113 protein-coding genes, 4 tRNA genes and 1 riboswitch (1 of these 118 only partly in view) are annotated in these 110,205 nt (G+C 63.1%); of the genes, 63 read left to right on the top strand and 54 right to left on the bottom strand.

The window, feature by feature from the left end; genetic code table 11:
- The 3 genes in view from LRQ04_RS11150 to idi are tightly spaced (each overlapping or abutting the next) and all read right to left on the bottom strand, a layout consistent with a single transcriptional unit that may run on beyond the window.
- On the bottom strand, positions 1–596 hold the 5' portion of the coding sequence (locus LRQ04_RS11150; RefSeq protein WP_235520225.1) for a squalene/phytoene synthase family protein. It extends 310 nt beyond the left edge of the window; only the first 596 of its 906 coding nucleotides appear in the window; it begins with the start codon at positions 594–596; the stop codon falls past the left edge of the window.
- A complete protein-coding gene (locus tag LRQ04_RS11145; protein WP_235520224.1) occupies positions 593–1,678 on the bottom strand; it encodes a polyprenyl synthetase family protein in 1,086 nt (361 codons plus the stop codon). Before LRQ04_RS11145 ends, LRQ04_RS11150 begins: the two co-directional genes overlap by 4 nt.
- Complete coding sequence (gene idi, locus LRQ04_RS11140) at positions 1,675–2,229, bottom strand: isopentenyl-diphosphate Delta-isomerase (RefSeq protein ID WP_235520223.1); 555 nt, start codon at positions 2,227–2,229, stop codon at positions 1,675–1,677. Before idi ends, LRQ04_RS11145 begins: the two co-directional genes overlap by 4 nt.
- Positions 2,230–2,324: 95 nt before the next feature.
- Between idi and LRQ04_RS11135 the strand changes: the two genes are divergently transcribed.
- The 4 genes from LRQ04_RS11135 (at position 2,325) to LRQ04_RS11120 (ending at position 6,815) form a co-directional block, all read left to right on the top strand.
- The gene (locus LRQ04_RS11135) at positions 2,325–2,888 is read left to right on the top strand and encodes a MarR family winged helix-turn-helix transcriptional regulator (protein ID WP_235520222.1); all 564 of its coding nucleotides are present in this window, start codon (positions 2,325–2,327) and stop codon (positions 2,886–2,888) included.
- A 124-nt stretch (positions 2,889–3,012) separates the two neighbouring features.
- Positions 3,013–4,119 (top strand): EAL domain-containing protein, encoded by a 1,107-nt coding sequence (locus tag LRQ04_RS11130; protein WP_235520221.1) that lies wholly within the window; start codon positions 3,013–3,015, stop codon positions 4,117–4,119.
- 112 nt (positions 4,120–4,231) lie between these two features.
- Entirely contained in the window at positions 4,232–5,536 is a 1,305-nt protein-coding gene (locus LRQ04_RS11125; RefSeq protein ID WP_235520220.1) for a glycosyltransferase 87 family protein, read from the top strand.
- A 25-nt stretch (positions 5,537–5,561) separates the two neighbouring features.
- Positions 5,562–6,815 (top strand): glycosyltransferase 87 family protein, encoded by a 1,254-nt coding sequence (locus tag LRQ04_RS11120; RefSeq protein WP_374198934.1) that lies wholly within the window; start codon positions 5,562–5,564, stop codon positions 6,813–6,815.
- On the opposite strand, the gene mptB is transcribed toward LRQ04_RS11120, so the two are convergent.
- From mptB to LRQ04_RS11090, 6 genes are all read right to left on the bottom strand, one after another.
- On the bottom strand, positions 6,812–8,419 hold the full coding sequence (mptB, locus tag LRQ04_RS11115) for a polyprenol phosphomannose-dependent alpha 1,6 mannosyltransferase MptB (RefSeq protein ID WP_235520376.1): 1,608 nt from the start codon (positions 8,417–8,419) through the stop codon (positions 6,812–6,814). The two genes, LRQ04_RS11120 and mptB, sit on opposite strands and share 4 nt — an antisense overlap.
- A 169-nt stretch (positions 8,420–8,588) precedes the next feature.
- On the bottom strand, positions 8,589–9,485 hold the full coding sequence (locus tag LRQ04_RS11110) for an SGNH/GDSL hydrolase family protein (protein ID WP_235520218.1): 897 nt from the start codon (positions 9,483–9,485) through the stop codon (positions 8,589–8,591).
- Between the two features lie 54 nt (positions 9,486–9,539).
- On the bottom strand, positions 9,540–10,259 hold the full coding sequence (locus LRQ04_RS11105) for a maleylpyruvate isomerase family mycothiol-dependent enzyme (RefSeq protein WP_235520217.1): 720 nt from the start codon (positions 10,257–10,259) through the stop codon (positions 9,540–9,542).
- Complete coding sequence (locus tag LRQ04_RS11100) at positions 10,259–11,095, bottom strand: fumarylacetoacetate hydrolase family protein (RefSeq protein WP_235520216.1); 837 nt, start codon at positions 11,093–11,095, stop codon at positions 10,259–10,261. Before LRQ04_RS11100 ends, LRQ04_RS11105 begins: the two co-directional genes overlap by 1 nt.
- The gene (locus LRQ04_RS11095) at positions 11,096–12,232 is read right to left on the bottom strand and encodes a cupin domain-containing protein (protein WP_235520215.1); all 1,137 of its coding nucleotides are present in this window, start codon (positions 12,230–12,232) and stop codon (positions 11,096–11,098) included.
- Between the two features lie 187 nt (positions 12,233–12,419).
- A complete protein-coding gene (locus tag LRQ04_RS11090) occupies positions 12,420–13,241 on the bottom strand; it encodes an IclR family transcriptional regulator (RefSeq protein WP_235520214.1) in 822 nt (273 codons plus the stop codon).
- A 48-nt stretch (positions 13,242–13,289) separates the two neighbouring features.
- Here LRQ04_RS11090 and LRQ04_RS11085 point away from each other — a divergent pair, with 48 nt between their 5' ends.
- The 3 genes from LRQ04_RS11085 (at position 13,290) to LRQ04_RS11075 (ending at position 16,880) form a co-directional block, all read left to right on the top strand.
- Positions 13,290–14,588: an aromatic acid/H+ symport family MFS transporter gene (locus tag LRQ04_RS11085; RefSeq protein ID WP_235520213.1), complete on the top strand. Its 1,299-nt coding sequence runs from the start codon at positions 13,290–13,292 to the stop codon at positions 14,586–14,588.
- Positions 14,581–15,831: an FAD-dependent oxidoreductase gene (locus tag LRQ04_RS11080; protein WP_235520212.1), complete on the top strand. Its 1,251-nt coding sequence runs from the start codon at positions 14,581–14,583 to the stop codon at positions 15,829–15,831. The genes LRQ04_RS11085 and LRQ04_RS11080 overlap by 8 nt, the downstream gene beginning before the upstream one ends.
- 98 nt (positions 15,832–15,929) lie before the next feature.
- Positions 15,930–16,880 carry a cation diffusion facilitator family transporter gene (locus tag LRQ04_RS11075; RefSeq protein WP_235520211.1) on the top strand — a complete coding sequence of 317 codons (951 nt, stop codon included), beginning with the start codon at positions 15,930–15,932 and terminating at the stop codon, positions 16,878–16,880.
- On the opposite strand, the gene LRQ04_RS11070 is transcribed toward LRQ04_RS11075, so the two are convergent.
- On the bottom strand, positions 16,875–17,720 hold the full coding sequence (locus LRQ04_RS11070; RefSeq protein WP_235520210.1) for a helix-turn-helix transcriptional regulator: 846 nt from the start codon (positions 17,718–17,720) through the stop codon (positions 16,875–16,877). The two genes, LRQ04_RS11075 and LRQ04_RS11070, sit on opposite strands and share 6 nt — an antisense overlap.
- Positions 17,721–17,806: 86 nt before the next feature.
- Here LRQ04_RS11070 and ilvD point away from each other — a divergent pair, with 86 nt between their 5' ends.
- Complete coding sequence (ilvD, locus tag LRQ04_RS11065; RefSeq protein WP_235520209.1) at positions 17,807–19,669, top strand: dihydroxy-acid dehydratase; 1,863 nt, start codon at positions 17,807–17,809, stop codon at positions 19,667–19,669.
- An 89-nt stretch (positions 19,670–19,758) separates the two neighbouring features.
- On the opposite strand, the gene LRQ04_RS11060 is transcribed toward ilvD, so the two are convergent.
- The 7 genes from LRQ04_RS11060 to LRQ04_RS11030 form a co-directional block, all read right to left on the bottom strand.
- Positions 19,759–20,436 (bottom strand): response regulator, encoded by a 678-nt coding sequence (locus LRQ04_RS11060; RefSeq protein ID WP_235520208.1) that lies wholly within the window; start codon positions 20,434–20,436, stop codon positions 19,759–19,761.
- Positions 20,433–22,976, bottom strand: a complete 2,544-nt coding sequence (locus tag LRQ04_RS11055; RefSeq protein WP_235520207.1) for an ATP-binding protein — start codon at positions 22,974–22,976, stop codon at positions 20,433–20,435. Before LRQ04_RS11055 ends, LRQ04_RS11060 begins: the two co-directional genes overlap by 4 nt.
- 31 nt (positions 22,977–23,007) lie before the next feature.
- Complete coding sequence (locus tag LRQ04_RS11050) at positions 23,008–23,610, bottom strand: potassium-transporting ATPase subunit C (protein WP_235520206.1); 603 nt, start codon at positions 23,608–23,610, stop codon at positions 23,008–23,010.
- A 9-nt stretch (positions 23,611–23,619) separates the two neighbouring features.
- On the bottom strand, positions 23,620–25,776 hold the full coding sequence (gene kdpB / locus LRQ04_RS11045; RefSeq protein ID WP_235520205.1) for a potassium-transporting ATPase subunit KdpB: 2,157 nt from the start codon (positions 25,774–25,776) through the stop codon (positions 23,620–23,622).
- Positions 25,773–27,440, bottom strand: a complete 1,668-nt coding sequence (kdpA, locus tag LRQ04_RS11040; protein WP_235520204.1) for a potassium-transporting ATPase subunit KdpA — start codon at positions 27,438–27,440, stop codon at positions 25,773–25,775. The genes kdpB and kdpA overlap by 4 nt, the downstream gene beginning before the upstream one ends.
- A 6-nt stretch (positions 27,441–27,446) precedes the next feature.
- The gene (locus LRQ04_RS11035; RefSeq protein ID WP_235520203.1) at positions 27,447–27,545 is read right to left on the bottom strand and encodes a potassium-transporting ATPase subunit F; all 99 of its coding nucleotides are present in this window, start codon (positions 27,543–27,545) and stop codon (positions 27,447–27,449) included.
- Between the two features lie 230 nt (positions 27,546–27,775).
- Positions 27,776–29,590, bottom strand: coding sequence for a thiamine pyrophosphate-requiring protein (locus LRQ04_RS11030; RefSeq protein WP_235520202.1), 1,815 nt, complete (start codon positions 29,588–29,590; stop codon positions 27,776–27,778).
- 119 nt (positions 29,591–29,709) lie between these two features.
- On the opposite strand from LRQ04_RS11030, the gene LRQ04_RS11025 reads away from it, so the two are divergent.
- Entirely contained in the window at positions 29,710–30,042 is a 333-nt protein-coding gene (locus tag LRQ04_RS11025; protein WP_235520201.1) for a hypothetical protein, read from the top strand.
- Positions 30,043–30,129: 87 nt separating this feature from the next.
- Here LRQ04_RS11025 and LRQ04_RS11020 read toward each other — a convergent pair whose 3' ends face one another.
- The 3 genes from LRQ04_RS11020 to LRQ04_RS11010 all read right to left on the bottom strand — a co-directional run bounded on the left by LRQ04_RS11020 (position 30,130) and on the right by LRQ04_RS11010 (position 32,445).
- Entirely contained in the window at positions 30,130–30,924 is a 795-nt protein-coding gene (locus LRQ04_RS11020; protein ID WP_235520200.1) for a TIM barrel protein, read from the bottom strand.
- Positions 30,921–32,078, bottom strand: a complete 1,158-nt coding sequence (locus LRQ04_RS11015) for a Gfo/Idh/MocA family oxidoreductase (RefSeq protein WP_235520199.1) — start codon at positions 32,076–32,078, stop codon at positions 30,921–30,923. Before LRQ04_RS11015 ends, LRQ04_RS11020 begins: the two co-directional genes overlap by 4 nt.
- Before the next feature lie 79 nt (positions 32,079–32,157).
- Positions 32,158–32,445, bottom strand: coding sequence for a hypothetical protein (locus LRQ04_RS11010; protein WP_235520198.1), 288 nt, complete (start codon positions 32,443–32,445; stop codon positions 32,158–32,160).
- A 441-nt stretch (positions 32,446–32,886) separates the two neighbouring features.
- On the opposite strand from LRQ04_RS11010, the gene LRQ04_RS11005 reads away from it, so the two are divergent.
- Positions 32,887–33,873 carry a LacI family DNA-binding transcriptional regulator gene (locus LRQ04_RS11005; RefSeq protein WP_235520197.1) on the top strand — a complete coding sequence of 329 codons (987 nt, stop codon included), beginning with the start codon at positions 32,887–32,889 and terminating at the stop codon, positions 33,871–33,873.
- An 11-nt stretch (positions 33,874–33,884) separates the two neighbouring features.
- Here LRQ04_RS11005 and LRQ04_RS11000 read toward each other — a convergent pair whose 3' ends face one another.
- Both LRQ04_RS11000 and LRQ04_RS10995 read right to left on the bottom strand, forming a co-directional pair.
- Positions 33,885–34,292, bottom strand: coding sequence for a DUF6855 family protein (locus tag LRQ04_RS11000; protein WP_235520196.1), 408 nt, complete (start codon positions 34,290–34,292; stop codon positions 33,885–33,887).
- 84 nt (positions 34,293–34,376) lie between these two features.
- Positions 34,377–34,541 (bottom strand): hypothetical protein, encoded by a 165-nt coding sequence (locus LRQ04_RS10995; RefSeq protein WP_235520195.1) that lies wholly within the window; start codon positions 34,539–34,541, stop codon positions 34,377–34,379.
- A 200-nt stretch (positions 34,542–34,741) separates the two neighbouring features.
- On the opposite strand from LRQ04_RS10995, the gene LRQ04_RS10990 reads away from it, so the two are divergent.
- The 3 genes from LRQ04_RS10990 to LRQ04_RS10980 are packed head-to-tail and all read left to right on the top strand — an operon-like array spanning position 34,742 to position 37,162.
- A complete protein-coding gene (locus LRQ04_RS10990; protein WP_235520194.1) occupies positions 34,742–35,572 on the top strand; it encodes a hypothetical protein in 831 nt (276 codons plus the stop codon).
- Positions 35,556–36,305, top strand: coding sequence for a LamB/YcsF family protein (locus LRQ04_RS10985; RefSeq protein WP_235520193.1), 750 nt, complete (start codon positions 35,556–35,558; stop codon positions 36,303–36,305). The genes LRQ04_RS10990 and LRQ04_RS10985 overlap by 17 nt, the downstream gene beginning before the upstream one ends.
- Before the next feature lie 35 nt (positions 36,306–36,340).
- Entirely contained in the window at positions 36,341–37,162 is an 822-nt protein-coding gene (locus tag LRQ04_RS10980) for a biotin-dependent carboxyltransferase family protein (RefSeq protein ID WP_235520192.1), read from the top strand.
- Here LRQ04_RS10980 and LRQ04_RS10975 read toward each other — a convergent pair.
- Positions 37,134–38,480, bottom strand: a complete 1,347-nt coding sequence (locus tag LRQ04_RS10975) for a DUF445 domain-containing protein (RefSeq protein ID WP_235520191.1) — start codon at positions 38,478–38,480, stop codon at positions 37,134–37,136. The genes LRQ04_RS10980 and LRQ04_RS10975 overlap by 29 nt on opposite strands.
- Before the next feature lie 50 nt (positions 38,481–38,530).
- On the opposite strand from LRQ04_RS10975, the gene LRQ04_RS10970 reads away from it, so the two are divergent.
- The 4 genes from LRQ04_RS10970 to LRQ04_RS10955 are packed head-to-tail and all read left to right on the top strand — an operon-like array spanning position 38,531 to position 40,952.
- Positions 38,531–39,418 carry a glycerophosphodiester phosphodiesterase family protein gene (locus tag LRQ04_RS10970; protein ID WP_235520190.1) on the top strand — a complete coding sequence of 296 codons (888 nt, stop codon included), beginning with the start codon at positions 38,531–38,533 and terminating at the stop codon, positions 39,416–39,418.
- A gap of 36 nt (positions 39,419–39,454) precedes the next feature.
- Positions 39,455–39,889 carry a hypothetical protein gene (locus tag LRQ04_RS10965; RefSeq protein ID WP_235520189.1) on the top strand — a complete coding sequence of 145 codons (435 nt, stop codon included), beginning with the start codon at positions 39,455–39,457 and terminating at the stop codon, positions 39,887–39,889.
- Positions 39,886–40,644, top strand: coding sequence for an AzlC family ABC transporter permease (locus LRQ04_RS10960; protein WP_235520188.1), 759 nt, complete (start codon positions 39,886–39,888; stop codon positions 40,642–40,644). Before LRQ04_RS10965 ends, LRQ04_RS10960 begins: the two co-directional genes overlap by 4 nt.
- Positions 40,641–40,952: an AzlD domain-containing protein gene (locus LRQ04_RS10955; protein ID WP_235520187.1), complete on the top strand. Its 312-nt coding sequence runs from the start codon at positions 40,641–40,643 to the stop codon at positions 40,950–40,952. Before LRQ04_RS10960 ends, LRQ04_RS10955 begins: the two co-directional genes overlap by 4 nt.
- Here LRQ04_RS10955 and LRQ04_RS10950 read toward each other — a convergent pair.
- The gene (locus LRQ04_RS10950) at positions 40,949–41,578 is read right to left on the bottom strand and encodes a TetR/AcrR family transcriptional regulator (protein ID WP_235520186.1); all 630 of its coding nucleotides are present in this window, start codon (positions 41,576–41,578) and stop codon (positions 40,949–40,951) included. The two genes, LRQ04_RS10955 and LRQ04_RS10950, sit on opposite strands and share 4 nt — an antisense overlap.
- 92 nt (positions 41,579–41,670) lie before the next feature.
- Between LRQ04_RS10950 and LRQ04_RS10945 the strand changes: the two genes are divergently transcribed.
- The 3 genes from LRQ04_RS10945 to LRQ04_RS10935 are packed head-to-tail and all read left to right on the top strand — an operon-like array spanning position 41,671 to position 43,222.
- A complete protein-coding gene (locus LRQ04_RS10945; RefSeq protein WP_211710833.1) occupies positions 41,671–42,003 on the top strand; it encodes a thiamine-binding protein in 333 nt (110 codons plus the stop codon).
- Between the two features lie 40 nt (positions 42,004–42,043).
- A complete protein-coding gene (locus LRQ04_RS10940; RefSeq protein ID WP_235520185.1) occupies positions 42,044–42,715 on the top strand; it encodes an O-methyltransferase in 672 nt (223 codons plus the stop codon).
- Between the two features lie 3 nt (positions 42,716–42,718).
- Positions 42,719–43,222 carry a GNAT family N-acetyltransferase gene (locus LRQ04_RS10935; RefSeq protein WP_235520184.1) on the top strand — a complete coding sequence of 168 codons (504 nt, stop codon included), beginning with the start codon at positions 42,719–42,721 and terminating at the stop codon, positions 43,220–43,222.
- Between the two features lie 19 nt (positions 43,223–43,241).
- On the opposite strand, the gene LRQ04_RS10930 is transcribed toward LRQ04_RS10935, so the two are convergent.
- Entirely contained in the window at positions 43,242–43,397 is a 156-nt protein-coding gene (locus tag LRQ04_RS10930) for a hypothetical protein (RefSeq protein WP_235520183.1), read from the bottom strand.
- Positions 43,398–43,503: 106 nt separating this feature from the next.
- On the opposite strand from LRQ04_RS10930, the gene LRQ04_RS10925 reads away from it, so the two are divergent.
- Entirely contained in the window at positions 43,504–44,412 is a 909-nt protein-coding gene (locus LRQ04_RS10925; protein WP_235520182.1) for a spermidine synthase, read from the top strand.
- Positions 44,413–44,416: 4 nt separating this feature from the next.
- Here the strand turns inward: LRQ04_RS10925 and LRQ04_RS10920 are convergent, their stop codons facing one another.
- A complete protein-coding gene (locus LRQ04_RS10920) occupies positions 44,417–45,313 on the bottom strand; it encodes a LysR family transcriptional regulator (protein WP_235520181.1) in 897 nt (298 codons plus the stop codon).
- A 137-nt stretch (positions 45,314–45,450) separates the two neighbouring features.
- On the opposite strand from LRQ04_RS10920, the gene LRQ04_RS10915 reads away from it, so the two are divergent.
- Complete coding sequence (locus LRQ04_RS10915) at positions 45,451–46,842, top strand: MFS transporter (RefSeq protein ID WP_235520180.1); 1,392 nt, start codon at positions 45,451–45,453, stop codon at positions 46,840–46,842.
- 4 nt (positions 46,843–46,846) lie between these two features.
- Entirely contained in the window at positions 46,847–47,596 is a 750-nt protein-coding gene (locus LRQ04_RS10910; RefSeq protein WP_235520179.1) for a 3-hydroxybutyrate dehydrogenase, read from the top strand.
- An 81-nt stretch (positions 47,597–47,677) separates the two neighbouring features.
- On the opposite strand, the gene LRQ04_RS10905 is transcribed toward LRQ04_RS10910, so the two are convergent.
- Entirely contained in the window at positions 47,678–48,055 is a 378-nt protein-coding gene (locus LRQ04_RS10905; protein WP_235520178.1) for a helix-turn-helix domain-containing protein, read from the bottom strand.
- 101 nt (positions 48,056–48,156) lie between these two features.
- Between LRQ04_RS10905 and LRQ04_RS10900 the strand changes: the two genes are divergently transcribed.
- Complete coding sequence (locus LRQ04_RS10900) at positions 48,157–49,020, top strand: SDR family oxidoreductase (protein ID WP_235520177.1); 864 nt, start codon at positions 48,157–48,159, stop codon at positions 49,018–49,020.
- Positions 49,021–49,096: 76 nt separating this feature from the next.
- Here LRQ04_RS10900 and LRQ04_RS10895 read toward each other — a convergent pair whose 3' ends face one another.
- Complete coding sequence (locus tag LRQ04_RS10895) at positions 49,097–50,533, bottom strand: amino acid permease (protein WP_235520176.1); 1,437 nt, start codon at positions 50,531–50,533, stop codon at positions 49,097–49,099.
- Positions 50,534–50,776: 243 nt separating this feature from the next.
- Here LRQ04_RS10895 and LRQ04_RS10890 point away from each other — a divergent pair, with 243 nt between their 5' ends.
- Positions 50,777–51,583, top strand: a complete 807-nt coding sequence (locus LRQ04_RS10890; RefSeq protein WP_211710815.1) for an IclR family transcriptional regulator — start codon at positions 50,777–50,779, stop codon at positions 51,581–51,583.
- Between the two features lie 4 nt (positions 51,584–51,587).
- Here the strand turns inward: LRQ04_RS10890 and LRQ04_RS10885 are convergent, their stop codons facing one another.
- Entirely contained in the window at positions 51,588–51,764 is a 177-nt protein-coding gene (locus tag LRQ04_RS10885) for a hypothetical protein (protein ID WP_235520175.1), read from the bottom strand.
- Between the two features lie 196 nt (positions 51,765–51,960).
- Between LRQ04_RS10885 and LRQ04_RS10880 the strand changes: the two genes are divergently transcribed.
- The 3 genes from LRQ04_RS10880 to LRQ04_RS10870 all read left to right on the top strand — a co-directional run bounded on the left by LRQ04_RS10880 (position 51,961) and on the right by LRQ04_RS10870 (position 55,731).
- Entirely contained in the window at positions 51,961–53,688 is a 1,728-nt protein-coding gene (locus LRQ04_RS10880; protein ID WP_235520174.1) for a urocanate hydratase, read from the top strand.
- A gap of 4 nt (positions 53,689–53,692) precedes the next feature.
- Positions 53,693–55,285, top strand: a complete 1,593-nt coding sequence (hutH, locus tag LRQ04_RS10875; protein ID WP_235520173.1) for a histidine ammonia-lyase — start codon at positions 53,693–53,695, stop codon at positions 55,283–55,285.
- Positions 55,286–55,482: 197 nt separating this feature from the next.
- Positions 55,483–55,731 (top strand): hypothetical protein, encoded by a 249-nt coding sequence (locus LRQ04_RS10870; protein WP_235520172.1) that lies wholly within the window; start codon positions 55,483–55,485, stop codon positions 55,729–55,731.
- A 106-nt stretch (positions 55,732–55,837) separates the two neighbouring features.
- Here LRQ04_RS10870 and LRQ04_RS10865 read toward each other — a convergent pair whose 3' ends face one another.
- From LRQ04_RS10865 to LRQ04_RS10845, 5 genes are all read right to left on the bottom strand, one after another.
- Positions 55,838–56,059, bottom strand: a complete 222-nt coding sequence (locus tag LRQ04_RS10865; protein WP_017198995.1) for a hypothetical protein — start codon at positions 56,057–56,059, stop codon at positions 55,838–55,840.
- Between the two features lie 192 nt (positions 56,060–56,251).
- Positions 56,252–56,325: transfer RNA gene (locus tag LRQ04_RS10860), tRNA-Cys, on the bottom strand.
- 64 nt (positions 56,326–56,389) lie between these two features.
- Positions 56,390–56,851, bottom strand: a complete 462-nt coding sequence (locus LRQ04_RS10855) for a hypothetical protein (protein ID WP_235520171.1) — start codon at positions 56,849–56,851, stop codon at positions 56,390–56,392.
- Positions 56,852–56,911: 60 nt separating this feature from the next.
- A complete protein-coding gene (hutG, locus tag LRQ04_RS10850; protein WP_235520170.1) occupies positions 56,912–57,859 on the bottom strand; it encodes a formimidoylglutamase in 948 nt (315 codons plus the stop codon).
- Between the two features lie 75 nt (positions 57,860–57,934).
- Positions 57,935–59,377, bottom strand: coding sequence for an NCS2 family permease (locus LRQ04_RS10845; protein WP_235520169.1), 1,443 nt, complete (start codon positions 59,375–59,377; stop codon positions 57,935–57,937).
- Positions 59,378–59,490: 113 nt separating this feature from the next.
- Between LRQ04_RS10845 and LRQ04_RS10840 the strand changes: the two genes are divergently transcribed.
- Both LRQ04_RS10840 and LRQ04_RS10835 read left to right on the top strand, forming a co-directional pair.
- Positions 59,491–60,123, top strand: a complete 633-nt coding sequence (locus LRQ04_RS10840; RefSeq protein ID WP_235520168.1) for a copper resistance CopC family protein — start codon at positions 59,491–59,493, stop codon at positions 60,121–60,123.
- Positions 60,124–60,273: 150 nt separating this feature from the next.
- A riboswitch (cyclic di-AMP (ydaO/yuaA leader) is annotated at positions 60,274–60,466 on the top strand.
- Positions 60,467–60,469: 3 nt separating this feature from the next.
- The gene (locus LRQ04_RS10835) at positions 60,470–61,255 is read left to right on the top strand and encodes an NlpC/P60 family protein (protein WP_235520167.1); all 786 of its coding nucleotides are present in this window, start codon (positions 60,470–60,472) and stop codon (positions 61,253–61,255) included.
- A gap of 113 nt (positions 61,256–61,368) precedes the next feature.
- Here the strand turns inward: LRQ04_RS10835 and LRQ04_RS10830 are convergent, their stop codons facing one another.
- Positions 61,369–62,055: an FAD-binding protein gene (locus tag LRQ04_RS10830; protein WP_235520166.1), complete on the bottom strand. Its 687-nt coding sequence runs from the start codon at positions 62,053–62,055 to the stop codon at positions 61,369–61,371.
- 414 nt (positions 62,056–62,469) lie between these two features.
- Between LRQ04_RS10830 and LRQ04_RS10825 the strand changes: the two genes are divergently transcribed.
- Both LRQ04_RS10825 and LRQ04_RS10820 read left to right on the top strand, forming a co-directional pair.
- Complete coding sequence (locus tag LRQ04_RS10825; RefSeq protein ID WP_235520165.1) at positions 62,470–63,507, top strand: universal stress protein; 1,038 nt, start codon at positions 62,470–62,472, stop codon at positions 63,505–63,507.
- Positions 63,508–63,525: 18 nt separating this feature from the next.
- On the top strand, positions 63,526–66,294 hold the full coding sequence (locus LRQ04_RS10820) for a PEP/pyruvate-binding domain-containing protein (protein WP_374198929.1): 2,769 nt from the start codon (positions 63,526–63,528) through the stop codon (positions 66,292–66,294).
- On the opposite strand, the gene LRQ04_RS10815 is transcribed toward LRQ04_RS10820, so the two are convergent.
- Positions 66,291–67,211 carry a cation diffusion facilitator family transporter gene (locus LRQ04_RS10815; RefSeq protein ID WP_235520164.1) on the bottom strand — a complete coding sequence of 307 codons (921 nt, stop codon included), beginning with the start codon at positions 67,209–67,211 and terminating at the stop codon, positions 66,291–66,293. The two genes, LRQ04_RS10820 and LRQ04_RS10815, sit on opposite strands and share 4 nt — an antisense overlap.
- 10 nt (positions 67,212–67,221) lie before the next feature.
- Complete coding sequence (locus LRQ04_RS10810) at positions 67,222–67,722, bottom strand: metallopeptidase family protein (protein WP_235520163.1); 501 nt, start codon at positions 67,720–67,722, stop codon at positions 67,222–67,224.
- A gap of 90 nt (positions 67,723–67,812) precedes the next feature.
- On the opposite strand from LRQ04_RS10810, the gene LRQ04_RS10805 reads away from it, so the two are divergent.
- Positions 67,813–68,736, top strand: coding sequence for a carbohydrate kinase (locus LRQ04_RS10805; RefSeq protein WP_235520162.1), 924 nt, complete (start codon positions 67,813–67,815; stop codon positions 68,734–68,736).
- Here the strand turns inward: LRQ04_RS10805 and LRQ04_RS10800 are convergent.
- Positions 68,733–69,674 (bottom strand): DMT family transporter, encoded by a 942-nt coding sequence (locus LRQ04_RS10800; RefSeq protein WP_235520161.1) that lies wholly within the window; start codon positions 69,672–69,674, stop codon positions 68,733–68,735. The genes LRQ04_RS10805 and LRQ04_RS10800 overlap by 4 nt on opposite strands.
- 234 nt (positions 69,675–69,908) lie before the next feature.
- On the opposite strand from LRQ04_RS10800, the gene LRQ04_RS10795 reads away from it, so the two are divergent.
- From LRQ04_RS10795 to LRQ04_RS10785, 3 genes are all read left to right on the top strand, one after another.
- Positions 69,909–69,981: transfer RNA gene (locus LRQ04_RS10795), tRNA-Glu, on the top strand.
- Between the two features lie 85 nt (positions 69,982–70,066).
- A tRNA-Asp gene (locus tag LRQ04_RS10790) sits at positions 70,067–70,140 on the top strand.
- Between the two features lie 46 nt (positions 70,141–70,186).
- A tRNA-Phe gene (locus tag LRQ04_RS10785) sits at positions 70,187–70,262 on the top strand.
- Positions 70,263–70,387: 125 nt separating this feature from the next.
- Here the strand turns inward: LRQ04_RS10785 and LRQ04_RS10780 are convergent.
- The gene (locus LRQ04_RS10780) at positions 70,388–70,885 is read right to left on the bottom strand and encodes a hypothetical protein (protein WP_235520160.1); all 498 of its coding nucleotides are present in this window, start codon (positions 70,883–70,885) and stop codon (positions 70,388–70,390) included.
- A gap of 457 nt (positions 70,886–71,342) precedes the next feature.
- On the opposite strand from LRQ04_RS10780, the gene LRQ04_RS10775 reads away from it, so the two are divergent.
- The 9 genes from LRQ04_RS10775 (at position 71,343) to LRQ04_RS10735 (ending at position 80,679) form a co-directional block, all read left to right on the top strand.
- Entirely contained in the window at positions 71,343–71,849 is a 507-nt protein-coding gene (locus LRQ04_RS10775) for an RNA polymerase sigma factor (protein ID WP_235520159.1), read from the top strand.
- Between the two features lie 2 nt (positions 71,850–71,851).
- On the top strand, positions 71,852–73,048 hold the full coding sequence (locus tag LRQ04_RS10770) for a LysM peptidoglycan-binding domain-containing protein (RefSeq protein ID WP_235520158.1): 1,197 nt from the start codon (positions 71,852–71,854) through the stop codon (positions 73,046–73,048).
- Between the two features lie 276 nt (positions 73,049–73,324).
- Complete coding sequence (locus LRQ04_RS10765) at positions 73,325–74,326, top strand: SIS domain-containing protein (protein ID WP_235520157.1); 1,002 nt, start codon at positions 73,325–73,327, stop codon at positions 74,324–74,326.
- 81 nt (positions 74,327–74,407) lie between these two features.
- Entirely contained in the window at positions 74,408–75,292 is an 885-nt protein-coding gene (locus LRQ04_RS10760) for a PfkB family carbohydrate kinase (protein ID WP_235520156.1), read from the top strand.
- 75 nt (positions 75,293–75,367) lie between these two features.
- Positions 75,368–76,474, top strand: coding sequence for a LacI family DNA-binding transcriptional regulator (locus LRQ04_RS10755; RefSeq protein WP_235520155.1), 1,107 nt, complete (start codon positions 75,368–75,370; stop codon positions 76,472–76,474).
- A 209-nt stretch (positions 76,475–76,683) separates the two neighbouring features.
- Positions 76,684–78,006, top strand: a complete 1,323-nt coding sequence (locus LRQ04_RS10750; RefSeq protein ID WP_235520154.1) for an ABC transporter substrate-binding protein — start codon at positions 76,684–76,686, stop codon at positions 78,004–78,006.
- 11 nt (positions 78,007–78,017) lie between these two features.
- Positions 78,018–78,989 carry a carbohydrate ABC transporter permease gene (locus LRQ04_RS10745; RefSeq protein ID WP_235520153.1) on the top strand — a complete coding sequence of 324 codons (972 nt, stop codon included), beginning with the start codon at positions 78,018–78,020 and terminating at the stop codon, positions 78,987–78,989.
- Entirely contained in the window at positions 78,983–79,819 is an 837-nt protein-coding gene (locus LRQ04_RS10740; protein WP_235520152.1) for a carbohydrate ABC transporter permease, read from the top strand. The genes LRQ04_RS10745 and LRQ04_RS10740 overlap by 7 nt, the downstream gene beginning before the upstream one ends.
- 2 nt (positions 79,820–79,821) lie before the next feature.
- On the top strand, positions 79,822–80,679 hold the full coding sequence (locus LRQ04_RS10735) for a sugar phosphate isomerase/epimerase (protein ID WP_235520151.1): 858 nt from the start codon (positions 79,822–79,824) through the stop codon (positions 80,677–80,679).
- On the opposite strand, the gene LRQ04_RS10730 is transcribed toward LRQ04_RS10735, so the two are convergent.
- Both LRQ04_RS10730 and LRQ04_RS20615 read right to left on the bottom strand, forming a co-directional pair.
- Positions 80,676–81,626 (bottom strand): hypothetical protein, encoded by a 951-nt coding sequence (locus LRQ04_RS10730; RefSeq protein WP_235520150.1) that lies wholly within the window; start codon positions 81,624–81,626, stop codon positions 80,676–80,678. The two genes, LRQ04_RS10735 and LRQ04_RS10730, sit on opposite strands and share 4 nt — an antisense overlap.
- Positions 81,623–82,285, bottom strand: a complete 663-nt coding sequence (locus LRQ04_RS20615) for a DUF6318 family protein (protein ID WP_255774126.1) — start codon at positions 82,283–82,285, stop codon at positions 81,623–81,625. The genes LRQ04_RS10730 and LRQ04_RS20615 overlap by 4 nt, the downstream gene beginning before the upstream one ends.
- A gap of 186 nt (positions 82,286–82,471) precedes the next feature.
- On the opposite strand from LRQ04_RS20615, the gene LRQ04_RS10720 reads away from it, so the two are divergent.
- The 6 genes from LRQ04_RS10720 to LRQ04_RS10695 all read left to right on the top strand — a co-directional run bounded on the left by LRQ04_RS10720 (position 82,472) and on the right by LRQ04_RS10695 (position 85,446).
- Complete coding sequence (locus LRQ04_RS10720) at positions 82,472–82,918, top strand: Asp23/Gls24 family envelope stress response protein (protein ID WP_235520149.1); 447 nt, start codon at positions 82,472–82,474, stop codon at positions 82,916–82,918.
- The gene (locus tag LRQ04_RS10715; RefSeq protein ID WP_089593421.1) at positions 82,915–83,106 is read left to right on the top strand and encodes a DUF2273 domain-containing protein; all 192 of its coding nucleotides are present in this window, start codon (positions 82,915–82,917) and stop codon (positions 83,104–83,106) included. Before LRQ04_RS10720 ends, LRQ04_RS10715 begins: the two co-directional genes overlap by 4 nt.
- Positions 83,103–83,483, top strand: a complete 381-nt coding sequence (locus LRQ04_RS10710) for a hypothetical protein (RefSeq protein ID WP_235520148.1) — start codon at positions 83,103–83,105, stop codon at positions 83,481–83,483. The genes LRQ04_RS10715 and LRQ04_RS10710 overlap by 4 nt, the downstream gene beginning before the upstream one ends.
- Positions 83,480–84,121 (top strand): DUF6286 domain-containing protein, encoded by a 642-nt coding sequence (locus LRQ04_RS10705; RefSeq protein ID WP_235520147.1) that lies wholly within the window; start codon positions 83,480–83,482, stop codon positions 84,119–84,121. The genes LRQ04_RS10710 and LRQ04_RS10705 overlap by 4 nt, the downstream gene beginning before the upstream one ends.
- Positions 84,118–84,729: a hypothetical protein gene (locus tag LRQ04_RS10700; protein ID WP_235520146.1), complete on the top strand. Its 612-nt coding sequence runs from the start codon at positions 84,118–84,120 to the stop codon at positions 84,727–84,729. The genes LRQ04_RS10705 and LRQ04_RS10700 overlap by 4 nt, the downstream gene beginning before the upstream one ends.
- 78 nt (positions 84,730–84,807) lie before the next feature.
- Positions 84,808–85,446 carry a DNA alkylation repair protein gene (locus LRQ04_RS10695; protein WP_235520373.1) on the top strand — a complete coding sequence of 213 codons (639 nt, stop codon included), beginning with the start codon at positions 84,808–84,810 and terminating at the stop codon, positions 85,444–85,446.
- 12 nt (positions 85,447–85,458) lie between these two features.
- On the opposite strand, the gene LRQ04_RS10690 is transcribed toward LRQ04_RS10695, so the two are convergent.
- Positions 85,459–85,860 carry a helix-turn-helix transcriptional regulator gene (locus LRQ04_RS10690; protein ID WP_235520145.1) on the bottom strand — a complete coding sequence of 134 codons (402 nt, stop codon included), beginning with the start codon at positions 85,858–85,860 and terminating at the stop codon, positions 85,459–85,461.
- A 247-nt stretch (positions 85,861–86,107) separates the two neighbouring features.
- Between LRQ04_RS10690 and LRQ04_RS10685 the strand changes: the two genes are divergently transcribed.
- The 4 genes from LRQ04_RS10685 to LRQ04_RS10670 all read left to right on the top strand — a co-directional run bounded on the left by LRQ04_RS10685 (position 86,108) and on the right by LRQ04_RS10670 (position 90,651).
- On the top strand, positions 86,108–87,451 hold the full coding sequence (locus LRQ04_RS10685) for an ABC transporter substrate-binding protein (protein WP_235520144.1): 1,344 nt from the start codon (positions 86,108–86,110) through the stop codon (positions 87,449–87,451).
- A gap of 95 nt (positions 87,452–87,546) precedes the next feature.
- Positions 87,547–88,512 carry a carbohydrate ABC transporter permease gene (locus LRQ04_RS10680; RefSeq protein WP_235520143.1) on the top strand — a complete coding sequence of 322 codons (966 nt, stop codon included), beginning with the start codon at positions 87,547–87,549 and terminating at the stop codon, positions 88,510–88,512.
- The gene (locus LRQ04_RS10675; RefSeq protein WP_235520142.1) at positions 88,509–89,474 is read left to right on the top strand and encodes a carbohydrate ABC transporter permease; all 966 of its coding nucleotides are present in this window, start codon (positions 88,509–88,511) and stop codon (positions 89,472–89,474) included. Before LRQ04_RS10680 ends, LRQ04_RS10675 begins: the two co-directional genes overlap by 4 nt.
- Positions 89,475–89,586: 112 nt before the next feature.
- Complete coding sequence (locus LRQ04_RS10670; protein ID WP_235520141.1) at positions 89,587–90,651, top strand: LacI family DNA-binding transcriptional regulator; 1,065 nt, start codon at positions 89,587–89,589, stop codon at positions 90,649–90,651.
- Here LRQ04_RS10670 and LRQ04_RS10665 read toward each other — a convergent pair.
- From LRQ04_RS10665 to LRQ04_RS10645, 5 genes are read right to left on the bottom strand one after another with little or no spacing between them, the layout of a single operon-like run.
- Positions 90,648–91,532 carry a hypothetical protein gene (locus LRQ04_RS10665; protein ID WP_235520140.1) on the bottom strand — a complete coding sequence of 295 codons (885 nt, stop codon included), beginning with the start codon at positions 91,530–91,532 and terminating at the stop codon, positions 90,648–90,650. The two genes, LRQ04_RS10670 and LRQ04_RS10665, sit on opposite strands and share 4 nt — an antisense overlap.
- Before the next feature lie 34 nt (positions 91,533–91,566).
- On the bottom strand, positions 91,567–92,373 hold the full coding sequence (locus tag LRQ04_RS10660) for an exodeoxyribonuclease III (RefSeq protein WP_235520139.1): 807 nt from the start codon (positions 92,371–92,373) through the stop codon (positions 91,567–91,569).
- Positions 92,374–92,433: 60 nt separating this feature from the next.
- Positions 92,434–93,000 carry an HdeD family acid-resistance protein gene (locus LRQ04_RS10655; RefSeq protein WP_235520138.1) on the bottom strand — a complete coding sequence of 189 codons (567 nt, stop codon included), beginning with the start codon at positions 92,998–93,000 and terminating at the stop codon, positions 92,434–92,436.
- A 27-nt stretch (positions 93,001–93,027) separates the two neighbouring features.
- The gene (locus LRQ04_RS10650; protein WP_235520137.1) at positions 93,028–93,654 is read right to left on the bottom strand and encodes a response regulator transcription factor; all 627 of its coding nucleotides are present in this window, start codon (positions 93,652–93,654) and stop codon (positions 93,028–93,030) included.
- A complete protein-coding gene (locus LRQ04_RS10645; protein WP_235520136.1) occupies positions 93,651–94,859 on the bottom strand; it encodes a sensor histidine kinase in 1,209 nt (402 codons plus the stop codon). Before LRQ04_RS10645 ends, LRQ04_RS10650 begins: the two co-directional genes overlap by 4 nt.
- A 194-nt stretch (positions 94,860–95,053) precedes the next feature.
- On the opposite strand from LRQ04_RS10645, the gene LRQ04_RS10640 reads away from it, so the two are divergent.
- Positions 95,054–95,629 (top strand): heme-binding protein, encoded by a 576-nt coding sequence (locus LRQ04_RS10640; protein WP_235520135.1) that lies wholly within the window; start codon positions 95,054–95,056, stop codon positions 95,627–95,629.
- A gap of 2 nt (positions 95,630–95,631) precedes the next feature.
- Positions 95,632–96,324, top strand: a complete 693-nt coding sequence (locus LRQ04_RS10635; RefSeq protein ID WP_235520134.1) for an ankyrin repeat domain-containing protein — start codon at positions 95,632–95,634, stop codon at positions 96,322–96,324.
- Here the strand turns inward: LRQ04_RS10635 and LRQ04_RS10630 are convergent.
- Genes LRQ04_RS10630 through LRQ04_RS10620 form a run of 3 tightly spaced genes read right to left on the bottom strand, consistent with a single transcriptional unit; the run spans position 96,321 to position 98,973 of the window.
- Positions 96,321–97,535, bottom strand: coding sequence for an acetyl-CoA acetyltransferase (locus tag LRQ04_RS10630; protein WP_235520133.1), 1,215 nt, complete (start codon positions 97,533–97,535; stop codon positions 96,321–96,323). The two genes, LRQ04_RS10635 and LRQ04_RS10630, sit on opposite strands and share 4 nt — an antisense overlap.
- Positions 97,532–98,233 carry a CoA transferase subunit B gene (locus LRQ04_RS10625; RefSeq protein ID WP_235520132.1) on the bottom strand — a complete coding sequence of 234 codons (702 nt, stop codon included), beginning with the start codon at positions 98,231–98,233 and terminating at the stop codon, positions 97,532–97,534. The genes LRQ04_RS10630 and LRQ04_RS10625 overlap by 4 nt, the downstream gene beginning before the upstream one ends.
- 23 nt (positions 98,234–98,256) lie before the next feature.
- Positions 98,257–98,973, bottom strand: a complete 717-nt coding sequence (locus LRQ04_RS10620; protein ID WP_235520131.1) for a CoA transferase subunit A — start codon at positions 98,971–98,973, stop codon at positions 98,257–98,259.
- Positions 98,974–99,146: 173 nt separating this feature from the next.
- Here LRQ04_RS10620 and LRQ04_RS10615 point away from each other — a divergent pair, with 173 nt between their 5' ends.
- Entirely contained in the window at positions 99,147–99,914 is a 768-nt protein-coding gene (locus tag LRQ04_RS10615) for an IclR family transcriptional regulator (RefSeq protein WP_235520130.1), read from the top strand.
- Here LRQ04_RS10615 and LRQ04_RS10610 read toward each other — a convergent pair.
- The 3 genes from LRQ04_RS10610 to LRQ04_RS10600 form a co-directional block, all read right to left on the bottom strand.
- Positions 99,907–100,479, bottom strand: coding sequence for a GNAT family N-acetyltransferase (locus tag LRQ04_RS10610; RefSeq protein ID WP_235520129.1), 573 nt, complete (start codon positions 100,477–100,479; stop codon positions 99,907–99,909). The genes LRQ04_RS10615 and LRQ04_RS10610 overlap by 8 nt on opposite strands.
- Positions 100,480–100,733: 254 nt before the next feature.
- A complete protein-coding gene (locus tag LRQ04_RS10605) occupies positions 100,734–101,219 on the bottom strand; it encodes a hypothetical protein (protein ID WP_235520128.1) in 486 nt (161 codons plus the stop codon).
- Positions 101,197–101,817: an MFS transporter gene (locus LRQ04_RS10600; protein ID WP_235520127.1), complete on the bottom strand. Its 621-nt coding sequence runs from the start codon at positions 101,815–101,817 to the stop codon at positions 101,197–101,199. Before LRQ04_RS10600 ends, LRQ04_RS10605 begins: the two co-directional genes overlap by 23 nt.
- A gap of 180 nt (positions 101,818–101,997) precedes the next feature.
- Between LRQ04_RS10600 and LRQ04_RS10595 the strand changes: the two genes are divergently transcribed.
- The 3 genes from LRQ04_RS10595 to LRQ04_RS10585 all read left to right on the top strand — a co-directional run bounded on the left by LRQ04_RS10595 (position 101,998) and on the right by LRQ04_RS10585 (position 105,315).
- On the top strand, positions 101,998–102,888 hold the full coding sequence (locus tag LRQ04_RS10595) for a hypothetical protein (RefSeq protein ID WP_235520126.1): 891 nt from the start codon (positions 101,998–102,000) through the stop codon (positions 102,886–102,888).
- Positions 102,889–103,264: 376 nt separating this feature from the next.
- A complete protein-coding gene (locus LRQ04_RS10590) occupies positions 103,265–103,801 on the top strand; it encodes a hypothetical protein (protein ID WP_235520125.1) in 537 nt (178 codons plus the stop codon).
- Positions 103,802–103,887: 86 nt separating this feature from the next.
- Positions 103,888–105,315 (top strand): SGNH/GDSL hydrolase family protein, encoded by a 1,428-nt coding sequence (locus tag LRQ04_RS10585; protein ID WP_235520124.1) that lies wholly within the window; start codon positions 103,888–103,890, stop codon positions 105,313–105,315.
- 214 nt (positions 105,316–105,529) lie between these two features.
- On the opposite strand, the gene LRQ04_RS10580 is transcribed toward LRQ04_RS10585, so the two are convergent.
- Positions 105,530–107,497: an ATP-dependent endonuclease gene (locus tag LRQ04_RS10580; protein WP_235520123.1), complete on the bottom strand. Its 1,968-nt coding sequence runs from the start codon at positions 107,495–107,497 to the stop codon at positions 105,530–105,532.
- A 240-nt stretch (positions 107,498–107,737) separates the two neighbouring features.
- Between LRQ04_RS10580 and LRQ04_RS10575 the strand changes: the two genes are divergently transcribed.
- Complete coding sequence (locus LRQ04_RS10575; RefSeq protein WP_235520122.1) at positions 107,738–108,769, top strand: hypothetical protein; 1,032 nt, start codon at positions 107,738–107,740, stop codon at positions 108,767–108,769.
- Positions 108,770–109,342: 573 nt separating this feature from the next.
- Positions 109,343–110,032 (top strand): fasciclin domain-containing protein, encoded by a 690-nt coding sequence (locus tag LRQ04_RS10570; RefSeq protein ID WP_235520121.1) that lies wholly within the window; start codon positions 109,343–109,345, stop codon positions 110,030–110,032.
- The last annotated feature ends 173 nt before the right edge of the window (positions 110,033–110,205 follow it).

Raw genomic sequence — 110,205 nt, 5'->3', positions numbered from 1 at the left:
GCCAGGTCGCGGAGGAAGTTGATGTTCTGGAACGCAGCCCCCAACTGGCTGGCGCCGTGGCGCAGGGCTGAGCGGCCGTCGTCGTCGATGTCCTGCCCGCGCATGAACACCTGCAGGCACATCAAACCCACAACCTCAGCGGAACCGTGGACGTAACCCTGGTGGGCGTCGGCGTCGAACCGCAGTGGCACAGCAGGGGCAGCGGTGCAGCCGCCGAGGTCCGTGCGCATGGAGTCGAAGAAGGGGTTGATCAGGGTCGCGTCAATCCCGGCCGCGCGTGCTGTTTGGGCGAACGCGTGGATGATGAGGTCGCTGCTGTACCCGATCTTGATGGCGCGGTGGGTTTCATCGATGAAATGGTCCAGCGCGTCATTCTGTTCCTGGTAACTGAGTCCCGCCTCCGCGGTAACCCCGTCCACCAGCTCATCGGCGACCCGTACCAGGGCATAGATATTGCGGACATGTTGGCGGTGCCGGGGGCCCAGCAACCTGCAGGCGAGGCCAAAGGAAGTGGAGTAGGCGGCGATGACCTGGTTCGCGGCGCGTTCGGCGGTCCGCGTGAACTGGGTAAAGGAAGTGTCCATGGCGACGCTCATGATTGCCGTCCTTCCAGTTGTCCTGCAAGATCCAGCAGGACGTTGCGGGCGCCCGGCGGAACCTGTGATTCGGGACTGCTCAGCAGGTGGTTGAAGGACCGCATTTGCTCGCTGATCAGGGATTGGACGAACTGCTCAGCTCCGCAGTCGGTCAGCTGCCTGCGGACATGGTGGGCGTCCGCGCCACTGAGCTCGGGGAGCCCGAAGAAGGGTTCGATGTCCGCCCAGCTGCTGGTGCTGCGGGCGTGGGCGATGATGGCCGTTTGCTTGCCCTCCCGCAGATCCGAAAAAGGATCCTTGCCGTGGCGGCGCGGATCCCCGAAAGTGGACAGGAGGTCGTCCTGCAGCTGGAAAGCCAGTCCCAGATGCTTGCCTGCCGTGGCGAGCGCCGTTTCCACGCCGAAGTCCGCCCCGGCCAGCGCCGCGGCGGCACGCAACGGCAGCTCGAAAGTGTAGGTGGCCGTCTTGTAGCCGCACATCACCAGGATCGTCTCAAGCTCCGGGGCCACGATGCCATCTCCCAGGCCCACATCAAGCTGCTCGCCTGCCACGGTCTCGTTGATGGTGTGCTCCAGCAGATCCAGCAGGCGAAGCCGCAGTTCGTGCTGCAGCTCGGCGCGGGCGAAGGCCTGGTGGGTGGCTGAGAGCAGCATGTCGCCCATCAGGATGCCACCGGTCTGGGCCCAGTGGAGGGCGCCATCGGGCCTGGGAAGCTCTCCCGCTTCGGCCAGGAGGGATCCGATCAGGTTGGGATGCCCGCGGCGGACCAGGTCGCCGTCGATCACGTCGTCGTGCAACAGGAACGCGTAGTGGAGGAGTTCGATGGCGGCAGCGATGCTGATGGCGGTTTCGCGCTGGCGCGGGTTCCCTTGTTGGAGGGCGTCATAGGTTTCCATGAGGAGGAGCGGCCTGACGAACTTGCCGCCCAGGACGTTCGCACCTGCCAGCGTCCAAAGGTGGGCGAAGTCCGGGCCGTAGGCTGTGGCGGCACTGGTCCGCTTGCCGATCAGGCCGGAAAGCTCATTCTCGATGGCGGTGCAGAGATCTGTTCGGCTGCGCACGGTTCCTGAGGTGATGGTCATGCCCCGGCACCTGCTGCGAGAGGGAGGGTCCGGGCCTCGAGAAGCTGCGGGAACTGCATGCCGAGCCAGGGGCTGAAGGCCGCGGGCGTGTGTTCCAGGGCTTCGCTGAGCAAGTCGGGCGATATCCAGGCCCAGTCGGCCACTTCGGCGGGATTGGGTTGGAGGGTGCCGCTGATCCGGGCGGTGTACACGGGGCAGATCTCGTTTTCCACGATCCCTGTAGGGTCGACCGCCCGGTAGCGGAAGTGGGGGAGGGCGGGTTCGATCCGGTTGGCTTCCACGCCGAGTTCGAAGCGTGCGCGCCGCATGATGGCCTCCTCGAAGTCTTCGCCCGGTCCCGGGTGGCCGCAGAAACTGTTGGTCCACACGCTTGGCCAGGTCTTCTTCTCGGGCGAGCGCCGGGTGAGGAGGACTTCGCCTGCCTCGTTAAGCAAGTAGCAGGAGAACGCCAGGTGTAGGGGAGTGTCCTGGGTGTGCACTGAGGCTTTGGGGGCCTCTCCGATGGGGTTGCCGGCATCGTCAAGGAGGACGACCATCTCTGTCGCGTTCACTTCTCGCCTTCCCTCGGAACAACTCAACGAACAACATTGCTAGATAAGCTAGAAGAAAGGCTACCATGTAAGAAGTTGGGTGTAACATACTCAACATGTCCAAACCTGAAGAAATCGACGCCTCGGTTTCCTCGGGCATTTACAGTGTGGAATCCAACGATCCCCACCAGGAACTCGTGGACCGCTCCGGCCTCTCCGACTCCGAAATCCAGCAGATCAACGAGCTCATGGCCGCCCTGGGGCGGTTGCGCGAGGCTGAGGAGCGGCTCTCCGACGCTTCCCGGATCTACATGGGGCTTAACCAGTCGGACATGCGCGCCCTGCACTACCTGATTGTCTGTGCCAACCATGGCGTTATCGCCACCCCCGGCGCAATAGCGGCGCACCTCCACATTTCGACGGCGTCAACCACCAAGCTGCTCGACCGGCTGGAACGTGCGGGCCACATCACCCGCCGCGCGCACCCCTCCGACCGCAGGGCGCTCGCCATTGGAATCACACCCGAAACGCACGACGCCGCCATGCGCACCGTGGGCCGCCAGCAAGCCAAACGCTTCCTCGCCGCAGCACGGCTCACCCCCGCCGAACGGGAGACTGTGATGCGTTTCCTGGACGAGATGGCCAAGGAGATTGAACCCGGCGAATTCTTGCCTGGTTAATGCCAGTAGGGCCTGTAGCAACGTCCCACGGTTCGTTCTGTTAGATTCGTGACAAGGCCCACATGTTGCGGGTCCGGCAGGTGTCTGGCATAGCCAGCGGGGGATCACATAAAGGAATATTTCGATGGCTCAAGAAGAGGGCTCCAGCCCACCGGATCGCGGTGCCGATAGCTCGCGCCATGAAGGCTCTGGGGCCGCGCCGCAAGGCAGCGGTGCGACCATGCGCGAGCAGGTGCTGGACATTATCGCTTCCATCCTGGCCGACACCGACCCCGGCAGCGAAGAGGCCCGGAACAGGCTACGCGTGTTGGTGGATGCCCACCCGGACAACCCCGCCGCCGCCCTCCTGGAACACCTGCTGGAGACAAGGAAAACCTCGGCATCGGGGGCTAAGGTCCCTGTCCAGCGTGAGCCCGCCAGCCTCCACCTGGAATCATCTGACATAGCACGGACCGTTTCCGTTCCCGTCAGCCCCGAGATCCGCGAGAGCATCCAGGCGGTCCTCGCAGACAAGCTCCTGTTGACGGCATTCCAACCCGTCCACGCCCTGCCAACAGGCGAGGTGGTGGGCGTCGAAGCATTGACCCGGTTCGTTGGCGAGGACGGTGCCGGCGCCGACGTTTGGTTCAGCGAGGCAGCTGCCGCGGGACTCGGCACCGAACTGGAAATCGCCGCGCTGCACTGCGCATTGACCGCAGCGCACGAGGTCCCGGATGACATGTCCGTGGCGCTGAACCTTACCCCGGCAACCTCGATCGACCCGCGGGTGCGTAACCTGCTGGCTGCAGCTGCCCTGGCGCCCGAGCGCATCATCGTCGAATTGACCGGCAGCCTGGAGGACGCAGGCGGGCACTCCGGTGCCAACGGACTGGGTCCCCTGCGGGCCTTGGGACTCCGGTTGGCGGTCAGCGCTTCGGGTGCTGCCCTGGTGTCCTTGGACAGGGTTGAGCAACTGCGCCCGGACATCATCAAACTCGACCGGCACCTCATCGAAGGCATCGAAGGCAGCGCAGGGCAGAAGATCCGCGCCCGGGCCATTGTGGAGCTGGCCAGGGACATCGGAGCCAGCGTCATCGCGGAAGGTATCGAAACCACGGCCGAACTTGAAGAAGTCACCGCGTTGAACATCACCGCAGCGCAGGGATACCTGCTGGGGCGTCCTTCCGTGCATCCACTGGACTGGTCGACCTGGAGCATCCGTGCGCAGACCGAAGCGCAGCCCGCCGGCTGACTGCAAGGCTTTTGGGTGACTCGCGTAAAGTAGCACGCGGGGGTTTTGCCGGTCCCAAGAAAACTGGGGACTGCTCAAGCACGGACCCACCTAGCCAGGAAGTTCTACGTTGATGGACAGGTTTTTCAGTATTCTCGCGGATTTTCGCAGCAAAACGCTGCCGGGGAGGTTGCTGGAGCGTCTCAACACGCCGCGGGGCCTGCTGTGGGGCTTCGTAGTTGTCCACCTGGGCTTCCTGATCTTCGCTGCTCTGCTTTCCTTCCGCAACGAGGCGTTCAGCGACACCTTTATCTACCGTGAATGGGCCCTGGCCGGCTTCAACGAAAGCAACCTCTCAGGCGGCCCAAGTCCTTGGGTGTACCCCATCCTGGCCCTTATCCCCATGGGCATCGCCGCCGCTGCGGGCTCCGGGCCTTTCTTCTTCCTCTGGGTCCTGATCACCACCGTCCTCAACGGGTGGGCGATGCTCAAGCTCACCGACCGTGGCCGCCGCGCAGAGGCCATCCCGGCCGGCTGGTGGTGGCTGTCCTTCGTGCTGCTCATGGGTTGGCTGGGCTTCGCACGCGTTGATGGGTTGACTGCCCCCATTGTCCTGGTCGCTTTGGTGTACGGCGTGGCGCGGCCATTCATCGCCTCGGTGCTGCTGAGCATTGGCACATGGGCCAAGGTATGGCCCGCTGCTGTGATGCTGGCGCTGTTCGCCGTGGTCAAGAACCGCTTGCTGGTTGTGTTGGCAGGAATTACGACGACGGCGGTTGTGGTGGCCCTCGCCGCTACGGTCGGCGCCGTTCCCAAGCTGCTGAACTTCCTGACCCAGCAGGGTGACCGCGGAATGCAGCTCGAAGCCACCTTCACCACGCCCTGGCTCTGGTTGTCCGTGCTGGGCGTGGGCGACTCCCGGATGTACATGAACACCGACATCAACTCCATGCAGGTGGACGGGCCCGGAACGGCCTTCATGTCGGTGCTCATGCAGCCCCTCCTGCTGCTTGCCGCGGCCGCCGTGGCCGGACTGACCTTCTGGGCCCTGCACCAAGGAAAAGTCAGCGGTGGCGTTGACCGCACCGAACTCCTGCTCGCGGGCGCGTTGACCTTGGTAACCGCCTTCATTGTCTTCAACAAGGTGGGATCACCCCAGTTCATGGTGTGGCTTGCCCCCGCCGTGGCCGTCGGATTGGCCCACAACTGGAAGGCCTGGCGCGTCCCGGCCACCATGCTGATAGCCATCGCGGTGGCCACGTTCTTCATCTACCCGTTGTTCTACGATGCGCTGAGCCACAACAACCCACTGATGGCCATGGTGCTGACCATCCGCAACGTGCTCCTGGTGGTCCTCTTCTTCTGGTCCGCGCGCCGCCTGTATTCACTGGGCAGGAAGCCTTCAGTCGTTGCCGAACCAGCGGTCAAGGAGCTCTAAAATTTCTGCCACGTTCTTCGATCGGCTGGTCCGTGTCCGCAGCCGTGTCCTGCCTCCCGCGGTCGTCGCTTGGTTCGCCCGGCCCGGCAGCGTGTGGTGGGGCTTCGCCGTCGTGCATTTCTTCTTCCTGTGCTGGATGGCGTCCTTCTTCCTCAACGGCGACACGTTCAGCGATACCGAGCAGTACCGGCAATGGTCGCTGGAAGGCTACAACCCGGCAAACCCGGGGAAGATCAGTCCCTGGGTCTACCCGGTGCTGGCACAGATTCCCATCTTCCTTGCCGGAATAGCCGGCCCGGACCTGTACCTGCTGATGTGGTTCCTGATCATCACGGCGCTCAACGCCGTGGGTCTCTGGTACCTGACCAGGGGCCCGCGCAAGGTCAGCGGAATCGCGCCTGCCTGGTGGTGGCTGTTCTTCACCGTCTTCATGGGCTACCTCAGCTTTGCCCGCGTTGAGGGCATCACGGCCCCGATCGTGCTCATTGCGTTGCTGTGCGCTGCGCGGAGGCCGGTAGTTGCCGCGGTGCTGCTCAGCATCGCGACGTGGATCAAAGTCTGGCCCGCGGCGGTGCTCGCTCCAATGATCATTGCCAGCCGCTCGCGGCTGCAGATGGTCGCAGCGGGCGCGGCCGTCACCGCCGTCGTGGGTCTGGGAACCTACCTGACTGGCGGCTTCAAGCACATCCTGGACTTCCTGATCAACCAGGGTGAGCGCGGCATGCAGTTGGAAGCCACCTTCTCCACGCCCTGGGTGTGGCTCAGTGTCTTCAACATCGCCGGCTCCAAAATGGCGGACAACACGGCCATCAACTCCACCGAGGTCTACGGGCCCGGGGCCGACGCAGCCGCTTTCCTGATGCAGCCGCTGCTGATTGTCGCCGCGGTCGCCGGGGCGATCCTCCTGATCCGCGCCCTCAAACGCGGTGCCGAGCGCGAGGAGCTGTTCCTTGAAGGTGCGCTGATGATGACCACCGCGTTCATCGTTTTCAATAAGGTGGGCTCGCCGCAGTTCATCATCTGGCTGGCGCCGGTGATCGTGGCCGGCCTGACGCACGACTGGAACCGTTGGAAGGTGCCTGCCGCGTTGCTGATGGCCATCGCCATGACGACGTTCGTGATCTACCCGCTGTTCTACACGCCGCTCATTCACGCCCACCCGGTCATGGCCGCGGTCCTCACCATCAGGAACGTGCTGCTGGTAGTGCTGTTGTGGTGGTCGGTTCAGCGGACCGTGGAACTGGGACGGCGGAGCCAGGTCCGGCAGGTAACGCTCTAGCGGATGGTGGGTGGCCGGTGGAGCAGCCGCCGGTCGTTCTGGCCCACCCAGCGCGATAACCTGCCTTGGACCAGGAGCCTGCGCGTATGGATGTCCAGGAACACCAGGTAGAAGGCAAAGAGCAGCGCGATCGCGAAGGCCAGCGAGGAAAGGTCTACTGAGACCTCCACGAAGGACCACACGGACAGCTGGTCCTGCGCCCCGAAGACCACAAAGAAGGTCACCCCGACGTAGAGACTGCGCATCTGCCAGTCGTCCCTGATGCCCGTCACGGCCAGGAACGGTACGAACCAGAGGATGTACCAGGGCTGGATGATGGGTGACAGCAGCACCAAAGCCGCGAACGCCAGGGCCATGCGCCGCACCACCCGGGAGTGGTCTCCACGGAACATCAGCAGCAGGACCAGCCCCACGCCGCCCCATTTCATGACGGAGCGCAGGATGTCGGCCATGGCGTTGCCGGGGAGCCCCAGGGCGTTTCCAAGGAACTCGATTTGCTGGCCAAGGAACCCCGACGGCGAGTAGCCGGTGAAGCCGGGCGTGGGATCGGTGATGGCCCACACCCATCCCATGCCGAGGCCGTGGGGGATTCCGCTGATGAACAGCACGCCGAAACTGATCCCCGCTGTTGCTGCCCAGATCCCGAATTTCCGGGGCCACGATGCTCCGGCGCCGGCCCACATCAGTCCGATGAAGGGGAGCAACAACACGGTGATCGGCTTGATGCCAATGGACGCAGTGACCAGCAGGATGCCGATCAGCGGGCGCTTGGTGGCGGCGAAGTACGTGCCGGCCACTGCCAGGCCCACCATGATGGCGTCGTTGTGTGCACTGGCCACGAAGCTTATGAGGAACAGGGGGTTGGCCACCGCGATCCAGAGTGCCCGGGCGCCGTTGATGCCATGGAGGGCAGCAAGCTTGGGTACGTACACCACGCAGAGCAGCACGCCGCCGGCAGCCAGGAGCCTGAACAGCAGGACGGACACATCCGGTTGGGCGCCCGTGATGGCGACAACCATGTGCTCCATCCACAGGAAGTACGGCCCATAGGGCGTCCTGGCTTCAGCCCACGCAGGATCGGCGCCCAGGGAGAACCAGTTGCTAAGAGTTGAGATGCCTACCGTGTAGGGATTCTGGCCCTCCATCATCAGGCGGCCCTGGCCTATATAGGCATACACGTCGCGTGAGTAGACGGGCACAGCAAAGAGCAACGGCAGGGACCAGGCGGTGATGGCCCAAATAATGGGCCGCAGGGAGTTCCCCTCCCACGTACCCATCCGTTGCCCGAGCCTGAGCCAGGAGCGCACCAACAGCATGGCACCCACAGTCAGCAACACGGCAGAGGTGGTGACGCCCCACCCCTCTGTACGGAGGGCAATGACTATGGGGTGCCGGATCATGGGGGAACCGTTGGCGATCCACCCAATACCGATCGACCCGGCAAACATGAACAGGGAACCAAGGAAGCCCTGCCAGATGGCAGGGTACGCCACGGGTTTACCAGCAGCCGGGGACGGCTGGGGTTGGAGGGTGTGGCTGACGGGAGGAACGTTTTTCACCGAAGAAGATCCGGGCTGCGGGTTGGGGGTACTGCCTGTCGTCATGACTGGTCGGTTTCCCCCGCTCACGCTATGGCGCTCCGAGGAAAGAGCGCGGTTGATGCCGAAGAGCTTGTACATGCGGCAAGTGAAATTTTAGCGTTGATCCTGTCCAAGCCACCACAGGCGCGGCAAAGGGTGATGGAATGCATACCCTTGGTGTTTCCCGCTCACCTCACGGGCGGTCGTCCCGCGCGGTGAGGTTCCGGGGATCGGTGCCCACAAAGGACCCCGGTGGCATGGTAGCGCCGAAAACCGGACCGGGTTGGGGCCGCTTGGGGTGTCGGCCTTGGGCGGGATTCCTTTGCCTGAGGCGGCGCAGCACCCACGGAACCAGGTATTCCCGCGCCCAGACGGCGTCGTCCGCCCGGGCTTCGCGCCAACTGCGTTCCGGGAGTGGCTTCGGTGCCAGGGGTTCCAGGGAGTGCGGGACGTTGAGGGCATCCAGGACCATGATGGCGATGGTGTGCTGGCCCAGCGGGGAGAAATGCAGGCGGTCAGGGTCCCACATTTGGGGATTGGTGAGTTGGCGGAGGGCCCATAGGTCTGCGATCACGGCATCATGCCTGGCTGCGACGACGCGGATATTTTCGTTGAAGATGGCCACCTTCCCGCGGGTGCGCCCCAGCACGGGCGTGGCGCCCCAGTCCGGGCCCGTGAACAGCAGGATGGACGCTCCTGTGGTGGCCAGTGCTTCCACCCCCGCGTCCAGCTCAAGGGCCAGCGAATCGGGATCTGTCCGGTGGAAGAGCAGATCGTTACCGCCGGCGTTGAGGGTGATCAGGTCTGGCCGGAGGGCCATCGCCGGTCCTACCTGTTCGTCCAGGATCTGGCGGAGCAGCTTTCCACTGACTGCCAGGTTCGCGTAGGCGAAGTCCGGATGTCCGTTGCTGAGCTCCTCCGCTACCCGGTCCGCCCAGCCCCGCAAGCCCCCGGGGCTGCGCGGCTCCGGATCTCCTACTCCTTCGGTGAACGAGTCCCCCAAAGCCACGTAGCGGCTCCACGGGTGCAGGCGGGGCACCCTGCCGTTGGAGCCTCCCTCCACCGGGCCGTTCGGGCTGGTGGCGTTCATCTCCCCATAGTGCGCTGAATTATCGGGTTTTTGTACAGTACGTGTTCAAAACTCTCAGATCCAAGGGGGTGGGACGGGTTTCGTGCCGTCCCTGCTGCGCCCGGCAGCCCACTCGACGGCGGCGGGCAGGGTGCCGGTGACGATCGTCGGGTTCGTGGCACTGGTGTCGCCGAACGCCTGGCCGGTTTCGTCCACTGTGATGAGGAGTCCAGTATCGGTACCGCGGGTTTTCCAGGCGCCGGTGATGTCTTTGAGGAGCCGTTCCAGGACAGGGGTGGGGATGTCGTCGAACGCGGCGCCGTTGTCGAGGTCCACGGCATGCATCCACACTTCCCGGGTCCGCATCCACACGGTTTCAGAGGCAGGCACGGTACGTCCCTGGGCGGTGCGGACCTCGTTTACCCAATTCTCATCCGGGAGGTCGCGCCATTCGACGGACAAGTGCACGGCGGAATGGTCGAAGAGGTTCCGCAACGCGATGGGGGACAACGTGGCGCCGAAGTTGATTTCCCGGTTCCGGGCCTCGGGCGAGGGGTACATGGGTGTTTCAACCCCGGTGGCAGCCCACTCCACCAACCGTGCGATCGCGCGGGCGTTGTACCCGACGTGGGCCACGACGTGGCGGCGGGTCCAGTGCGGAAGGCGGGTCCCGCCGTCGAGCTCTGCGTCGGAAAGTTCGTTAAGTTTGCGGGCAAAGAACGCGGTGCCCCGCCGCGCCTGCAGGAGTTCTTCCTGCAGGCGCGGGTCGGTGGCGAGGTCGTGGCGCGCGACCATCAGGCTTCCTTGACCACGCGGTTGCTCAGCTGGCCCAGGCCCTCGATGGTGGTGACCAGGAGCTGGCCTTCCTGCAGGTACCGCTTGGGGTCCTGCGCGTGTCCGACGCCGCCTGGGGTGCCGGTGGCGATGACGTCGCCCGGGTTCAGGGTGATGATGGTGGAGATGTAGGAGACCAGGAATTCGGGTGTGAACACGAGGTCGCCGGTGGGGGTGGACTGTTGGATTTCTCCGTCCACTGCAGAGGTCATGAGCGGTCCGGCGCTGAACTCGTCTTTGGTGACCAGGGCAGGCCCGAAGGGTGTTGAGTTCTCCCAGGTCTTGCCCTGGAGCCACTGGATGGTGCGGAACTGGTAGTCGCGCATGCTGACGTCGTTCAGGACCGCGTAACCGGCGATGTGCTCCGCTGCCTCGGATTCGGGGATGCGGCGGCCCTTCTTGCCGATGATGACGGCGAGTTCGGCTTCCCAATCCACGGTGTCCGATTCCTGCGGCAGGGCGAGGTCGTCGTTCGGGCCGATCAGCGATTCGGTGTACTTCGCGAACAGGGTGGGGTGCTCGGGGATGTCCCGGCCCATTTCCTTGATGTGGTTGCGGTAGTTGTGGCCCACACAGATGATCTTCCCCGGTGCGGGCACGACGGCAGCGAGGTCGGCGCCGTCGAGAGCGTGCGTTGCGCCGTTGGCTGCCTTCGCCGTGGTTTCCCAGGCGGGATCGGCCAGGAGTGCCCCGACGTCGGCGAAGCCGGGGATCTCCGTGAGGGTGTTGCCGTCCTGGCGGACGGCGACGGTGCCTTTGCCGGTGGCGGTTTCGGTGCGGAGGGTGAGCAGTCTCATTTACTTGCGTCCTTCGGTGTAGCTGCGGTTGAAGTTCAGTCGTTCGAAGATGGGGGCGTCGCTGAAGCGGAACAGGTCGAAGCCGGGCTGATCGGCGTCCGCCGTCAGGGACCATTCCTGCCAGGACGGGACCACGAACAGGTCGCCCTTGGCCAGTTCCTTGGTTTCACCGTTGAGGATGGCGGTGCCGGTGCCTTCGAAGACCTGCCAGACACTGGAGCCGACCTCGCGGAGCGGTTCGGTGGAGGCGCCGGCGCGGAGGCGGTGGAACTCGGCCCGAATAGTGGGCATGACGTCCCCACCGGTGGTCGGGTTCGAGTACCGGATGGCGGCGTGGCCCTGCGACACCGTGGCCGGGTGGCCTTCGTCCTCGAGCAGGAGCTGCTCACGAAGGGCCGCGTCGGTGTGTTCCCAACGGTAGGCCGCGATGGGGGAGTTGGTGGTGTCCTGCAGTCCGGACAGGGGTCGTAGGCCGGGGTGCGCCCAGAGCCTTTCAGAGCGGGAGATGTCCGGGGTGGCTTCATCGGTGACGCGTTCGGTGCCGAATTCGAAGAACCCGGCGTCGGCGTAGTGCACGAACGGGATGTCCAATCCGTCGATCCACGCCATCGGCTGGTCCGTGTCGTTGTGGTGGCCGTGGAAATTCCAGCCCGGTGTGAGCAGGAAATCTCCGCGGCGCATCGCCACGGGGTCCCCGTTGACCACAGTCCAGACGCCCTCGCCCTCGACCACGAAACGGAAGGCGTTCTGCGAGTGCCGGTGTTCCGGAGCTACCTCGTGCGGGCCCAGGTACTGGATCGCGGCCCACAACGTGGGGGTCGCATACGGGGTACCAGCCAGGCCGGGGTTCGCGAGGGCTATGGCCCGCCGCTCGCCACCCCGGCCCACCGGAACCAGGTCCCCGGCCCGGGCGGCCAGCGGGTACAGGTCATCCCAGCGCCAGACATGCGGCACAGCCTTCGGAGTGGGAACCATGGGCATCAGGTCGCTGATCTCGGTCCAAAGCGGAACCATGTTCCCCGCTGCAAAATCCTTATACAACTGCTCCAACTGGGCAGCCTCCTCCGGAGTGGGCTCCGGCAGGGCGTGGCTGGCGGCCACGGATTCGTGGGTCGTGTTCTCGGCGCTGATGGACACGTAGGCCTCCTCGATAGGTCCGAACAGTTCTTGGCGTAGTTCGACCCTACGGACGGCGGTACCGGGGTCCGAGGAAATTCTGCTGTACAGAACTATTTCCTGCGTTGTGGGGCCTACTCTGCGTGGTTTGGGGCGTGTTTGGGGTGCAGAGTGGGCCTCGCAACGCAGGGTTAAGGCCGTGGTCTGCTCAGTCCTCGTCGGCGGGGTTGGCGGCGATGTCGATTTCGAGTTGCCGGCACGTCTCACGCAGTGCGGCTACCAGGCCGGCGTCGAATACCTTGCGGAACCTGGTGGCAGGAGTGGCGACGCTCAACGCTCCCACTACCTGGCCGTGCCGGTTGTGGACGGCCATTCCGAGCGCACTGACGCCCTCTTCGGTTCCCTCAAAATTTGCGGCAAATCCGTTGCCGCGGATCGTCTCGAGTTCCCGGATAAAGGCGGGATAGCTGTCGTCCGGGATGGTGTCGCCGCCTATTCCGGCGTTCTGGCTGCGGAACAGCTGGTAAATCATGGCTGGCTCAAGTTCGGCCAGCATGACCTTGCCGCCGGAGGTTTTGTCCGCGGGCATGACCGTGCCTTGGCGGTCCCCAACCCGCAGGACGTTGCTGCCCTCAACCGTTGCGAGGAAGCGGACCTTGGTGCCTACCCGAACCATCAGGTTGACCGTTTCGTCGAGCCGAGCCGACAGGAGTTCCATGTGTGGCAGCGCAAGGTCCCGCAGGGGCCTGGTCCAGCCCAGTCCCGCGGGACCCACGCCCATGGCCGGCCCGGGCACGTATCGCCGGTTTTCGTCCTGGACCGCGAATCCGCGGTAGACCAGCATGGCCAGCAGCCGGTGGGCCGTGGACGGAGCCACGCCCAACTCGGACGCAGCGTCCTTGAGCCTGAGTGCGCCACCATCGCGAAGCAGTTGGAGGAGCTGCAGGGCGTTGTCCACCGCCTCAATGGAATAGGTGGGCCGCTTCTGCAGTGGCTTGCGGGTAGACGGCTGAAGTGAATCATTCTGCACAACAGAATTGTATGGTGCTGCTGCTGCGGCCGGCAGGACAGTGGTGGGATGAATCACACACTTCCCGCTGCAGCGTCGCATGGGCCAACCTCCGGAGCTGTCACCGCTGACGCTCCCGGCGCAGCGCCACGCTTTTCCAAAGGCTCAGCGCTGGCCGTCCTTGTTTGCTGGCTGCTTGTGGTCTTCGACGGTTACGACCTCATCGTCTACGGCACCGTCCAGTCATCCCTGATTTCCGAAACAGGCTGGGGGCTGACTAAAGCCACCGCAGGGACCATCGGCTCCATGGCATTCCTCGGCATGATGATCGGCGCCATCTTCGCCGGAAGAATGGCCGACTCGTGGGGCAGACGAAAAACCATCATCGGTTGTGCGATTGTCTTCTCGGTCTTCACCATCCTGTGTGCCCTTGCCCCCAACGCGGCCGTTTTCGGCATTCTTCGCCTCCTCGCCGGCATAGGACTGGGTGGGCTTGTCCCCTCCGCCAACGCGCTGGTGGCCGAGTTGGTCCCTATCAAATGGCGGTCCACCATCGCCACGCTCATGATGTCCGGGGTGCCGATCGGTGGCTCCATCGCAGCACTGGTGGGCATCCCGTTGATTCCCGCTTTCGGCTGGCAAGCCATGTTCCTCGTGGCAGCACTGGCCTTGGTGATCGTGGTACCGCTGGGGCTCAAGTTCATCCCGGAGACACTGGCACCGGGGAAGGGCGCAAGCACTGACGCCAACAAGAAGGCAGGGTTCGGTTCCCTCCTCCGTGCGCCGTACCTCGGTGTCAGCGTGCTGTTCGCCTTGGCCACCATCGCAACCCTGTTCGCCTGGTACGGCCTCGGTACCTGGCTGCCTAACCTGATGCAGTTGGCCGGATACAACCTCGGGTCCGCCCTGACGTTCGCCTTGGCCCTGAACCTTGGCGCCGTGGCCGGCTCGGTCCTTACCGCCTGGGCAGGCACCCGATTCGGCCCGATTCCCACGGCGATAGCGGCCGCCGCCGTGGCCGCCGTCGGGCTTGCTGCCCTCCTGGCCAGCCCGCCCGTGGTGGTGGTGTATCTGGCGCTGGTGCTGGCCGGCGTCGGGACCCATGGCACGCAGTGCCTCATCATCGCTGCCGTGGCGAGCCACTACCCGGACCATCTGCGGGGTACCGCGCTCGGCTGGGCGCTGGGCACGGGCCGCATCGGTGCCGTCGTGGCGCCGCAGGTGGGTGGGCTGCTGCTCGCCGCCGGGCTGGGCGTCAACTCAAACTTCCTCGCGTTCGCCGGTGCCGCCGCTGTCGCAGCGGTCCTGTTGGCTGCCGTCGGACTCAACATCAAGAACGAGATCTCCCAAGGAGCAAGCAATGCCTGAGTACACCCCGTCCACCGATGTCCTGGTTGTGGGAGGAGGGATGGCCGGCCTGGCCGGCGCCCTGGCCCTCCGTGAGAACGGCGCCAACGTAACGCTCGTGGAGCGTGCCCCCGAATTCGGTGAGGTTGGCGCTGGCTTGCAGATGGCTCCGAATGCTTCCCGGGTCCTGAAGCGTTGGGGATTGCTGGAGAAGGCCCTGGAGATCGGCGTCCAGCCGAAGCACCTGGTGTTCCGCGATGCCGTCACCGGTGACGAGCTGACCCGACAGTCGTTGCGCGGGGAATTCGAGGAACGCTACGGCGCCCCCTACGTGGTCATCCACCGCAGCGACCTGCACCGCGTACTCCTCGAAGGATGTGAAGCGGCAGGTGTGAAGCTGGTCAACGACGTCATGGTGGACAGCGTGGAAACCGTGAATGGCCGTGGAGTAGTGCACACTGCAGCCGGTGTGGACTATGAAGCAGACGTGGTGATTGGCGCTGACGGCCTGAAGTCCACGCTGCGTCCCCTGGTTGCCTCCGATGAACCCGTTTCCTCGGCTTACGTCGCATACCGGGGAACCGTTCCCATCACCGCGGATACCCCCGCCACCGACCTTGAGGACGTGGTGGTCTACCTCGGACCGGACTGCCACCTGGTGCAGTACCCCCTCCGTAAGGGCGAACTGCTGAACACTGTGGCTGTCTTCAAATCCCCGTCCTTTGAGCGCGGCGAAGAACAGTACGGGGGAGTGGACGAGCTCCAGGCCGCCTACAAGGACTGTGTCCCCGCCGTCCAGGCCGCCCTCGCGAACCTCGGCACCAGCATCCGGTGGCCCATGTACGATCGCGACCCCATCGAAAACTGGGCTGCCGGCCGCATGGTCCTCATGGGCGACGCCGCCCACCCGATGCTCCAGTACCTCGCCCAGGGCGCATGCCAGGCACTCGAAGACGCCGCCGTGCTGCAGGACGTCAGCGCCGGCACCGTCTTCACCGCCGACGGCGCCAACACGTCCGCGTGGGACGACGCCATTGCCGAATTCAACAAGGTCCGGGCCGCCCGCACCGCCCGGGTCCAGCGCACGGCCCGCGTCTGGGGTGAGTCCTGGCACGTCTCCGGACTGGGGCGGACGCTCCGAAACCTGCTGTTCAAGAGCCGCAAGGACAACGACTTCCAGTACAACGACTGGTTGTACGGCCAGGCCGGCGAGGGACTGCCGGCAGCGGAAGCCCCGAAGGTAGCCAGCCACCTTCCCGCCTGAGGCTGAACGCGCAAGCCGCCTGCCGCCGTCGTGCTTTTACTCAAGCACGACGGCGGTGGGCGGCTTTTGTTTTCCCTGCAGTTGGGTACGGTATCCCCATGGCCGCATCCCAGAAGCGAGACAAGTCCGGTTCCACGCTGCTGACCGTCATCATCGCTTTCGCGGCGAACACCCTGGTCGCGGCCGCCAAGTCGGTGGCTGCGGCGCTCACGGGCTCCGCATCGATGACCGCAGAAGCAGCGCATTCCTGGGCGGATACCGGAAACCAGGTGTTCCTGTTCCTGGCCGAACGGCGATCCCAGCGCCCGCGGGACAAGGCCCACCCGATGGGTTACGGCCGGGAAGCGTATGTGTGGTCGATGTTCGCCGCTTTCGGGCTCTTCACGGCCGGGGCCGTGGTGTCCATCATGCACGGCATCCAGGAGCTCATCACTCCTGAGCCTGCGTCGGACTTCGTGGTGGCGTACGTGGTTTTGGCCCTGGCCTTTGTCCTTGAAGGCTTCTCCTTTGTTCAGGCCTTCCGGCAGACCCGGAAGGCAGCCAGAGAACTGGAGCGGCACACGTTGGAGCAGGTCCTGATCAGCTCCGACCCCACCTTGCGGGCCGTCTTCGCTGAGGATGCTGCCGCCCTGGTTGGCCTGGTTGTCGCCTTTGCCGGGGTGTTCCTGCACCAAGTCACCGGATCGCCGGTGCCGGACGCCGTGGGCTCGATCGTGGTGGGCATCCTGCTGGCCGTCGTAGCTGTGGTGCTGATCGACCGTAACCGGAGATTCCTTGTGGGCCAGGGCGTTACCCCGGACATTGAACGCTCCATGGTCCGGCGGGTGCTTGACCATCCGGACATCGCCCGGCTCACGTACCTCCACTTGGAATTCGTGGGCCCCCGCAAGCTGTACCTCGTTGCGGCCGTGGACCTGGTGGGGGATCATCCGGAGCACGAAGTGGCCGTGGTCCTTCGCCGGCTGGAGCGCGAGTTGGAAGACCACGAAACGGTGGAGGAGGCGGTCCTGACATTGGCCACCCCGGACGAAGCAGCGCTGACCTTATAGGGCGATCTGCTTGCCCTTACCCATGAGCCGTTCCATCTGTTCGCCGGCATCGCTGCCCGGAGCGGGCGTGTACACCACGATGTGCAGGTCCGGCCGGTCCGAGGGCGAGACCTGGTGGTGCTCCATTTGAAGGACTCCCACTGCCGGGTGGTGGAACAGCCGCTCCCGTGACTGGAAACCCAGGATGTCGTAACGGTCCCAGCTTTCCTGGAATTCGGGGCTTGCTTCCTTCAACCGTTCCACTTGGTACGCGACATCCGGATCGCCCAGCCGTTGCCCCGTTTCAGCCCTGAACTCGGCGAGGAACCTTTTGCTGGTGATATCCCAATCCGGCAGCAGGTCGCGGACATAGGGGTCGGTGAAAACCAGCCACAAGAGGTTCCTGTCGGCGGCGTCGAAAGTACCGATGTTCGGATACAGCGCCTCGTAGCCGCGGTTCCAACCGGCAACGCCCCAATCCGGGGACAAGGCATAGGCCGGGTTGGGATCAAGGGCCTCCAAAAGGCGTTGCACGTGAGCGGGCGCGTCCGCTGCGACCGGGCCCTTCGGAGGCGCAGATGAATAACCACCCAGGGAAAGGACGTAGCCCAGCCCGGTATCGGACAAATGCAGGGCACGCGCAATCGATTCAAGGACCTGCCGTGAGGGGCTGATGTCCCGGCCTTGTTCAAGCCAGGTGTACCAGGTGACGCTCACTCCGGAGAGGAACGCAATCTCTTCCCTTCTGAGGCCGCGCTCGCGGGACCTGCCCACCGGAGGCAGGCCATAGTCCGAGCGCAAGGCCTGGGTGCGGCGGGTCCTGAGGAAGAGGCCCAGTTCCTTGCGCTGTTCATTGCTCACGCCCTCAACACTATTACTCTGTTACTTTCAGTACTAGTAGCAGCACCGTCTTCCGCCTGCCGTAGAAAATCAGCAGGATGGTACCTATGCCTGCACTACGCTCAAGAACTGTCACCCACGGCCGCAACATGGCCGGAGCCCGCGCACTGCTGCGTGCCTCCGGTGTTGCCAACACGGACATCGGCAAGCCGATCATCGCGGTGGCCAACTCCTTCACCGAGTTCGTCCCCGGCCACACCCACCTGGCGCCCGTGGGCCGGATCGTGTCTGACGCGATCCTCGCCGCCGGTGCCGTGCCGCGCGAATTCAACACCATCGCCGTGGACGACGGAATCGCCATGGGCCACTCCGGCATGCTCTACTCACTGCCCTCCCGCGACCTGATCGCCGACTCCGTTGAGTACATGGTCAACGCCCACTGCGCCGACGCCCTGGTGTGCATCTCCAACTGCGACAAGATCACCCCGGGCATGCTCATGGCAGCACTGCGCCTGAACATCCCCGTGGTGTTTGTTTCCGGCGGTCCCATGGAGGCCGGCCGCGTGACCCTGACCGACGGCTCCGTGCGCTCCCTTGACCTGGTGAACGCCATCTCCGACGCCGTGGACGAGTCCATCTCCGATGAGGACATCAACCTGATCGAAGAGAACGCCTGCCCCACCTGCGGTTCCTGCTCCGGCATGTTCACCGCGAACTCCATGAACTGCCTGGCCGAGGCCATCGGGCTGGCCCTCCCGGGCAACGGCTCCGTGCTGGCAACCCACACGGCACGCAAGGCGCTGTACGAAAAGGCCGGTTCCACGATTGTTGAGCTGGTGAAGCGCTACTACGACGGCGACGACGAGTCCGTGCTGCCGCGCAGCATCGCCACCGCTGAAGCCTTCGACAACGCCATGGCCCTGGACATCTCCATGGGCGGCTCCACCAACACCATCCTCCACCTGCTGGCAGCTGCCCAGGAAGCGGGCGTGGACTACGGCCTGGCCGAGATGGACGCCAAGTCCCGCCAGGTTCCCTGCCTGGCCAAGGTTGCCCCGAACGTTGCCGGGAACAAGACCTACTACATGGAAGACGTGCACCGCGCCGGCGGCATCCCTGCGCTGCTGGGCGAGCTGAACCGTGGCGGTCTCCTGCACAAGAACGTCCACTCCGTTCACTCCAATGACCTCGACGGTTGGCTGGACGATTGGGATGTCCGCGGCGGCAAGGCAACGGAAGAAGCCAAGGCCCTGTGGCACGCGGCGCCAGGTGGCGTCCGCTCCTCCTTGGCTTTCTCGCAGTCGAACGTGTGGACCTCCCTGGACACGGACGCCGAAGGTGGCTGCATCCGCTCGGTGGAGCACGCCTTCTCCAAGGACGGTGGCCTGGCGGTGCTGCGCGGCAACATTGCCGTGGACGGTGCCGTGGTGAAGACCGCAGGCGTGGACGAGTCCATCTGGAAGTTCGAGGGACCCGCGATCGTCTGCGAATCACAGGACGAAGCCGTGGAAATGATTCTGAACAAGTCGGTCAAGGAAGGCGACGTGGTGGTGATCCGCTACGAAGGCCCCCGCGGTGGTCCGGGCATGCAGGAAATGCTCTACCCGACGTCCTTCCTCAAGGGCCGCGGCCTGGGCAAGAAGTGCGCACTCATCACTGACGGCCGCTTCTCCGGCGGAACCTCCGGTTTGTCCATCGGGCACATTTCCCCCGAGGCTGCCTCCGGGGGCGACATCGCCCTGGTGGAAAACGGCGACATCATCAGCATCGACATCACGCAGCGTTCCCTCCAGCTGAAGGTCTCCGACGAGATCCTGGCCGAGCGCCGCGAAAAGCTCCTGGTCAACGGCGGCTTCAAGCCCAAGAACAGGGACCGCCAGGTCTCACCGGCCTTGCGGGCCTACGCAGCCATGGCGCTTTCGGCAGACAAGGGAGCCGTCCGCGACGTCTCGCTGATCGAGAACCTCTAAAGCGCCGTACCGCGCCTGGGCCGCCCGCCGTCGTCGTACTTCACTGAAAGTACGACGACGGCGGGCGGCCTTCGTTTAGCGGGAACGTTTCAGGGGACGAACCTGTAGCCCATGCCTGGCTCAGTGATGAAGTGCTGCGGATTGCCTGAGTCGGCTTCCAGTTTCCGCCGCAGCTGGGCCATGTACACGCGGAGGTAGTTGGCCTCCTTGGCGTAGGCGGGGCCCCACACCTCGGTAAGGAGTTGCTGATGGGTGATCAGCTTCTCCGGATTACGGACCATGATGTCCACGATGCTCCACTCGGTGGGAGTCAGCCTGACATCCTGGCCCGCTGCGGTGACTTTCCGCTTGTCCAAATCGACGGTGAACGCTTCCGTCTCCACAGTGGTGGTTTGCGCACTGTTTTCCGTCCGCCTCCGCAATGCTGCGCGGAGTCGGGCCAGGAGTTCTTCCAGGCCGAAGGGTTTGGTGACGTAATCGTCCGCGCCAGCGTCCAAGGCCTCCACCTTGTCGCTGGAACCGTGACGTGCTGACAGGACCAGGATCGGAACGTCACTCCACTCACGAAGCCTGGTAATGACCGTTGCTCCGTCGATGTCCGGAAGACCCAGATCGAGGATGACGATATTGACGGGACGTTGTGCGGCTGCGTGCAGCGCCGACTCTCCGTCCACCGCAGTGATGACTGCGTAGCCATGGCCCTTGAGGGTGATGGCGAGCGCGCGGACAATGTGCGGATCGTCGTCCACCACCAGCACGTTGATCATGCCTTCAGCGCCTGGGCGGTGGAATAAGAGCCCGTGGACAACGGGAGCCGGATCACCATGGTCAGTCCGCCCCCTGGGGTTTCCTCCGCGGTGAGTGTCCCACCCATTGCCTCCGTGAAACCCTTGGCGACGGCGAGCCCCAAACCGACGCCGGTAGTGGCCGGCACATCGTTAAGTCGTTGGAAAGGTTGGAACATCCGCAGGACGTTGGCCGCGGGAACACCCTGGCCGTGGTCGATGATCCTCAGTTCGCCGGCGGGCTGGCCGCCCAGCGTGGCGGTACTCAGTCCACCCGCGCTGCCAACAATCACGATGTCTGACTGTGGCGCGTATTTCACGGCGTTCTCAACAATGTTGGCGACGACTCTTTCGAGCATTCCACCGTCGGCATCCACCTCCGGCATGTTGGGTGGCAGGTCTATCCTCACCCTGCCGACCGGTACCCCGTGAAGGGCCGCCGGGATTATTTCAGACCAGCGGGTGGGCTTGATCAGGGCATTCACGGAATCGGAGGTGATACGGGACATGTCCAGGAGGTTGCCCACCAGCACGTCCAGGCGATCCGAGCACTCATCGATGGTAGCCAGCAGTTCCTGCTCCTCTTGTTCGGTGTAGCGGACTCCGGGTTGCCGCAAGCCACCCACGGCGAGTTTGATGCCAGCCAAGGGGGTGCGCAGGTCGTGGGAAACGGCGCGGAGTATGGAGGTACGCATGGTGTTGCTCTCGGCGAGCCGCATCACCTCCCGCTGGCTGGCAGCGAGCTGGCGGCGTTCCAACTGGGCCATCAGCTGGGTACCGAACGCTCCCAGCAGGCGGCGATCGCTCGCAGGGAGGACCCGGCCCGTGAGGACCAGACGGGTGGTGGGATCGATCTGTTCGGTGTTCTCGCTTTCCCCGTCCTCGGCGGGAGCATTTCCGCCCGCCTCCGCAATCAGCCGCCAGCCGTCGTCGCCGTCGGTTGCGTGGTAAAGGGCTGCCCGGCGGACTCCGAAAACGTCCAAGGCCTGTTGGAGCAGCCCGGCTACCGCGTCTTCTGCCGCGGTAGCTCCCCGGGTCAGGTCGGCCAGGGTGGTGGCTTCGGACCGGGCGCGTGCGGCTTCCTTGGAGCGCCTTGCCGAAAGGTCCACCACTACTGCTACGGCGGAGGAAACACCGGCAAACACCAGCAGGGCCAGGAGGTTCTGCGGATCGCTGATGGTCAGGGTGCCAAGAGGGGGAATCGAAAAGTAGTTCACCAACGCACTGCTCCACAGGGCGGCCAGCAGCGCAGGCCAAAGCCCGCCCACCAGGGCGACCGCAACCGAGCCGCTGAGCTGGACCAGGACCGCCGTCGCAATATTGTGCGATGGGCTGGCGGCCAGCAGGAGCTGCAGCAGGACCGGCAGGACAACAGCAAGCACGAACCCTACTATCACCCGGACCCGCCCCAGATGCCGGGGCCGGGGACGTTCCTTTCCACGCCCGCCCAACGGGTGCGAAACCATATGCACGTCGATGTCGCCCGAGTCCCGGACCACCTTGTTTCCGACGCCGCCCATAAGCCGTCCCGCCAGGGCTTTCCGGCGTGAAACGCCCACCACGATCTGCGTGGCGTTGACGCTGCGGGCAAAGTCCAGCAGTGCCTTGGCAGGATCTTCCCCGGAAACAATGTGGTAGCTGCCGCCCAGGTCGCGGATCAGGGTGCGCTGGGCCTCCAGGTCCTGCGGCGATTCGGTGGCTACGCCATCGGCGGCACGCACATGGACCGCCAGCAGGTCCCCACCGTTGACGCGCTTGATGATCCTGGCCGCCCTGCGGATCAGGACCTCACCTTCAGGTCCGCCGGTCAGTCCGATCACGATCCGTTCCCGGGCCGGCCAGCTGTCCTCGATCCGGTTTTCTGCGCGGTAGCGGGCCAGGCCTTCGTCGACCCGGTCAGCCAGCCACAGCAGGGCCAGTTCCCGAAGGGCAGTCAGGTTGCCCGTGCGGAAGTAGTTGGACAGCGCGGCATCGATCTTGTCCGCGGCGTAGATCTTTCCGTCTCCCAGCCGTTGCCGGAGGAGCTCGGGCGAGATGTCCACCAAGTGGATCTGGTCCGCCCGCCGCACCACCTCATCAGGGACGGTTTCGGCTTGCCGGACGTCGGTAATGGCGCTGACCACGTCCCCAAGCGAGGCCAGATGCTGGACGTTGACCGTGGAGAGCACGTTGATGCCCGCCTCAAGCAGTTCCTCGATGTCTTCCCAGCGCTTGCGGTTCCGGCCTCCGGGAATGTTGGTGTGGGCGTACTCGTCCACCACCGCCGTGTGCGGGTGGCGGGCCAGGACGGCGTCGAGGTTCATCTCTTCGAAGGTGGCGCCGCGGTACTCGACGCTCCTTGTGGGGATGACCTCCAGGCCATCAGTGAGCGCCTTGGTATCGGCGCGGCCGTGGTGCATGGCGAAGGCCACCACCACGTCCTCGCCGCGCTCCTGAAGCCTGTGGGCTTCCTTGAGCATGGCATAGGTTTTGCCGACGCCGGGGGCCGCCCCCAGGAATATTCTTAGTGCTGCCCGCGCCATGATCGCCATTCTTCCACTAAGTCCACCAGCCCTAGTGGCGGTTCGCGGCCGCCGCGATGTCCAGGTTCAGCAACGTGACGTTGACCGAGGCCTGTCCCAGGAAAGCTTCCGCCCCTCCGCTGGTTTGCAGGTCCACCAGACGTTGTACATCGCCTGGGTTCAAGCCACGGGCGGCGGCCACCCGCGCCACCTGGAGCCGGGCGTATGCGGGGGAAATGTGCGGGTCCAGGCCCGAACCGCTGGCCGTCACAGCGTCTGCGGGGACGTCCGTCACCGGCACCCCTTCCGCCGCGGCGATGGCCGCGCGGTGGGTGGAGACGGCGTCGAGCAGTTTGGGATCGTTGGGGCCCAGGTTGCTCGCCGACGACGACGCCGGGTCCCAGCTGACAGCCGAAGGACGGGCGTGGAACCACTCCGGACTTTGCGCGCCGGAACCGTCAGCGGACACTTGGGCGATCAGGGCCGAGGCCGCCGGATTGCCGGCCTGGTCCTTGACCACCGATCCGTTGGCCTGGAACGGGGCCACCAACTGCCCCGCTCCGAAGACCGCGAGCGGATACAGGACACCCAGCACCAGGGTGGCGAAGAGCAGGAACCGTACGGCGGTGGCCGCTTGGCGCAAGTACATTTTCATGGTGTTGTCCTAGCCGATGCCGGGGATGAGGGAAATGATGAGGTCCAGCAGTTTGATCCCGATGAACGGTGCCACGAGCCCGCCCAGCCCGTAGAGCAGTAGGTTTCTGCCCAGAGCCTGGGTGGCGGAAACCGCCCGGTACTTCACGCCCCGCAAGGCCAGCGGAACCAGTGCCAGGATGATGAGCGCATTGAAGATCACCGCGGAAAGGATGGCCGACGCCGGAGTGGCCAGCCCCATGATGTTCAGCATTCCCAAGCCGGGAAAGGCCGCCGTGAAGAGGGCGGGAACAATGGCAAAGTACTTGGCCACATCGTTGGCCACGGAGAACGTAGTCAATGCCCCGCGGGTGATGAGCAGTTGTTTGCCGATGCCCACAATGTTGATCAGCTTGGTGGGATCGGAGTCCAGGTCCACCATGTTGGCTGCTTCCTTGGCGGCCGGCGTACCGGAATTCATGGCAACCCCCACGTCCGCTGCCGCCAGGGCGGGAGCATCGTTGGTGCCGTCGCCGGTCATGGCCACCAGGCGGCCCTCGCCCTGTTCCCTGCGGATCACGTCCATCTTGTCTTCGGGGGTTGCTTCAGCGAGGAAATCGTCCACCCCGGCTTCGGCCGCGATCGCCTTGGCCGTGACAGGGTTGTCGCCGGTGATCATCACCGTGCGGATGCCTATCTTCCGCAGTTCCTCGAAGCGGGCCCGCATCCCGGGCTTCACCACATCCGCAAGGTGCACTGTTCCCAGAACCCTGGCGTCGCCGTCGTGCGTGTGTTCAGCCACCAGCAGCGGCGTGCCGCCCTGGGCCGAGATCTCCTGAACACGCTGCTGCACATCGGCTGGCATGGTGCCGCCCGCTTCGGTGACAAAGCGTTCGACGGCGGCCGCGGCACCTTTGCGGATCCGGCGTCCGCCCAGGTCCAGGCCGCTCATCCGGGTCATGGCGGTGAATTCCACAATGGCCAGGTCGGGAGTAGTTGAGCTGAGTCCCTCCAGGGACGTGCTGTTGCTGCTGCCGTTGCTGGAATCGTGGTCGGCCAGTTCCACGATGGACCGTCCCTCGGGCGTCTCGTCCGCCAGGCTGGACAGCCGGGCCGCCGTGACGAGCTGGTCCTGCCCTATGCCGGCCGCAGGGTAGAAGCCCACCGCCCGCCGGTTGCCGTAGGTGATGGTTCCGGTTTTGTCGAGCAGCAGTGTGGTGATGTCACCTGCTGTTTCCACCGCCCGCCCGGACGTGGCGAGGACGTTGTGCTGGACCAGGCGGTCCATGCCGGCGATGCCGATGGCCGGGACCAGGGCGCCGATGGTGGTGGGAATCAGGCAAACGAGCAATGCCACCAGGACGATCGGCGACGGCGTGGCACCGGCCAAGGATGCGATGGGTGCCAGGGTCATGGTGACCACCAGGAACACGATGGTCAGTGAAACCAGCAGCACGTGCAGGGCAATCTCGTTGGGCGTCTTTTGCCGGACGGCGCCTTCAACCAGCTTGATCATCCGGTCGATGAACGTGGCACCTGGTTCCGCGGTGATGCGGACCAGGATCCGGTCCGACAAAACTTTGGTCCCACCGGTTACCGATGAACGGTCTCCGCCGGACTCCCGGATGACCGGCGCCGATTCACCGGTGATGGTGGACTCGTCAACGCTGGCCAGGCCCTCGATGATCTCCCCGTCAGAAGGGATCACGTCACCGGCCTCGCAGATCACCAGGTCGTTGAGTTTGAGGTCGGTTCCAGGTATTTCCTTTTCCGATCCGTCCTCCAGCCGCACGCGGGCCATCACGCCCTTGCGGCTGGCCCGCAGACTGTCCGCCTGCGCTTTGCCGCGGCCTTCTGCAATTGCCTCGGACAGGGTTCCGAACAACACCGTCAACCACAGCCACGCTGTGACCACGATTCCGAAAACCGCCGGCTTGAACAGGCAGATGATGGTGCATGCTGCAGCACCCACCAGCACAACAAACATGACGGGGGAGTGAACCATCTGCCGCGGGTGGAGCTTTGCGAAGGCGACCGGAAGGGCTGCGTTGATGGTGGCGGCGTTGAGCTTGGCCGGCGCTTTGGTGTGGTGCTTGTGCTCTCCGGGTGTTCGTGTTTGTGGGGGGTTGCCGTCACCGTAGGTCAGGGCTGAGGTGTCCGCGGCTGGTGCCGAGCTGGACCGGGTCATTGAATGAGTCCTTCTGCGAGGGGGCCTAAGGCGAGGGCCGGGAAATAGCTAAGAGCCGTCATGATCACGGTGACGCTGAGGAGGAGTGAGCCGAACAGGGCACCGTGCGTTGGCACGGTTCCTGCAGACACCGGGATTTTCCGCTGCCGGGCCAGGGAGCCGGCCAGTGCCAGGACCAGGGCGATGGGAAGGAAGCGTCCCAGTAGCATGGCAACCCCAAGCGCAGCGGAGACGTAGGGCCCGGAGCTGGTGATGCCGCCGAACGCGGAGCCGTTGTTGTTGGCACCCGAGGTGAAGGCGTACAGCATCTCACTGAACTGATGGGGTCCACCGGCCGGGGCGTTGGCCATGGCATCCGGAAGGAGTGCCGTGATCCCCGCGAAGACCAGCACCAGGGTGGGCGTCACCAGGATGTACAGGGCAGCGAGTTTCATTTCGCGCGGGCCGATCTTCTTACCCACGAATTCGGGGGTCCGGCCCACCATCAGGCCGGCGATGAACACGGCAATGATGGCCAGGACCAGCATGCCGTACAAGCCTGAGCCGGTACCTCCGGGAGCCACCTCGCCGAGCATCATGTTCAGCATGGCCACACCTCCGGCCAGCGGAGGCAGGGAATCGTGCGCCACGTTCACGGCTCCGGTGGAAGTGAGCGTGGTGGACGCTGCGAAGATGGAGCTCGCTGCGGGACCAAGGCGTTGCTCGAAGCCTTCACCCAGGCCGCCTGCCGCCGTCGTCGCTGTTCCTTGGGCCGAGGCAACAGCCCACGCCATCAAGGCAGTAGACGCCAGCCAAAGCGCCCCCATGACGCCGGCCACCGTGAATCCCTGGCATTGGTCGCCCACCATACGCCCATAGGTATAAGGGAGTGCGGACGGGATGAGGAGGATCAGGAAGACCTGGAAAAGGCTGGTGAAAACGTTGGGGTTCTCAAAGGGATGGGCTGAGTTGGCATTGAAATAGCCGCCGCCGTTGGTCCCCAGCACCTTGATGGCTTCCTGCGAAGCAACCGGCCCGCCGGGGATCACTTGGCTGACGCCTGCGGCCTGGTTGGTGACGTCCGTGGACCAGAAATTCTGTACGACGCCGCCAATCACCAAGGCGATTGCTGCCACCGCCGCCAGGGGCAGGAGGAGTCGGAAGGACGCCCGGGTGACGTCCACCCAGAAATTACCCAGCCGGTCCGTCCCGGCCCGCACGATGCCGCGGATCAGGGCGATGGCCACCACGATTCCTACTGCGGCGGAGAGGAAGTTCTGGACCGCCAGCAGGCACATCTGGACGAAGATGCCCACAGTGGCCTCCGGCGCGTACGTCTGCCAGTTGGTGTTGGTGACAAAGGAAATTGCCGTGTTCATGGCTACCCACGGATCAACACCCGGCAGTCCATTGCTTCCCGGGAGCACGCCCTGGAGCCGCTGCAAAGCGAAGATCACCAGGATGGAAACGGCGGAGAAAGCCAGAACGCTGCGCAGATACACAGACCAGCTCTGTTCAGTTCCGGCGTCCACTCCGGCCAATCGGTAAAACACCCGTTCAGGCTTTGAAGACCTGGAGCCGGTGAAAACCTTGTCCATGTAGATGCCCAGCGGCTTGTGCACCAGAAACAGTGCAACCAGCAGTACGGCTATTTGGGTGATCACTGATGCGGCGCTGAAAACCACCTGCCATCACCACTTTTCCGGGTTGAGCAGCACTGCCAGCAGGTAGCCGATCAACGCCAGGCCCACCAGAAACAGCCCCACCCACATGATCGCGTCCAGCATCATTGCCCGCTCACCGGGCCCTCGCCGTCGATCATTGTGCCCAAAAGGTGGGCCACCCACATCACGATTCCCATGCTCAGCACAAGAATCACCACAACAGCCACGTCGGCCATTGGAACGTCCTTTCATCAGCACCCCGTTAGCGGGGCTGATGTCAGTCAACTCCCATGGATGCGGCGAAAAGGCGTTCCTAACGGTTCCTTAATGCGGCGGCCAGCAATCTTGACGGTTTCTTAATGCCGCTCTTGATCAGCGCGGAGTCGGGTCTCACTTTCGGCGTAAGCGTCGAGCAGCCCGCGGGCGTGTTTGCCGGTGTCGCCTTCCTGAACAAGGGCGGAACGCATGCCCTCGAGCTTCTCTTCTCCTGCCGGGAAGGGCGGGAGCAGCGGAATGTTCGGGTCGGTGATGACTTCCAACACCGCCGGCCGGTCGGCGTTCAGTACCTCGTCCCAGGCTGCGCCCAGTTTCTGCGGGTCATCGACGCGCACGCCCTTAAGGCCGAGCAGCTCAGCATAGCCGGCGAAGGGGAAATCCGGGATTTCCTGGCTTGCGTTGAAACGTGGCTCCGCCTCGGTTTCCCGCTGCTCCCAGGAAACCTCCGCGAGGTCCCGGTTGTTGAAAACGCACACCACGAACCGCGGGTCTGCCCAGTCCCGCCAACGGTGCGCCACGGTCACCAGTTCGGCAATACCCAGCATTTGCATGCCGCCATCGCCGGCCAAAGCAACAACCGGCCGCCCGGGGTGGGCGAGCTTCGCCGCCAGCCCATAGGGAACTGCGCAACCCATGCTCGCCAGGGTGCCGGAAAGATGCGCCGGGACTCCCTCCGGGAGGATCAATTGCCGGGCGTACCAGTAGACGCAACTGCCGACGTCGATACTCACCTGGGCGTCCCCGGGCAGCCTGCCGTTGAGTTCCCGCACCACCAGCTCGGGGTTGACCGGTTCAGCGGGGATGGCGGCCCGTCCCGCCGAGAGCTCACGCCAGGCCCGGACCTGGTCTTCGACGTCGGTTCGCCAGGTGTTGCGTGCGGGCTGGCCCTTCGCGCCGAGCCGCTGGCTGAGGGCGCGGAGTGTTCCGGCGGCGTCGCCCACCAGTCCGACATCCACCGGGTAGCGGTTGGCGATTTTTCGGCCGTCGATGTCGATCTGTACCGCTTTGGCTGTCCCGGGTATGGGGTAGAACTCGGTCCAGGGATCGTTGGAACCGATGATCAGCAACGTGTCGCAGTGTTCCAGCAGGTACGCGCTGGCTGTGGTGCCGAGATGGCCCATGGTCCCTGTGTTGAAGGGCAGTGTTTCGTCGATCCAGGGCTTGCCCAGCAAGCTGGTGGTGATGCCGGCGCCAAGCTGTTGTGCCAGCGCGATCACCTCTGCTTGCGCACCGCGGGCTCCTTGGCCGACGAAGAGCGCGATCCGTTCTCCCACGGAGAGGAGATCCGCAGCCTGGTCCAGATCTTCCGCGCGGGGCATCACTTCCGCGGGGTGCCACACCGGGGCTGTGACGACTATGCCGTGTTCGTGCTCAAGGGAGGGCGCCTCTGCTGTTTGGATGTCGTGGGGAATGATGACGACGCAGGGGGACTTGGTTTCCAAAGCGGTGCGGAACGCCCGGTCTATCACCATGGGAATCTGCTCCGCGGAGCTGACGAGTTGGGCGAACTGGGCGGCGACGTCCTTGAAGAGCGTGAGCAGGTCGATTTCCTGCATGTAGGCAGATCCCAGCACGGAGGTGCTCTGCTGCCCGATGATGGCAACCACCGGGACGCTGTCCATCTTGGCGTCGTAGAGCCCGTTGAGGAGGTGGACTGCTCCGGGGCCCTGCGTGGAGGTGACCACACCCACGCCGCCGGTGTACTTGCCGTGTCCTACGGCCATGAACGCTGCTGCTTCCTCGTGCCTGGCCTGGACAAAAGCTATCTCCCCTTCGACCCGGCGGAGTGCGCCCATGAAGCCGTTGATGCCGTCTCCGCTGTACCCGAAAACCCTGTCTACGCCCCACGCCTGCAGGCGTTCCACGATGAGGTCTGAAACCGTTCGCTGAGTCATGCCGTGGCTCCTGTGGTTGCCTTGGTGTTTCGCTTGCCCCTCCATAGTAAGCATGCTTACTGATTTGCCGTCAGGAAGGGTGTCCCAATTGGCGCCATTGTGGGCTATCTTGATCGTGAGTGGCCCGACTTATTGTTTTACGCGACGGCAATAATCAAAGGTTGCTTAGTTATTTGTCATGGCTGCACGGCACGTTTGCGTTATTTTCCGTATCAATGAAAGGAAATACGTTGGCTGTTTCTGTTGAATTGGGCAAAGCACTCGATAAGGCCTATGAAAATGCGACTTTGGACGAAATCCTGGCCGCCCCGCCGTCCGCACTCGCCGGACTTACCGATAAACACAATGAATTGCTCGCCCAGTTGGGAATCAAGACGGTTCGCGACCTTGGCAGCAACAAGTTCTTTGCCGCCGCTGGCGTGTTGGTGGCGCTGTCCGGAAAGGCCGGCTGATTACCGCGCCTATGGGTAGTGGTTCCCGCCAAGGCGAGTAACAGTTCAGGTCGTTTTGAGGCATTTCAAAACGACCTGAACTGAGGCTCAGTTGGGAGTGAATGCTGCGCGGAACGCGGCCAGTGCAGCATCCCCGGCTTCGATCGATTGACCGCCAACAGCCCCGGCTTCCAGCCCGATCACCCCGGTGTATCCGACGTCCGCCAGTGCCCTGGCAACAGCCGAGTAGTTGATCTCGCCGGTGCCCGGTTCGAAGCGCCCGGGTACATCGGCCACCTGGATCTCGCCCGTGTACGGCTGGGCTGCGCGGACGAGCTCGATCAGGTTACCCTCGCCAATCTGTGCGTGGTAGAGGTCCAGCATCATCCTCACGTTGGGGTGGTCGAGGGCTTGGACCAGCGCCAGGGTGTCCTTCGCGCGGGCCAAGGGGATGCCCGGGTGGTCCAGAATGGTGTTCAGGTTTTCCAGCGCGAAGACGATCCCATGCTGGGCACCCAGTTGCCCCAACTGTTCCAAGGTGCGGAGTCCGGTCAACCACATCCCGCCCGTAGTCCGATGTGTCGGCCTCACCGCACGGCCACCCTCACCAAGCTCCGCGGGATGGACCACCATCCGCTCGACACCAAGTTCCAAGGCTGTGGGGATCAACTTCTCCGCCGATGCAAGGACCTCGTGTGCAGTGGCGGAGTCGGTCAGGCTGCCGCCGAAATAGCCGCTCATGGACGAGAACCTTGCTCCGGTGGCGGCGAGGGCCGCGATGTCCCTGCCGCGGGTGTCCCAGAGCTCAACCTCGAAGCCCTGATCGTGGATGCGGCGAACGCGCTCGATCAACGGCAGTTCGCCGTAGACCATCTCCGCGCAGACGGCCAGGCGGAAGGTCACGCTCCGACCTCCTGTACCACGGCCGCACCCCGGGGTTCGGCCTCGGCTGGGCGAAGCTCCGCTACGTCTGCCACCGCTACCGGCAACCCCGACTCTGCGGACTTGAACGCGGCCAATGCCACAGCCAGGGCGTTCCGGGCGTCTACTCCACCCGGCGCGGCAACAGCGGTACGCGGCGGGGCCGCCGTCGGACGTTTGTCTGTGGAACCGCGGCGCGCGGCGACGTCGTCCGCGAAGTGTGCCAGCTCCTCCGTGTAGGCGTCGTGGAAGAGGTCAATGTTAAGGCGGGTGGTTTCCGAGGTGATACCCGCCGCGGTGTAGCTCGTGGCATTGGTGGACTGCGGGCTGCCTGCCGTGACCATGCCCGCCGAGCCGAAAACTTCGCCGCGGACGTCATAGCCGTACAGCGCGTTGAAGTTGGCTTCGGCCACCGCGATGGCGCCGTTGCTGTAGGTTACCGTCACCACGGCGGTATCCAGGAGGCCGCCGGCCTTGGCTTCGGGAGCTACCAGGGCGTCTGCGACCGCGTGGACCTTGACCGGAACGGCGCCGGGGTTCAGCCAGTTCAGGGTGTCGAAGTCGTGGATCAGCGTCTCAAGGAAGATGGTGCCGGGCGCGATTCGCTCCGGGTTGCCGATTCCGGCTTCGGTCCCGGGGTCGCGGGTGAGGGAGCGGAGAAGCTGCGGCACGCCAACGATGCCCTGGTCGATGAGCTTCCGCGCTGCCGCAAAGTCGGTGGAGTAGCGGCGGTTGAAGCCAAAGCGGAGGACGACGCCGGCCTCTTCCGCTGCTGCGATGGCGGCGTCGAGTTCCTCAATGGTCCGGCCGCCCGGCTTCTCGCAGAAGACATCCTTGCCTGCCTTGGCCGCTGCGGTGATCAGTTCCGAGTGGAAGCGCAGGGGCGCAGCGATCAGGACCGCGTCCACGTCGGGGTCGTTCAGGACATCAGATGCATCGGTGCTGATTTTCGCCACGCCCAGCCGGCTCGCGAGGGCCTCCAGGGCGGGCTGTACGGGATCGGCGATGGCTTCCAGCCGGGCGTTGGGGAGGCGGACTGCAATGGATTCAGCGTGGAAGTTGCCGATCCACCCCGCCCCGATGACTGCGATGCGGACGGGCCGGTCATCGGCGACCGGGTGCTGAAGGTACGTCATTGGGGCTCCTTGAATGGATGTCTAGATCGTTCTAGTACGCCCATGATGGCACGCTTTCAGCCTGCTCGTCTAGATCGTTCTAGTTCAAGGGTCTTGGGCTGTCCAGCGGAATCTGCGCCGGGTTGTGCGGGACACCAGCCTGGAGTCCCGGCGTCGAGAGCTTCGGCTCGGGGGCGACCTGGCGCGATGGGCGGATGTGGTCCAGCGCCAGCTTCGCCAGGGGTGCCATCAGCAGGAGCAGCAGCATGGTGCACCCTCCGGCCAGCCCGGCCAACAGGACCAGCGCCGCCATAAGCAGCAGGTGGATGTCCGGCGCGTCCGCAAATGAGGGGACGAATGGTACGGCCAGCCCTTTGGTTGATTTCACATCTTGCTCCTGCGCGGTGGTTGCTCAATATCCGGGTACTTAGGAGTGCTCCGGCGAAGCGAAAAGTGATGCCCTTTTCGGGGGACCTTTGGCTCGGGGACCGGGCAATGCCATGCCCATGCCATGCCCCGGGTGCCGTTCAAAAAACTTCTTGGCAACCCTGCGTCACGTTTCCGCAGGTCAGGCCACATATCCAGTGCCCATGTCTTTGAGCCGCGCACTGCGCCGTTGCCCTTTTCGGCTGCGTCTCGGTTCATTGACGAGTTGGCAGCGATGGGTGTGGTGGGTTCTGGGGCCCACCCGGGGCGCCGTCGCTGCATGAAACCGGGCTAGTGCGGTCGGTCGTCTGAGTCGCGGCCGGCCGCACGACCGGATTTGTGAGCGCACACATCTATTCGCCTGTAGAACGTTCTATAGACTGGCTCCGAGCAGAGGAGAGCCATGACCGGGAAACGTCCCACCTTGATGGACGTGGCTGAAGCCGCAGGTGTATCCAGGGCCTTGGTTTCCATCGTCATGCGGGACGCCCCGGGTGCTTCCGAAGCGACCCGGCTGAAAGTCCAAGCGGCCGCAAGGGAACTCGGCTACCGGCCCGACAGCCGCGCCCGGCTCCTCCGAAGCAGCCGCACCAGGCTCCTTGGCCTCAGCTTTTCCACCGCACAGGCCTTCCATGCCGAGATCGTGGACGCCGCCTACGCCGGAGCGACGATACGCGGATACGACATCGCCCTCAGCGCAGTGGCCAATGGCCGACCGGAAGCGCGGGCAGTAGAATCCCTGCTGGACCTGGGCTGCGAGGCACTGATCATGATTTCCCCGTCCCTCCCGCCGGAGGAACTGGCCGGATACGCAGCCCGCTTGCCCGTCATCAGCCTTCTCCGCGACGACGTTGGCGACGCCTTGGACTCAGTGAGCAGCGATGACCATGCCGGGATCCACCTGGCCGTGGAGCATCTGGTTTCGCTGGGGCATCAGCGGATCGCACACGTGGACGGCGGCCAGGCAGTGTCCAGCGCGCAACGACGTGCGGCATTCCAGGCAGAGATGACTTCGCGTGGCTTGGATGCGCGCGTCGTCGCTGGGGGACCCACCGAAGAAGACGGCTTGCGCGCCGGCCGTGAGCTGCAGCAGGACTTGCCCACCGCCGTCGTTGCTTTCAATGACCGGTGTGCGCTGGGTGTCTGGGAGAGTTTCCGCGCCGCTGGCCTCCGGGTGCCGGACGACGTCTCCGTCCTCGGCTACGACGACAGCCAGTTCGCCCGGCTCAGCTATGTCCAGTTGTCTTCGATCAGCCAGGACGCGCCGCTGTTGGCCCGCGCCGCCGTCGACCGCGCGGTGGACCGCTTGGAGGGTACGACGTCGGCAGCCCACCTGGTGCGGACACCGCACCTTGTGGTGAGGGAGACTACGGGCAGGGTGCCCGGCTGACCGCCGTCCGGTTACGTGGAGATCGCCCGCATGGAGTTGTTCCGCTTTTCATGGGTAAGTTCGGCCAACCCCAGCGCTTCCAGCAGGGGTGGCATGTACATGCCGAACCGGCCCCGGTACCCCTTCCGGAGACCGTACCAACCGCCCACCGGGTTGCTTTCGCTGCGGCCCCACGCCTCTACCGTTCCCTCGGCGGCGTCCTTGCCTTCGTCGGCGGCGCCCAGCGGGACCCAGTCGCCCTGTTCCACGAGCCACGCGTGCAGGTCCTCGATGGCGCGGAGCTGGTACAGCAACTTGGTAGAGCCCACTTGGCAGACGATTGCCGGTGGGTCCGCGGACTCATCCTTGTACATGATGTAGTCGGACGAGCCCGGGGGAGTGGTCAGCTGCCACGGATCGTCCTTGGTTCCAGCGGCCATTCAGGGGTCCTTTCTGCGCTTGTGGTCAGCTTACGCAGGGCGGCATAAAGCACCCGGCCTGCCCGGTTCGCAAAGGAACGTCAGTTACGGGGAGCCCTCTGCGGGGGTGTCGTCCTCGATGTCGGGACCTTCCGCCGGGTCCTGGCTGTGGAGGCCGGTGTCATGCGGGACCCAGCCTTCCGTCTCGCCCTCTGCCGGAGCATCGGTGTGGTGCCGGATGACATGTTCGGTCTCATCTGATGGCTTCATGACGGATACTTCCTGTCCTTGGCTGGGACTGCTTCCGTGAGTGCCCCCAGTCTACGCCCGGGTGTGGTCCGCTGCGGCGTCCGCCCTCCAAGGAATCCTGTCCACATAGCACTGATCAGGGACCTTGTGATCCAAAGGTGTGGCATAGGCTGAACCCAGCAGTTCCCCGTGAAACAACAGACTGCCAAGGAGAGGTAAAGATGCCCAAGCGCCCCAACCCGGCGGTGAAAATCGCCCAGGAAACAGCACACAACGCCGTTTTCGACGCCCAAGGCAAACCCAAGCCCGGTGTCCACAATGTCCTGCTTAAAGCCGTAGAGGTCCAGCGGCCACTGGTCCTGGCCAACCTTCGACGCTTGCAACGCCGGCACCCCCATGATTCTCCAGCGCAGCTTGCGGCAAAACTGGAGCACCATTACCTGCTCGTCATCTCAGGCGGGGGTGCCGCCGTAGGCGCGACCGCCGTCGTGCCGGGTATTGGTACCGCGGCATCGCTGGGCCTTTCCGCGCTGGCAACCGTGGGGTTCCTGGAGACCACGGCCCTGTACGCGTCGTCCCTGGCCGAACTCCACGGCATCAGGCTCACCGACCCGGAACGTTCCCGGACCATGGTCATGGCCATCATGCTGGGTGAGGAAGGCACGTCCCTGCTGGGCGCACTGAGCGGGCAGTCGCTGGGCCGCGGTAAAGGCGTCACTAATGCCTGGGGCAAGACCCTGACCAAGAAGATTCCGGGCAGCGGATTCGGAGTCATCCGTGACACCATTCAGCGCGCCTTCCTGAAGAACCTCCTGAAGAAACAGGGCGGCGCCTTCATTGGACGCGCCCTGCCCTTCGGTATCGGGGCCGTGGTTGGCGGTGCCGGCAACCTGATGATGGGCCGTGCCGTGGTCTCCAGTGCCAAGGAAGCCTTCGGCGCGATGCCCGATACGATGCCGGGTGAACTTCTGCCCAACGCAACCAAAAACGTGACTGTAAACGCAACCGAATACCCGACGCTGGAAGGCGGTAACAGTGGATCTGAACGCTGACCTGGGAGAGTCCTTTGGCTCCTGGACCATGGGCGATGACGCCTCGATGTTCCGTATCGTGAGCAGCGCCAACGTGGCGTGCGGCTTCCACGCCGGGGATCCGCTCACCATGCTGGACAGCTGCCGCGCAGCATTTGAATTGGACGTTCGTGTAGGCGCGCATGTGGGGTACCGGGACCTGGCTGGGTTCGGACGCCGTTCCTTGGACATGACCTTTGATGAGCTCTTCGGGGACGTCCTCTACCAACTCGGCGCCCTGGACGGGATGGCCCACACCGTCGGTGCTTCGGTGGACTACGTCAAACCGCATGGCGCCCTCTACAACAGGATTGTTAAGGATCCCGAGCAGGCCGAGGCCGTGGTGGCTGCTGTTCATGCCTACGATCCCGGCCTTCCCGTGTTGGGACTGCCGGGGTCGGCATGGTTGAAACTGGCTGATGAGGCCGGTCACCCGGTCTTCCGCGAAGCGTTCGTGGACCGGGCCTACCTGCCGGACGGCACCTTGGTACCGCGCACCCAGGAGGGCTCAGTCCTCCACGACCCCGCCGCAGTGGTGGCTCAGGCCGTGCGGTTGGCGACGCGCAAGGAAGTACTGGCCATCGACGGTTCCGTCGTTCCCGTGCAGGCGGATTCGCTGTGTATCCACGGAGACACGCCAGGGGCCGTCAGCATGGCCGCTGCCGTTCGAGAGGGACTGGAGCACGCCGGCGTGCAGGTCGAAGCGTTCGCCTGATCCTGCGGTGCGGTTCTTTGTAGGGGAGTGCATTAATGGGTGCGGTAGTAGTTGACCCTGGGACCTTGACCTCGGCCCTGGAGCCGGAGCAGGCACTGGACCGCGCGTCCATGCATCTGGCCAATGCCCTCCTGGGCAACCGCGCCGACGCCGGGGGCCTGGAGGTCCTGCTCGGTGGCCTCCGGCTCCGCTTCGTCACGGCCTCCGCAGTTTCAGTCACCGGTGCCGAAGGCATCGTCACCCTCAACGGCTCCGAGCTGCCACTTAACAAAGCGGTGCGGGTGGCTCCGGGATCGGTCCTTGAGGTAGGGCCCGCGCTCTTCGGAATCAGGTATTACGTGGCAGTTCCCGGTGGCATTCCGCCTCAGGCCGAGCCGTTGCGCGCGGGCGGTGCCCTGACCTTCGGCCGCCCGAACAGCCAGGCCTTCCCGGACCTGCAACAACCCCCGCGCCGTGCGCTGGATCCGGAACGTCCGGTAGTCGCCAGGGTTTTCCGCGGCCCGCAGGTCCCTGATTTCGGCGCTGATTCGTGGCTGAGGTTGACCACCGAACCGTGGATTCTCTCGACGGAGTCGGACAGGGCCGGGGCGCGGCTGGTGGGTCGGCCACTCGAGGCGGCCACAACTCCAGCACCCCAACCTCAGCCGCTGCGGACCGGCTCGGTCCTGCTGCCGCCGTCGGGCCTTCCCGTGATCGCCCTGGCCAGCCACCCGGCAACGGCAAAATCGCCCGTGATCGCGCTGGTCCGGGACGAGGACCTGGACCTGCTCGGCCAGGCAAGGCCGGGCCAGATGGTGCACTTATTGGGGACGGGTGGTGCCCCTGCTCCTATCCGAACAGCAGGTGCGCAACCGTGAAGATGGCCAGCCCTGCCAGCGCGCCAACCACGGTTCCGTTGATGCGGATGTACTGAAGGTCCTTGCCCACCTGGAGCTCGATTTTCTGGGAGGTTTCTTCCGCGTCCCAACGGGCTACCGTGTCGGAGATGACGCCGGCAATGTCCGAGCGGTAGGTGTTCACCAGGTATCCGGCCGCGTCGCCAATCCAAGCGTTGACCTTGCCGGCCAGTTCGTCGTCCTTGACCAGGCGTGTGCCGAAGTCCCGGACAGCTCCTTTGAAGCGCAGGCTCAGTTCGCTGTCGGGGTCATCGACGGCGTTGAGCAGTGCGGTCTTCACCGTTCCCCAGGTGCGTGAGGCCAGTTCACGGACCTCGGGGTCACCAAGGATCTGGGCCTTGATGGTTTCGGCGCGCTCAATCATGGCCGGATCGTGCTGCAGGTCCTGGGCGAGCTCGGTGAGGTAGGCGTCGATGGATTGGCGCACCCGGTGGTTCTGGTCGGACTGGACGGCGCGCATGAACTTGGACAGTTCCACGTGAACGCGGTCGCCAACCAGGCCGTCCACGAATGTTGGCACCCACAGCGGCGAGCGGTCCGAAACGAGCCGGTTCACCGTTGCATGGTTGGCGTCTACCCAGTCGGCGGCGCGGTCCACCAGCAGGTCCACCAACTTGTGGTGGTGGCCGTCAACGAAGATCCGCTCCGCCATCCGGCCCACCGGCGGCCCCCATGGCGGGGTGAGCAGGTGCTTGCGGACCATGCCTTCGATGACCGCTTGGACGTCGTCGTCATTAAGGACGGTGAACACGCCGCGGATCGCAGCACCGCCTTCCTTCGCGACGCGTTCGGCACCACCCGGACCGGACAACCAGGCCCCGGACTTGCGGGCAATATCGATGCTCGCCAACTTCTCCTGAACAACCTCCTGGGACAGGAAGTTGCTTTCCACGAACTCGCTGAGCGATTCGCCGATCTGGTCCTTGCGCCGCGGGATGATGGCGGTGTGCGGGATCCTCAGACCCATGGGGTACTTGAACAGGGCGGTGACGGCGAACCAGTCAGCCAGCGCGCCAACCATGCCACCCTCGGCCGCCGCGCGAACGTACTCAAGCCACGCGTACTGCTTCTGGAAGGCGAATGCCACCGTGAAGATCACGGCCATCCCGATCAGCAGGGCCAACGCCAGCCGCTTCATCCGGCGGAGCGCGGCTGCTTTTTCCAGGTCTCCCGCCGAAAGATCGACGACGGCGGAACCGGCCGGGGCGGGCGCGGGACCTGACGCCGGACGGGGGTTGGTGACGTCTTCAGTTGGGATTTGTTCAGAGTTCACCTGCATTAGCCCAGCGTAGCCCCCGTGCGTACAACCGCGTGGGCTACCGTATCTCCATGACAAGCGACGACTTCGCCACCGCAAGGCCCAAGGTCTACGCCCACCGTGGCTCCAGTGCCGCCTTTGCCGAACACACCAGGGCCGCCTATTTGAGGGCCATCGACGACGGGGCGGACGGAGTCGAGTGCGATGTGCACCTCACCCGGGATCAGCACGTGGTGTTGTTGCACGACTCCAACCTGGACCGGACCTCCACGGGGACAGGACCTGTAGCCGAGCAGACCCTGGAAGAGCTCCGTGAGCTGGACTTCTCGTCATGGAAGGGTGCGCGCATCCCTGAAGCCTATGGGGGAGTGGCCGACCAATTCCTGACGCTGCCGGAGCTGTTGGACATCCTCCGCGGGGCTGGCCGCGACATCGGCTTGGCCATCGAACTCAAGCACCCAAGTCCCTACGGGCTGAAGCTTGAGGACCGGGTACTGGCCTTGTTGGCCGAGGAAGGCTGGACGCCGGAGGAATCCAGGCTCGAGAACATCCAGGTCTCCTTCATGAGCTTTGATTCAGATTCTGTACAGCGGTTGCTGGAGACTGTTCCCGCGGAGCATGTCTGCCAACTGGTGGATGACTACACGGTCCAGGAAATCCGGGAGGAACTGGGCCTGGGCTTCCTCACCGGCGGGGCGGTGGCCAACGTCATGAAGGCAATGCAGGAGGAAGCGGAGCGCGTGCTGGACGAGGGACAGGCGGGAATCGCGGGCCCGGGAATCGACTATGTGCGCGAGCATGCACGCAACGTGCAGCGGTGGTTGGAGGCGGGCCGTGTATTCCGGGTGTGGACTGTTGATTCCCAGAAGGATGTAGCGCTTTGCCAAGGTCTCGGCATCCATGAGATCACCACCAACAAACCGGCGCAGGTCCTGGCGCAGCTCATGGTTTCCAGCTGACTTTGGGGCTTACCGCGCTTGTGATTGAGTGGTCTCATGTCACTTCGCTGGTCACCCAAGGCAACACATACCGTCTCAGCAATAGGCTTGAGCGCCCTGCTCCTGGCCAGCGCCGCAAAGCATTTCCGGACCCCCACCTTCTATAACCCCGTGGTGCCGGATTACCTGTGCCGCCGGGATGAACCGGGGAGCCGTCCCAATGGGCCCCTGGCCGTGATGTCGCGGGAGGAATGGGTCGCGTCGTCGGGCCTGCTCGAGGTGGCTGCCGCCGTCGGTCTCCTGGTACCTGCCACCCGCAAGGTGGCGGCTGACGCAACCACAGCGATGTTCACTGCATTCCTTGCGGGGCATATTGATGCCCTCAGGCGCGCTTACGGACCTAAAGGCACTCCTGCCGAGAGGCGTATCCACACCGTGCGGCTGCCCCTGCAGATTCCGCTGATCCTCTGGTCGTGGAGCCTGCGGAAATGACCAGTGGTTCCGCGCCCCTGAAACTCAGGGAGTCGCCCGCATTCAAGATCGCTCTTTCCTTGAGTATCGCCACGGGACTTTACGGGGTTTCGTTTGGTGCCTTGTCTGTCGCGTCCGGCTTTGATTTCTGGCAGACGATGGTTCTGAGCCTCCTGCTCTTCAGCGGTGGGTCCCAGTTCGCATTCATCGGTGTCGTGGCGGGCGGTGGCTCGGGGGTGGCGGCGATGACGGCCAGCGCACTCCTGGGGCTGCGCAACGGCATCTACGGCATGCAGATCAATGCCATGCTCCGGCCCGGCGGCTGGAAGCGCTACCTTTCCGCGCACGTCACCATTGACGAGTCGACGGCGACGGCGTCCGGCCAGACGGACCCGGATGAGCAGCGCCGCGGGTTCTGGACAGCCGGTATTGGAATATTCATCTTGTGGAATATCTTTACGGCCGTTGGCGCCTTGGCAGGAGATGCCATGGGAGATCCCAAGCAGTGGGGCCTCGATGGCGCCGCCGTAGCAGCGTTCCTGGCCTTGCTCTGGCCCCGGCTGAAGGGCCGGGAGCCGTGGGCCATCGCCGCAGCCTGTGCACTGGCCACGGTTTTGGCGGTGCCCTTCGTGCCGTCAGGTGTTCCGATTTTGGTTGCTGCCGTCGTGGCCGGAATCATCGGGTGGTTCAGCCACGCGCGCATGGATGAAGGGCTTGAGCCGGACGTGGATCCCTACGCGGAAAAGCGCCAACAAGAACCCAGGAGCAACGCATGAACCTATGGCTTTGGATCCTGATCGCGTGCGGCCTGGCCTACCTCACTAAGCTGCTGGGCTACTTTGTGCCCGCCAAGCTGTTGGAAAGCCCGCGGATCATGCACGTGGCCGGCACCATGACCATTGGCCTGCTGGCCTCACTGACGGTGGTCAATGCTGTCGCTTCGGGGCAGGCCCTGGTTCTGGATGCCCGCATCGGGGCGTTGGCTGCGGCCGCCTTGGCGTTGTGGCTCCGGGCACCGTTCCTGGTGGTGGTGATTTCCGGCGCTGCCGCGGCCGCCCTCCTCAGGCTGTTGGGGTGGGGCTAGACAGCGTCGGTAAAGGTCACGCCTGGAATGCCGGACTGTTCCGGGAGGGGGCGCGCCGGTCGTTCTGTCCGGATGGCGTCCTCGATCAAGGCAACGGGCCGCTTCCACGCCTCTGATCCAGGCTCCATCGTGTCCACGGCGCCTATGAGCATGGCCACCAGCCGGACCATGTCCTCGATGGTGATGTCCCGGCGGAGGGAACCCTGGCCTTGGCCGCGCTCCAACAAGGTGGCCATGGAGCCGATGAGGCCACCGGTGATCCCCATGAGGAGTCCGCGGCGTCCGGCAACGGCGTCAAGGAGGTTGGCGTCTTCACTGGCTACCTGCATCACGGCATCGATGACGTTGATGAGGCCCTCGGCGGCGTCCATGCCGTCAAGGGCTGCGGCAGCCACGGGATCCACATGCTGGCGGAGCTGGCGCGACAGGGCAGCGAGCACCAGCTGCTCCTTATCCGAAAAGTTGCGGAACAGGGTAGCCGGGCCAACTCCAGCGGTGGCGGCGATGGTCTGCAACGGTACTTCGGGCCCGTGTTCCCGGAAGCACTGCCTTGCGGCGGTAATGATCTTGTCCACATTGCGTGCGGCGTCTGCCCTGAGGGGCTTGCGTTCAGAGGGCTGTTCCATGCTTGTCAGGGTAGCAACGGTCAGGTCCCTGCCTGTTGTTACGCGGGAGTAGGCCGTTATGTGACAAACCGGTACATGAAACACTGGATTCCATGTTGCTTGCATTCTCAGTCGCGCCTTCGGGCCAGCCCGCATCCGCTGCCAATGGCGGACCCACCCCCGACGCCTCCGTGCACGACGCCGTTGCCGCCGCAGTCAAAATCGTCCGGGAGTCCGGACTTCCCAACCAGACGGACTCCATGTTCACCACCATCGAGGGTGAGTGGGACGAAGTCTTTGACGTGGTCAAGCGCGCCACCGAGGCGGTTGGTCGCTATGGCAGCCGGGTTTCGCTGGTGATCAAGGCCGATATCCGTCCGGGTTACAGCGGCGAATTGACCGGAAAAGTGGAGCGTCTCGAAGAGGCCATCACCGCCACGGACTAGTTCCTTCCCCCAGCCTGCCGCGAGTGCAAGACTGGGGCGCATGATTGAACACGTCACCGAGCCTGGTTGGGTCGATGTGGAGCGGTACCTGACCGACGTCGTCGTGCGTCCTGATCCTGCCCACAAGCGTGCCTTGACGTCCGCTGTTGACGCGGGCATGCCGGCGATCGAAGTGGCACCCAATGCAGGCAAACTGCTGCGCATGCTCGTGCAGATGTCCGGGGCCAGGCGCGTGCTTGAGATTGGCACCTTGGCCGGGTTCAGCAGTATGTGGATGGCGCAGGGACTGCCCGACGACGGCCGGATCGTCACGTGCGAATTCCTCCGGAAACACGCGGACGTCGCGCGGGCCAACCTGGATGCAGCCGGCGTGGGCCACAAGGTGGACATCCGTGTGGGTGCGGCCCTGGACACCTTGCCCACGCTTGTGGACCAGGACCCGTTCGACTTCGTTTTCATCGATGCCGATAAGGAAAACGACGCCAACTACCTGGACTGGGCCATCAGGCTTGGCCGCCCGGGGACGGTGATTGTGGTGGACAACGTCATCTGGGATGGCGCCATCCTGGACCCGCAACGGGATGAGGTTAATGCGCCGGGCATCGTGAAGATGCTGGAGATGATGGGACAGGACCGGCGCTTGGACGCCACCGCCATCCAGACGGTTGGAAGCAAAGGCTGGGACGGCTTCGCGATGGCAAGGGTGAGGTAAGCGGTGGATTTCACGATTCGTCCGGCAATGGTGGAGGACGCCGAGGAGATGGCCATCATGCACCTCCAGTCCTGGCGTGAGAGCTACGGGCAGTTGCTGCCGCCAGAGTTCTTTGCCAAACAGGAAGCCGCCTTGCCGGACCGCATCGAGCGGTATCGGGAGTCCATTGCTGCCGGCCACTCCCGGATGCTGGCCCACGGGCCGGACGGCGACCTTGTAGGTATTGGGGCCGCAGGCTCGGGCAGTGACGAGGATAAGCCCTGCGACATGGAGTTGTTCATGCTCTACACACTGGAGCGTATCCATGGCCGTGGTGTGGGCCAGGCGTTGGTGGATGCCTTGATTGGAGACGGTCCAGCGTATCTCTGGGTCCTGGACGCCAATCCGCGGGCCCAGGCCTTCTACCGGCGCAATGGCTTCGTACCCGACGGCAAAAGGCAGCTCTGCGACCCGTCCTGGTACTCGCTGCCGGAGCATCGGATGGTGCGTCCCGCCGTCGGCCGCTAACCGCCGCTAAAACCGGACACTATTCCAGTTCGCCGTTGCCCGCTTCCTCGTCGTCCAAGGACGAATCCAGCAGGCTCGGCGGCTTGGGCACGCGGGCCAGCAGCAGGAAGACCACGGTCAGCCATGCCGCAGCGGCGGTGAACAGTTCCGCCCATACCCACTCGCCAAGGTTCATGGATTGATCTTATGGCCCAACCGCCCATTATTGTAAGTATCCTTACTACTCACTGGGCTGCAGGGCTCCACTAGGCTGGAACCATGACTGAGGTAGGGCGGAAGTAGTGGCAAAACGCGGCAGGGTGAGCAAGTCACAAAGGTCGACGGCGGGAGTCGTCGACGTGCCTTCCGGCACCCGTCTCGACGGCCCGGTAGAGGGCGTCTACTACATCGATACCGGCGATTGCGAGCTGATACAGGACCAGGACAACTCCAACGGCTGGTTGCTGAAAATCAATGGCGTGATGAGCTCGCACATCGACCTTGCCGATCCGCTGTTCCTGGATTTCGAATACATGCGCTGGATCGCGGCTTTGGTGGAATCGCGCTGGCCCAGGGAACAGAATCCCAAGTTGCGCGCGCTCCATCTGGGCGGGGGAGCGTGTTCCATGGCCCGGTACTTCCACGCTGCCTACCCCGAGGCGCGGCAGGTTGTGGTGGAGCTCGATGGCAAGCTCGCGGAGTATGTCCGTGGTTGGTTCGAATTGCCCAAGGCGCCCCTGTTGCGGATCCGGGTTGGCGAAGCGCGGCAGGTGACAGAGTCGCTGACTCCCGATACCCGTGACCTCATCATCCGCGACGTCTTCGCCGGAGCCTTTACGCCCCGTGCCCTGACAACGCGTGAATTCACGGCCCACGCGGACGCGGTACTCGCAGCCGATGGGCTGTATGTGGTCAACTCCGGCGACGCCCCGGACCTCAAGAATGCCCGCGCCGATGCCGCAACCATCGCGGACACCTTCGAGCACACCATGATCATCGCCGACCCCGCCATGCTCAAGGGTCGCCGCTACGGCAATATGATCATGGCCGGCAGCCATGCGCCGTTCGGGGATGACCCCACCCTTGCCAGACGGCTTTTGGGCGGCGGCGTCCCAGCCCACATCTGGGACGACGCCCAAGTGCGCGCCTTCGCTGCCGGGATTCCGGTACGTCACGATCCTCCTGCGGAACCGGAGCCGACCCCCGCCTAGCGGGTCATTCGGCCCCCAGCAGTTCCTCCCGCCTCCCCTCCGTCTCCTCCCGCAAGGCCTGCACGACGGCGGCTACCGCAGGGCGGCGCATGGAGTCGGGGCGGAGGACCATCCAGTAGGGGAGGAGCTCGGCGAAGTCCGAGGGCAGCAGGCGCACCAAATCGGAGTGCCGGTCGGCCATGAAGCAGGGAAGGAACCCAATGCCTGCCCCCGCCCGGGTGGCCTCGACATGCACGAACACGTTGGTGGAGCTGAGGCCGTCGCGCATGGTCGGGACGAGCCTCCGGGGCGCATCCAGATCGTCCACCTGGAGCATGGAATCCACAAAGTAGACCAGTTGGTGTCGCGTGAGTTCCTCGATGCTTCCGGGTGTCCCGTGATCCGAAAGGTAAGCACGGGACGCGTACATTCCCAGCCGGTATTCGCCCAGCCTGATCGCTTCGGCACGGTGTACTTGCGGCGTGCCGACCACCACCTCGATGTCCAGTCCCGATCGCTGCTGCAGTGCCCGACGCGTCACGGTCACGATCTCGACGCTCAGTCCGGGGTGGTCCCGTCTCAGGCGGGCAACAGCGGGTGCCGCAATGTACGCGCTGAAACCGTCTGTCGCGGTCATGCGCACGACGCCGGTGATGGGGTCGGGTGCGCGGTCGCTGGGTCCCAGCGCGCCCACCGCAGCTTCGATCCGTTCCGCGACCAGTACGGCTTGGGCGCCCAGCTCGGTCACTTCCCAACCCCCGGCGGCTCGCGCCAGGACCCTGCCGCCCAGCGCCTTTTCCAGTGCCGCTATCCTGCGAGAGACGGTGGTGTGGTTCAGCCCCAAGGCTTGGGCCGCCGTCGTGAATTTTCCTGAGCGTGAGACGGCGAGGAGGATGAGGAGGTCGTCTGGATTGGGATTCATATCTGCAATTCTGCACACCTAAGGTGCCTTATTGGTCATTGAGGCATAACGAATCTGCGGCAATACTCAGTGGAGCATTCCGTGTTGTGGATCACATCACGTTCAAAAGGGTCAAAGAGGACACTGAGGAGATGGATATGAGCGTTGAGCAGCGCTCCGCATCAAGAGCCGGAAAAGATGCCGGCAAGGGCTCCGGCCTGAAGAAGATCGTCGCAGCCTCAATGGTGGGCACAGTAGTGGAGTGGTACGAGTTCTTCCTCTACGCCACTGCGGCAACACTGGTCTTTGGGAAGTACTTCTTCCCGAGCACCGGGAACGAGCTGGACGGCATCATCCAGGCGTTCATCACCTACGCGGTGGGCTTCGTTGCCCGTCCGCTGGGCGGAATCGTCTTCGGCCAGATCGGCGACAAACTGGGCCGCAAGCCCACGCTGCAGTTGACCATCGTGATTGTGGGCGTCTCCACGTTCCTCATGGGCTGCCTCCCCGGCTTCGTGGACATCGGCTACTGGGCGCCTGCCCTGCTGGTGGCCCTCCGCTTCATCCAGGGCTTCGCGCTCGGTGGCGAGTGGGGTGGCGCGGTGCTTCTGGTGGCTGAGCACAGCCCCAACAAGTCGCGTGGTTTCTGGTCCTCGTGGCCGCAGGCAGCCGTGCCGGTTGGAAACCTGCTGGCCACGCTGGTCCTGTTCGTCATGTCCACCACGCTCAGCAGCGAAGCCTTCCTCGGCTGGGGCTGGCGCGTAGCGTTCTGGCTCTCCGCGGTGATCGTGTTCGTTGGCTACTACATCCGCACCCACGTCACCGAGGCACCTATCTTCCTTGAAGCCAAGGCACAGGTGGAGGAGTCCAAGGCCATCAGCTACGGCGTGGGCGAGGTCATCCGCAAGTACCCCAAGGGCATCCTGCAGGCCATGGGACTCCGGTTCGCGGAGAACATCATGTACTACCTCGTGGTGAGCTTCGCGATCGTCTATCTCAAGAGCGTCCACAAGTACGACACTTCCTCGCTCCTGCTGGCTCTCCTGATCGCACACCTCATCCACTTCCTGGTCATCCCGCAGGTTGGACGCCTCGTGGACTCGTGGGGACGCAAGCCCGTGTACCTGATTGGTGCCATCACCGGCGCGACGTGGCCGTTCTTCGCCTTCCCCATGTTCGACACCAAGAACGCCGTGGTCATCGTGCTCGCCGTGACCATCGGCCTGTGCCTGCATGCCTTCATGTACGCGGGGCAGCCGGCCATCATGTCCGAACTCTTCCCCACCCGCATGCGCTACTCCGGCGTTTCGCTCGGCTCGCAGGTCACCTCGATCTTCGCAGGCTCACTGGCGCCCCTGCTGGCAACGCAGTGGCTCAAGGACACGGGCTCCTGGCTCCCCACCGCGATCTACCTGGTGGTCGCCTGCGCGATTACCGCCGTCGCCGTCGTTTCCCTGAAGGAGACCAAGGGCATCGCGCTCGAATCCGTGGACGAAGCCGATGCCGAACGTCACGGACTGACGACTGCCTCGCCAATAAAGAAGGGCTGATTCGATGGACAACTCCTTGAACGGACGCAAAGCATTGGTGACCGGCGGTGCGAGCGGAATCGGGGCGGCCTGTGCCCGGGCGCTGGCCGCCCGTGGGGCGAAAGTTGTAGTGGCCGACGTCGATGCCTCCGGAGCTGCGTCCCTCGCCGATGAGCTGGGCGGCACGGCGTGGACGGTGGACCTCTTGGACGTCGACGCCCTCGCGGCACTGAGCCTGGACTGCGACATCCTGGTCAACAACGCGGGCATCCAGAAAGTTGCGCCGATTGAGGAGTTCGAACCCGCGGAGTTCCGGCGGATCCTGGCCCTGATGCTGGAGGCGCCGTTCCTCCTCATCAGGGCCGCGCTCCCGCACATGTACGCCAACGGGTTCGGCCGGATCATCAACATCTCCTCCGTCCATGGACTCCGGGCCTCGGCCTACAAAAGCGCCTACGTGTCCGCCAAGCACGGCCTCGAGGGGCTCAGCAAGGTCACCGCCTTGGAAGGGGGAGAGCACGGGGTCACCTCCAACTGCATCAACCCGGGTTACGTCCGCACGCCCCTTGTTGAGAAGCAAATCGCCGACCAGGCCCGGCTCCATGGCATTCCCGAGGCCGAGGTCCTGGCCAAGGTGATGCTGACGGAATCGGCAGTGAAGCGGCTGGTCGAGGTGGAGGAAGTTGCGTCGCTGGCAGCCTGGATGGCCTCCGACGACGCCGGTATGGTCACCGGCGCGAGCTACACCATGGACGGTGGGTGGTCGGCCCGATAGCAGCCCCGGTGAGATGCCAAGTAATGCCAATGTTCGACGCGAACATTGGCATTACTTGTAGTTTCGGCGGTCGGAGCCGGCCTAACCTTCGCCGCCGATGATGGCCTCGGCATTGTCGAAGGCCCACGTCACCAAGGGGATGAGCAGGGCGGCAAGTTCGCGGCCTCGTTCGGTCAGGCTGTAGTCCACGCGGGGCGGGATGACGGGCTGCGCATCGCGGCGGACCAGGCCGTCCTTTTCGAGTGTTTTGAGGGTTTGGGCCAGCATTTTTTCGCTGATGCCGTCAGCCCGGCGTCGAAGTTCGCTCCACCGTTGCTCACCCTCCGAGAGCGACAGCAGAATGAGCACGCCCCACTTGCTCGTGATGTGGTCCAGCACCGTCCGGCTGGGGCAGCCGGCCGGGAACACGCCGTCGGCGAGGGTGGCCGGGAGCGGGGCGGGTATGGCACTTACTTTCATGTCAGTACCTTACCTTAAAGTGCGTACTCTCTTTTGGGAAGTTTATGGCTTCTTGGCTCGTTGACCAGCATGACAGAGCAAAAACCTTGGAGAGGAACACCATGAGCATCGTTATCACTGGAGCAACCGGACAGCTGGGCCGTCACGTAGTAGAGGCACTCTTGGAGCGCAACGTCCCCGCAGAGACCATCATTGCTGCAGGCCGTTCGATCGAGAAGCTGGCCGATTTTGCGGACCGTGGCGTTCAGGTCAGGACAATGGATTATGAAGACGCCGCTTCAGTTGCAGAAGCACTGAAAGGTGCCAGCAAGGTCCTGCTGATCTCCGGCAGTGCCGTGGGCCAGCGCGTGGAGCAGCACCGTACGGTGATTGAAGCAGCGAAGGCGGAAGGAGTGGAGCTTCTCGCTTACACCAGCATCGCAAACGCCGAAACCACCGGAATGAAACTGGCGGCCGAGCACCAGGCTACCGAGGCCATCCTCAAGGAATCCGGCGTCCCGTTCGTGCTCCTGCGGAACGGCTGGTACTTGGAGAACTACACCGAGCAACTGCCGGGCACGCTGGCCCAGGGAGCGCTTGCGGGTAGCGCAGGAAATGGCAAGGTCAGTGGTGCAACCCGCGCCGACTATGCTCATGCGGCTGCGGCTGTCCTGGTCGCTGACAACCAGGCCGGAAAAGTGTACGAGCTCGGTGGGGACGATGCTTTCACCATGGCTGAACTCGCTGCTGAAATCACGGCAGCTTTCGGTCAAACCATCGCTTATAACGACCTGACCGCGGCTGAGTACGCGGGGCTGCTGACAAGCGTTGGCGTTCCGGAAGCCTTTGCGGAGATCCTGGCCGACTCCGATCTGGGCATTGCCCGCGGAGATCTCCTGGTGACCGGAGGGGACCTGAGCAAGCTGATCGGACGCCCGTCGACTCCGTTGTCCGAGGCCGTGCGTTCCGCCGCTGCTTCCGTCTAAACAGCTCCGCGAGATGACAGTTAATGCCAATTTTCTTCGTGAACATTGGCATTAACTGCACTCTCGGCGCAGGGAATCAGGCGGTCTCGTCCACCAGCTCAGCACGGCGCAGGCCCCCGCCGCGCACCCATAGCTTGTAAGCCACGAACAGCAGGACCAGCCAGGTTCCACCCACGTACAGAGCGACGCGTGTGTCTTCGAAGACGCCCAGGATCACGATCACCATGGCCATGAACGCCATGGTCAGGATCGAAGCAGCGGGCCACAGCGGCGAACCGAACTCGGACGCGGGGAGCCCCTTCCGCTTGATCTCCCGCTTCATTGCGACGTGCGAAACCAGGATCATCACCCACACCCACACCGTGGCGAAGGTTGCGATGGACGAGATGAGCACAAACACGTCCTCCGGGATGACAGCGTTCAAAACCACCCCGACCAGCAGGATCCCGCCCATCATCACCACGGTCATCCACGGCACGCCATGCCGGGAGACCTTGCCGAAACTCTTCGGTGCGTGCCCCTGCTGGGCCAATCCGAAGAGGATGCGACCGGCTCCGAAGATGTCGCTGTTGATAGCTGACAGGGCTGCGGTGATGACCACTGCGTTGAGGATGTGCGGCGCAGCCGGGATGCCCAGGCCATCAAAAATCTGCACGAACGGGCTGCCGCTGCTGCCGATCTCGTTCCACGGGAAGATGCTCATCAGCACACCAAGCGTCAGGACGTAGAACAGCAGGACGCGGACGGGCACCGTGTTAACCGCCTGCGGAATGACCTTCTTGGGGTCCGCTGCTTCACCTGCGGTGATGCCGATGGTTTCGATCCCACCGAACGCAAACATTACGACGGCGAACGCGGCCAGGAGCCCTTCGAATCCGTTCGGGAACAAACCGCCGTGGTTCACGAGGTTCCCCAGTCCCGGTGCCACGCCACCGCCGTCGCCCGTTTGGAAGCCAAACACGACGATCGCCGCACCGCCGATGATCATGGCGATAATCGCCACCACCTTGATCAGCGAGAACCAGAACTCAAGCTCGCCGAACACCTTCACGCTGAGCAGGTTCATGGCGCCCAGGAACAGGATGATCGCAAGCACCCAAATCCACCTGTCCACCTGTGGGAACCAGAAGCCCATGTAGATACTGAAGGCCGTAACGTCGGCGATGGCCACGATCGCCATTTCAAATACATAGGTCCAACCGGTCACGAACCCTGCGAACGGGCCAAGATAGCGGCTGGCGTACTGGCCGAAAGAGCCGGACACGGGGTGGCGAACGGCCATCTCGCCGAGCGCACGCATCACCATGAATACGGCGGCGCCGCCAATAATGTAGGCAAGCAGGACCGCCGGACCTGCCTTTTGGATGGCGGAGGCGGAGCCGTAGAAAAGGCCCGTACCAATCGCGGATCCGAGGGCCATGAAGCGGATGTGGCGGACGTTGAGGCCTCGGCTGAGCGCCGTACCCGCGGCTTGGAGCACAGAGCTCTCCGCAGCCAGCTTGGTTTGTTGCATAGTAAAACCTTCTCGTCTTTGGGAGGGGATCGCTATCCAGCAGATCACTTTTGGGGCCCTTGTGATGGGACTCACGCGGCTTTGGTGTCTTTGATCGCAGACAGCCGGATCCGTGGTCTGGCATTTCAGACACTCATCACCGCCAGCTGGTTGGTGGATGGGCAGCCGGGGGTGCACGCTTGAGTACGGGATACCGGACACTTCCGGTTCGGGGCTCCCGGATAAGCCGAGCAGTGAGGAACCATGACAACCACTCCAGTAGCGCCCGGAAAGGCCACGTCCAAGGTCCCGGCTGCCGAGAACACCCTGCGGATCCTGAAACTGCTGGCCTCGCGCCGTGGTCCCATGGCGGCGTCGAACATTGCCACGGCGCTCGGTCTGCCCCGGTCCAGCGTGTACCACCTGCTTGGCGTCATGGAGGCCAACGGCTTCGTCCTCCACCTGCACGAGGAACAGCGCTACGGGCTGGGAATCAGCGCCTTCGAGCTCAGCTCGGCGTACTCCCGGCAGGAACCACTTTCCCGCCTTGGCCGGCCCATGCTCGCCTCGCTGGTTGACGTCATCGGCGAAAGCGCGCACCTCGCCGTGCTCCACGGACGCGATGTCCTCTACATCGTTGAGGAACGCGCCAAGAACCGCCCGAGCCTGGTAACCGACGTCGGCGTCCGCCTTCCCAGCCACCTCACGGCCTCCGGCCGCGCCATCCTCGCCGCCCTGCCCAAGTCGCAGGTGCGGGCCCTCTATCCGAACGCCGCGGCCTTTACCTCCCGTCACGAAGTCGAGTTCCCCATCATGAAGTACTCGGCCTTGTCATCGCACCTGGACCAGGTCCGGCAGCGCGGCTACGCCACGGAAAACGGCGAAATCACCCCCGGATTCGGTTCAATCGCCGCTGCGGTAACGGACCATGTGGGATGGCCGACGGCGGCAGTCGCCGTCACGTTCCTGGAGGACAAAGTGCCGGCTGAGCAGTGGCCCGTGCTGGCCGCGCGCATCCGGAAGGCGGCGGACGAACTGTCGGTCCGGATACACGGCCGCCCCGCCGGCTAACCCTTTACGGGTTGTCCCGGGCTTCGTGCTCGCCTTGGCCCTCCGGCACGAACCTGACGTCCGATTCGCCTTTCAGGATTGTGTTGCCGAAACGGGTCCGGATGTGCCGGGGCCGATCCACCGCAAGGATTTCAGTGGGGCTTGCCATCCGCCCAAACTCGCTCTGGTGAGGGTCCAGCATGCTCTCCTTGCCGCGTAAATACGAGGGCTGCTGGCGCCCCTCCAAGCACCCCGCGGACTGCCGGCGCAGCAAGGGCGTATGTCTGAAATACCGGACAGCAGCCTTCCCAAAGCCGTTCCGGCGGCGCGATTGAGGGGCTTTAGTAGAAGCAGAAGATCTTTCCAGTCCATACTTCCCCACAGACGAAGGAGTCACCATGGCACCCGCCGATTTCACCACTGGTGCCCGTCCGGTCAAGGCCGCGCGAGGTACTGAACTTACTGCCAAGTCGTGGCAGACCGAAGCGCCGTTGCGCATGCTGATGAATAACCTGGACCCCGAGGTTGCCGAGCGTCCGGATGACCTGGTGGTCTATGGCGGCACGGGCCGCGCTGTCCGCTCCTGGGCCGCATTCGATGCGATCACCCGGACCCTGGAAACCATGGAGAAAGACGAGACCCTCCTGGTCCAGTCCGGCAAGCCGGTGGGCGTTTTCCGCACCCACGAGTGGGCGCCGCGCGTACTTCTGGCCAACTCCAACCTCGTGGGTGACTGGGCAACGTGGCCCGAGTTCCGCCGTCTCGAGGCCGAGGGCTTGATGATGTACGGCCAGATGACGGCCGGTTCCTGGATCTACATCGGTACCCAGGGCATCCTGCAGGGCACGTACGAAACGTTTGCCGCCGTCGGAAACAAGCTCGCTTCAGAGGGCCGCCACCCGGCCCCCGCCGTGGAAGGTTCCACCGAGGGTCCGCTGGCCGGGACGCTGACCCTCACTGGTGGGTGTGGCGGCATGGGCGGAGCCCAGCCGCTGGCGGTGACGCTCAATGATGGCGCGTGTTTGATCGTTGATGTGGATGAGTCCCGATTGCGTCGCCGCGCCGGCAAGCGCTACCTCGACGAGGTCGAAACCGACCTGGATACCGCGATTGCGAAGGTCCAGAAGGCCAAGGAAGAGCGCCGTGGCTGGTCCGTAGGCTACGTGGGCAACGCCGCCGAGGTGTTCCCGGAACTGCTTCGCCGCCACAAGGCCGGAGAGCTGACCATTGACGTGGTCACGGACCAGACCTCCGCGCACGATCCCTTGTCCTACCTTCCCGAGGGCATCAACGTCGATGAGTGGCACACCGAAGCGGAATCCGACCCGGAAGGATTCACCAAGAAGGCACAGGCCTCCATGGCCCGCCATGTACAGGCGATGGTGGAATTCCAGGACGCCGGTGCCGAGGTCTTCGACTACGGCAACTCCATCCGCGACGAGGCCCGCAAGGGCGGCTACGACCGTGCCTTTGAGTTCCCGGGCTTCGTCCCGGCGTACATCAGGCCGTTGTTCTGCGAGGGCCTTGGCCCGTTCCGCTGGGTTGCGCTGTCAGGCGACCCCGAGGACATTGCCGTCACGGACAAGGCCATCAAGGAGCTCTTCCCGGAGAACACGCACCTGCACAAGTGGCTCGACGCTGCTGCGGACCGCGTGGAATTCGAAGGGTTGCCGGCCCGCATTTGCTGGCTCGGGTATGGCGAACGCGCCAAGGCCGGCCTGCTCTTCAACCAGCTCGTGAAAGAAGGCAAGGTCAAGGCCCCGATCGTGATCGGCCGTGACCACCTGGACTCCGGCTCGGTCGCATCCCCGTACCGGGAGACCGAATCCATGAAGGACGGTTCCGACGCGATTGCTGACTGGCCCCTGCTCAACGCCCTGATCAACACCTCCTCCGGTGCCACGTGGGTATCCATCCACCACGGCGGCGGCGTCGGCATCGGACGGTCACTCCACGCCGGGCAGGTCTCCGTCGCTGACGGCACGGACCTCGCCGCGGAGAAGCTCGAACGACTCCTGACCAACGACCCCGGCATGGGCGTCATCCGCCACGTCGACGCCGGCTACGACCGCGCCGTCGAGGTCGCCAACGAACGCGGCGTCCGTATCCCCATGAATGAGAAGTAAGAACATGACCATAACCTCCAACGAACAACTCACTGTCACCCTCGGCTCTTCCGGCGTGACCCCGGAAGACGTCGTCGCCGTCGCGCGCCTCCACGCCAAGGTGGCCATCTCCCAGGAAGCCCTGGACAACGTCGCCAAGGTCCGTGCGCATATCGACAGCCTCGCCACGAGCGATGTCCCGGCCTACGGCATTTCCACGGGCTTCGGCGCGCTGGCCAACCGCCACATCCCCAACGATCTCCGCACGCAGCTGCAAAAGTCGCTGATCCGCAGCCACGCTGCAGGAATGGGCCCGGCTGTGGAGCGTGAAGTGGTGCGCGGCATCATGTTCCTCCGCGCCAAGACCTTGGCTTCGGGCCGCACGGGTGTCCGTCCCGTCGTTCTGCAGACCATGGTGGAAGTCCTGAACGCCGGCATCACACCGCTGGTCCGCGAATTCGGTTCGCTGGGCTGCTCCGGCGACCTCGCCCCGCTCTCCCACTGCGCGCTGGTTCTCATGGGTGAAGGCGAAGCGACCGGACCCGACGGCGAACTGTACGGCACCGCCGGCAAGGCACCCGTTGCTGAGCTGCTCGCGCAGCACGGCATTGAGCCGGTCACGCTGGCCGAGAAGGAAGGCCTGGCGCTGGTCAACGGCACCGAGGGCATGCTGGGGATGCTGCTGATGGCCATCGCCGACATCCGCATGCTGCTTGCGACGGCGGATGTCACCGCCGCGCTCAGCGTCGAGGCCCTCCTTGGCACCGACCAGGTGTTCCTGCCCGAGCTTCACGCAGCACTCCGTCCGCACCCCGGCCAAGCCGCCAGCGCGGACAACATGCTCCGGGTCCTGTCCAACTCGCCGATCGTGGCATCCCACCGGATCAACGACACCAAGGTGCAGGACGCCTACTCGCTGCGTTGCGCACCCCAGGTTGCCGGTGCAGTCCGCGACACCGTGGACCACGCCGCGCTGGTGGCTTCCCGCGAACTCGCCGCAGCCATCGACAACCCCGTGGTCCTTCCCGACGGCCGGGTCACGTCCAACGGCAACTTCCACGGCGCCCCCGTGGCGTATGTCCTGGACTTCCTGGCCATCGCGATCGCCGACCTCAGCTCCATCGCTGAGCGCCGCACGGACCGCATGCTGGATCCGGCCCGCTCCCACGGACTTCCGGCCTTCCTCGCCGGAGACCCGGGCGTTGACTCCGGCCTGATGATCGCCCAGTACACGCAGGCCGGGCTTGTCTCGGACAACAAGCGGCTGGCCGTTCCGGCATCGGTGGACTCCATCCCGAGCTCCGCCATGCAGGAAGACCACGTGTCCATGGGCTGGCACGCTGCCCGGAAGCTGCGGAAGGCTGTGGAGAACCTGCGCCGGGTACTCGCCGTCGAGCTCGTTACCAGCGCCCGCGCCATCGACATGCGGACGCAAATGTCCGACGGCGAACTCACCCCGGGACCGGCCGGCGCGGCCGTGCTTGAGGTGCTTCGTGAACTGGTCCAGGGGCCGGGAACCGACCGGTTCCTATCACCGGAACTGGAAGCGGCTGACCGTTTGGTTGGCTCGGGTGCCGTTCGCGCGGCCGCCGAATCCGCCGTCGGGATTTTGGCCTGACGTCGAATAAAACGCTCATTTCGTGAGCAGATTTGTCATGCCCCGGTGTTTGTCCGCAACGCAACCACCGGGGCGCGGCAAATGTAGTAGAACTTATGGTGTACGTCACGTCCACGCCAGCGTTGCCGTGGGCTTGACGGTCAACCGTTCACAACTCAATACACAACAAAGAACATCCACAAAGGGGTAGAAGTTCAATGAAGGCACGCGGAGCAGTCCTGTCCAGGCGAAGCGCCCACTCGGCTACGGTTTCGGACTGGAGGATGCTGAAAGTCGGCGAGTCGGTGGAAGTGGTCAAGTACGCCCACGTCATCGCAACCGGCCGGATCGAGGAGATTTCCAGCAGCGGGAACGTCGTGTGGCTTGAACATTCGGGACCTGGTGTCACCGAAGAGGGCAAGGAACTGTTCATGAAGTCCGACGGCGTGACTCTCCGCCGGGCGTAGCTTAAACAAAAACCGGGGCTCGTTCCCTCTCCGCGGGTAGTAGATGCGGAGAGGGGACGGGCCCCGGTTGTTTGTTCGCTGCCGTGGGTGCCGTCAGGGACGACAATCAGGCAGCGAGTACTTCGCGGGTCTGACCGAAGGGAACGGATTCGTCCAGAGCCACGGTGTAGGTGCCTGGCTCGTGCCGGGTCACCAGAATGCCGCAGTTAGCGTCTGCTGCTGCGTTTTCGATCAGTGCATCCACGGCGCGGTCGAGTCCGTCGTGGATCTCGTCTGCCTTGGAAAAGGACAGGCGGATTTCGCGTTCTGCAATCATTGCAGGGGTCATTGGGGGGCCTCCTATTAATTGCCGCATGCGAGGGCGACCCATCAATCATAGTCGGAGGAAGGCATATATCTGTAAGATGACTCCCACTTCCGTGACCTGGGTCTCAGGCGCGCCGAGGTGGCACCTGATGCCAATGTTTGGACGAAACACCCGCATTTTGTGCCGCCTCGCTGGATGATCCGGGAGGGCGATTGGACGTGGTGGCGGGATTCGAACCCGCGTGCGCTGCTTTGCAGGCAGCTCCCTGGCCTCTTGGGTACACCACGCTCCAACGACACTAGGTGCCCGGATACGCGGTTTCCAACGTTCGTTGCCCTGCCTGTCGCGGGACTACGCGGTGTTGCCCTCGGTTGCCCGCAGTGACGCGCGATTGAGAAGCCTGGTTACTCCGGCGGTCACTACGAGGGTAAGAATCGCGGCAGCCATATGGGTGTAGAGCATGATGTGCGGCGAGCCGCCGTCGGAGGCACCCGCCGCGGGCACATCGCCGAGCCCCTGGCCCGTGCCATGAAGGTGCTCCACCAGCCCGGTGCCGGGGAAGTAGCCTCCGAACGCGACGAACCCCAAGTGCAGCAGTTGCTGCGCCACACCGGATGCCAGCAGCAACAGCAAAGGCCCATGGACCCAGCGGGCCAGGAGTTGCGCAGCCAGGCAACACAGCGCGGCGAAGCCCAAGACGACGGGGATGGCCGGGGCGCTTCCGCCAGCGGCCATGTGGGCGGCCAGCCCCAACCCAACAGCGAGTAGCCCGGACACCCAGGCCCACTTGTCCTGCACAGGAATTGCGCTCATCGCCGTCCTTCCTCCTCACAGGCTAAACGGCGGAGTGCGAACGGGAAAGGGCCCGCGAAGCTATGCGAGGAGGGTGTTCACCAACCGGGCTGCGACTTTGGCAGTCCGGGAATCGATGTCGAACTCCGGATTCAGCTCGGCGACATCCAAGTGGAGCAACTTACCGCTGGCCGCAACCTGCCGACAGATCGCACTGATCACCGGCAAGGGCACCCCATACGCGGCGGGTGCGCTTACCCCGGGGGCTACTGAAGCAGGCATCACGTCAAGATCGATCGTCAGGTAGAGGGCGTCCACGCCGGCCAGGAAATCGGAAACAAAGATCTCCGCGGCTTCCGCCGAGCACTGTTCATCGAGCAGGTACTTCACGCCGAGCCGGTCCGCCGTGTCGAAGAGCGTCCGCGTGTTGTTTGGTTCGGAAATTCCGACGACGGCGTACTGCAGTTCGCGTCCCACGGCAGCTTCCGCGCGGGCCATCTGCAGGAACGGAGTGCCCGAGCTCGGCGTGGGGTCATCGCGCAGGTCAAAGTGGGCATCCAGGTTCAGGACGCCCAGCCGTTTGCCTTGGAGCACCTCAGAACCGGCTACGCCCAGGTAGCTGGCGAACGCGGTCTCATGGCCGCCGCCCAGCACTACGGTGAGGTTCCCGGCGTCGAGCAGTCCTGAAATGGCGCGGCCGGCGCGCTCTTGGCCCGCTTCCAGCGAGTCGTCCTCCACAACTACGTCACCGGCGTCGAACACGTCCCGGCCCAGGTGGAAGGCCAGCGGGCCAAGCGCCGAACGGATCGCGGCAGGGGCCGCTGCCGCACCTGTGCGGCCCTTGTTGCGAAGCACGCCGGCGTCGCTGCAAAAACCAAGCACGACGGCGGGACGCGTGGCTGCTGCGGAGGCTTCGGGCGTGTGCGGGGCAATGGCCTGCCACCACCGGCGATGCTCAGCGCCGGTGCCGTCGAACCGGCCGGTCCACGGGGTGGGGCTGACATCTACTGTGGGGACGCTTGTTTCCATGGTTAAAGCACACCGGACCCGGACTGCCAAAGCCAGCAGTTCCGGGTCCGGAGTGTCTGAAATACCGGAATGCGGCTATTTGACGCCCAGCAGTTCCTCCACTGTTCCGATTCCGAAGAACAGCAGGAACGCGGCGGCGACGGCCCACATGAGCGGGTGAACTTCGCGGGCGCGGCCCTGGAACGTGCGGATCAGGACGAAGGAGATGAAACCCGCGCCCAGGCCGTTTGCGATGGAGTATGTGAACGGCATGAGGGCGATGGTCAGGAAGGCGGGGATGCCCACGCCCCAGTCCTGCCAGTCGATCTTGCCCACCTGGGAAACCATCATGAAGCCCACAACAACCAGTGCGGGCGCCACGGCTTCAAAGGGGACGAGGTTGATCAGCGGCGTGAAGAACATGGCCACCAGGAACAACACGCCGGTAACGATCGAGGCGAGACCCGTGCGTGCGCCTTCGCCGATGCCTGCGCCGGACTCAACGAAGATCTGGTTGGAGGAAACAGATGCGCCGCCGCCGACGATCGCGCCGAGGGCATCCACCTGCAGGACCCGGTCAACGTTGGGGATGTTGCCATCCTTGTCAACGGTCCCTGCTTCGTTGGCCAGGCCGACCATGGTGCCCATCGCGTCGAAGAAGATGCTCAAAAGGATCACGAATGCCAGGAGCGCTGCGGCAATAAAGCCGAGGTGTTCAAACGCGCCGAAGGGGTTGGCCTTACCTATAAGTGACAGGTCCGGGGCACCCCACTTGGTCAGGGTCGGGGCAACAAGGGACCAGCCGCGCGGGTTGATGTTGGTGCCGTCGTTGCTCGGGCCGATGTGGAGCGTGAACTCAAGGATGGCGGCCAAAGCCGTCGATGCCACGATGCCGATCAGGATGGCGCCACGGACCTTGCGGACCACCAGTGCGATGGTCAGGATCAGGCCGAAGGCAAACACCAGGGTGGGCCAGCCGAGCAGTTTCCCGTCGACGCCCAATCCCAGCGGAACGGTTGTGCCGGCGGCGTCAGGGATGCGGCGGACGAACCCTGCATTGACCAGGCCGATCAGTGCGATGAAGAGGCCGATGCCCACCACGATCGCGGTCTTGAGCGCTTCCGGTACGGCCTTGAATACGGCGGTACGGAAACCGGTGAGAACGAGGATCAGCATGGTCAGGCCCGAGAGGACCACCAGGCCCATCATGTCCGGCCATGTCAGGCCCGGGTGCGAGGCGACGGTCACCGCTACGAACGCGTTAACGCCCAGGCCCGTGGCCACGGCGAACGGGTGCTTGGCCCAGGCGCCCATGAGGATGGTCAGGATGCCCGCGACGAATGCCGTGGTGGCCGCGACGGCGGTGAATCCCAGCGACGCTCCGCTGGAATCCTGCCCGGAAAGGATCAACGGGTTAAGGACCACGATGTAGCTCATGGCGAAGAAGGTTGCGAAGCCACCTCGGATTTCCCGGGAGTATGTGGAGCCACGCTCGGAAATCTTGAAGTAGCGGTCGATGGCAGAACCTTGTTTAAGCATGAAGGACTCCGGGGATCGAGGGGAGTGTGCCCTCAAATCCTATGCCGTCGGATATGGGCCTCCTGACGATTCGCCTAGTCTGTAAGGAAGCCAACACTAGGAGAAACCGCCCCATGCGCACCATCCGCCCGCTTCTGGCCGCCGTCGTTGCCGCCCTGGCCTTCGCATCCGCCTTGCTGTTTTCCGCGGGCCCGGCCTCCGCGCACGACGTCGCCGAATCCACAGCGCCAGCCAACGGTTCCAGCGTGGCTGCTGTCCCGGCGTCGGTCTCCATCACGTTCAACAACCGGCCGCTGGCCATCGGATCGGGCGTAACCGTCACTGCGGGCGGCGAAAACTGGGCGGAGGGACCCGTCGAAATCATCGACAACCAGGCGGTCCAGAAGATCCGCGAAGGCGCGCCGGCTGGCGAATACACCGTGGTTTGGCGGGTCGTCAGCTCCGATTCGCACCCCATCGAGGGCACCTTCACGTTCAAGGCCGCTGCTGGAAGCGCGACGGCGACGAGCGGCACCGCGGGTGCCTCGCCGTCGTCGTCGGCACCTTCAAATACGGTTCCGACGGCGGGAACCGCAGCGCCCGGTACTGCCACCAGCACCCCGGCCGCGGACGCGTCCCAACCTTTCCCGTGGAGCATCGTGGGACTGGCCGTGGTTGCTGTGGGCCTTGTGATCTATCTCGCCGTTACCGCCCGGAAGAAACTCGCCGCCTCCAACGACTCAAATGCGGGAGATTCCGCGGAATAACAGGCTTTTCTACGTAGCTGCGAATATCTCGGATTGGTTACTGCGACACGCCAAAACCCCGGTTCTCGTTACTTAAATGTGACTTCGGCGAGATCATCGCGTACCGTAGAACCTGTGCCTGTTCCACGTAGCGGGCACTTCCGGCCTGATTGCCTAGCTCTGCCGCAGTCCGGAATCCGTTCGCAGACAAACCTTACGGCAGAGACGGGGAACCCAATTTAGGTCGCTTTCGAGCGTGCCTTGGGGTGAAGTCACGATGCTTCCGCTGAACAGCGGGGGATAGTGGCCGGGTGACTCCCATCCGAATCCGACAGCTAACCTCGCAGGCATCGGGAGAGGCTTTTTCATGTCTTCAAGCATTCTTCGCGGCCGTCGTAAGGCGGACAGCGTACGTCCTAATCCGTTCATCTCCATCTCCAAGGCAGTCGCCAGCAACGCTTCCGGCGCTGGCCGCCAGGCAGCTGTTATCGCAGCAGCCTCGGGCCTTGTCCTGACCGGCTCCATCGCTGCCCACGCAGCCGAAACCCCGGTTCAGCGTGACTCCAGCCCCGCCACGGTCGCCGAGACCGTTTCCGAGGCTCCCACCAAGGTTGTAACCGCCGCAGCTACGGCTACTGTCAACTTCGAGCGCCCTGCTGTTGCTTCCGTAGCAGCTCCGGTCATCGAGAAGCCGGCTCCCGTGGTTGAGGCACCTGTTGCCAAGAAGGCAGCAGTGGCAGCACCTGCCGCAGCCGCTCCTGTAGCAAAGGCTGCCGCGTCAGTTGCAGCCGCTCCGGCCGCCGCTGCTCCTGCAGCCGCTGCACCGGCCGTCGGTGGAGTCAACGCCGCCATGGTTGCCTCGGCTTACGCCCAGATCGGCATCATGCAGGACTGCACCGCCATGGTGGAGCGGGCCCTCGGCTCCGCAGGTATCCCCGTTGGTGACCTCGCGCCCATGCAGTTCATGAACTACGGCAAGGTCGTCAGCAGCCCCCAGCCCGGCGACATGATCGTCCAGTCCGGCCACGTTGCAATCTACATCGGCAACGGCCAGGCCATCAGCGGTGGCATCAACGGCAACCAGACGGGTATCCACCCGATCAGCTGGTTGACCGCAACTGGTCCCATCACGTACGTACGCGCAGGCGCATAAGCCTCACGCTTCAGTTCAAAGGCCGGCATCTTCGAAGATTCATTCTTCGAGGGTGCCGGCCTTTGGCGTTAAGAAATGTGCGCAAAAGTTCCAGTGGCGGTGAAGCGGCCGTCCTAGGCGATGGCTACGCCGCTTCCGGCCATGCCGTTGCCTGCCGGTAGGGCCACCTTGGCGGAAATTGCCTGCCCCACAGCTTTGGCCTGCCGAAGGACTTCTTTGGGAGTCGGGGTAATGAGTTCTCCGACGCCCACAAGGTGCATCCCCACGGCACGCATTGCCGCGGCGAAATTCTGGCCGACGGCGATTCCAAGCTCTGCCAGCATCCGGCGCAGCTGGCTCTGGGCGCACCGCGTCACCACGACGTGGTCGGCCAGCAGGACACCTTGGGCGGTGTGGACCGCCCACTGACGGGGAGTGGATTCGAGGGGGCCGAAAACGATCCTGCCCCGGAGGGCCGCCGATGCGACGTGACCCGTCTGCTGTAACTGGTCGGAGCCCAGGAAATCCAGGCGAACGGCACGGGTGGTGCTGCGAACGTCCAATTGATGGTTGGCGGCGTAGTTGCGCAGGTGGCGGAGAATCTCGCTGCGTTCCTGCATGGCGGGATCGGAGATGTCGCAGCGCTGGAGCATTCCAGTGTGGGTCGAAGGCCCGGTGGTTGAGAGCGACCCGAACCCGTCAACGACGATGGAGCCCACCCCGTAGCGGCTGAGCTCGCTGGCAACAGCCAGACCGGAGAGGCCGGCGCCGATAACCACTGTGGTGGTTCGTTCCGTGCCGGAATCAGGCGTGAGTGACACTGCTTGGTTCCTCCTTGACGTGTGTGCCCTGCGGCATCGCGTGGGATCGCGTCCGAGTTCCCCAAGCGGCCGCAAATTAACAGCCGGGGTGTGTCCTGAGACACGCTGCCCGGCTATTCAGTGACTCGAACACTACCGAACTTTTTCGGCCATGGGTAGCCTTCCCGGCGACGTGTTTTTCGTGTCCGCCAGCAGGCCGATCCCGTGCGTTTTGAACTGAGCCCGGACCGTTATGCACATAGCCCGAAGTCGCCTTGATTCGGTACTTCCGACCGAGAATAGTGGGCATTGGAAGGAGAGATTCCAAGTTTCTCCTACCCCGGCCATTGACATTTGGAGAGTCAGGGAATTCCGTGCAGAGAACCTCTGGCAGAATAGCCGGAACATCAAGCAGTAGGTGGAGAGGCGGGCCCAATGGACCAGCACGAAAGACACAATGAAGTGCCACGCGATGGCGAGGAATCGGCGGTTGCCCCCGGCGGCATCGTCGTTGGGGTGGACGGATCCGAGCACGGCCAGTGCGCCTTGGTCTGGGCAGCGCGTGAAGCAGAGCGTCGCCAGCTCCCCTTGCATATCGTCACGGCCTACTCGGTCCCCATTTTTGCCGCATCTGGTCTGGACGGAGGCTACGCCACCGTGGACGACTCCGTCATCCGCGAAGGCGCCGATGCAATCGTCAAGCAAGCCCTGGATAAGGTTTCTGCCTATTCGATCGACGTGGATGCTTCGGTCGAAAACGGTGATGCCGCAGGTGTCCTCCTCGACCTCTCGGCGGAAGCAGCGCTTCTGGTCTTCGGGAGCCGGGGCCGCGGCGGATTCGTTGGGCGCCTCCTGGGGTCAGTGAGCAGTGCTTTGCCCGCCCATGCCAAGTGCCCCACGGTGACCGTACCGCTGTACTGCGCGGACCGCCTCGGGGAGAGCACCGAGGACAAACACATCAAAGCCGAGCACGCCAAGGCCGGCCCCCGCACTGTCGAGAATGTCGTGGCAGTAGGCGTGGACGGCTCCGAGCAGGCCCGCGTAGCTGTTCTCGAGGCTGCGGAGCAGGCACAGCGCATGGGCGCCAAGCTCCGTGTGATCTGCGCTGTTCCCCAATACAGCGGTTCCCTCGCATGGGTACCCGCCCCGCTTGATCGCGATGCCCTCTTCGCCGACATCAAGGTGCAGTTGGATGCGGGCTTGGCCTGGCTTCAGAGCCATTTCCCGCGACTGACCATAGAGACAGAGCTCCGGGACGGCGCTCCGGTGGATGTCCTGGTCGAAACAAGCCGCGCCGTTGAGCTCGTGGTCCTCGGCACCCGTGGCCGCGGCGGATTCGCCGGGATGCTCCTTGGGTCCACGTCTGATGGAGTCCTCCATCACGCGAAGGGGCCGGTGCTGGTAGTTCCGGACCGGGAAGATCCGAGGCTTGCCGATCGGCCCAATTTCGGGCCAATGCTCGGCGCAGCTTAGCGGCAGGGATCCCCAGCGATGGACAGCCAGCAGCCACTGGACCAGCCGGAGGGCCACCCGGCTGGCCCTCGCAAGGCCGCCCAGGCGTTCATCGTGGACATCGCCAAAATACGGGGGAGCATGCTTTCGGAGGTTGGCGGGAAGGCCGCCAACCTCGGTGAACTGGTTAGCGCGGGCCTGCCTGTCCCACCCGGGTTTTGCCTCACCACCCACGCGTACCGGCGGGCACTCGCTGCTGCCGGCTTGGATACAGTCCTTCGCGAACTCTCTGAGGCGGGGTCCACGGATACTGGCACGCTGAACGGCCTGGCTGCCCGCGCCCGATCAGTGGTGCTCGACGCCGGTATCCCAAGCGAAGTCGCGGAGGCGGTCCTCGCGGCATACCGGGATCTCGGCGAGGAGGTGCCCGTGGCCGTCAGGTCGTCTGCAACTGCAGAGGACCTGCCCAGCGCCAGCTTCGCCGGTCAGCAGGACACGTTCCTCAACGTCGTGGGTGCGGAGGCGGTCCTGGAGGCCGTTGGCCGCTGTTGGGCGTCCCTCTGGACAGACCGCGCCGTCAGCTACCGGACCACCAACAACGTGGACCATTCATCGGTGGCCCTCGCGGTGGTCGTTCAGGAGATGGTTGATTCCGCTACGGCAGGCGTCATGTTCACAGCCAACCCGGTCACCGGGAAGCGCCACGAGGCTGTGATAGACGCGTCCCCCGGTTTGGGAGAGGCCGTTGTGTCAGGGGCGGTGAACCCGGACCAGTATGTGGTGGACATCAACAGCCGGACCATCGTGAGGCGATCCGTGGGTGACAGGCTCGTGGAGATCCGGCCGCTGCCCGGTGGTGGCACGGAACGCATCGAACGGGCGGCGTCGGAGCAGTCCGGTGGGTCCGCACTGAAAGCCTGCCTGGATGATCGGCAGATCCTGGACCTCGCCGGGTTGGCCCGCCAGGTGGAGCAGCACTACGGGGCACCCCAGGACACAGAATGGGCCATCGACGGCGCGGGCAAGCTCTGGCTGACCCAATCCCGGCCCATCACCACGCTGTATCCGCAGATGACCCGGAATCCTCCGCTCCCAGGAGAGCACGCGTTCTTGAATTTCAGCCTTGCCCAGGGTCTTACCCGGCCATTAACGCCTATGGGCTTGGCGGGCATCCGCCTGGTGGCCTCTTGCGTCGCGACAACGGCGTCCTTCGATGTGCCGGATCCACGCTCGGGCCCACCGGCCTATTACGAAGCCGGGCAGCGCATCTTCTTCGATCTCACGGCGGTGCTGCGGAGCCGGATTGGCCGCGCCATTGTTCCCCGGGTGTTCGATGTCATGGAAGCCCGCTCCGCAACACTGATGCGGGCCCTTTTCGAGGACCCGCGATTCTCAGTGACCATCAAAACACCCCTGAAGCTGATCCGACACGTAGGACCAGTGGCCGCCAAATACCGTGTCCCGGAGTCACTTCTCCGCGGCCTGATCGCTCCTGCTTCGGCCATGAAACGTGTGGACCGGCTCACTGCGGAACTGCGCCGTTCCTTTTCCGTCCCCGAGGACGCCACTGCCCATCAACGGATTGCGTATGTCCAAAGAATCCTGGGCGAGCAGGTATTTCCCACGGTGCCCACCGTGTTGCCCCTTCCAGTGCTCGGCTTCGCCATGCTCGCCCTGGTGCGCCGTCTCCTGGGGTCCCAAGCTCCGTACAGCGAACTTCAAACCGTCATCCGCGGCCTCGCCAACAACGTGACCACGCAGATGGACCTGGCCCTGTGGCACCTTGCCTCGGACATCCGGCAAGACCCCGATGCCACGTCTTTCATGCTGGGCCGCACGGCAGCGGAGTTGGCGGTCCACTACCGGGATGCCACCCTTCCGCCTGTCGCCCAGTCCGGGATGAGGGCCTTCCTTCTGGAATACGGGCACCGGGCAGTGGCTGAAATCGACCTCGGCATGCCGCGATGGGCGGACGATCCAACCCATGTCCTTGGAGTCGTGGCCAATTACCTGCGCCTTGAACCCGGAGCGGATACTCCGGACCAGCAGTTCGACAAAGCCGCCAGGGAGGCGGATGACCAGGTCGCGCGCCTGGTGGCTCGTGCCAGGGCAAAGAGCCCGCTGCACGCTGCCGTCGTGCGTACCGCGCTGGACCGGACAAGGAGGTTCGCGGGGCTTCGGGAGCTGCCCAAGTACAACCTGGTCCTGGGGCTGGCAGCGGCACGGGAGCAGTTGCTCCTGGTCGGGAATGGCCTGGCGGCGTCCCAACGGATCGAAGACGCTGAGGACATCTTTTTCCTTGACCTCGATGACGCCGAGGTTGCGCTTGCCGGGGGAGACCTTCGTGGGGTTGTGGCGGAACGGCGTGCGGCATACGAGCTGGAGTTGCGGCGGAGGCATATCCCCAGGCTGCTGTTGTCCGACGGTACCGAGCCCGAAGCTACCGCGCCACGGGGGCTTCAGGCGGGGCCGGGCACTCTGTCCGGCAGCCCGGCGTCGGCTGGCCTGGTGACGGCGCGGGCCAGGGTCATCATGGACCCCGTAGGCGCACACCTCGAGCCCGGCGAGATACTCGTGGCCCCTTCCACGGACCCCGGCTGGACTCCTCTGTTCCTCACGGCCGGAGGGCTCGTCATGGAGATGGGCGGGCCAAACTCCCATGGCGCAGTGGTAGCCCGCGAGTACGGCATCCCGGCAGTTGTGGGCGTTCCGGATGCTACTGCCAGGATCGACTCGGGTCAGCAGCTAACGGTCGACGGTGCTGCAGGGACGGTGACCGTGGAGGACCTAACCGGCGGAGCAGTTTAAGCGTGCTGGTGTGACTCGTGCTCCGAGTGGCTCACGGGCTCCAACTGGAATGTGCAGTGCTCGGTGTCGAAGTGCCGGCCCAGGCACGATCCCAACTGATCCAGGATGAGGTCCGCGCCCCTGGCGTTGAGGACCTCGTCCTCCACAACCACGTGGGCTGAGAATACCGGCACCCCGGAGGTGATGGTCCAGATGTGGATGTCGTGGGCTTCCACCACGCCGTCCACGGCAATGATGTGCTCCCGGATCATGTTCACATCCACGCCCTTCGGAGTTGCCTCCAGCAAAACGTCCACCACATCACGGAGCAGGTTCCATGCCCGCGGAATGATCATCAATGCGATCAGCATGGAGGCAATGGGGTCCGCCGCCGCGAACCCCGTGGTCATGATCACGATGGCGGCGACGATCACGGCGATTGATCCGAGAAGATCGCCGAGGACCTCAAGGTAGGCCCCGCGGATGTTCAGGCTCTCCTTTTGGGCGCCTTGCAGGATGAGGAGCGAAACAAGGTTGGCAACGGCACCCACGATGGCTGCCCACAGCATGACATCCGTGTGGATCTCGGTGGTTTCGCCGAACCGCCGGATGGCCTCAAGCATGATCACCACGGCGATGACAATGAGGATCAGGGCGTTGGCCAGCGCGGCAAGTACTTCAGCACGCTGGTACCCGTAGGTCCGTTGGTCGCTGGCCGGGCGGGTGGCAATCCACGCTGCCATGAGTGCGATGAAGACGCCTGCGGCGTCGGAAAGCATGTGTCCGGCGTCGGCCAGCAGTGCCAGCGAGCCGGAGACGACGGCGCCGATTACCTGGATGCCCACCACACCGAGCGTGATGGCCAAGACGGCAATGAGCCGTTTCCGATGCTTGCCGGTTGCTGTGACTCCGTGGGAGTGGTTGTGGTCGTGCCCCATGCCTACAAGGCTATCCCCAGCCGAGCTCATGAAGGCGGTCGTCATCTATTCCGAAGTGATGTGCGATCTCGTGGACTACCGTGATCGCCACTTCGTCGATTACTTCCTCGCGTGTAGTGCAGATGTCCAGGATGGGCTGGCGGAAGATAGTGATCCGATCCGGCAGGGAGCCTGCCTCCCACCAGGAGTCGCGTTCTGTCAGCGGGACGCCCTCGTAAAGTCCCAGCAGCACGGTCTCCGGATTTTCGCCGGGCTGGGGCGTGTACTCGTCTTCGATGAAGATCGCCACGTTATCCATGGCGCTCGCGGCTTTGGGCGGGATGAGTTGAAGTGCGTCGCTGACGGCCTCTTCGAAGTCCTCGGGCGACATCTCGAAGGGGGCACCGGCGGGGATGGCGTCCACGGTGCCGCCCTCAGCGGGGCTGTGCACGGGAGTGCGCGCCGGCAGCTTGGACGAAGGAAGGTCGCCGTCCGGAACGATGGGCAGGCCGGGAGGAAGGTTCGCGGGCATGGTTCGACTTTAGTCCGCGGAGACAGCATTGGGCCCGGTCATCATGCGGGATACTGAATTCAATCCTTCTTCAATAGACTCAGGAACCGCATGACTGCCACCTCTTCCCTCGCGCCCGAACCACTCGACGTCGTCGTGGTGGGTGAGGCATTGATCGACATCGTGCAGTCCGCCGACGGGGTGGCCGAATACCCCGGCGGCTCGCCGGCAAATGTCGCCTACGGCCTGGGCCGCCTGGACGTCAAAGCAGGCCTGTTGACCGCGATCGGCCGCGACGAACGGGGCGACGCCATAGCAGCGCACCTGCAGAGCGCCGGCGTCGTGCTGTTGCCTGGGTCCAAATCGCTGCAGGAGACGGCGACGGCGACCGCGCGGATCGCTGCCGACGGCTCGGCAACATACACGTTCGATATTGATTGGGCGCTGGCTCCCGTCGCCCTCCCGTATGCTCCGCGGATCCTGCACACCGGTTCCATCGCCACGTTCCTGGAGCCGGGCGCAGGAGTCGTCCGGAGTTTGTTGGAGCAGGCGCGCGGAGGCTGCATGGTCACGTACGACCCCAACATCCGCCCCGATCTCCTGGGAACCCACCGTGAGGCTCTATCCCTGTTCGAAGAGATCGTGCCGTTGACCAGCGTTGTCCGGATGAGCGGCTCGGACGCCCGCTGGCTCTACCCCAACAAAACCCTGGAGGAAACCGCGAGCCACCTTCTTGGGCTGGGCACAGGCTTGGCAGTCATCACCCGGGGCGCGCAGGGTTCGTTGATGGCAACCCGGCACATACAGCTCAGTGTTCCCGCGATTCCGTCTAGCGTGGCCGACACAATCGGGGCCGGAGATTCCTACATGTCGGCGCTGATCATGGGCCTTTTGCTGCGGGGGAGCGACGGTATGGCGCCTACGGTGCTGGAACGGATCGGCAGCATCGCGTCCATGGCAGCGTCCATCACGGTGGGCCGCCCGGGGGCCAATCCGCCAACACACCGTGAGCTTCTGGCCGGGATGGCCCGCTAACGGCCCCTGCGCCGGGTCAGTCCTACTCCGACCAAGCACACCACGCCGCCAATGAGTCCCCAGATGGTGGGCACTTCCTGGAGGACGGCCCACGAAATCAGGATGGTGGTGCCTGGGACCAGGTACGTTGTGGCGGCCAGCTTTCCAGCCGAGATCAGGGATAGCGCGTACGCCCAGGTGGTGAAGGCGATGGCGGTAGGGAAGATACCCAGGTAGACGAGGCCCAAGGTGGCGGGGAGCGGTGCCGCCTGCACCTCCGAGATCAGTTGCCCGGTCCAGGGCAGGCAGCACACAGCGCCCACCATGATGCCAAACCACGTCGCCTGGCCGGCCGAAAATTTCCGCAGCACCGGCTTCTGCAGGATCGCGCTCACCGAGGCGAGCACGGCGGCAAGCAAGCACAACAGCACGCCGGCCACGTCCGCCGTCGAACGCTGTCCGGAACCCAACGCGATCATCGCCACCCCGCAGAATGCCACGCCGCTGCCGATCAGCAGCCACCTTGGGAAGCCTTCTTTGAGGAAGATGCCTGCGAGGATTGCGATCAGGATGGGCGAAACGTTGATCAGCATGGCGCTGGTTCCGGCGTCGAGCATGTGCTCCGCGGCGTTCAGTGCCACGTTGTAGCCTCCAAACCACATCACCCCGTATGCGAGGATCGGCAGCCACTCGCGTCCGCTCGGCCAGACCTTCAGGGTTGGCAGCACCACAATTCCAAGCACGACGGCGGCAACCGCCAAACGTCCGAGCGTCAAGGAACCGGGGGAGAAGCTGGGGCCGACGGCGCGTATGCCAACAAAAGCTGAAGCCCAAAGGACCACGGTGACAATGACGGCGACGACGCCGAGTTTACTGATGGCCGCAGCCGGCGCAGGGGTGGTGCGCTTGGGCAGGTCCGGGGAAGGCTGGCCGGGTTCGGCCGGGGTGGTGGTTGTCATAAAGCCAATGTAGCCGGGGAGGCCCCTGGGCAGCTGGCGGTTTTCGGACGCGTCAGGACAAGATCCTGCCAATCTTTGTGGGCCCTTGCAGCGAGGGCCCTTGGGGCCTGCAGAGCTCGATTTGGGAATATCGCTATCTATGCTCTAAAGTTTTAGAGTCCAGTTCGGACGAGCGAGACACGGAAAGAACGCGTAAAGCGTTCCTTTTCCTTGCAAAATCCGAATTGAGTTCAGGCCCCCATCGTCTAGCGGCCTAGGACACCGCCCTTTCACGGCGGCGGCACGGGTTCGAATCCCGTTGGGGGTACGCAAGGCAAGTGGTAAATCGGATGAAAAAAGTCTGGTAAGCTAGAAGCCTTGAAAAAAACGCGGTAGAGATACTGCAAACGCAAGGCCCTGTAGCGCAGTTGGTTAGCGCGCCGCCCTGTCACGGCGGAGGTCGCGGGTTCAAGTCCCGTCAGGGTCGCTCTGAGCGCCGGAGAAATTCGGTTCTCAAGGTGACATGTCACCTAGGCTCTGTAGCTCAGTTGGTAGAGCGTTCGACTGAAAATCGAAAGGTCACCGGATCGACGCCGGTCGGAGCCACCACTGGGAAGCATCAGTTCTTCGGAACTGGTGCTTTTCTTCTTTAACGCACGGCGACCCGTCCGGCGTGGGCGACCAGCTCGCGAAAAAGATGGAAACCGGGATCTATTACGTGCCAGAACACTGGCTCAGTAGCGCGGCTGCAAACGGCCCGTCCGCTGGGGAACTCGCCGTGCCCAGTACGCCATCAGGAGTCCGATGGTAGCTGCTCCGCCTATTGTGGCCCAAAGGGAGGACCATGAGCCTTCCGGGGTGGGAACCGCAAGAGCGAATAAAACTGCGGCTACCCCCAGGACAAGTTCTACGGCGGTCTGTAGGGCCCGGGTCCGGTAGTTCGGGGAAACCAGCCGGACCAGGGGAATTGCCGGCAGCAGGAAAAGTCCTAGTCCGAGGACCGGGTAGATCGCATTGAACGTGAAGATCACCAGGCCTAGTACAAGCAGACCGAGAAACTTCAGTAGCCGGCCAATGCTGAGCGGGTTCTCAGGAGTCCATTGACTCAGCAGGAGGCCCCAGGTGGGAAGCCCGATCAACCAACCGCCTGCCCAGAACCCCAGGTTCAGTAGCGTCGTGACAGCAAGCAGGAGGCCGGGAACCAGGAACGCAGCTGCCTGCCGCGACGACAATCTTTCCCATTGGGCGGAAGATGCTAGCCCCAATCAGCAGATGGGCAACAACGTAGCCGGGTAGCAGCTGTATTGGGGGCACCTGCGTCAGGCCGAACAGCAGCAGTGCATCGAAACAACCATGAGGCATACCCCGGCGAAGGTCCACGGGCGACGGACGCGAGTGGCTTTTCCATCCCCCAATGTCATGAAGCGCACTCTACCGGTACCGATGCTCTGCACCTCCAAACTCTGGCACGGCAATCCCTCTATGACTCCCGGGTCCACACAGTCGTCCACCTCCGGCAACAACAAGAGCGGGAGATGGATAATCAGGAGCGTCCCGCGTGGGTCACAACCGTCCACGTCGATCTCGGCCCTTTCCAAACATTCTCGCCTGTTGTGTAAGAAACGACGGTTCCCGGGACACTAATGAGTTGACTGATCAAATCGCACGAGCCCGGGGGAACAGAACCAGATGTTGGCTACCAGAGAGCAGGAACTGATCGCTCTTCATGCTGAGCACTTCAGCCGCATCTACCAGTACATCGCGTATCGGATCAACGACCGTGAACGGGCTGAGGAACTTGCCAACGACGTGTTCCGGATTGTCTGGGAGAAACAACCACCCGAACCCCCCGGTATCGGATGGCTGATCGCCACAGCCAGGAACGTGCTGGGCAATGAGTACAAAGGCCGACGCCGCCGCGAGCAACTTATGGAACGACTCGCGGAAGAAGCCCGCACCCAAGACGCCACTACGCACGATGATGGCCAGCGAGGAAGCGTCGCCGTGATCCTGTCCCGTCTCAAGGACCGGGACCGGGAAATTCTGATGCTCTCCTATTGGGACGATCTCACCACTGCCGAACTGGCCGAAAGCCTTGGATGTACGTCATCCGCAGCGGCAGTCCGGCTCCACAGGGCCCGCAAAGCTTTCGCGAAAGCCGCACCACAACACCTCATGACAGAACGGGAAGTCTAGCCATGGACCGCATCGAACAACTCATGAAAAACGCCAAACCCCAGCTCCCCGACCCGGGAACAACCCCGGGCGTCCTGCCGGGCCAGTCCCATGCCTACTCCGATGACCCCAATTTCATTTCCCTCGCGGATGGCGCATCCATCCACGTCCACCGTGCGCCGGCCAAACGTCACTGGGGGCGTCTCGCGGGTGCCGGGGTTGCCGCAGCGGCCGTCGCCGCCGCCGTTTTGGTCGGCGCTAACCTGGCGTCGCAACCGGACAACACCGCTGCGTTCCCCACGGGAGAAGCAGTCATCCCGGCTGCGACACCGACCGGTTCTGGAAAATCTTCCCTGGGAGGGAGCACAGTTACCGACTCCTTTGGCAACGTCGCCTACTACACCACAGTCCCCGGTGACACGATAACGGCAGTAGCTGCTCACCTGGGCATCAGCGAGAAGAAACTCGCTGAATTCAACGGGATTCAGGCCGGCAGCGAATTGGCACCCAACACGACGCTTCGATCCTTCCCCGCTCCGGGTCCAACCATCGGAGCAACAGGGACGGCCATCGTGGACGCGAACGGCATACCCACCAGCTACACGATCGAGCCCGGTGACACCCTTGCCGGGATCACTTACCGGTTTGGAATCACCGAAGAACAACTGGCTGAAGCCAACAAGGTCGCCTTCACGTACGAGAAGGGCAATGTCTACTTCATCCGTGCCGGGAACCACATCCAACTGCAGAAAAACCCGGTGGACAGCAGATCGGGCAAAGGAATGAGCATCAACAATTCCTTCGGCCAGGCGATTTTCTACACCACCGTCGACGGTGACTCCCTCGACAGCATCGGCTACAAATTCCGGTGCACCACCGACCAGTTGCTCCGGTGGAACACGACCCTCACAGCCGACCGAACCATCCCGGCGGGAACCAAGCTCAGACTCATGCCCGGCGATACCGTCATTGAGGGTGCACAAGGCACGTACACCACAGACGCCGAAGGGATCCCCCTGACCTACAACACTGCCCCAGGGGACACCGAGCGGCAGATCGCTTTCCGTTTCGGAATTCCGGAGGTCGCGGACCTGTCATCGGCGAACCGCCCGCTCGCCGGCACCGACCGTGTCTGGTACGCCTTCTCAGACCTGCCCTCCGGAGAGTTAGTCCCAGGCCAGACCATCAGCCTCAACCTGAGCAAACCCATCCACGGATAACGCACACGCAGAGTGCGCGCTCGAAGGCCTCCCTTTAGGGACAGCGAACTGCCGTCCTGATCAGGTCGGTCCTCATGCTGGGTACGTGCCCGTTTTTCGCCCGTAGGGCATCCTCCTAACGTTTCGGCGGGAACCCGCTACCTAAGTCCTCCGAAAAACCACGCCAACCGTATCTATTGACGCCCCCGATTCCCCATGACACCATGATGACCACATCTTGATACCGGTATCAACTTGTTTCAACTCTCTCAGATCCTCATAGTGAAAGGACCATCCGTGCTTGGCTTCAAAGAAGAGGAATTCCTCACGCAGACCCGCAGCGCACTGGCACTGCAGGGACAAATCGAAACGGTGGTTGACTCCATCCAGCAGCGCGGGATGACCAACCTGTTCCTCATCGGCGCGGGCGGGACCTATGCCGCGATGCTGCCATACGAGCACTTCATCCGGTCCCGCTCCACCTTGCCCGTCCGTGCGTCCATCGGCAAAGAGCTGATGCTGACCCAGGACCCCACGTTCGGCCCCGGCTCCGTGGCTGTCTTCGCGTCCGTTTCGGGTACGACGGAAGACATTATTGAGGCCATCGAGTTCGCCAAGGCCAAGGGTGCATACACCATTGGGTTCACTGGATTCGGTGACAGCCCGTTCGCCAAAGCCTTGGATGTCGCCTTGGTGACCGAACCTAAAACCTGGCCCTTCGATATCCCAATGATTCTCTTGAGCACCCGCCTTCTCGCCGTCCGGGGCGAATTTGAAGGGTACGAAGAACTCGCTGCAGAACTCCAGACCATCCCCGAAAGCTTGGTCGACGTCGCCCGTCAAGCAGAATCAGTGGCTGAAGCGTTCGCGGAGAAGAACAAGGACGCTGACTACCATTTCCTGGTGGGCACCGGAAACCTGTGGGGCCTTACCTACCTGTATTCCATGTGCATTCTGGAAGAAATGCAGTGGCTCCGGACCACCCGTGTGCACGGCGCGGAGTTCTTCCACGGTTCCCTTGAACTCATCGAGGAAGACACCAGCCTCATGTTGCTCCTGGGCGAGGACGAAACCCGACCTCTGATGGATCGGGTGGCCAAATTCGCCGAAAACTACAGCAAGAACACCACCTTGCTGGACAGCAAGGACTACGAACTCCCGGGGATTAGTCCTCGATTCCGTGCACTCCTTTCCCCGCTGATTCTGGACACGGTACTTGACCGTTTCAGCAAGCACCTCGAGCGCGTACGGAACCACTCCCTGGATCTGCGCCGCTACTACCGGGTTGTCGAATACTGACCAGCGCAACGCCCGCAAAGGCATAAGGCCGCGCTGCGGGCCCGGCGCTGTCCGGGCCCGCAGATTCGAGACAGGAACAGCATGAAAGTAATCGGTTTCGGGGACAACATTGTGGACCGTTTTCTCGACCGTAAAGTGATGTACCCCGGGGGGAACTGCGTCAACGTTGCGGTCTTTGCCCGCCGGCTGGGGGTTGAATCCGCCTATCTCGGCGTCTTTGGCTCGGATCCGCTGGGCACTTTTGTCCGCGAAGCCATTGATGCGGAGGGTGTTGACACCAGCCGGTGCATCACGCGCGACGGCCTCAACGGGGTCACTGAGATCAAGGTGGTGGACGGTGACCGCATCTTCCTGGGCTGGAACCAGGGAGGCGTCACCACAAGCGATCCCTTCGTACTGGAGGATGAACACCTCCGGTACCTGGCCTCCGCCCATCTGGTCCATTCGAGCGTCTACTCTGCTTCGGAGAACCAGTTACCTGCCTTGCGAAGCGCCGGGACACTGGTCAGTTTCGACTATTCGTCCGAGCCGGAACGTAGAACGGACGCCTATCTGGCGCAGACGGCGCCCTACGTGGACCTGGCACTCTTGTCGTGCGGAAACATGACCGTTGCCGCCGTCGAAAATGAACTAAAACGCGTCCACGCAGCAGGCGCTTCGCTTGCGGTGGGGACTCGCGGCCAGTCGGGCGCAATGATGTACGACGGCGAACGCTTCCTTACGCAGGCAGCGGCACCTACCGATCCGCTGCGGTTTGCGGACACTATGGGTTGCGGTGATGCCTTCCTGGCGGGACTCGTGGTCAGTCTGTTGAGTTCCGGTTGGAATCGATCGTTTCTGCCGCCGGTTGAGGACTGCCGGAAGGCCCTGGTCCGAGGGGCCGAGTTCGCCGCGGCGCAGTGCTATGTGGAGGGAGCCTTCGGTTATGGCCGGGCAGTGGAGGTAGCGGCCGGGCACTCGAAGTAGCTACTAGGATCTGTTGCAGAGATAAATCCACGGACGGAGCCGCAAAACGCGGATTCCACAGCTGAAAGGGGCCGGATGGCGACGGATCATCAGAACCACCCGGCTGCCCCGACCATAACCGAGGTGGCAGCGGCCGCCGGAGTGGGCAGGGCGACGGTAGCCCGGACCTTGGGCAACTATGGATCGGTCAGTGAAGCCACGCGGGCCAAGGTGATGCGCGCAGCCGAGAAATTGGGTTACCAGCCCAACACGTTGGCTCGAAGCATGACCACCGGGGTCACCAAAACCCTCGGAATTGTGCTGGCAGATGTGGCAAACCCGTTCTTCTCGGGCGTGCTCAAAGGCATTTCGGAAACGGCCAAAACGGCCGGCTACGATGCCATCATCCTGAGCACTGACGAGAAGCTTGAGCTGGAGCGCGACGCGATCGCCGTCTTGCTTGCAAAACAAGTGGATGGCCTCATTGTGGCCTCAGCTGCGGGACGAAGTGATGACGTCTCACATCTCTCCAGCGCCATTGATCGAGGAACCCCTGTGGTTCTCATCGACCGCTTGGTGGACAAACTGGAGACGGATTCGGTGGTGATCGACAACCGGGAAGCGGCGAGGTCTGCCGTTGCGTCGCTCATCCACAACGGTCATCGCCGCATAGCGTTCGCGTGGGGGCCAGTGACCCTGAGCCCGGCGACGGATTTGAAACAGATGCACAGCATCCTGGACGAAGCACTGTGGAGTGACGGCGAGCGGTTGAGGGGTTATCTCGATGCGCTCGAAGAGGCCGGGATTCCTTTCGACACTGCGCTCATCACCCATGTTCTCAAGAACGAGGGCCAGGCGACGCGGGCGGTCAGCGGGATGCTGGCCCTTGCGGACCCACCCACTGCCATTTTCACCACCGAGACTGAGGCCACGGTGGGAGCACTTCATTCCTTGCGTGCCAAAAACCTGCGCTTGCTGAAGGACGTCTCCCTGATCGGGTTCGACGACAGTCCCTGGGCGGCAGTCATGGAACCACCACTGACCATGATCCAGCAACCCATGCGCCAAATGGGTGTGGTCGCTTCCCAACAGCTCATCGCGCGGATCGACGGCGACACCTCTGCCTCGAAGAAGCACGTCCTGCCCTCGCTGCTGGTCGCCCGCTCGTCGGACGGCCCCGTGCGGGCTGCCGGCAGCGAATAGAAAATTCCCTGCCCTAATTTTCTTTGCTCTCTTCCCCGGCGCAACAAATCATGATTCACTGTGGTACCGGTATCACACGTTTCACCCCAACGTTTCAATCAGGAGTTACCTTTCAGCCCGTCACTGTGAAGCCACCCCAACGGCGGGCATGACTTCCAACTCCCACAGAGGAGCCCGGCTGATCGGCCCTTCGACCGAAAGAAGAACTCATGCGTAAAAGCACCCAATCATTGATGGCATTGCTGGCCGGCGCCGCTATGGCGCTCACCGGATGTGCCGGCGGCGGCAGCCAGCCGGCTGCTGCCCTGGATCCCAATGCTGAGCCGCAATACACAGGAACCCTCAGCATCCTCACCAAGTTTGGCGGCGACCCCTTGGAGCCCTACTTTGAGGACCTGGCCGCGGAGTACAAAAAGCTGCATCCTGAAGTGTCCTTCGATCTCATCCAGGAGACGGACCAGAGCATCAAGGACAAGACCAAGACGCTTACTGCGTCCCAAGCCATGCCGGACATCTACTTCACCTGGGCGGGCAGCTGGGCCAATAACTTCATTGACGGAGGCCTCGCAGCAGATCTGACCCCCGTCATTGCCCCCGGCACTGAGTGGGGAAAGAACTTCGGGGAGTCCGCGCTGAAAGCGTTCGCCAAAGACGGAAAATACTTTGCCGTCCCGCTCTACAACAACGGTAAGTTCATGGGTTACAACCAGCGGATCTTCAAGGAACTCAACCTGACACCGCCGACGACCTTCGATGAGCTCATTTCGTCCTGTTCAGTGCTAAAGGAAGCCGGCTACGAGCCGATCTCCTTCGGCAACAAGGACGGTTGGCCGGGTCTGCACTACCTGCAGCAGCTCTTCGCCTACGAGGTGCCCGCCGACGTTCTGCAAGCAGACTTCAGCCCGGAAACTGCCAAACTCGACGACGCGGGTTACCTCAAGGCCATGGGCCAATTCACCACCCTGGTCAACAAGTGCACCGGCAGTGGCAAGGATTCAAACGGCGTCCTCTACACCACTGCGCAGCAGGCCCTGGCTGAGGGGAAGTCCGGAATGTACTACCAGGAGATCCTTGAATTCGACTCCACCGCCTCCGCCGACTCAAAGCTCAAGCGTGATGGATTGAGCATTTTCAAGCTTCCGGCGGCAGCAGACGCCAAGGGAGATCCGCAGGCCATTGAAGGGTCCCCCGAGGGTTACATCATCAATGCGCGTTCCAAGAACGCCGCACTCGCAGCCGACTTCATGAAATTCGCTACCAACAGCCAGAACGCTGCCAAACTGTCGGCTCCGCCGTACGGTCAGCCCAGCGCGGTCAAAGGTGCGGTGTCCGCCGCGAACTCCTCCGGGCCTGTGATCGAGGGCATCAAACAGGTGAACGAAGCATCCGCGGCCATCACGTGGCTGGACTCCGTTACTGTTCCTGCAGTCGCTGATGCCTGGTTGGCCGGTGGGGAATCCCTGGTGGCCGGAACGCAGACTGCGGACCAGGTTCTTGCTTCTGTCCGGGCAGCTTCCAGTGCAGCAAAGTAGCAGGCAGTGCCATGACTGTTTCCGATACCGCCTGGAAATCCGCGGCTCCGCCTCCGGCACCTCTGTCCACTAAGTCGCCGAAAAGCAGGACACGCAAGCCTGTCCGGGCTCATGGCTGGCGCAACGTTGTGTGGGTACTGCCGGCCGTTCTGCTGCTGGGTTTGTTCGCCTACTTGCCCCTGGTGCAGAACCTTGGGTTCAGCTTCCTCAAATGGGATATCTACAGCGGTCGGCAAACCTTTGTAGGCGCGGACAACTACGTCCGCATGTTCAATGACCCCATCTTCTGGAAGTCCCTCCTTAACAACACGCTGTACGCGGTCATCTCCATAGCCTTCCAGGTATTCGGCGCGATGATCCTCGCAGCGATGATTGAGGGACTGCGAAGCCAACGGTGGAGGGGAATCCTCCGCGCCATCTACTTTGTTCCGTCCGCCATCTCCCTGACAGTCGCCGGCCTCTTGTTCTACTTCATCTATGAACCCGAGATGGGCATCCTCAACGCGGCCCTGGATGCCCTGGGCCTGGGAAATTTCACGCAAGCATGGCTGGGACAGGAGAACACGGCGATCTTTGCGATCATCGCCATGAGCCAGTGGCAGGGATTTGGATACTGCACGCTTCTCTTCTCGGTGGCGCTCCAACGGATCCCCTCCGAACTTTATGAAGCTGCGTCGATCGACGGCGTTGGCCCCTTCCAGCGCTTCTTTTCGATCTCCTTGCCTCTCGTCAGGGAAATGACCGGACTCATGATGATCGTCACGGTGTCCGGAGCCTTCCAAGTGTTCAACGAAGTCATGGTGATGACCAGCGGAGGGCCCAACAACTCCAGTCAGGTCCTTGGCACGTGGCTCTACAGGAGTGGATTCGTCCGCAATGACTTCGGTTATGCGGCCGCCGTCGCCACTGCCGTCTTCATCATCACCCTGGTCCTGGCCGTCATTCAACTTCGTATCTCCAAGAAAAGGAGGGTCCAATGGTGACGCGCTCAGCCCTGCTGCTGGTGCTTGGCCGGGTCCTCATCAAAGCGTTCCTGGTTGCCCTCGCCGTCGTCGTTATTTATCCCTTGGTCTGGATGCTGCTCAACGGTGTGAAGTCCAACGCGGAGCTGTTTTCCAATCCTTTCGCCATGCCCGTTGCATGGAAATGGGACAACTACATCACTGCATGGAATCGAGGGGTGGGCAACTACCTCACAACCAGCGTCCTGGTTACCGTAGCTTCCACCATCGCGACAGTATTTATCAGCGCCTGGGCCGCCTATGGGTTGACCAGGGTCAACATCCCTTTCAACAGGGTGGTGCTCATTCTCATTCTTGGCGGCCTGATGCTCGCTCCCACGGTTGCCCTCATCCCGCTGGTCAAGATGTTCCAAAGCCTGGGGCTGTACAACAATCTCTGGGCACTGCTCATCCTGTACACGGCATTCCGGGTTCCTTTCACCACGTTCCTTATCCGGGCGTACATGATGGACCTGCCTGCCGAGGTGGACGAAGCAGCTTCCGTCGACGGTGCGTCGAAGGCCCGGACGTTTTGGCAGGTTATCTTGCCCATGTGCAAGCCGATCCTGGTTTCGACTGTTCTCCTGAACATCCTGTTTACGTGGAACGAGTACCTTTTTGCCATGGTGTTCACCAGCGGGGGAGCGCTGCAAACCCTGCCCGTGGGACTGACAAATCTGATGTCCAAGCACGGCACGGACTATCCCGTAGTCTTCGCGGGCATGGCAATCGCGGCAATTCCGGTGATTGTGCTCTTCTTTGCCGGACAGCGGTACTTCATCCGTGGACTGGCTGACGGAGTTGGTAAGTAGTTATGGGTTTGGAGGGTGTACTGGGCCTGGACCAGGTCAGTGGATCGAACTTTGCCTACCAGCACCACACTCTTGAGCGTTGCCTCGATGACATGGCCGGGCTCGGAAGGACGAAGGTGGAGCTTTGGGGCATCGCGCCGCACCTTCACATTCCCCATGTTGATTCGGCACATCTGAAAAAAGTCAGAAGTCAGCTGTTGGCCCGGGAGCTCAGTGTCGCCTGCCTGACCCCCGAACAGGTTGCGTATCCCGTCAATATTGCCTCCGGTGAGGACTGGCTCAGAGGTCAAAGCCTGGAGTTGTTCTTGCGGGCGGCGGAATTGTGCAGCGAGCTGGAGGCTCCGCTGTTGTTCCTGACTGCGGGACGAGGGTACGAGGACGAACCAGCTGAGGTCGCTTGGGCACGTTCCGTCGACGCCCTCCAAACCATCACTCAGCGCGCTGCCGAACTTGGTGTGGGATGCGTTCTTGAGCCTCTCCAACGTGTTGAGTCGAACCTCGTCACTGATGTCAGCTCGCTCCGGTCAATGCTCGACGACGTCGGGGCCCCAACTTTGGGGGTGGTGATTGACACTGTTGCCATGACGGCGGCCGGAGAAGACGTCAGCGACTACGCGAAGGCCTTTGGCGAGGACATCCGACACGTTCATCTGGTGGATGGTGCCCCCACTGGACACCTGGCCTGGGGTGATGGATTTCTGGACCTCGACAAGATCCTGCGCGACCTCAGCCGGCTGAACTACAGCGGAGCAATGACCTTTGAACTCTTTGGCGACGGCTCCTACGCCTTGGAGCCCCGCCCTGCAGTAGCCCGTTGCTTGGAAGCCGTGAAAGCTACCCTGGCCACGATTTCCTCCTAGCCGATCTTTGTTTGTGGGCAGCCCCATGATGTGGGGTTTTGGTCGCAGGTGTCGGCGACGAGGGCTTTTTCTGTTTTCCAGACGTGGATGGTTGTGGGTGGTGTGGTGAGGTTGAGGGTTCCGTTGATGGGTAGGGGTGGGCCGTTGTTGACGGAGTAGGTTCCGGTGAAGGTGGTGGTGAGGGTGGTGGGGTAGTTCCCGGTTTGGGTGTAGGTGTGGCTGTTGCGGGTGTTGGTGGTGAGCCATTGGGCTTGGGGGATGGGGTAGCCGGCGGCTGGTGTGGGTCCGAGGGTGGTGCCGTCGCCGTAGTTGTAGGTGTAGTTGGTTGGTGTTGCGGTGAGGTGGACGTCTTGGCCGAGGATGGTGAGGTCGAAGGTTTGTTGTTGGGGTGTGGTGTAGAAGTTGGTGGGTCCGCCTTTGAGGGTGTTGGGGAAGGGTTGGGCTTGGAGGGTTCCTGGGTTGATGGGTAGTTGGCGGAAGTCGTTGAGGATTCGGGCTGCGATGTTGGCCAGGACGTTTTCGGGTTTGGTGTCGTAGAGGCAGGTGGGTCCGCTGACTGTGGGGTAGTCGGTCCAGACCGGGTTGGTGATTGATTTCGGGGCTTGTCGCCAGATCACGGGTGTTCCTGGTTCGCTGTCGGGTGTTTTCGGTGGGCAGTCCAGGGTGAGGCAGCCTTTGTCCGGGGTGTCCGAACCACCCGAGCGGCAGTGGATGTCGGCCATGTACTGGTTCGGATCCTCGGAGGCAGGCGAAGTTCCTGCTTTGGGTTCCGATTTGCCTGTTTCTGGGTTGAATACGAATGTGGCGCCGACAGTAATAGCTGTCTCGCCACGACCAACGGTGATTTGCCCGCCGTCATCACCTGCTGCCACTGCGTGTGCCGTAGTTCCCGCGGAGCAGGCAAGGGCCAATGCCAAGCCGCACAGCGTGGCGGGGATTGACCTCATTTTTGGCCAACAATCATTCCGTTGTCGACAACTCGCCAGTTGTGACCTTGAAAATCGAGGAAGACAGCTTCTGCGATGTTGGAGGCGGGGGTCGACTTCAAACCTGCTGACCCATCAGCGTTGAAGTACTGCGCTTCAGTTTGGACAACTTGGACTCTTGCTTGTTGTCTAACTGCAGCATCAATCCATTGAACCTCTATGGTTGGGACGGTTACTGTTCCTCCGACTATCCATCTGCCCTGGCTGTAGTTACGTTCGATGGCCTTCGCATAAGAGGCTGCTAACGGATTTGTCGTGTCGGTTACCTCGGACCAGCTCGATAGGTCCCCTGTCTCGATCGCATATGAGTAGGTCGCATACCAGTACCCAATAAACGCCTCCAACCCAGCCTTCGAGTTCTCCTTCGCCAGTTCCGGCATCACTGGGACGGGTACGTTTTGGGCCTTGCCTTTCGCGTCGGCCGGCTTGTAGGCGCCCGGAGCGGTAGAAGACGGAGCGGGAGCCGGCGCGCTCGAGGCGGGTGCCGCCGTCGTCGTGCTTGTGGGGGAAGGTGGGCTGACCTGTGTGGAGCACCCCGTCAAAAGCCACACCGCGCACCAAACCACCGCCGCCACACGGACTCGGGCAGGCGATATTGCGGCAATCGGACGGCATGGCATGACAGGCTCCCCAGAAGCTTTTGTGGCGATGTGTCGGCCAGTCTAGGTGGAGCGATCGGGCGCTACCCAGTCAAATATTGGTGGTTGTGGATAACCCGATCCGGACCACCGAATGGCTCGCGGGCCTTGTAGCCAAAGCGTCGGGGCTAGACGCTAGGGTGGTAGTCAAGAGAAGGGGAGTGCTCCATGGAAGAACAGAACGTGCAGCTTGAGCCCGTGCCTGGTGGCCAGATCGTCGGGACCGGACGCACCATCATCTCCGAGGCTGCGGTGGCCAAGGTAGCCGGGATCGCTGCCCGGACAGTTCCTGGCGTCTACTCCCTGGGTTCGGGCCCCTCGCGTGCCCTGGGCGCTATCCGCGACGCCGTGGGCAGCTCAGACCACGCAGCCGGTGTACGGGCCGAGGTCGGCGAGACCCAGGTGGCCGTGGACATCAATCTTGTTGCCCTCTACGGCCATCCCCTTCACGGCGTCGCCAACCAAGTGCGGTCGGCTGTCTTCAGGGCTGTCGAGGAACTGGTTGGACTGCAGGTTATCGAAGTCAATGTCGAAATCACGGACGTCTATATCGCCCCGCCTGTGAAGTCCCCCGGTGGCAAAACCGTCGTAGTGGAAAGGGATGCGCTCCAATGAGTATGACCGTGGTGGGAATCGCGATCGGCGCCTTTGTGGCTTTCATGTCGCTGTCGTTCGGGTTGTGGGGCTTCCTCATATCGCTGCTTTTCATGGGCATCGGCGCGCTGCTGGGTCGTGCGGCTGACGGCAAGCTGGACTTGCGCAGCGTGCTGGACGCCATTACGGGCCGGCGCTCTTCGTCATGAGCGTGGCTGAGGCTGTGGAATCCACCACCAGCCTGGCCGGCCACAACCGGATCAGCACCCAGGCTCTGACATCCTTGGCCCGCGCCGCGGCCGCCGAGGCCCTCGGCGTTGAGGCCAGTGACATCCGGGCCGATTGGGCGGACGACGACGGCCTGCTGGCTTTGTCGATCGTGGCACCTATCAGTATTCCGGCCCTGACCGAGGTCCTTCGTGATCCCAACCGGGTCCAGGGCTTCGGAGGATCGATCTGGGACCGGTCCGTGGCGGCCAAGGCCACAGTGTTGGAGATCGTCACCCGGCTCAGCGGCTCCCAGCTAAGCCGTGTGGACATCAGGATCAGTGGAGCCCAGGTTACGGAGGGTGGGCGCGTTCAATGACGCAGGATCAAGAAACTCGAACCTTGAATGCAGTGAATTCCGGGGCCAGCCCGGTTGCCGGGGAGGACCCGGAGATGGCCCGCATCCTGCGCCGTGAAACGCACTCGTCCCGTGCCGGAGCAGCCACCATTGCGGCAGTGCTGGTCATTGTCCTTTGCGTCTACGCTTTGCTCGAATCCGGCGTCCGTGCAGTTGGACAGCCCCCGTGGTTGATCGATCCCAGTACTGCGGCCGAACGCGCCATCGCCCTGCCGGAGGGTATTTCGCCGTTGCTGCTGGGTGCCAGTGGTGCTGTGATTGCCATGGTCGGGCTGTTTTTCCTCCTCCACGCAGTGCTGCCGGGCCGCCGTGCCCGTCATCTCCTACGCGACCCGCGCACCGCCGTCGTCGTCGATGACGAGGTCTTGGCTTCGGCGCTGGCCCGGAGGGCCCGGACCGCTGCGAATGTCACGCAGGAACAAGTCATGGTGGTCGTGTCGCGGCAACTGGTGGTGGTCAATGTAAGGCCCACTTCCGGCAGCCGCGTGAGCGAGGAAGCGGTTCGGTCCGCGGTCCAGGCTGAACTTGAAGAAATGTCGCCGGTGCCGATGCCTTCGGTTCGGGTCAACCTTGCGTCGTCGGGGGTGATCGGAGCGTGAATGGAACACCGCGGGCTCTTAACCGCGTGCTGCTGTTCATCATCGGAGTGAAGCTCCTTGCCGTCGGGCTCCTTCTCCTGCTGTTGGCCACGGTTCCTGCCGTTGCCGCCTGGTGGCATGGCTGGTCCGCCGGAGCATGGGCGCGGACGGAACAGCTCTTCAGGGACACCCGCTTTCCCGGGCGGGAGGAGAGCTGGCTGTGGATCGTGGCCGGCCTCGTCCTTGTGGCCATCATTGTGGCGATGATTGCCTGGCTATCCCAGCAAGGTAAAGGCCGGGCCAACTTCCTGGTGTCCAGCGATGACGACAGCGACGTCGACGGCCAAGTCCGGATTGGCGGGGGCGTCGCCGAGCAGGCGCTGCGTGCCGCACTTTCCGAGAGGACCGACCTCGCCAGCGCGTCTGTGGCCACCCTTGAGGTGAAAGGAAAGCCGGGGCTGCGCATCCGCATCCAACCCAGGCAAGGAGTAGCACCCCACATCCTTGCTGCCGAGGTTTCCCAACTGGTTGAAGCCCTTGACCTGGTGATTGGGCAGAAGACTCCGGTGCTGGTCCACATGGTTTCGGGCGCCCGGTCAAGGTTCACCCGTGCTGAACGGGTTCGCTGATGGCAGGAAATGCTCCACGCAGGACGGGAGGCCGCGGTGGCTGGAACCCAGACGCTTGAGGCGTCACTGGCTGAGGTGATGGCCGAACTGGCCGCCTTGGAGGACCCCCGTGCGCGCGAAGTGAACGAAAGACACGGCGACGATCATGGAGTAAATCTCAGCAAGTTGCGTGCCGTGGCCAAGAGGCTGAAGACGCAACAGGACCTGGCCCGGGAACTTTGGAACACTGGGGACACTGCCGCCAGGCTCCTGTCTTTGCTGATCTGCCGGCCAAAAGCCTTTGCCAAAGACGAACTGGACAGCATGGTGCGCCAAGCGAAGACCCCGAAGGTCAACGACTGGCTCGTCAACTATGTGGTCAAGAAAAGCCCCTACTGCGAAGAACTGCGGATCTTGTGGTTTTCCGACGCGGACCCCGTGGTGGCCGCCGCCGGTTGGGCCCTGACCTCCGAACGTATCGTCAAGAAGCCCGAGGGCCTGGACCTGAACCAGCTCCTGGACCTGATCGAGGCCGACATGAAGGACGCCCCGGAACGGCTTCAGTGGGCCATGAACAACTGCCTGGCACAGATCGGGATCGAGCACCCTGGGCATCGCTCCCGGGCGCTCAGCATCGGTGAGCGTTTGGAAGTCCTCAAGGACTATCCCACCCCGCCCAACTGCACGTCACCGTTCGCGCCCATCTGGATCAATGAAATGGTTCGCCGCAAGGGCTGATCTCCGCGGAGGCTAGCCCCTGTTGCGGTGCATCATGCGGTAGGTGATCTCGGCGAGGAGTTCCTCGTCGGAAAGGTGCGATGCCCGCGCGATGGGGGCAGCGGGAACGGCGACCCGGGGTGGGCCCTGCCGGGTTTCGTCGGCATTGCGCATGTCGTCCGGGGTGATCATGTCCGGGGCGAACGTTGACTTCCCTTTGAGGACCTCGGACACCGAACCGGCACGCCAACCCAGGGCATGTTCAAGCTTGCGTTGGTTGATCTCCTGCGCGCGGCGGGTTCCCGATTCCAGCGTCCGGACGGTCTTGATGGCCGTTCCAGCCTGCTTGGCCAACTGCACCTGGCTCAGCCCTTGCGCCAGGCGTTCTTCCTTGATCAGTCGGCCGATGGTCTGTAGTGCTTCAAGTTCATCCACACTTCTTAGTTTTCCATAGGCAATATTGGGCAATCAAATCGGATAATGGGCAATCATGCTCCACGCCCGCCATATCGGGGCCAATGGCGCCACGACTGGAGTAGATATAAATTAGGCAGGCTGCTTTGTATCGTTGTGGTTACGGTGCGTGTAAGCGCTTGCATATTTGCGATAATCATCGCTAGTGTGAGCGTCACCACATCAATTGCGCCGCCGAATCACTTGTACTCAGCGAGGAGTCTTTAGCATGAAGAAAACCAAGTACCTGCTACCGGTCGCAGCCGCCGGTGTCCTGGCACTTACCATGTCCGCCTGCAGCGGCAACAGCGGAGGCGGGGGATCCACTGCCGGATCCAGCGACTGTTCTGCCTACGACACATACGGCAAGCACGAAGGCAAGACCGTTTCGGTGTACTCCACGATCGTGGACACCGAGGCCACTAACCTCGAAGAATCCTGGAAGCAGTTCGAGCAGTGCACGGGCATCACCGTCAAGTACGAAGGCAGCAAGGAATTCGAGACCCAGATTGGCGTCCGCGCCCAGTCCGGAACCGCTCCTGACGTAGCGATCTTCCCGCAGCCCGGCCTGCTCGCCACCCAGGCCCGCGCCGGCTACCTCAAGCCCGCTCCCAAGACCGTCTCCGACCTGGTGGACAAGAACTGGTCCCCTGACTGGAAGAAGTACGGCACCGTGGATGGCACCTACTACGGCGCCCCGATGCTCGCGAACGTCAAGGGCTACGTCTGGTACTCACCCAAGACCTTCAAGGACAAGGGCTGGGAAGTTCCCAAGACGTGGGCACAGATGATGGACCTCACCAAGAAGATCGCCGATGACAAGACCATGAAGCCGTGGTGTGCCGGGTTCGAATCCGGTGAAGCAACGGGCTGGCCGGGTACTGACTGGATCGAGGACGTTGTCCTGCGCGCCCAGGGCCCCGAGGTATACGACCAGTGGGTCAACCACACGATTCCTTTCAACGACCCCAAGATCGTCAAGGCATTCGACCAGGTTGGCGACATCCTCCTCAACCCGAACTACGTCAACGGTGGCTTCGGTGACCCCCGCTCGATCCTGAGCACGGCATTCGCTCAGGCCGGCCAGCCGGTACTTGATGGCCAGTGCGCCATGCACCACCAGGCCTCGTTCCAGGCATCCAACTGGCCCGCGGGCACCAACGTTGCCGAGGACGGTGACGTCTGGGCGTTCATGACTCCTCCCATCGACGAGTCCAAGGGCACGGCCATCACCGGTGGCGGTGAAACCGTTGGCGCTTACAAGGACACCCCTGAGGTCCAGGCTTACCTGGCATTCATGGCAAGCGCAGACTTCGCCAACAACCGCGTGAAGCTCGGCGGTGCCATCAGCGCAAACAAGGGCCTTGACCCGAACAACGCCCAGTCGGCCCTGGACAAGCAGTCCATCCAGCTCCTCCAGGATCCCAAGACTGTCTTCCGGTTTGACGGCTCTGACCTGATGCCGAGTGCAGTGGGTTCCAACTCCTTCTGGAAGGGCATTGTTGCCTGGATCAATGGCAGCTCTTCGCAGCAGGTAACGGACAGCATCGAAGCCAGCTGGCCTAAGAGCTAACTACGAAAGCGCTGCCTCCCTGCCTGGTTTCGCCTGGTCGGGAGGCAGCGCTTTTCCCGGAACTCAGTGATTCACTCACGCCCCGGAGGTTGGGTATGGATTTTATCGGAGGAAAACTCCTTCAAGTAGTGATAGCGCTGGCGATCTTCGCGGCGATTATCGGCATCATCATGTTGGTGGTGGACAGGGCACCGAAATCGGTCAAGGACAAGGTCACCGTGGCCGGCTTCCTCGCACCGGCAGGTATTCTCATGCTCGTGGGACTCGTGTACCCCGCGGTTCGCACGTCAATGCTGGCCTTCACGGACGCCAGCGGCAACGGAAATGGTTTCGACAACTTTGTCTGGATGTTCACGCAGCCTGAGGCTTTGACCACGCTGCGGAACACCGTTATTTGGACCGTCCTGGTCCCCCTTTTGTCCACGAGCTTCGGCCTGGCCTACGCAGTCTTCATCGACAAGGCCCGCGGCGAGAAGGTCCTTAAGTCCTTGGTCTTCATGCCGATGGCCATCTCCTTCGTGGGCGCCGGCATCATCTGGAAGCTCGTCTATGACTACCGCGGCCCTGGCCTCGAACAGACCGGTGTCATCAACTTCCTCAGGGACGCCTTGGGGTTGGATCCAAAGCAGTTCCTCCTGGACGCCCCGGAAAACACGATCTTCCTGATCGTTGTGATGGTCTGGATCCAGACCGGTTTCGCCATGGTCATTCTCTCGGCTGCCATCAAGGGTGTTCCGGTGGAACTTATCGAGGCGGCCCGCCTTGACGGCGCCAATGCCTGGCAGCAGTTCCGCAACGTGACCGTGCCCGGCATCCGTGGAGCACTTGTGGTGGTCCTGACCACCATCACGATCGCCACCCTGAAGGTGTTCGACATTGTCCGGACCATGACGGCCGGTAACTACGACACCTCGGTTGTGGCCAACGAAATGTACACGCAGGCCTTCCGTGCCGGCGAACCGGGTCGTGGTGCGGCATTGGCCCTGATCCTGTTCCTGATGGTGCTGCCGATCGTCGTGTACAACGCTCGAGTCCTTCGCAAGCAAAGGGAGATCCATTGACAGCCACGCCAGCCCCGAAAGAGGTTTCGAAGGCCGCAACCCGGCAGCGTCCTGGATCCGATCCCACGGAGGACGCCCAGCCGATGATGCGGCGGGTCAAGACCAAGCTCACCTCCAAGTGGGCAACAGCGGCAGCCATCATCATCGCCGTCGTATGGTCCGTACCCACGTTCGGCCTGTTCGTTACGTCGTTCCGTCCTGCTGCGAAGCAGGTTGGGCCCCGCTCCAACGGTTGGTGGAATGCCTTCGTTGACTGGGACTTCACATTCAAGAACTACGCGGACGTCCTGACCCCCGCGGGCTCGCAGTCGGCCAACCTGTCCCAGTACTTCGTCAACTCGGTCGCGATCGTCATCCCGGTCACCATCTTTGTTCTGGTGCTCGCTTCGATGGCCGCCTACGTTTTCGCCTGGGGCAAGTTCAAGGGCCGCGACGCTCTTTTCATCTTCGTTTTCGCCCTGCAGATCATTCCGCTGCAGATGGCACTGATCCCGCTGCTGCAGTTCTTCACGCAGACGCTCCACCTCCCTGCCGGTTCGTATGCACAGCTGTGGATCGCCCACACCATGTTCGGGCTCCCGCTGGGTATCTTCCTCCTCCACAACTTCATCTCTGAGATTCCCGGTGAAGTGATCGAGGCTGCAAGGGTGGACGGCGCCGGGCACAGCACCATCTTCTGGCGGATCATCCTGCCGCTGTCCGTGCCGGCACTGGCATCGCTGGCGATCTTCCAGTTCCTGTGGGTCTGGAACGACCTGCTGGTGGCGCTGGTGTTCTCGGGTGGAACTGCGGACGTTGCTCCCATCACCCAACGCCTGGCCGAGATTTCCGGTACCCGCGGTGCCCGGGATTACTTGAACCCGGCAGCGGCATTCGTCTCGATCATCATCCCGCTCCTGGTCTTCTTCGGCCTGCAGCGGTACTTCGTGCGAGGCCTTCTTTCCGGCGGTCTCAAGGGATAACCATTGCCGCCCCGGTTACGCAGCGCATTACGCCGTTGCGTAACCGGGTGCTGCAGACGGCAAGTCCCACATAAGGTAAATGCGGAGCAACGGCGGCCGGAGAGGGGAGCCTGTGTCACGAACAACGGGTAGATCCCAACGCGGCGGCCATACGGGCGTCAGCATCGAAGACGTCGCCATGGCGGCCGGCGTCTCTACAGCAACTGTTTCGCGGGCGGTCAGGGGCTTGCCTCGAGTGTCCCCGGCTACCCGCGAAAAGATCCTCGAGGTGGCCAGTTCGCTGGGCTACGTGGCGTCGTCGTCGGCTTCGGGGCTGGCCACGGGCCGCACCCGGACCATCGGCGTCCTGGCTCCATTCGTGAGCCGCTGGTTCTTCTCCAAGGCCATCGAGGGCGCAGACCGGGAATTGCATTCCCGCAAGTACAACCTGTCCCTGTTCAACCTTGGCGGCCACGGGAGCAACCGTGAGCGGCTATTCAGCTCCACCATGGTTTACAAGCAAATCGATGCGCTCCTGGTGCTTTGCATGTCCTTGACCGAGGAAGAACTGGAACACCTCCACAAGATCGACATCCCGTTAGTAGTGGTGGGTGGTCACGTTGAGGATTGCGCGTACATCGGTATCAACGATTACGACGCCGCTTCCACCGCCGTGCGACACCTGCTGGACCTGGGGCACAAGGATATTGCCCTGCTCCATGGCGACGACGAAACGGACCTGAACTTCGACGTTCCCCGGGTGCGGATCCGCGCCTTCCAGGAGGTCATGACCGACGCCGGCCTGGAAGTCCGCCCGGAATGGGACCAATGGGGGGACTTCACTGTTGCCAGCGGTCAGCAGGCTTTCAACCGGTTGTGGAGCCAGCCCGGCCGTAAACCCACAGCCATCTTCTGCTCCTCGGATGAGATGGCCATGGGCGTGATCTTCGAAGCGGGCCGCCACGGTGTCAGGGTTCCCCAGGACCTGTCGGTCATTGGCATCGATGACCACGATTTCTCGTCGTCGCTGGGCCTGACCACCGTGGGCCAACGCCCTGACGACCAGGCCGAGCTTGCCACCAAGATGCTGTTGGACGAACTCGACGGCAACTTCGGGGCTGTTCATTCACAGGTTGCCCCGCACGAGTTGATCGTCCGGGAGACCACCGCCCCACCCAGCGGGGAAAGCCAAAGCTAGGAAGCGCGTGCCAGCTGCCTGATGGGAATCCACCGTGATGCCAGGCGCCGGTATGCGGCGGCAGCCCCCGTCATGTCACCTTCGGCCAGGCATTCGATGCCCAGCCGGACATCCATGGGCGAGTCGTCCGGATAGACCTTGTCAGCCACGGCACCGTAATCAAGCTCCACCATCGACTGCGCATGGAACAGCTCCAGCCATTCCGTGAGTTGCGTCAGGTCGTCCAGCATGTCCAGGTCGGGAGCAGCCAAAGCCAGGTGGGCCACGGCAAAACGCGCCCTTTCCAATGCTTCGGTGAGGGGAGTCCATACCCGGACGGTCAGGATACGCCCGTCAGCTTCCACCACATCCTTGCGGTCCGACTCGGCAAAGAGCGAGAACCAACTGAACGGGATACCCCACGTGGACGCACGGGTGTGCACCCGCTTGGCGCCTTCGCCGGCGTTGAGGCGGTCGATCCTGACCTGGTGCTTGTCCCTTTGCGATACCGGGATGAGCAGATCGGCCAGTGGACTGTGCACGCCGTCCATCAGGGCGTTGGCCGCCAAACCGGCCCGAATCACCAGTTGGCTGGGGCAGTAAAGCAGCCGCCCGGCGTCGTCCCCGTCTTTATCAGGGGCGGCGTGCCGTCCCGCGGGCACGCGCGTCATCCGGACGAGGTCGGTGCGACCGGTCGGGAACGGATCCCCGCCGGGCCGCGTGATGCGGCCCAGCGAGGCCTGGAGCTCCGCATTTTCGACGGCGGCCCGGGAACCTGTCTTGCCGCCGGCCGCCGCAAGCTGTTGCTGCTGCTCGGGCGGGAACGCTTCGAGTGGCTCGTAAATGCGCAGCGACGACGAGAAGGGCAGCCCTGCCTGGCCCCGGTACAGGTTTCCAGCCATTTCCAGCCACCCCCTTTCGTCGGTGTGAATGTGCCTAGTCTGCGAGCTCCACGATCACCGGTGCGTGGTCCGAGGCGCCCTTGCCTTTGCGCTCTTCCCGGTCAATGGAAGCACCGGTGACCCGTGCGGCCAATGCTGGTGATGCGAGGCAGAAATCGATGCGCATGCCTTCCTTCTTGGGGAAGCGAAGCTGCGTGTAATCCCAGTATGTGTAGACGCCCGGGCCCGGGGTGTAGGGACGGACGACGTCGGTGAAGCCGGCTGCTTCGAACGCGTGGAACGCGGCGCGCTCGGGTTCGCTGACGTGCGTGAAGTTGTTGTCGCGGAACAGCTGGATGTCCCAGACGTCCTCGTCGAACGGGGCGATGTTCCAGTCACCCATGAGGGCGATCTGGGCGGTCGGATCGGCCTTGACCCATTCGGCTGCGTGGCCCTGGAGGACGTCCAGCCACTTGATCTTGTAGGGCATGTGTTCGTCATCCAGCGAGCGTCCGTTGGGAACGTAGAGGCTCCAGATGCGGATACCGCCGCAGGTTGCCGCTATGGCGCGGGCTTCCTGGACGGGGTCCTTGCCGGCCTTGCCAAACGCCGGCTGGTCCAGGAAGGTGCGCTCCACGTCCTCCAGGCCTACGCGGGAGGCGATGGCCACACCGTTCCACTGGTTCACGCCGAAGTGCGCGACCTCGTAGCCCATGCGTTCAAAGAGCTCCCAGGGGAAGTTCTCGTCCTTGCATTTGGTCTCCTGGATTGCCAGGACATCGCAGTCGCTGCGCTCAAGCCAGGCTTCTACCCGGTCGGCGCGGGCACGGAGGGAGTTCACATTCCAGGTAGCTATCTTCACAGCAACTAACTTACCGAACTTGGCGCTGAGCGCATCCCCCTACCGCTTTTTACCGCCGGATCAGTGGCCGTACAGCGGTTGCGTGTGGGCGAGTTTGCGGAGCCCGATGCCGGAAGCGATCAGCAGCAACCCGGTCACGATGGCGAATGCCGCCAGCATGGCTACCAGGCCCAGCAAACCGAGCCCAGGATTGGCCAGGACAACGATGCCGAACACTGTGGTGAGCAAGCCGATCAGCAACCAGATTCCCCAGCTCCGCACGAAGGTCCGCGCTGCAAGGGCCAGGACGATCTGGGAAATGCCCAGCACCAAAGCCCACAAACCGATGAGCACACCGATGGCCGCAGCCGTCAGCCCGGGCCAGGCGATTGCCACGATCCCGGCGGCGATGGAGATTAAACCGCCCGCCACGGACCAGCGCGACCGGCCCGCGGGGTCGTAGAAGTAATGGGCCACGCTGGTGATGCCGTCAATGATCGCGAAGAATCCGAACATGACCACCACCACGAAGGCAGTGGCGCTTGGCAGTACCAGGATCAGCAAGCCAAAAACGATTGAGAGGGCTCCCCGGACCAGCAAAGCAGTTCCCGGGGTCTTGAACATTCTGCGATCCGCTGTGTCCGACATAGGGTCAGCGTAACCAACCACCGCGGGTTACCGCATCCCCTCGCGCCGGATGGCCGTGGCGATGGCCGCCGCACGGGTTTCGACGCCCAGTTTTGCGTAGATGTGCGCGAGGTGGGTCTTCACTGTTGCTTCCGAGATGAAGAGGCGTTTGCCCAGGTCACGATTGCTGAGGCCTTGGGTCAACAGGCTGAGCAGTTCCGCTTCGCGCGGGGTGAGGATCTCGTCCGGATGACGTAGTTGTTGGAACAGCCGCGAGGCGACGGGAGCTGACATGACGCTCTTTCCCTGCACAGCCCCGCGGACGGCGGCGAAGATCTCCTCGGGTGCCGCGTCCTTCAGCAGATACCCCATCGCACCGGCATCAACGGCGCGGACAATGTCGGCATCGGAATCGTAGGTGGTGAACACGATGATCGCCTGGTGGGGTGTGCGCTGGCGCAGTTGCTTGATTGCCTCGATGCCATCCATCCCTGCGCCCATGGCCAGGTCCATGAGGACCACCGCGGGTTGGTGCTCTTGGGCGGCTTCCAGCGCTTCTTCGCCTGATGCCGCTTCACCGACGACGGCGATATCGGCTTGGGTGCCCAGCAGCGCCTTGAGCCCGCTCCGGACAACTGTGTGGTCATCCACGAGCAGCACGGAAATGGTGCTCATCGGCGCTCCTTCGTCTCGGTGCCTGCAGCCGGCAGGGGCAGTTGCGCGGCGATGATGGTGCCCTCGCCGGGGGTGCTCTCCACGGACAATTCTCCGCCCAACTGCTCCACACGTTGCCTCATGGCCCGCAACCCGTAAGCGCCGGTTGGCGACGGCGGAGGTACCGAACCGGGATCGAAGCCGCGGCCGTCGTCGAACACGTCCAAGGTGACGGCGTCCGGGAGGTAGCCGAGGGTGACGCTGGCGTGCTCGGCGCGGGCGTGCAGGTTGATGTTGGCCGCGGCGCTTTGGGTAACCCGGAGCAGGGCGTGACGCACCTCGTTGGGAAGCGGCCGCGGCTCGCCGGTGACCTGGACCCGGATAGTGTCCACGTATTGGCGTGCTGCGTGTTCGAGGGCTTCGGGAAGGGGCCCGGATTCCAGGCCAGGGACCGAGAGTTCATGGACCAGGCTGCGGGTGTCGGCAAGGTTCCGCCGTAACAATCCGGTCGCATGGCGCACATCGTCCTGGGCGGCTTCGGCTGGCCATGATCGCTGGGCCGCTTCCAGGAGCAGCAGGCTGCTGGCGAGCCCTTGGGTTACGGTGTCGTGGATTTCGCGGGAAACACGCTGGCGTTCCGTGGCGATCCCGGCTTCCCGTTCACGTGCGGCGAGTTGCTCCTGGGCTTGTGAGACGTCGTCGAAAAGCTTCTTTTGGAGGGCGGCGTCGCGCTCGATCTTGTCGTAGATGAGGGTCAAAAGCACCCCCGCGGCAAGCGGGCCGAGCAGCATTGCGACGTCCGTCCAGTCGCTCATGCGGAAGAGCCCGACGGCGGTGGCCGCCGCCGTCGCGCCGCCGGCCACGTATCCTGCCCAGCCGCGGAAAGCCGTGCGGGCCAGGAAGAAGATCGCGAAGGAGCACCACGCAAAGCTTGGGGCGACAATAACCAAAACAGCCCAGGCGGCCAACAGCGCGATCATCCATGGCCTGTTGCGGTGGCCTGGCAGGCGGGGGCCGGCCAGGACCGCCGTGATTGCGTACAGCACGCACACCGCGGCCGCGAGGGCCACTGTCCACAGGTTGTCCGCGGGGGAGTGGCGCATGACGTAGCGGACCCCGGACGCCACCATGAGCACGGCAAAGCCAAGGTGGACCACGGCATCGATGCGGCCATCGATCCGGCCGATCCGGTCGCCTGGTGCGGGCTGTGGAGGGGCTGTTGGCATGGTCGGTTCCGGTTCCCGTTTCCCTTGAAGGCGTTCTTTCCATGCTAGGTGCCCGCAGGGCTGTTGGTCTCTCCACCTTTTGGCTGATACGGCCCGCGGAAAGTATGAGTCCGGGGGCTGCTTCGGGCCGATGTGGTACCGGGCCCGCCCCGGGAGCATGGAGGTGTACCGACGCTGACTACAAGGAGATTGCCGTGAAGAAGTCCAACAAGATGATTGCCGTTGCCGCTGCTGGAGCATTGTTGCTCACCGGTGGCGCCACGGCTGTGGCCAACGCCGTGGCGCCGGCCGCCGCCCCCGCCGCCGTCGAGGCCAAAGCCCCGGCTGACGTCCAGCCCGCACCGGAGTACGTGGTTGCCCAGAACCGCATCACAGTGGGTGCCTCGAGCAAGGCCGTCAACGCTGCGCTCGCCAAGTGCCAGGCGGACAAGCTGCCGTTCGTGACCGTCGCACTGGTGGACCGTTTCGGCACGGTCCAGGCCATCCTCCGCGGTGACAACGCCGCCGAGCACACCATCGAAGCCGCCAAGCAGAAGGCCTACACGGCTGCCGCGTTCGGTGCCCCCACCAGTGAGCTTGCCAAGCGCATCAACGGCAACGGCCCCTCGATCGCCGACCTCCCGGGCACCCTCTTCCTGTCCGGCGGCGTGCCGCTGAAGGTGAACGGCGTCTCGGTGGCGGGAATCGGCGTCGGCGGTGCCCCTGACGGCGCCCTCGACGAAGCCTGCGCTACCGCCGGTGCGGATGCCCTGGCCGAAGCAGCGAAGTAGCCATGAAAAAGCGGGTGGCGGGGGTTGGGTTGCTGATGGTCGGGCTGCTGGCGGGATGTACGACGGCGGGAACGTCACCTTCCAGCCCAGTCTCACCTGGCGCGTCGCAGACAGCCCCCGCGTCCGTGGCGCCGTCGAGCGCCAGCCCGATCCCGTCGTCGTCGTTTGCTGCCGAGGCAACGCCGCCCAAACTGTCCCCGGAGGCCCAGATGGAAACCGACCGACTCCTCATCCTGGCCGCGAAAGCCAACGACCCTGCGCGGGTCCGGGAGCTCATCGCGGCGGGCGGAAACGTCAACGCCAAGGATGGGATCCAGGACTCCGCGTTCCTCTACGCAGGGGCCGAGGGTTTCAACGAGGTTCTCCAGCTCACCCTGGCCGCCGGGGCCGACGTGCGCAGCATTAACCGGTACGGCGGCACGGCCCTGATTCCGGCCAGCGAACACGGGCACACGGAAACCGTTCGGATCCTGATCGCCGCCGGCGTGCCCGTGGACCACGTCAACAACCTGGGATGGACAGCCATGCAGGAAGCCATCCTGCTCAACAACGGCGGCCCCAACCAGCAGGACGTGGTGCGGCAGCTGCTCGAGGCCGGAGCGAACCCGGACATCCGCGACCCCCAAGGCCGAACCGCCCTGCAAAACGCAGAGCGGCTCGGATTCACGGAGATCGCTGGGCTGATCCGGGGTTAGAGAGCTTCCAGCACGCTTACGTAGTTAGCGATGCCCACGCCGCCCATGTTCTGCACGGCACCCCGTCGGGCGTTGGGAAGCTGCATGTCGCCCGCGGTACCCGTGAGCTGCATGGCGGCGATGACGTGCTGGGACACGCCGGTGGCGCCGACAGGGTGGCCCTTCGCCTTCAGGCCGCCGGAAACGTTGATGGGAAGTTTGCCGTCCTTATATACCCACCCCTCCTGGATGGCGCGGGAACCTTCGCCGCGCGGGGTCAGGCCCATGGCCTCGTACATGATGAGCTCGGCGATGGTGAAGCAGTCGTGCACTTCGGCGAAGTCCAGGCCATCAATTCCGACGCCGGCCATGGTGAACGCGCGCTCCCAGGACGCCCTGGTGGCGGCGAACTCCGTGGGATCGCGCTTCTCGGCCGGGAAGAAATCGTTCGCGTGGCCGAAACCCGCCAGGCGCACGGGTGCGGTTGCACCTCCGGTTGTCTGGGTGGACAGCACGACGGCGGCAGCGCCGTCGGAGACCGGCGAACAGTCGGTGCGGCGCAAGGGTTCGGCCACCATGGGGTTCTTGTCCGAAATGGTCCGGCAGAACTCCTCGCCGAAGTCCCGGTGCATCTGGGCGTAGGGGTTGTCCATGCCGTTGCGGTGGTTCTTGGCGGCGATGGAACCGAGGACGTCGCCGAGGCCCGCTTCGAATCCGGGGCCGGCAATGTTTGCCCCATAGCGCTTCCCGTAGTGCTTGGCCACCTCCGCGAACAGCCCCGTGAAACCGGTGGATGATGCCTTGCCGGCCATCTCGTAGGAAGCGCCGAGCAGGGCGGCTCCCACGACGTCGGCTCCCGCGTCGGTCATCTTTTCGGCGCCGATCACCAGGACGTTGCGGGCGGTTCCGGCGAGCACGGCCTTGACTCCCTGCTGGAATGCGGCAGAGCCGGAAGCGCAGGCGTTCTCAGTGCGGGTCGCGGGGACGTGGGCGAGGTCCGGGGAGAGTTGGAGGGCCAGGGACGATGTGAAGCCCAGCGGCTGCATGCCCGAGTTGAACTGGCCCAGGTAGATTTCGTCGATGTCTTTGGGGGCCAAGCCGGAGTTCCGGATGGCTTCGCCTGCCACGTGGACGATCAGCGATTCCAGGGTGTCGTCCGTCAGCTTGCCGAACTTGCTGTGGCCCCACCCTGTGAGCAGGATGTCCTTACCGAACTGGTCTTTCAGGCTCATGCGTTGGCTCCTTCGAGGGTGTTTTCCTGCGCGTCTTCGTCCAGCGCCACTGTGAACCCAGCGTCCGTCTTGCTCCGGATCTCTTCCACGGTGACGCCTGGGGCGAGACGGGTCAACACGAGGCGGGTGCCGCCGTCGTGCGTTTCTGTTTCGGGGGCTAAATCGAATACGGCGAGGTCAGTGATGATCCTGTCCACGCAGTTAAGCCCCGTGAGCGGGAGGGTGCAGTTGGTGACGATCTTGGCCGAGCCGTCCTTGGCGTTGTGTTCGGTGAGGACGACGACGCGCGGTGTCCCTGCAACCAGGTCCATCGCACCGCCCATGCCCTTGACCATCTTGCCGGGGATGGTCCAGTTGGCGAGGTCGCCGCCGCCGGACACCTGCATGGCACCCAGGATGGCCACCTTCACGTGGCCGCCGCGGATCATGCCGAACGAGGTGGCGGAGTCGAAAATGCTGCCGCCCGGGGTGATCGTCACCGTTTGCTTGCCGGCGTTGATGAGGTCCGCGTCTTCCTCGCCCTCGTACGGGAACGGGCCCATTCCGAGCAGGCCGTTCTCGCTCTGGAGGATCACCCGGACGCCGTCGGGCAGGTTGTTGGCTACCAATGTGGGGATGCCGATGCCGAGGTTGACGTAGTCGCCGTCGTTCAATTCTTCGGCTGCGATGGCAGCCATCTGGTCACGTGTCCATGCCATGGTGATGTGCTCCTTCTGTCTTCCTAGACGGCTGCGGTTTCAACGCGCTGGCGGACCGTGCGCTGCTCGATGTCCTTGACCCTGTTGCTTGCCTGCACCAACCGCTGGACGTAGACACCCGGGGTGACAATGTGGTTGGGATCCAGCTGGCCCGGTTGGACGATCACCTCAGCCTCGGCGATGGTCACTGCGCCTGCGGTGGCAACCACCGGGTTGAAGTTCCGGGCGGTGTAGCGGTAGATCAGGTTGCCGTCGGTATCGGCGGTGTGGGCGTGGACCAGCGCGACGTCGGCGGTGATGGCGCGCTCGCGGACGTACGTCACGCCGTCGAACTCTTCCAAGGGTTTGCCTTCGGCAACCAAAGTGCCCACGCCGGTCCGCGTGTAGAACGCCGGAATCCCAGCGCCGCCAGCGCGAAGACGCTCCGCAAGCGTGCCCTGCGGGGTGAACTCAACCTCCAGCTCGCCGGCCAGGTACTGCTCGGCGAAGAGCTTGTTCTCGCCAACATAGGATGCGATGACCTTCCGGACTTGCCCGGCCTCGATCAGCACGCCCAGGCCCTTGCCGTCCACGCCCATGTTGTTGGAGACGATGGTCAGGTCCTTCGCGCCCGACTCGCGGACGGCGTCGATCAGGTCTGCGGGGATGCCGCTCAGGCCAAAACCTCCGACGGCGATGGTCAGGCCATCTGCCATGAGGTCATGGAGCGCTGTGGGTGCGCTCGCGTGGATCTTGGACACGGGAACTCCTCTTTGAGTTTGGTTGGCTTCCACTTTGTGGACATTGCTTTCTTGCTTAGGAGCCTAGGTTTGGTCACCGCCAGGGTCAAGAAGCCGGAGGGTCAACCACCCATGGTGTGGACGGTAGACTGGATGCTGTCCATAATGTGGATGAAATCTCATTGGAGGGCACCGTGGTAGTTCAGGGAGCGCAGGTAGTGGGCCGGGTGGCGGCACTGCTGCGGTTGGTGGGTCGCAAGCCTGAAGGCACGTCCTTGGCCGGGCTGGTCCGCGAATCCGGGCTCACCCGGCCCACTGTTCACCGGCTGCTGGCGTCGCTGGCCGCCGAGGGCTTCCTGGAACATGATTCGTCCTCAGGAAAGTGGGTGCTCGGACCCGAGATCTTCCTGCTCGGGTCTGTCGCAGCTGCCCGTTTCCCCATGGAGGACATCGCCCGCCCATCCCTTCGCAGGCTGGCTACCGAGACGGGCGAGAGCGCGTTCTTCTCGATCCGGCGCGGCAACGAAACTGTCTGTGTGCTGCGGGAGGAAGGCTCGTTCCCGGTACGGTCGTTCGTGCTCCATGAAGGTGTGCGGTTTCCCTTGGGCGTTGCCTCCGCGGGCACGGCGATCCTGGCCTTCCTGCCCGCCGAAGAACAGGAAGCGCTGCTGGCCGAATGGGCAGAGCACGCAGGTGACTTTTCTGACGGCCATCCTGCTGACGTGGTGCGGGAGAATCTGGAGCAAACAAGGCTGGCCGGGTACTCAGTGAATCCCGGGTTGATCCTCGAAGGCAGTTGGGGGATGGGTGCTGCAGTCTTCGACCAGCAGGGCCGGCCGGCCTGGGCGTTGTCCCTGACAGGGATCGAACCCCGCTTCCGCCCGGAGCGCCAGGAATACCTGGGGAAGCTGCTGCTTGAGGAAGCGCACCGGATGACCGCACGGTTGCAAGGAACTAGCTGAGCTCCAGCCGCATCAACACTCTCGGAAAGCCGTTGAGTACGGACGTGGTTTCGGCGACCTTCTTGAAGCCGGCCTTCTCGAACAGCTTCCTTGTCCCCACATAGGCCATAGTCAGGTCCACCTTTCCACCCTTGTTGTCCACGGGGTAGCCCTCAAGGACGGGGGCCCCGTGGGCCCTGGCGAAGTCGATGGCTCCACGCAGGAGTTCGTGCGAGATGCCCTTTCCCCGATGCCCGGGCCGCACCCGGATGCACCACACGGACCACACCTCTGCGTCGTCCACGTGCGGGATCTTCCGGTTCGTTGCGAAACTGGTGTCGTTGCGCGGGTGGACCGCTGCCCATCCGACTACCTCGTCGCCGTCGTACGCCAAAACCCCGGGCGGAGGATCCTCGGCGACCAGCTTCTCAACGTACGCGCCGCGCTCTTCGCGTTGGAGGCTCAGGTTTAGCTTGGATGGGATGCGGTAACTCAGGCACCAGCACACATTGGAGCCGGGGTTCTTGGGTCCCACCATGGTCCTGACGTCATCGAACACCGTGGCGGGGCGAACTTCGATAGCCATCCGCCCATCCTGCCATCGGGATTGGCCGCTCCGCCAGAGAAACTGCTTTGTTAGACTTTCACGCCATCATCGCCTCAGGCCGATCCGCAAATGACCCGCCCGGGCGAGACGAACACCGAACACGGCGGCCGCGGGGTGTACTTCAAAGACCCCTCGGGACACGCGCTGGAACTGATCACGAAGCCGTACTTCTAGGGGGCTTTGCGTGTTTTTCTTTCCGGGAGAAGACTCGCTATCAGGCCGCTAACACTTCCTCAGGTCCCATCGGCGGTGAGCGTTCGGGCCCGTCTGTCCAGGGAAAGGATTGCGCCGGCAACCAATACAGGGGCGGCGGCCGCAAGGAATCCCCATTGAAGGGAACCGGCGAGAACCAGGCCGAGCAAGGCTATGGATGCCGGTTCAAGAATGACCCTGGGCAGTTCCAGTACCGAGCTGACCCGCCCCAGCAGGTGGCTCGGGGTGCGGGTCTGAATGAATGTTGGGAGGGACACATCGGTGCTGTAGGCGACGCCTATCCCGACCAAAGCGAGGATGATGGCTGCCACATATGGTTCTTTGGTCTGGCCCAGCAGGGCAAAGGCGACGCCTTCCACGAGTGTCATGGAAATGATGAGTAGGCCCCACCGCTGAGGGAGGCCGGTCACGGCGGCTGCAACGGTTCCGAGCAGCTGGCCTGCGCCCCATCCGGAGACGAGGATGCCAAGGGCAAGCGGCGAGTCACTGAGGGAAGTTGCCAGCATCGGCAGCCCGATGGCGAAGACTCCGCTCTAGCTCAGTGTGGCTGCACTGATAACCAGAAGGACTATGCGGGTCTCGTGCGTTGACGGCAATGGCCAAACCTGCGCCGCCCCAAGCAGTAAGGACGCCCCCTGCCATTGGGCCGACAATGAAAGCAGCCTGCGCGACTGCCCCTTGAACTGCGTTGCCTTGCGGAAGGTCTTGTTTGGGGAGCAGGCGCGGGAGCACGGCCTCACTGGCAGGCGCAAAGAAGGCGGAAGCAGTACCCGTGATGGCAGCGAGGACGTACAGCTGCCACAGTTGCACGGTGCCGGTAAAGCTCATGATCGATACCAATGCCATGGCGCCGGCACGCCCTAAGTGGCAGACGAGCATGACGCGACCTGGCGAGAAGCGGTCGGTCAGTGCACCGCCAAGCAGCAACAGCGTTCCCCGTGGTATCGCCTGAGCCAGCAGCACGCCAGCAAGTGCAACAATCGACCCCGTTGCTGTAATGACAAGCCAAGCCAGTGCGATAGAGAATGCAGCTTCGCCTGCCATCGCCAAGCCTTCGCCGAGCAGAACGCGACGGAACTTCGGGTACTGCTTCAGCAGGGTCAAAGGGCTTCGCACTTCACTCCTCTGGGCCTCATCGGCGCGTCCCAAAGAGAATGAGGTCTGATCGGCCGTCGTCCGCGATCACACGTCCCAGGTCATCCGGGGTGGCTTCACGAATCTGCATGGCCACAGCGTACCGGGCGAGCCGAAACACCACCTCGTCCACACACTTATGCCGACCCCATGCGTGAGGCAGTTTTATTTGATCAGTGCGTGGATGCCGAGTTCGTTGCAGATGTCCGCTGTACCTGGAATGACTCCTACCTTCCCATCAATGACGCATTCTGTGAGGAACGGGATGTAGTTACCGAAGGTCCGGATGCTGGGGTCGGGGTAGAGGAGGTTGCGGCCGCGCGTGCCGAAGAACTCCGCGCCCAATCGGCGAAACTCGCCCCCGAGATTGAGCGCCACCATGTGCCGGTGGAGTACCTGGCCAACCCCGCACTGACCAAAGCACTCCAGCTTGCCCACAACGCGAAAACACCCAAGGCACGAGAGGTAGCCGACTCCGAAATCAAAGAGCGGACGTTCCTCATCGGTAAGGACGGCGTCAACGGACCCGACATCGACCAGCTCCTTAAGGAAACCACCGCCAACGTCAACGGTGCAGGCGATGAACACTTCAAGAATCCCGCCTTCGTGGACGCAGCCAAGAACCTCCGCGAAGCCAGACTGCTGGCAGAGGGCCGATTCAAAGGATCCAAATGGTCCACCCAGGAACAGCGCTACGAGAGGGCTGAGAAGGAACTCTTCGCCCGCACGGAAGACGTCGGCCGGGAGATCGAGAACCGCGTCACCGGCAACGACACCAGCCGGCTAAAAGACCAAGGCCTGAAAACCGAAACCTCTGCACAGGCCGGCTACGGCTCCGCCGAGCACCACCAGAAATTCGCGGAATCACTCGCCGGCACAGACGCCAACGAAACGCAGATCCGCGGCAGACTCGCAGCCGCCCGCTCCGAGGGCACACACCCCAGCGCAGCCATAACAATCGGAGAGACCACCAAAGCCAGGAAGACTCGAGGAGGGGCAGCCTCGGGCGCCGAAAGAAGCAAGAACGGGCTTAGCCGCTAGTACTGAAGCATGGGAAAGGGAGAGACGCGTTAGGCGTCTCTCCCTTTTCGTGCAGGGCACACACAGACGGTTACGGACTCGCCTCGGACGACCGGGCATGCCCGAGTAGCATCAAACAACAGGCCTTGGGGGGTCGCATATGGATCGACTGCGTGACTTTGTTTCGTGGCGAATGCGCCACAGCCGGGTAGCTCATTTAGCCTTGGAAGGTTGGATTTAGATCTTTTTGGGAGACTGGATTGAAGCGGACGTTTCGGGGCTTGCCATTATCGGATTGTCTGTTTCTGGCTGTGCTGCACCGCTAGCAAAACCGCCGGCTGAAGCGACGAGTCAGCAACCGACTCCATCTCCTCGCAGAACTCTTAATGTTGCAGCCATGGAGGGCTACGATCTCGCCCATGCCAAGCGCGCTCTCGAAAAATTCGACGTCTCTTATTCGATCTGGGACGTCAACGGCACCCAGCTGGATGGGGCCGGCCCCGGGCAGCTGAAGGACGAGGCCTGGAGTTTCGTCCGTCTCGAACCGGCCGGAAATCCGGGATCCGGCGACGAAGTCCGTCTAATCATGGAACCCATGGTCCCGAAGCCCTCAGCCACCGCCGCACCGACTCAGCCGGCGGGAATCACGATTAGCTACGTCATCACTGCGGATGGGCCCATATCCAGTACCACGTTTGGGAACAGCCTTTATGGGAAGCTCAGCACCGAACAGGCCAATGATGTGAGCTCTCCATTCCAGAAGGATTATTTCTTCACCGAGTCACAGATCGAACGGGGCTACAACACCTTCGGCGTCACCGCACAGTCAGGGGAAGGAGCGACGACCATCACCTGTCAGATATTGCGCAACGGCGTCCAAACGGCGAAGCAAACGTCCACAGGTCCGTTTGCCGTGGTTTCTTGTCAGCACTAGTTCTTACGTCCAAGGACTAAGGCGAAGCCAACCAACCTCCGAGCCCCGTTTGATTTCGTGATCTCATCTGCACGACGATTGCCCTCATGACAAGTGAAACCTCCCAAGAATTAACGGCGGAAATTCCTGAATGGGTATCGAAAGTCCGGGCGATTGGTATCGACACCAATGCAGTGGGTAGGGGAGCTTTCAATCTCGCCCAGCTGCGGGGGCTTGCTCACCAGGCCAAGCAGCACGGCGCTATGGAGATTTGGATTGCCGAACCGGTGATTTGGGAATGGGCGGATCATCTGCGGGAGGACTGGTCTGCGCTCAATCAGGCCCGAAGTCGACTGGTCGCTGCCGGTATCAACGAGATTGATGCCCAACCAACAACGGTTGAGGAAGCATTGGAATTCGTTCTTCGCGGGATCAAAGAACTTGGTCCGCACGTCAAAGTAATTCCTATCGAGCCGGTAGTTGTGGAAGCTCTGAAAGACCAGATCCTGGTGCGTTTACCCGGCGAGAGGGTCACGCGGGAAGGCCGGGCCGTCAAAAACAACAAAAACGAGAAGTCCGTGAAGACCGGCGCCGCTGATAGCGCGATTTATCGCGCCTACCACCACCACTCCGGAAATAAGGGCGAAGCGTACGTAGTCCTCAGCAGCGACAGCGACCTTGCAAAGGCCCACAACAGCTGGGGTGTCAAAGACGTTAAGTCGTTCAAAAGTACCGATGCGCTGAACAAGCACATCTTCCGCATGACCCCGGCACCGGACTACCTGGTAGCGCGTTGTGCGGATTTCCTCCAAGGGGAGGTGGGTAACATCGACCTTACGTCCTTCGAATCGCCCAATAGTTTGATTGGAAGTATCGAGGAGGAGAGGCCACTTGCATTCGCGGCTACCGGCCCTAAGGTCCTTTTGGGTCTTTCGAACGCAAAGCTGGACAAGGTCTCCCAGATCGTCGAAGCGGAGGCATGCATCCTAACGGACCTGTATGGTCCTGAGGTGACTCGGGACATAGAGGGTGAAGACTACGAGGTTACGGGGACGAAACGGCTGTACTCGGATAGCGCGGTCTATATCGGCGTCACTTTCCAGGTGGACAAAGGGACAGTCAATAGCTTGGCGGTTGGCGCCGTGCGGCATACTTGGGCGATTCCAAGGGTAGAGACAGCATGGGATGATGACGGACCCTTGGCGGTCTTTGAGAACCTCACCGAAGTTCCGGGCCTAGCAGACTTTGACTGGCCTGTCTCGTTCTATGAAAATGAAACAACGGAAACGCTTGTTGATGGAGATGCTCTCGAACTCGATTTCAGTGGGAGTGCGGCGGACGATTGGGTCTTGACTGCCTCATATCGCGGTGAACAGGTTGAGGTTGTCGGAACCAACATGAATGACGGATTGCAACTTCGGGACTACCCTTCCATAGATAACACCATCGTTTTGTCAACGGATTCCAAAGTCGTGCCCGGTCATCCGAGTCTGGCCGTCAACGCACTGGTAATGCTGACACCCAAGCCTCGATGACAGAAAACCCATCCGGTGTGAGTTCAGATGGAGCACAGTCCGTCTGGCGTCGCAGGTTGGCCGCTGCGTTGAAGAAAAAGGGATATGAGTCAGATAGGAATGAGACACGCCCGACAGATACGTGTCCCAGTTCTTTCAGGTCATACTGCCGGGGGGCCTCCCATACCCGACGACTCACAAACTGGGATATCCAGCTTCCACAACCGGGGGCTCGCTAGGCGAGGGGGGTGGAAGTGTCGTTCCACGACGTGAGCGGTACCGCGGCGCCGAGGAGACGCTTTACGTGTGCTTGAACGTCGGGTCGGCTCTGAAGGTTTGCCGCTAGCGCCGCAGGCAACCAAGTTTTCCCCTTATAGGCACCCAAATCATGGCCGAAGCTCTCTAGCTCACCGGCTTCAACCACGACAACTCCTTGGTCTGCTAACCCGGCGACCAGCCGATGCACAGCACGTGGGTTCTCCACATTCACCCTCTGGAGTTCAGAGATCCCGTGGTGCTTCACTTCGTCCCAAGGACGGGATTGGGCTTTCATGGCGTCGTTGACAAGTTTACGAGCGTCCCCATCAAAGATCGCAAAGGCATCCTGGCTGACCAGCGATTCAAAAACTGCTTGCACTCTGGACCCCACAGTTACGGCATGTTCCAGGGGTGCGGCCGCATTCAGAGGCGCGACTACCGCATTCCAGTCCTCTTCCAAGCCGGCCCATTGGCCCCCTACCCCTTCAACGATATTCTTGAGCACGGTCTTCTTATCCAGCACATCCAAATCAGCGCAGGCTACGACGGGGACATTAAGAGACCTTAGTGCTTTCGCCAGCCGGGGCATGTTGCTGGTGCCGCCGGTGGGAATAAAGAGCACCTCTGTTGCTGGCATTGGTGACGGGACCTGAGGTGTCGTTGACGAGGCGTTCTCATATTCATCCAGGGCGGCCTCGTAGAAGCGGCAATCCCTTTCTGCTTCCGCCAGGATCACGACCTCGTGGAACAAGCCATCCAGCACATGGCTGTACTTAAGGATTGGATCCTTCATGATGGCGCGAAGGTCTTGCGACTTGAGCTGGTGGGCCCTCGTGGGCTTGTCTTGCTGCTTGACCAGGCGCACAACGGACAATGGAGCCTCAGCGTTTACCAGGCCGGCCATGATGTTTCGGTCGTGTGTCGCGAGGATCAGCTGTAAGCGCTTCTCCGCGGCGATCCTTCCCAAGACTTGCCCCAAGGCGAATGCCTGGGGTGGATGTAGAAACGCCTCAGGCTCGTCGATGATGAGAATGGGGTACGTGGCGGTGACGAGTGGAATAAGGATGTTGAGGAGACTTTTCATTCCGTCCCCTTGATCTGACAACAGAGGTAGCGACTCGACATCAAGTTGGTATGAGACGGGATCCTCATATTTTCCCTGGGGCCGCTCAACCGTAGGTGTCCCAACACGGAGCACAAGCGTAGGGTTCAGATCGTCTAGGTGTAGCCGCTTCTTAAGGATCTTGAATGTGATGGCATTGAGCTCGTCCATCAGCGTCTTGCTCTCACTCAAAAGCTGGAGCGGCTCTGTAGCCGGCGCCAGGACAGTTTCCTTCTGCCTGCCCGGATGGATGTCACGCTGCCCCGCGGGCAGATGCCGAACGAAGACCCCGAACAGCGATTCCATTCGGAACGATGCTCCATATCCGCCATGATCCGGAATTAGGAAGCCCTTGACAGGGATGCCGTGCTCGAAGCGTAGAAAACTAGCGTTCTCAGGCTGGTTCCTGTCGATGTTGAACTGTGCATGTTTGATCAGCCAGTCAGCGAAGTCGACTGGTTCACCCTCAAAGAGGCGCTCTACACTCCCGACTATTAGCCGAGGATTTCCATCATGGCCAAGGAGTAGCAGGTTCAGCTCACGGAGCATTGTGGATTTTCCACAGTTATTGGCACCGGCGATGACTGTGACGCCAGCGGGTTCGAACTCGATGCGATCACCACTTTGGAGATAGGTAGCCGTGACGCCGATGTTGACGTTCTGCGCGCTGCCTCTCTTCACACCATAAGCACTTAGAAGATCATCCAGCTGGGCTTCGCGTACCGTCATAGGAATAAACAGTAAATGATAGGGCTGCGGTGTCATGACCATTTTCCAAAAATGAACGCGACGTTGCCAGCGGTCGCTGCCGACGAAGAGCAGGCATGGGCTGCCAGTGCTCAAAGCCAGCGAGTCTGAGTAGGGTGATGCTCCAAAGTGGGAAGTCATCATGCAAAGGAGGCGGAAACGCAGAGGCATGCGAGGCCCAGGGTCGACCGGGCTGTTCGTAACCAGTGAAAGGCCATGGTGGGCTGCCGGTCCTGGCCTTTAGACAAGGCAAGTCCACCTAGAGATGGCGGCTTACAGTCCTTCGTAGAGACATCACTTCTATATAATCCGCTCCGCAGTTGTACTGTTTGGTTTGTGGAAAATAGAGAGCCTGGCATTCATTTCGGGTGGGTTGGCGTCCTTGCCGCTAGCGGTGTGGTTACGACCTATTTAGCTTTTTGGGGGCCCTTCATTCCTAATCTCGGCGACAATGCTGTAGCGGTATGGCAGTCCATCTTCACGAACTTCGGTGTAGGCGTTTTTTCTGCCGCTGTGCTTCTTCTGTTCGAACCCAAGCTCCGCAGGGTGATCACCAAGACAGTCTCAAAATCGGTCACAGAAGAAGTCAAGAAGGATGTGCGCGAAGCCGTCCAAGCCGACTTGGATGAACGATTGGCTCCCCTGTCCGACAGGATCAATTCACTCTACGATCAACGGCTTGCCGAACAGGACGCGGTCATTTCCGACCTCGCTAAGGATTTCACCCACGAGAAGGTGCTGGGTTCCTTCTTGGAGGCATCCAACGTAAGCGCCTTGGCCCAGGACTCCATAGTGGTCCAAGCCGAAGATGAACCGGGGCGCTTGCATATCGGGTTGCAGTGGAGGTTCCCCGACGAACTACAGCCCTACAACAATCCCGCTAGGAGACAGGCGCCACCGGAGGAGTATAAGGAACTGCACCTCAAGGCGTCTGGGGACGACGTTTGGGCAGAAGTTGTTTGGAGTTCTGACGAACACTTTGAAGAAGCCGCCATCAGGTTGGCGGAGGAAATGGCCCGCAGGCGCCAACGTGGCCTGGCCGAGAAAATCGACTGGAAACCTGTTCTTCCGCGGTTTGAGAAGTCGATTAGGTCCGCCATTGACGCCAGCAACAGAGTGCCGGGCTCGCTGCCGTTCAAGAGCGCTCTCGTGGAAGTTGCCGGGTCGGATTCTGCTCCTTGGTATCTGACTAGCGATGGCCTGCATCATCCGAGCCGGGACTGGTTTCTGCACCGACGGGATATCGGTGCCAAGCAGTCCTGGCTGAGTCACGAGCCCGAGAAGCACCCGGAAAAGCCTGAATGGGCCGATCTAAAAGAATGGAACTACATCCTCGACAGCGCCAAGTCTCATTTCACCCACTGGTGATAGCGCAACTCAGAATGTGCGTGTGTTCTATCCGGTTGAGTTCAAGAGGCTGCGGTCTCTAGCCCATCGTTGGATTTTAATGCGGAGTGAAGCTTTGGATGAGGCCAGCCGACCGCCTACATTCGCGGGACGACGGGCCGCGGGACAGATCTCGGTAGGGTCGGAAGATCGGCGAATTGGTACATCTGATGAGATACGCTGACCTCAACACGACATAACGCCAGTTCATGCCAGTTAAGCAGGGCGACCGGAAATACGTGAGAGAACCCACCTCATTCTGATTCGGATGTTTTCGCGGGTTAGCCGATGCAATCGGCGGCGTGCGCCGCGGTCCGCAGCCGTCGCGCCTGCGGCGAGTACCGGCGTCGAACGCTCCTCCCGCAACCAAGCCAGCGCCCACCACGAAAAGACCTGCCTTAAAAAACTTTTTCAATCCGCACCCATCCACCCCGTCGTGACCTCCGAATAGCTGGTGAGACACAAACCGAGAGCGATGCAGCCGCACCATTCCCAGCCCGTGTCCCACAACCCGATGGAACCAACGCCCAGGTCCCACAAAACAAGGAGAATGACATGTTGTCCACAAAGCGCCCCGCCCTCGCCTTCGTTGGCCTCACTGCAGCCGCCCTTCTCGGACTCACGGCCTGTGGTGGTTCAAGCACCACCAGCACCCCCGCATCCTCGTCGGCAGCCGCACCGTCATCCGCGGCTCCTTCCTCGATGGCACCGTCGCCATCCTCCTCGGCCATGGCCAGCACCGCCATGGACCCTGCCCGTGACCTCGTGGGCCCCGGCTGCGCCGGTTACGCCGCCCAGGTACCGAGTGGTGCCGGCTCCGTTACGGGCATGGCCCAGGACCCGGTAGCGGTAGCTGCGTCCAACAACCCGCTGCTGAAGACGCTGACCGCCGCAGTTTCGGGCAAGCTCAACCCCAAGGTGGACCTGGTTTCCACCCTGAACGGCAGCGAATTCACGGTGTTCGCACCGGTTGACGATGCCTTCGCCAAGATCGATCCCGCAACGATCGAAACGCTCAAGACGGACGACGCCCTGCTGAGCAAGATCCTCACCTACCACGTAGTCCCCGGCCAGCTGAGCCCGGACAAGATCGTCGGCACCCACAAGACTGTCCAGGGTGGCGAAGTGACCGTAGCCGGCACCAAGGACGCCCTCACGGTTAACGGAGCCAACGTGATCTGCGGTGGCGTCCACACCGCCAACGCAACGGTTTACCTGGTTGATTCGGTACTGATGCCCAAGTAGGCCTTACCGACTCGGTAAACAAACAAACAAAGCAGGCGCCGGGATCTGAACTGCTCCCCGAAAGTTGGACTGAAAATTCAGTTCTGACTTACGGGGAGCAGTTTGATGTTTAAGAGCAGTTCATTGTCCGAGGAACAGCGTGCGGCCGCGGTGGTGTTGTTCGGACGCGGTTG

Source organism: Paenarthrobacter sp. AR 02 (genome assembly GCF_021538675.1).
Lineage (GTDB): Bacteria > Actinomycetota > Actinomycetes > Actinomycetales > Micrococcaceae > Arthrobacter.
This window is presented reverse-complemented; position numbering and strand designations above follow the sequence as displayed.

What these genes read in the sequence shown, in the direction of transcription:
- LRQ04_RS10735 (WP_235520151.1), top strand. Translation starts at nt 79,822, where the DNA reads ATGGGTTTGGAGGGTGTACTGGGCCTGGACCAGGTCAGTGGATCGAAC.
- LRQ04_RS10910 (WP_235520179.1), top strand. Translation starts at nt 46,847, where the DNA reads ATGGACAACTCCTTGAACGGACGCAAAGCATTGGTGACCGGCGGTGCG.
- LRQ04_RS10990 (WP_235520194.1), top strand. Translation starts at nt 34,742, where the DNA reads ATGCCCAAGCGCCCCAACCCGGCGGTGAAAATCGCCCAGGAAACAGCA.
- LRQ04_RS10905 (WP_235520178.1), bottom strand. Translation starts at nt 48,055, where the DNA reads ATGAAAGTAAGTGCCATACCCGCCCCGCTCCCGGCCACCCTCGCCGAC.
- LRQ04_RS10835 (WP_235520167.1), top strand. Translation starts at nt 60,470, where the DNA reads ATGTCTTCAAGCATTCTTCGCGGCCGTCGTAAGGCGGACAGCGTACGT.
- LRQ04_RS10635 (WP_235520134.1), top strand. Translation starts at nt 95,632, where the DNA reads ATGAAAAAGCGGGTGGCGGGGGTTGGGTTGCTGATGGTCGGGCTGCTG.
- LRQ04_RS10840 (WP_235520168.1), top strand. Translation starts at nt 59,491, where the DNA reads ATGCGCACCATCCGCCCGCTTCTGGCCGCCGTCGTTGCCGCCCTGGCC.
- LRQ04_RS10570 (WP_235520121.1), top strand. Translation starts at nt 109,343, where the DNA reads ATGTTGTCCACAAAGCGCCCCGCCCTCGCCTTCGTTGGCCTCACTGCA.
- LRQ04_RS10645 (WP_235520136.1), bottom strand. Translation starts at nt 94,859, where the DNA reads ATGCCAACAGCCCCTCCACAGCCCGCACCAGGCGACCGGATCGGCCGG.
- ilvD (WP_235520209.1), top strand. Translation starts at nt 17,807, where the DNA reads ATGCCTGCACTACGCTCAAGAACTGTCACCCACGGCCGCAACATGGCC.
- LRQ04_RS10980 (WP_235520192.1), top strand. Translation starts at nt 36,341, where the DNA reads ATGGGTGCGGTAGTAGTTGACCCTGGGACCTTGACCTCGGCCCTGGAG.
- LRQ04_RS11135 (WP_235520222.1), top strand. Translation starts at nt 2,325, where the DNA reads ATGTCCAAACCTGAAGAAATCGACGCCTCGGTTTCCTCGGGCATTTAC.
- LRQ04_RS10755 (WP_235520155.1), top strand. Translation starts at nt 75,368, where the DNA reads ATGGCGACGGATCATCAGAACCACCCGGCTGCCCCGACCATAACCGAG.
- LRQ04_RS10705 (WP_235520147.1), top strand. Translation starts at nt 83,480, where the DNA reads ATGACGCAGGATCAAGAAACTCGAACCTTGAATGCAGTGAATTCCGGG.
- LRQ04_RS10630 (WP_235520133.1), bottom strand. Translation starts at nt 97,535, where the DNA reads ATGAGCCTGAAAGACCAGTTCGGTAAGGACATCCTGCTCACAGGGTGG.
- LRQ04_RS11050 (WP_235520206.1), bottom strand. Translation starts at nt 23,610, where the DNA reads ATGAAAATGTACTTGCGCCAAGCGGCCACCGCCGTACGGTTCCTGCTC.
- LRQ04_RS10915 (WP_235520180.1), top strand. Translation starts at nt 45,451, where the DNA reads ATGAGCGTTGAGCAGCGCTCCGCATCAAGAGCCGGAAAAGATGCCGGC.
- LRQ04_RS11130 (WP_235520221.1), top strand. Translation starts at nt 3,013, where the DNA reads ATGGCTCAAGAAGAGGGCTCCAGCCCACCGGATCGCGGTGCCGATAGC.
- LRQ04_RS10590 (WP_235520125.1), top strand. Translation starts at nt 103,265, where the DNA reads ATGGAGGGCTACGATCTCGCCCATGCCAAGCGCGCTCTCGAAAAATTC.
- LRQ04_RS10625 (WP_235520132.1), bottom strand. Translation starts at nt 98,233, where the DNA reads ATGGCATGGACACGTGACCAGATGGCTGCCATCGCAGCCGAAGAATTG.
- LRQ04_RS10730 (WP_235520150.1), bottom strand. Translation starts at nt 81,626, where the DNA reads ATGAGGTCAATCCCCGCCACGCTGTGCGGCTTGGCATTGGCCCTTGCC.
- LRQ04_RS10740 (WP_235520152.1), top strand. Translation starts at nt 78,983, where the DNA reads ATGGTGACGCGCTCAGCCCTGCTGCTGGTGCTTGGCCGGGTCCTCATC.
- LRQ04_RS11055 (WP_235520207.1), bottom strand. Translation starts at nt 22,976, where the DNA reads ATGGCGCGGGCAGCACTAAGAATATTCCTGGGGGCGGCCCCCGGCGTC.
- LRQ04_RS10955 (WP_235520187.1), top strand. Translation starts at nt 40,641, where the DNA reads ATGAACCTATGGCTTTGGATCCTGATCGCGTGCGGCCTGGCCTACCTC.
- LRQ04_RS10880 (WP_235520174.1), top strand. Translation starts at nt 51,961, where the DNA reads ATGGCACCCGCCGATTTCACCACTGGTGCCCGTCCGGTCAAGGCCGCG.
- LRQ04_RS10950 (WP_235520186.1), bottom strand. Translation starts at nt 41,578, where the DNA reads ATGGAACAGCCCTCTGAACGCAAGCCCCTCAGGGCAGACGCCGCACGC.
- LRQ04_RS10965 (WP_235520189.1), top strand. Translation starts at nt 39,455, where the DNA reads ATGTCACTTCGCTGGTCACCCAAGGCAACACATACCGTCTCAGCAATA.
- LRQ04_RS11030 (WP_235520202.1), bottom strand. Translation starts at nt 29,590, where the DNA reads ATGACTCAGCGAACGGTTTCAGACCTCATCGTGGAACGCCTGCAGGCG.
- LRQ04_RS10895 (WP_235520176.1), bottom strand. Translation starts at nt 50,533, where the DNA reads ATGCAACAAACCAAGCTGGCTGCGGAGAGCTCTGTGCTCCAAGCCGCG.
- LRQ04_RS11075 (WP_235520211.1), top strand. Translation starts at nt 15,930, where the DNA reads ATGGCCGCATCCCAGAAGCGAGACAAGTCCGGTTCCACGCTGCTGACC.
- LRQ04_RS10900 (WP_235520177.1), top strand. Translation starts at nt 48,157, where the DNA reads ATGAGCATCGTTATCACTGGAGCAACCGGACAGCTGGGCCGTCACGTA.
- LRQ04_RS10960 (WP_235520188.1), top strand. Translation starts at nt 39,886, where the DNA reads ATGACCAGTGGTTCCGCGCCCCTGAAACTCAGGGAGTCGCCCGCATTC.
- hutH (WP_235520173.1), top strand. Translation starts at nt 53,693, where the DNA reads ATGACCATAACCTCCAACGAACAACTCACTGTCACCCTCGGCTCTTCC.
- LRQ04_RS11015 (WP_235520199.1), bottom strand. Translation starts at nt 32,078, where the DNA reads ATGACGTACCTTCAGCACCCGGTCGCCGATGACCGGCCCGTCCGCATC.
- LRQ04_RS10585 (WP_235520124.1), top strand. Translation starts at nt 103,888, where the DNA reads ATGACAAGTGAAACCTCCCAAGAATTAACGGCGGAAATTCCTGAATGG.
- LRQ04_RS11000 (WP_235520196.1), bottom strand. Translation starts at nt 34,292, where the DNA reads ATGGCCGCTGGAACCAAGGACGATCCGTGGCAGCTGACCACTCCCCCG.
- LRQ04_RS10870 (WP_235520172.1), top strand. Translation starts at nt 55,483, where the DNA reads ATGAAGGCACGCGGAGCAGTCCTGTCCAGGCGAAGCGCCCACTCGGCT.
- LRQ04_RS10695 (WP_235520373.1), top strand. Translation starts at nt 84,808, where the DNA reads ATGGCCGAACTGGCCGCCTTGGAGGACCCCCGTGCGCGCGAAGTGAAC.
- LRQ04_RS10920 (WP_235520181.1), bottom strand. Translation starts at nt 45,313, where the DNA reads ATGAATCCCAATCCAGACGACCTCCTCATCCTCCTCGCCGTCTCACGC.
- LRQ04_RS11110 (WP_235520218.1), bottom strand. Translation starts at nt 9,485, where the DNA reads ATGAACGCCACCAGCCCGAACGGCCCGGTGGAGGGAGGCTCCAACGGC.
- LRQ04_RS10710 (WP_235520148.1), top strand. Translation starts at nt 83,103, where the DNA reads ATGAGCGTGGCTGAGGCTGTGGAATCCACCACCAGCCTGGCCGGCCAC.
- LRQ04_RS10745 (WP_235520153.1), top strand. Translation starts at nt 78,018, where the DNA reads ATGACTGTTTCCGATACCGCCTGGAAATCCGCGGCTCCGCCTCCGGCA.
- LRQ04_RS10800 (WP_235520161.1), bottom strand. Translation starts at nt 69,674, where the DNA reads ATGACAACCACCACCCCGGCCGAACCCGGCCAGCCTTCCCCGGACCTG.
- LRQ04_RS10650 (WP_235520137.1), bottom strand. Translation starts at nt 93,654, where the DNA reads ATGAGCACCATTTCCGTGCTGCTCGTGGATGACCACACAGTTGTCCGG.
- LRQ04_RS10685 (WP_235520144.1), top strand. Translation starts at nt 86,108, where the DNA reads ATGAAGAAAACCAAGTACCTGCTACCGGTCGCAGCCGCCGGTGTCCTG.
- mptB (WP_235520376.1), bottom strand. Translation starts at nt 8,419, where the DNA reads ATGACGACAGGCAGTACCCCCAACCCGCAGCCCGGATCTTCTTCGGTG.
- LRQ04_RS11105 (WP_235520217.1), bottom strand. Translation starts at nt 10,259, where the DNA reads ATGGTCGCGCGCCACGACCTCGCCACCGACCCGCGCCTGCAGGAAGAA.
- LRQ04_RS11035 (WP_235520203.1), bottom strand. Translation starts at nt 27,545, where the DNA reads ATGATGCTGGACGCGATCATGTGGGTGGGGCTGTTTCTGGTGGGCCTG.
- LRQ04_RS10715 (WP_089593421.1), top strand. Translation starts at nt 82,915, where the DNA reads ATGAGTATGACCGTGGTGGGAATCGCGATCGGCGCCTTTGTGGCTTTC.
- LRQ04_RS10885 (WP_235520175.1), bottom strand. Translation starts at nt 51,764, where the DNA reads ATGCTGGACCCTCACCAGAGCGAGTTTGGGCGGATGGCAAGCCCCACT.
- hutG (WP_235520170.1), bottom strand. Translation starts at nt 57,859, where the DNA reads ATGGAAACAAGCGTCCCCACAGTAGATGTCAGCCCCACCCCGTGGACC.
- LRQ04_RS10805 (WP_235520162.1), top strand. Translation starts at nt 67,813, where the DNA reads ATGACTGCCACCTCTTCCCTCGCGCCCGAACCACTCGACGTCGTCGTG.
- LRQ04_RS11005 (WP_235520197.1), top strand. Translation starts at nt 32,887, where the DNA reads ATGACCGGGAAACGTCCCACCTTGATGGACGTGGCTGAAGCCGCAGGT.
- LRQ04_RS11125 (WP_235520220.1), top strand. Translation starts at nt 4,232, where the DNA reads ATGGACAGGTTTTTCAGTATTCTCGCGGATTTTCGCAGCAAAACGCTG.
- LRQ04_RS10760 (WP_235520156.1), top strand. Translation starts at nt 74,408, where the DNA reads ATGAAAGTAATCGGTTTCGGGGACAACATTGTGGACCGTTTTCTCGAC.
- LRQ04_RS10855 (WP_235520171.1), bottom strand. Translation starts at nt 56,851, where the DNA reads ATGAGCGCAATTCCTGTGCAGGACAAGTGGGCCTGGGTGTCCGGGCTA.
- LRQ04_RS10825 (WP_235520165.1), top strand. Translation starts at nt 62,470, where the DNA reads ATGGACCAGCACGAAAGACACAATGAAGTGCCACGCGATGGCGAGGAA.
- LRQ04_RS10720 (WP_235520149.1), top strand. Translation starts at nt 82,472, where the DNA reads ATGGAAGAACAGAACGTGCAGCTTGAGCCCGTGCCTGGTGGCCAGATC.
- LRQ04_RS10610 (WP_235520129.1), bottom strand. Translation starts at nt 100,479, where the DNA reads ATGGCTATCGAAGTTCGCCCCGCCACGGTGTTCGATGACGTCAGGACC.
- LRQ04_RS10680 (WP_235520143.1), top strand. Translation starts at nt 87,547, where the DNA reads ATGGATTTTATCGGAGGAAAACTCCTTCAAGTAGTGATAGCGCTGGCG.
- LRQ04_RS10810 (WP_235520163.1), bottom strand. Translation starts at nt 67,722, where the DNA reads ATGCCCGCGAACCTTCCTCCCGGCCTGCCCATCGTTCCGGACGGCGAC.
- LRQ04_RS10945 (WP_211710833.1), top strand. Translation starts at nt 41,671, where the DNA reads ATGTTGCTTGCATTCTCAGTCGCGCCTTCGGGCCAGCCCGCATCCGCT.
- LRQ04_RS10770 (WP_235520158.1), top strand. Translation starts at nt 71,852, where the DNA reads ATGGACCGCATCGAACAACTCATGAAAAACGCCAAACCCCAGCTCCCC.
- LRQ04_RS10970 (WP_235520190.1), top strand. Translation starts at nt 38,531, where the DNA reads ATGACAAGCGACGACTTCGCCACCGCAAGGCCCAAGGTCTACGCCCAC.
- LRQ04_RS11080 (WP_235520212.1), top strand. Translation starts at nt 14,581, where the DNA reads ATGCCTGAGTACACCCCGTCCACCGATGTCCTGGTTGTGGGAGGAGGG.
- LRQ04_RS10665 (WP_235520140.1), bottom strand. Translation starts at nt 91,532, where the DNA reads ATGGCTGGAAACCTGTACCGGGGCCAGGCAGGGCTGCCCTTCTCGTCG.
- LRQ04_RS10595 (WP_235520126.1), top strand. Translation starts at nt 101,998, where the DNA reads ATGCGTGAGGCAGTTTTATTTGATCAGTGCGTGGATGCCGAGTTCGTT.
- kdpB (WP_235520205.1), bottom strand. Translation starts at nt 25,776, where the DNA reads ATGACCCGGTCCAGCTCGGCACCAGCCGCGGACACCTCAGCCCTGACC.
- LRQ04_RS10655 (WP_235520138.1), bottom strand. Translation starts at nt 93,000, where the DNA reads ATGTCGGACACAGCGGATCGCAGAATGTTCAAGACCCCGGGAACTGCT.
- LRQ04_RS10775 (WP_235520159.1), top strand. Translation starts at nt 71,343, where the DNA reads ATGTTGGCTACCAGAGAGCAGGAACTGATCGCTCTTCATGCTGAGCAC.
- LRQ04_RS10750 (WP_235520154.1), top strand. Translation starts at nt 76,684, where the DNA reads ATGCGTAAAAGCACCCAATCATTGATGGCATTGCTGGCCGGCGCCGCT.
- LRQ04_RS11060 (WP_235520208.1), bottom strand. Translation starts at nt 20,436, where the DNA reads ATGATCAACGTGCTGGTGGTGGACGACGATCCGCACATTGTCCGCGCG.
- LRQ04_RS20615 (WP_255774126.1), bottom strand. Translation starts at nt 82,285, where the DNA reads ATGCCATGCCGTCCGATTGCCGCAATATCGCCTGCCCGAGTCCGTGTG.
- LRQ04_RS10890 (WP_211710815.1), top strand. Translation starts at nt 50,777, where the DNA reads ATGACAACCACTCCAGTAGCGCCCGGAAAGGCCACGTCCAAGGTCCCG.
- LRQ04_RS10940 (WP_235520185.1), top strand. Translation starts at nt 42,044, where the DNA reads ATGATTGAACACGTCACCGAGCCTGGTTGGGTCGATGTGGAGCGGTAC.
- LRQ04_RS10995 (WP_235520195.1), bottom strand. Translation starts at nt 34,541, where the DNA reads ATGAAGCCATCAGATGAGACCGAACATGTCATCCGGCACCACACCGAT.
- LRQ04_RS11085 (WP_235520213.1), top strand. Translation starts at nt 13,290, where the DNA reads ATGAATCACACACTTCCCGCTGCAGCGTCGCATGGGCCAACCTCCGGA.
- LRQ04_RS10820 (WP_374198929.1), top strand. Translation starts at nt 63,526, where the DNA reads ATGGACAGCCAGCAGCCACTGGACCAGCCGGAGGGCCACCCGGCTGGC.
- LRQ04_RS11145 (WP_235520224.1), bottom strand. Translation starts at nt 1,678, where the DNA reads ATGACCATCACCTCAGGAACCGTGCGCAGCCGAACAGATCTCTGCACC.
- LRQ04_RS10930 (WP_235520183.1), bottom strand. Translation starts at nt 43,397, where the DNA reads ATGAACCTTGGCGAGTGGGTATGGGCGGAACTGTTCACCGCCGCTGCG.
- LRQ04_RS10605 (WP_235520128.1), bottom strand. Translation starts at nt 101,219, where the DNA reads ATGCTGGCAACTTCCCTCAGTGACTCGCCGCTTGCCCTTGGCATCCTC.
- LRQ04_RS10845 (WP_235520169.1), bottom strand. Translation starts at nt 59,377, where the DNA reads ATGCTTAAACAAGGTTCTGCCATCGACCGCTACTTCAAGATTTCCGAG.
- LRQ04_RS10815 (WP_235520164.1), bottom strand. Translation starts at nt 67,211, where the DNA reads ATGGGGCACGACCACAACCACTCCCACGGAGTCACAGCAACCGGCAAG.
- LRQ04_RS10865 (WP_017198995.1), bottom strand. Translation starts at nt 56,059, where the DNA reads ATGACCCCTGCAATGATTGCAGAACGCGAAATCCGCCTGTCCTTTTCC.
- LRQ04_RS10975 (WP_235520191.1), bottom strand. Translation starts at nt 38,480, where the DNA reads ATGCAGGTGAACTCTGAACAAATCCCAACTGAAGACGTCACCAACCCC.
- LRQ04_RS11100 (WP_235520216.1), bottom strand. Translation starts at nt 11,095, where the DNA reads ATGAGACTGCTCACCCTCCGCACCGAAACCGCCACCGGCAAAGGCACC.